105 protein-coding genes and 4 tRNA genes (1 of these 109 cut by a window edge) are annotated in these 114,526 nt (G+C 58.0%); 58 read left to right on the top strand and 51 right to left on the bottom strand.

Going from position 1 to position 114,526, the window contains the following annotated elements; genetic code table 11:
• Positions 1-679: 679 nt before the first annotated feature.
• The 3 genes from PM04_RS11115 to PM04_RS11125 all read right to left on the bottom strand — a co-directional run bounded on the left by PM04_RS11115 (position 680) and on the right by PM04_RS11125 (position 3,812).
• Complete coding sequence (locus PM04_RS11115; RefSeq protein ID WP_052068444.1) at positions 680-1,696, bottom strand: phosphotransferase family protein; 1,017 nt, start codon at positions 1,694-1,696, stop codon at positions 680-682.
• A 123-nt stretch (positions 1,697-1,819) separates the two neighbouring features.
• Positions 1,820-3,028 (bottom strand): acyl-CoA dehydrogenase family protein, encoded by a 1,209-nt coding sequence (locus tag PM04_RS11120; protein ID WP_038006749.1) that lies wholly within the window; start codon positions 3,026-3,028, stop codon positions 1,820-1,822.
• Between the two features lie 10 nt (positions 3,029-3,038).
• On the bottom strand, positions 3,039-3,812 hold the full coding sequence (locus tag PM04_RS11125; RefSeq protein ID WP_234702865.1) for an SDR family NAD(P)-dependent oxidoreductase: 774 nt from the start codon (positions 3,810-3,812) through the stop codon (positions 3,039-3,041).
• A gap of 184 nt (positions 3,813-3,996) precedes the next feature.
• On the opposite strand from PM04_RS11125, the gene PM04_RS11130 reads away from it, so the two are divergent.
• The 9 genes from PM04_RS11130 to PM04_RS11170 all read left to right on the top strand — a co-directional run bounded on the left by PM04_RS11130 (position 3,997) and on the right by PM04_RS11170 (position 15,964).
• Positions 3,997-4,710: a TetR/AcrR family transcriptional regulator gene (locus PM04_RS11130; RefSeq protein WP_052068445.1), complete on the top strand. Its 714-nt coding sequence runs from the start codon at positions 3,997-3,999 to the stop codon at positions 4,708-4,710.
• Positions 4,711-5,122: 412 nt separating this feature from the next.
• Positions 5,123-5,608 carry a (2Fe-2S)-binding protein gene (locus PM04_RS11135; RefSeq protein ID WP_038006751.1) on the top strand — a complete coding sequence of 162 codons (486 nt, stop codon included), beginning with the start codon at positions 5,123-5,125 and terminating at the stop codon, positions 5,606-5,608.
• A gap of 12 nt (positions 5,609-5,620) precedes the next feature.
• Entirely contained in the window at positions 5,621-7,993 is a 2,373-nt protein-coding gene (locus PM04_RS11140; protein ID WP_038006752.1) for a xanthine dehydrogenase family protein molybdopterin-binding subunit, read from the top strand.
• 15 nt (positions 7,994-8,008) lie between these two features.
• Complete coding sequence (locus tag PM04_RS11145) at positions 8,009-8,791, top strand: xanthine dehydrogenase family protein subunit M (RefSeq protein WP_038006753.1); 783 nt, start codon at positions 8,009-8,011, stop codon at positions 8,789-8,791.
• Between the two features lie 329 nt (positions 8,792-9,120).
• The gene (locus PM04_RS11150) at positions 9,121-10,701 is read left to right on the top strand and encodes an ABC transporter substrate-binding protein (RefSeq protein WP_038006754.1); all 1,581 of its coding nucleotides are present in this window, start codon (positions 9,121-9,123) and stop codon (positions 10,699-10,701) included.
• Between the two features lie 75 nt (positions 10,702-10,776).
• Positions 10,777-12,327, top strand: a complete 1,551-nt coding sequence (locus PM04_RS11155; protein ID WP_038006755.1) for an ABC transporter substrate-binding protein — start codon at positions 10,777-10,779, stop codon at positions 12,325-12,327.
• Between the two features lie 54 nt (positions 12,328-12,381).
• Positions 12,382-13,350 carry an ABC transporter permease gene (locus PM04_RS11160; protein ID WP_038006756.1) on the top strand — a complete coding sequence of 323 codons (969 nt, stop codon included), beginning with the start codon at positions 12,382-12,384 and terminating at the stop codon, positions 13,348-13,350.
• A complete protein-coding gene (locus tag PM04_RS11165) occupies positions 13,347-14,252 on the top strand; it encodes an ABC transporter permease (RefSeq protein ID WP_052068446.1) in 906 nt (301 codons plus the stop codon). Before PM04_RS11160 ends, PM04_RS11165 begins: the two co-directional genes overlap by 4 nt.
• Positions 14,249-15,964: an ABC transporter ATP-binding protein gene (locus tag PM04_RS11170; protein WP_038006760.1), complete on the top strand. Its 1,716-nt coding sequence runs from the start codon at positions 14,249-14,251 to the stop codon at positions 15,962-15,964. Before PM04_RS11165 ends, PM04_RS11170 begins: the two co-directional genes overlap by 4 nt.
• A gap of 70 nt (positions 15,965-16,034) precedes the next feature.
• Here PM04_RS11170 and PM04_RS17395 read toward each other — a convergent pair whose 3' ends face one another.
• From PM04_RS17395 to PM04_RS11200, 5 genes are all read right to left on the bottom strand, one after another.
• Positions 16,035-18,821, bottom strand: a complete 2,787-nt coding sequence (locus PM04_RS17395; protein WP_052068447.1) for a hypothetical protein — start codon at positions 18,819-18,821, stop codon at positions 16,035-16,037.
• A gap of 205 nt (positions 18,822-19,026) precedes the next feature.
• A complete protein-coding gene (locus PM04_RS11185) occupies positions 19,027-20,340 on the bottom strand; it encodes an HlyD family type I secretion periplasmic adaptor subunit (RefSeq protein ID WP_038006762.1) in 1,314 nt (437 codons plus the stop codon).
• Positions 20,337-22,067, bottom strand: a complete 1,731-nt coding sequence (locus tag PM04_RS11190; protein ID WP_038006764.1) for a type I secretion system permease/ATPase — start codon at positions 22,065-22,067, stop codon at positions 20,337-20,339. The genes PM04_RS11185 and PM04_RS11190 overlap by 4 nt, the downstream gene beginning before the upstream one ends.
• A gap of 180 nt (positions 22,068-22,247) precedes the next feature.
• Positions 22,248-23,483, bottom strand: coding sequence for an OmpA family protein (locus PM04_RS11195; RefSeq protein WP_038006766.1), 1,236 nt, complete (start codon positions 23,481-23,483; stop codon positions 22,248-22,250).
• 28 nt (positions 23,484-23,511) lie between these two features.
• On the bottom strand, positions 23,512-24,273 hold the full coding sequence (locus PM04_RS11200) for a motility protein A (RefSeq protein WP_038006768.1): 762 nt from the start codon (positions 24,271-24,273) through the stop codon (positions 23,512-23,514).
• A gap of 86 nt (positions 24,274-24,359) precedes the next feature.
• Here PM04_RS11200 and PM04_RS11205 point away from each other — a divergent pair, with 86 nt between their 5' ends.
• The gene (locus PM04_RS11205) at positions 24,360-24,869 is read left to right on the top strand and encodes a DUF1566 domain-containing protein (protein WP_052068448.1); all 510 of its coding nucleotides are present in this window, start codon (positions 24,360-24,362) and stop codon (positions 24,867-24,869) included.
• 9 nt (positions 24,870-24,878) lie between these two features.
• Here the strand turns inward: PM04_RS11205 and PM04_RS17890 are convergent, their stop codons facing one another.
• A complete protein-coding gene (locus PM04_RS17890; protein WP_152594030.1) occupies positions 24,879-25,106 on the bottom strand; it encodes a hypothetical protein in 228 nt (75 codons plus the stop codon).
• A 165-nt stretch (positions 25,107-25,271) separates the two neighbouring features.
• Here PM04_RS17890 and rpoN point away from each other — a divergent pair, with 165 nt between their 5' ends.
• The 3 genes from rpoN to PM04_RS17995 all read left to right on the top strand — a co-directional run bounded on the left by rpoN (position 25,272) and on the right by PM04_RS17995 (position 27,368).
• Positions 25,272-26,615, top strand: coding sequence for an RNA polymerase factor sigma-54 (rpoN, locus tag PM04_RS11210; RefSeq protein WP_052077302.1), 1,344 nt, complete (start codon positions 25,272-25,274; stop codon positions 26,613-26,615).
• A 124-nt stretch (positions 26,616-26,739) separates the two neighbouring features.
• Positions 26,740-27,186 carry a hypothetical protein gene (locus PM04_RS11215; protein ID WP_038006772.1) on the top strand — a complete coding sequence of 149 codons (447 nt, stop codon included), beginning with the start codon at positions 26,740-26,742 and terminating at the stop codon, positions 27,184-27,186.
• Between the two features lie 44 nt (positions 27,187-27,230).
• Positions 27,231-27,368 (top strand): hypothetical protein, encoded by a 138-nt coding sequence (locus PM04_RS17995; protein WP_161785703.1) that lies wholly within the window; start codon positions 27,231-27,233, stop codon positions 27,366-27,368.
• Positions 27,369-27,529: 161 nt separating this feature from the next.
• Here the strand turns inward: PM04_RS17995 and PM04_RS11220 are convergent, their stop codons facing one another.
• The 4 genes from PM04_RS11220 to PM04_RS11235 form a co-directional block, all read right to left on the bottom strand.
• The gene (locus PM04_RS11220; RefSeq protein WP_038006774.1) at positions 27,530-28,120 is read right to left on the bottom strand and encodes an NYN domain-containing protein; all 591 of its coding nucleotides are present in this window, start codon (positions 28,118-28,120) and stop codon (positions 27,530-27,532) included.
• Positions 28,121-28,482: 362 nt separating this feature from the next.
• Positions 28,483-28,725 carry a hypothetical protein gene (locus tag PM04_RS11225; RefSeq protein ID WP_038006777.1) on the bottom strand — a complete coding sequence of 81 codons (243 nt, stop codon included), beginning with the start codon at positions 28,723-28,725 and terminating at the stop codon, positions 28,483-28,485.
• Positions 28,726-28,989: 264 nt separating this feature from the next.
• Positions 28,990-29,712 (bottom strand): IS21-like element helper ATPase IstB, encoded by a 723-nt coding sequence (gene istB / locus PM04_RS11230; RefSeq protein ID WP_038006780.1) that lies wholly within the window; start codon positions 29,710-29,712, stop codon positions 28,990-28,992.
• Positions 29,713-29,726: 14 nt separating this feature from the next.
• Positions 29,727-30,257 carry an Arm DNA-binding domain-containing protein gene (locus PM04_RS11235; protein ID WP_038006784.1) on the bottom strand — a complete coding sequence of 177 codons (531 nt, stop codon included), beginning with the start codon at positions 30,255-30,257 and terminating at the stop codon, positions 29,727-29,729.
• A gap of 351 nt (positions 30,258-30,608) precedes the next feature.
• Here PM04_RS11235 and PM04_RS11240 point away from each other — a divergent pair, with 351 nt between their 5' ends.
• A complete protein-coding gene (locus PM04_RS11240) occupies positions 30,609-32,591 on the top strand; it encodes a DEAD/DEAH box helicase (RefSeq protein WP_038006786.1) in 1,983 nt (660 codons plus the stop codon).
• A gap of 70 nt (positions 32,592-32,661) precedes the next feature.
• Here PM04_RS11240 and PM04_RS11245 read toward each other — a convergent pair whose 3' ends face one another.
• Positions 32,662-34,113 (bottom strand): ATP-binding protein, encoded by a 1,452-nt coding sequence (locus PM04_RS11245; RefSeq protein WP_234702866.1) that lies wholly within the window; start codon positions 34,111-34,113, stop codon positions 32,662-32,664.
• Entirely contained in the window at positions 34,110-34,847 is a 738-nt protein-coding gene (locus PM04_RS11250; RefSeq protein WP_038006788.1) for a response regulator transcription factor, read from the bottom strand. Before PM04_RS11250 ends, PM04_RS11245 begins: the two co-directional genes overlap by 4 nt.
• A gap of 241 nt (positions 34,848-35,088) precedes the next feature.
• Here PM04_RS11250 and PM04_RS11255 point away from each other — a divergent pair, with 241 nt between their 5' ends.
• The 6 genes from PM04_RS11255 (at position 35,089) to PM04_RS11280 (ending at position 42,141) form a co-directional block, all read left to right on the top strand.
• Positions 35,089-36,339 (top strand): ABC transporter substrate-binding protein, encoded by a 1,251-nt coding sequence (locus tag PM04_RS11255; protein ID WP_116904551.1) that lies wholly within the window; start codon positions 35,089-35,091, stop codon positions 36,337-36,339.
• A gap of 59 nt (positions 36,340-36,398) precedes the next feature.
• On the top strand, positions 36,399-37,271 hold the full coding sequence (locus tag PM04_RS11260; RefSeq protein ID WP_038006794.1) for a carbohydrate ABC transporter permease: 873 nt from the start codon (positions 36,399-36,401) through the stop codon (positions 37,269-37,271).
• Complete coding sequence (locus PM04_RS11265) at positions 37,264-38,157, top strand: carbohydrate ABC transporter permease (protein ID WP_038006797.1); 894 nt, start codon at positions 37,264-37,266, stop codon at positions 38,155-38,157. The genes PM04_RS11260 and PM04_RS11265 overlap by 8 nt, the downstream gene beginning before the upstream one ends.
• 4 nt (positions 38,158-38,161) lie before the next feature.
• Positions 38,162-39,259 (top strand): ABC transporter ATP-binding protein, encoded by a 1,098-nt coding sequence (locus PM04_RS11270; protein WP_038006799.1) that lies wholly within the window; start codon positions 38,162-38,164, stop codon positions 39,257-39,259.
• Between the two features lie 3 nt (positions 39,260-39,262).
• Positions 39,263-40,174 carry a glucokinase gene (locus tag PM04_RS11275; RefSeq protein ID WP_038006801.1) on the top strand — a complete coding sequence of 304 codons (912 nt, stop codon included), beginning with the start codon at positions 39,263-39,265 and terminating at the stop codon, positions 40,172-40,174.
• 605 nt (positions 40,175-40,779) lie between these two features.
• Positions 40,780-42,141 carry an FAD-dependent oxidoreductase gene (locus PM04_RS11280; RefSeq protein WP_038006804.1) on the top strand — a complete coding sequence of 454 codons (1,362 nt, stop codon included), beginning with the start codon at positions 40,780-40,782 and terminating at the stop codon, positions 42,139-42,141.
• 112 nt (positions 42,142-42,253) lie between these two features.
• On the opposite strand, the gene PM04_RS11285 is transcribed toward PM04_RS11280, so the two are convergent.
• Positions 42,254-42,327, bottom strand: a tRNA-Cys gene (locus PM04_RS11285).
• A 227-nt stretch (positions 42,328-42,554) separates the two neighbouring features.
• Between PM04_RS11285 and PM04_RS11290 the strand changes: the two genes are divergently transcribed.
• The 3 genes from PM04_RS11290 to PM04_RS11300 all read left to right on the top strand — a co-directional run bounded on the left by PM04_RS11290 (position 42,555) and on the right by PM04_RS11300 (position 45,583).
• On the top strand, positions 42,555-43,208 hold the full coding sequence (locus tag PM04_RS11290; protein WP_038006808.1) for a protein-L-isoaspartate O-methyltransferase: 654 nt from the start codon (positions 42,555-42,557) through the stop codon (positions 43,206-43,208).
• Positions 43,209-43,254: 46 nt separating this feature from the next.
• Positions 43,255-44,637: a TolC family protein gene (locus PM04_RS11295; RefSeq protein ID WP_038006809.1), complete on the top strand. Its 1,383-nt coding sequence runs from the start codon at positions 43,255-43,257 to the stop codon at positions 44,635-44,637.
• Between the two features lie 112 nt (positions 44,638-44,749).
• Positions 44,750-45,583: a hypothetical protein gene (locus PM04_RS11300; protein WP_038006811.1), complete on the top strand. Its 834-nt coding sequence runs from the start codon at positions 44,750-44,752 to the stop codon at positions 45,581-45,583.
• Between the two features lie 94 nt (positions 45,584-45,677).
• Here the strand turns inward: PM04_RS11300 and PM04_RS11305 are convergent, their stop codons facing one another.
• A complete protein-coding gene (locus PM04_RS11305; RefSeq protein WP_038006813.1) occupies positions 45,678-45,998 on the bottom strand; it encodes a DUF6280 family protein in 321 nt (106 codons plus the stop codon).
• A gap of 214 nt (positions 45,999-46,212) precedes the next feature.
• Between PM04_RS11305 and efp the strand changes: the two genes are divergently transcribed.
• Positions 46,213-46,776 carry an elongation factor P gene (gene efp, locus PM04_RS11310; protein ID WP_038006816.1) on the top strand — a complete coding sequence of 188 codons (564 nt, stop codon included), beginning with the start codon at positions 46,213-46,215 and terminating at the stop codon, positions 46,774-46,776.
• 16 nt (positions 46,777-46,792) lie between these two features.
• Here efp and PM04_RS11315 read toward each other — a convergent pair whose 3' ends face one another.
• Positions 46,793-47,551 (bottom strand): rhomboid family intramembrane serine protease, encoded by a 759-nt coding sequence (locus PM04_RS11315; protein ID WP_038006819.1) that lies wholly within the window; start codon positions 47,549-47,551, stop codon positions 46,793-46,795.
• Positions 47,552-47,732: 181 nt separating this feature from the next.
• Here PM04_RS11315 and PM04_RS11320 point away from each other — a divergent pair, with 181 nt between their 5' ends.
• Positions 47,733-49,184 carry a cobyric acid synthase gene (locus PM04_RS11320; RefSeq protein WP_038007170.1) on the top strand — a complete coding sequence of 484 codons (1,452 nt, stop codon included), beginning with the start codon at positions 47,733-47,735 and terminating at the stop codon, positions 49,182-49,184.
• 28 nt (positions 49,185-49,212) lie between these two features.
• On the opposite strand, the gene PM04_RS11325 is transcribed toward PM04_RS11320, so the two are convergent.
• From PM04_RS11325 to PM04_RS11340, 4 genes are all read right to left on the bottom strand, one after another.
• Positions 49,213-49,298: transfer RNA gene (locus tag PM04_RS11325), tRNA-Leu, on the bottom strand.
• Between the two features lie 43 nt (positions 49,299-49,341).
• Positions 49,342-49,881 (bottom strand): tetratricopeptide repeat protein, encoded by a 540-nt coding sequence (locus PM04_RS11330; protein WP_038006820.1) that lies wholly within the window; start codon positions 49,879-49,881, stop codon positions 49,342-49,344.
• A 62-nt stretch (positions 49,882-49,943) separates the two neighbouring features.
• Complete coding sequence (metG, locus tag PM04_RS11335; RefSeq protein ID WP_038006822.1) at positions 49,944-51,662, bottom strand: methionine--tRNA ligase; 1,719 nt, start codon at positions 51,660-51,662, stop codon at positions 49,944-49,946.
• 92 nt (positions 51,663-51,754) lie between these two features.
• On the bottom strand, positions 51,755-52,969 hold the full coding sequence (locus tag PM04_RS11340; protein WP_038006823.1) for an MFS transporter: 1,215 nt from the start codon (positions 52,967-52,969) through the stop codon (positions 51,755-51,757).
• Between the two features lie 408 nt (positions 52,970-53,377).
• Between PM04_RS11340 and PM04_RS18000 the strand changes: the two genes are divergently transcribed.
• The gene (locus tag PM04_RS18000) at positions 53,378-53,548 is read left to right on the top strand and encodes a hypothetical protein (protein ID WP_161785704.1); all 171 of its coding nucleotides are present in this window, start codon (positions 53,378-53,380) and stop codon (positions 53,546-53,548) included.
• Between the two features lie 10 nt (positions 53,549-53,558).
• Here PM04_RS18000 and PM04_RS11345 read toward each other — a convergent pair whose 3' ends face one another.
• A complete protein-coding gene (locus tag PM04_RS11345; RefSeq protein WP_038006825.1) occupies positions 53,559-53,930 on the bottom strand; it encodes a hypothetical protein in 372 nt (123 codons plus the stop codon).
• Between the two features lie 290 nt (positions 53,931-54,220).
• On the opposite strand from PM04_RS11345, the gene PM04_RS11350 reads away from it, so the two are divergent.
• A complete protein-coding gene (locus tag PM04_RS11350) occupies positions 54,221-55,120 on the top strand; it encodes a DMT family transporter (protein WP_038006827.1) in 900 nt (299 codons plus the stop codon).
• Positions 55,121-55,124: 4 nt separating this feature from the next.
• Here PM04_RS11350 and PM04_RS11355 read toward each other — a convergent pair whose 3' ends face one another.
• The 3 genes from PM04_RS11355 to hisA all read right to left on the bottom strand — a co-directional run bounded on the left by PM04_RS11355 (position 55,125) and on the right by hisA (position 57,021).
• The gene (locus PM04_RS11355; protein ID WP_038006829.1) at positions 55,125-55,433 is read right to left on the bottom strand and encodes a phosphoribosyl-ATP diphosphatase; all 309 of its coding nucleotides are present in this window, start codon (positions 55,431-55,433) and stop codon (positions 55,125-55,127) included.
• Entirely contained in the window at positions 55,433-56,194 is a 762-nt protein-coding gene (gene hisF, locus PM04_RS11360; RefSeq protein WP_038006831.1) for an imidazole glycerol phosphate synthase subunit HisF, read from the bottom strand. Before hisF ends, PM04_RS11355 begins: the two co-directional genes overlap by 1 nt.
• Positions 56,195-56,304: 110 nt before the next feature.
• Positions 56,305-57,021: a 1-(5-phosphoribosyl)-5-[(5-phosphoribosylamino)methylideneamino]imidazole-4-carboxamide isomerase gene (hisA, locus tag PM04_RS11365; protein ID WP_038006832.1), complete on the bottom strand. Its 717-nt coding sequence runs from the start codon at positions 57,019-57,021 to the stop codon at positions 56,305-56,307.
• Positions 57,022-57,150: 129 nt separating this feature from the next.
• On the opposite strand from hisA, the gene PM04_RS11370 reads away from it, so the two are divergent.
• A complete protein-coding gene (locus tag PM04_RS11370) occupies positions 57,151-57,540 on the top strand; it encodes a DUF2147 domain-containing protein (protein WP_038006834.1) in 390 nt (129 codons plus the stop codon).
• A 95-nt stretch (positions 57,541-57,635) separates the two neighbouring features.
• On the top strand, positions 57,636-58,031 hold the full coding sequence (locus PM04_RS11375; RefSeq protein ID WP_038006836.1) for a DUF2147 domain-containing protein: 396 nt from the start codon (positions 57,636-57,638) through the stop codon (positions 58,029-58,031).
• Here the strand turns inward: PM04_RS11375 and hisH are convergent.
• From hisH to PM04_RS11415, 8 genes are all read right to left on the bottom strand, one after another.
• Complete coding sequence (gene hisH / locus PM04_RS11380; protein ID WP_038006837.1) at positions 58,028-58,666, bottom strand: imidazole glycerol phosphate synthase subunit HisH; 639 nt, start codon at positions 58,664-58,666, stop codon at positions 58,028-58,030. The two genes, PM04_RS11375 and hisH, sit on opposite strands and share 4 nt — an antisense overlap.
• 3 nt (positions 58,667-58,669) lie before the next feature.
• Positions 58,670-59,257 carry an imidazoleglycerol-phosphate dehydratase HisB gene (hisB, locus tag PM04_RS11385; protein WP_038006838.1) on the bottom strand — a complete coding sequence of 196 codons (588 nt, stop codon included), beginning with the start codon at positions 59,255-59,257 and terminating at the stop codon, positions 58,670-58,672.
• A 178-nt stretch (positions 59,258-59,435) separates the two neighbouring features.
• A tRNA-Gly gene (locus PM04_RS11390) sits at positions 59,436-59,510 on the bottom strand.
• Positions 59,511-59,628: 118 nt separating this feature from the next.
• Positions 59,629-60,363, bottom strand: a complete 735-nt coding sequence (locus tag PM04_RS18085; protein ID WP_038006840.1) for a hypothetical protein — start codon at positions 60,361-60,363, stop codon at positions 59,629-59,631.
• Positions 60,364-60,502: 139 nt separating this feature from the next.
• Complete coding sequence (locus PM04_RS11400; protein WP_038006841.1) at positions 60,503-61,315, bottom strand: phosphodiesterase; 813 nt, start codon at positions 61,313-61,315, stop codon at positions 60,503-60,505.
• Positions 61,316-61,381: 66 nt separating this feature from the next.
• Positions 61,382-64,825, bottom strand: a complete 3,444-nt coding sequence (locus PM04_RS11405) for a pyruvate carboxylase (protein WP_038006843.1) — start codon at positions 64,823-64,825, stop codon at positions 61,382-61,384.
• A 189-nt stretch (positions 64,826-65,014) separates the two neighbouring features.
• Entirely contained in the window at positions 65,015-66,067 is a 1,053-nt protein-coding gene (locus PM04_RS11410) for a quinone-dependent dihydroorotate dehydrogenase (protein ID WP_038006844.1), read from the bottom strand.
• Positions 66,064-66,402 carry a DUF952 domain-containing protein gene (locus PM04_RS11415; RefSeq protein WP_038006845.1) on the bottom strand — a complete coding sequence of 113 codons (339 nt, stop codon included), beginning with the start codon at positions 66,400-66,402 and terminating at the stop codon, positions 66,064-66,066. The genes PM04_RS11410 and PM04_RS11415 overlap by 4 nt, the downstream gene beginning before the upstream one ends.
• A gap of 105 nt (positions 66,403-66,507) precedes the next feature.
• Here PM04_RS11415 and PM04_RS11420 point away from each other — a divergent pair, with 105 nt between their 5' ends.
• The 3 genes from PM04_RS11420 to PM04_RS11430 all read left to right on the top strand — a co-directional run bounded on the left by PM04_RS11420 (position 66,508) and on the right by PM04_RS11430 (position 69,833).
• The gene (locus tag PM04_RS11420) at positions 66,508-68,088 is read left to right on the top strand and encodes a bifunctional UDP-sugar hydrolase/5'-nucleotidase (RefSeq protein WP_038006847.1); all 1,581 of its coding nucleotides are present in this window, start codon (positions 66,508-66,510) and stop codon (positions 68,086-68,088) included.
• 107 nt (positions 68,089-68,195) lie between these two features.
• Positions 68,196-69,182, top strand: coding sequence for an SGNH/GDSL hydrolase family protein (locus PM04_RS11425; protein ID WP_038006848.1), 987 nt, complete (start codon positions 68,196-68,198; stop codon positions 69,180-69,182).
• A 3-nt stretch (positions 69,183-69,185) separates the two neighbouring features.
• On the top strand, positions 69,186-69,833 hold the full coding sequence (locus PM04_RS11430) for an SOS response-associated peptidase (protein WP_038006850.1): 648 nt from the start codon (positions 69,186-69,188) through the stop codon (positions 69,831-69,833).
• A gap of 6 nt (positions 69,834-69,839) precedes the next feature.
• On the opposite strand, the gene PM04_RS11435 is transcribed toward PM04_RS11430, so the two are convergent.
• Genes PM04_RS11435 through PM04_RS11450 form a run of 4 tightly spaced genes read right to left on the bottom strand, consistent with a single transcriptional unit; the run spans position 69,840 to position 74,150 of the window.
• The gene (locus tag PM04_RS11435; RefSeq protein WP_052068450.1) at positions 69,840-71,576 is read right to left on the bottom strand and encodes a thiamine pyrophosphate-binding protein; all 1,737 of its coding nucleotides are present in this window, start codon (positions 71,574-71,576) and stop codon (positions 69,840-69,842) included.
• Complete coding sequence (locus PM04_RS11440; protein ID WP_038006852.1) at positions 71,576-72,709, bottom strand: mandelate racemase/muconate lactonizing enzyme family protein; 1,134 nt, start codon at positions 72,707-72,709, stop codon at positions 71,576-71,578. Before PM04_RS11440 ends, PM04_RS11435 begins: the two co-directional genes overlap by 1 nt.
• Positions 72,706-73,452: an aspartate/glutamate racemase family protein gene (locus PM04_RS11445; protein WP_038006854.1), complete on the bottom strand. Its 747-nt coding sequence runs from the start codon at positions 73,450-73,452 to the stop codon at positions 72,706-72,708. Before PM04_RS11445 ends, PM04_RS11440 begins: the two co-directional genes overlap by 4 nt.
• Positions 73,449-74,150 carry a GntR family transcriptional regulator gene (locus tag PM04_RS11450; protein ID WP_234702867.1) on the bottom strand — a complete coding sequence of 234 codons (702 nt, stop codon included), beginning with the start codon at positions 74,148-74,150 and terminating at the stop codon, positions 73,449-73,451. Before PM04_RS11450 ends, PM04_RS11445 begins: the two co-directional genes overlap by 4 nt.
• A gap of 113 nt (positions 74,151-74,263) precedes the next feature.
• Here PM04_RS11450 and PM04_RS11455 point away from each other — a divergent pair, with 113 nt between their 5' ends.
• The 5 genes from PM04_RS11455 (at position 74,264) to PM04_RS11475 (ending at position 79,397) form a co-directional block, all read left to right on the top strand.
• Complete coding sequence (locus PM04_RS11455; RefSeq protein WP_038006856.1) at positions 74,264-75,505, top strand: FAD-binding oxidoreductase; 1,242 nt, start codon at positions 74,264-74,266, stop codon at positions 75,503-75,505.
• Positions 75,506-75,550: 45 nt separating this feature from the next.
• Positions 75,551-76,528, top strand: coding sequence for a TRAP transporter substrate-binding protein (locus PM04_RS11460; RefSeq protein ID WP_038006859.1), 978 nt, complete (start codon positions 75,551-75,553; stop codon positions 76,526-76,528).
• Between the two features lie 72 nt (positions 76,529-76,600).
• Complete coding sequence (locus PM04_RS11465; RefSeq protein ID WP_038006862.1) at positions 76,601-77,137, top strand: TRAP transporter small permease; 537 nt, start codon at positions 76,601-76,603, stop codon at positions 77,135-77,137.
• Between the two features lie 4 nt (positions 77,138-77,141).
• Positions 77,142-78,449 (top strand): TRAP transporter large permease, encoded by a 1,308-nt coding sequence (locus PM04_RS11470; RefSeq protein WP_038006865.1) that lies wholly within the window; start codon positions 77,142-77,144, stop codon positions 78,447-78,449.
• 3 nt (positions 78,450-78,452) lie between these two features.
• A complete protein-coding gene (locus tag PM04_RS11475) occupies positions 78,453-79,397 on the top strand; it encodes a hypothetical protein (protein WP_081946072.1) in 945 nt (314 codons plus the stop codon).
• Here the strand turns inward: PM04_RS11475 and PM04_RS11480 are convergent.
• From PM04_RS11480 to PM04_RS11515, 8 genes are all read right to left on the bottom strand, one after another.
• Entirely contained in the window at positions 79,389-80,003 is a 615-nt protein-coding gene (locus PM04_RS11480) for an AAA family ATPase (RefSeq protein ID WP_038006867.1), read from the bottom strand. The two genes, PM04_RS11475 and PM04_RS11480, sit on opposite strands and share 9 nt — an antisense overlap.
• Positions 80,004-80,034: 31 nt before the next feature.
• Entirely contained in the window at positions 80,035-81,531 is a 1,497-nt protein-coding gene (locus PM04_RS11485; protein ID WP_038006870.1) for a mannitol dehydrogenase family protein, read from the bottom strand.
• Positions 81,531-82,295, bottom strand: a complete 765-nt coding sequence (locus tag PM04_RS11490) for an L-iditol 2-dehydrogenase (RefSeq protein ID WP_038006873.1) — start codon at positions 82,293-82,295, stop codon at positions 81,531-81,533. Before PM04_RS11490 ends, PM04_RS11485 begins: the two co-directional genes overlap by 1 nt.
• On the bottom strand, positions 82,292-83,299 hold the full coding sequence (locus PM04_RS11495) for an ABC transporter ATP-binding protein (protein ID WP_038006875.1): 1,008 nt from the start codon (positions 83,297-83,299) through the stop codon (positions 82,292-82,294). Before PM04_RS11495 ends, PM04_RS11490 begins: the two co-directional genes overlap by 4 nt.
• 12 nt (positions 83,300-83,311) lie before the next feature.
• Entirely contained in the window at positions 83,312-84,142 is an 831-nt protein-coding gene (locus PM04_RS11500) for a carbohydrate ABC transporter permease (RefSeq protein WP_038006878.1), read from the bottom strand.
• A gap of 12 nt (positions 84,143-84,154) precedes the next feature.
• The gene (locus PM04_RS11505; protein ID WP_038006881.1) at positions 84,155-85,033 is read right to left on the bottom strand and encodes a carbohydrate ABC transporter permease; all 879 of its coding nucleotides are present in this window, start codon (positions 85,031-85,033) and stop codon (positions 84,155-84,157) included.
• Positions 85,034-85,149: 116 nt separating this feature from the next.
• Complete coding sequence (locus PM04_RS11510; RefSeq protein ID WP_038006884.1) at positions 85,150-86,463, bottom strand: sugar ABC transporter substrate-binding protein; 1,314 nt, start codon at positions 86,461-86,463, stop codon at positions 85,150-85,152.
• A 94-nt stretch (positions 86,464-86,557) separates the two neighbouring features.
• Positions 86,558-87,583 carry a LacI family DNA-binding transcriptional regulator gene (locus PM04_RS11515; protein ID WP_038006886.1) on the bottom strand — a complete coding sequence of 342 codons (1,026 nt, stop codon included), beginning with the start codon at positions 87,581-87,583 and terminating at the stop codon, positions 86,558-86,560.
• Between the two features lie 209 nt (positions 87,584-87,792).
• Between PM04_RS11515 and PM04_RS11520 the strand changes: the two genes are divergently transcribed.
• Together PM04_RS11520 and PM04_RS11525 are read left to right on the top strand one after the other, a co-directional pair.
• Positions 87,793-88,284 carry an Lrp/AsnC family transcriptional regulator gene (locus tag PM04_RS11520; protein WP_038007174.1) on the top strand — a complete coding sequence of 164 codons (492 nt, stop codon included), beginning with the start codon at positions 87,793-87,795 and terminating at the stop codon, positions 88,282-88,284.
• A 161-nt stretch (positions 88,285-88,445) separates the two neighbouring features.
• The gene (locus PM04_RS11525) at positions 88,446-89,588 is read left to right on the top strand and encodes a glycine cleavage T C-terminal barrel domain-containing protein (protein WP_038006889.1); all 1,143 of its coding nucleotides are present in this window, start codon (positions 88,446-88,448) and stop codon (positions 89,586-89,588) included.
• Positions 89,589-89,694: 106 nt separating this feature from the next.
• On the opposite strand, the gene PM04_RS11530 is transcribed toward PM04_RS11525, so the two are convergent.
• A complete protein-coding gene (locus PM04_RS11530) occupies positions 89,695-90,294 on the bottom strand; it encodes an HD domain-containing protein (protein ID WP_038007175.1) in 600 nt (199 codons plus the stop codon).
• Positions 90,295-90,496: 202 nt separating this feature from the next.
• Between PM04_RS11530 and PM04_RS11535 the strand changes: the two genes are divergently transcribed.
• From PM04_RS11535 to PM04_RS11565, 7 genes are all read left to right on the top strand, one after another.
• On the top strand, positions 90,497-91,042 hold the full coding sequence (locus PM04_RS11535; RefSeq protein ID WP_038006892.1) for a YaeQ family protein: 546 nt from the start codon (positions 90,497-90,499) through the stop codon (positions 91,040-91,042).
• A gap of 108 nt (positions 91,043-91,150) precedes the next feature.
• Complete coding sequence (locus PM04_RS11540) at positions 91,151-92,095, top strand: DMT family transporter (protein WP_038006894.1); 945 nt, start codon at positions 91,151-91,153, stop codon at positions 92,093-92,095.
• A gap of 166 nt (positions 92,096-92,261) precedes the next feature.
• Entirely contained in the window at positions 92,262-92,978 is a 717-nt protein-coding gene (locus tag PM04_RS11545; RefSeq protein ID WP_038006897.1) for a GntR family transcriptional regulator, read from the top strand.
• Positions 92,968-93,876 (top strand): dihydrodipicolinate synthase family protein, encoded by a 909-nt coding sequence (locus tag PM04_RS11550; protein WP_038006900.1) that lies wholly within the window; start codon positions 92,968-92,970, stop codon positions 93,874-93,876. Before PM04_RS11545 ends, PM04_RS11550 begins: the two co-directional genes overlap by 11 nt.
• The gene (locus PM04_RS11555; RefSeq protein WP_038006902.1) at positions 93,873-95,351 is read left to right on the top strand and encodes an aldehyde dehydrogenase; all 1,479 of its coding nucleotides are present in this window, start codon (positions 93,873-93,875) and stop codon (positions 95,349-95,351) included. Before PM04_RS11550 ends, PM04_RS11555 begins: the two co-directional genes overlap by 4 nt.
• The gene (locus tag PM04_RS11560) at positions 95,348-96,898 is read left to right on the top strand and encodes a trimethylamine methyltransferase family protein (RefSeq protein WP_038006904.1); all 1,551 of its coding nucleotides are present in this window, start codon (positions 95,348-95,350) and stop codon (positions 96,896-96,898) included. Before PM04_RS11555 ends, PM04_RS11560 begins: the two co-directional genes overlap by 4 nt.
• Position 96,899: 1 nt before the next feature.
• Positions 96,900-98,240: an FAD-binding oxidoreductase gene (locus tag PM04_RS11565; RefSeq protein ID WP_038006907.1), complete on the top strand. Its 1,341-nt coding sequence runs from the start codon at positions 96,900-96,902 to the stop codon at positions 98,238-98,240.
• 135 nt (positions 98,241-98,375) lie between these two features.
• Here PM04_RS11565 and PM04_RS11570 read toward each other — a convergent pair whose 3' ends face one another.
• Both PM04_RS11570 and PM04_RS11575 read right to left on the bottom strand, forming a co-directional pair.
• Positions 98,376-99,581 (bottom strand): acyl-CoA dehydrogenase family protein, encoded by a 1,206-nt coding sequence (locus tag PM04_RS11570; RefSeq protein ID WP_038006911.1) that lies wholly within the window; start codon positions 99,579-99,581, stop codon positions 98,376-98,378.
• Between the two features lie 152 nt (positions 99,582-99,733).
• A complete protein-coding gene (locus tag PM04_RS11575; RefSeq protein ID WP_038006914.1) occupies positions 99,734-100,774 on the bottom strand; it encodes an AraC family transcriptional regulator in 1,041 nt (346 codons plus the stop codon).
• A gap of 151 nt (positions 100,775-100,925) precedes the next feature.
• On the opposite strand from PM04_RS11575, the gene PM04_RS11580 reads away from it, so the two are divergent.
• From PM04_RS11580 to PM04_RS11590, 3 genes are all read left to right on the top strand, one after another.
• Positions 100,926-100,999, top strand: a tRNA-Gly gene (locus tag PM04_RS11580).
• A 141-nt stretch (positions 101,000-101,140) separates the two neighbouring features.
• Positions 101,141-102,976 carry an ABC transporter transmembrane domain-containing protein gene (locus tag PM04_RS11585; RefSeq protein WP_038006916.1) on the top strand — a complete coding sequence of 612 codons (1,836 nt, stop codon included), beginning with the start codon at positions 101,141-101,143 and terminating at the stop codon, positions 102,974-102,976.
• 203 nt (positions 102,977-103,179) lie between these two features.
• Entirely contained in the window at positions 103,180-105,069 is a 1,890-nt protein-coding gene (locus PM04_RS11590) for an acyl-CoA synthetase (RefSeq protein ID WP_038006919.1), read from the top strand.
• A 53-nt stretch (positions 105,070-105,122) separates the two neighbouring features.
• Here the strand turns inward: PM04_RS11590 and PM04_RS11595 are convergent, their stop codons facing one another.
• A complete protein-coding gene (locus PM04_RS11595) occupies positions 105,123-105,332 on the bottom strand; it encodes a cold-shock protein (RefSeq protein ID WP_038006922.1) in 210 nt (69 codons plus the stop codon).
• Positions 105,333-105,494: 162 nt separating this feature from the next.
• Here PM04_RS11595 and PM04_RS11600 point away from each other — a divergent pair, with 162 nt between their 5' ends.
• Positions 105,495-105,824, top strand: coding sequence for an ArsC/Spx/MgsR family protein (locus tag PM04_RS11600; RefSeq protein WP_038006925.1), 330 nt, complete (start codon positions 105,495-105,497; stop codon positions 105,822-105,824).
• On the opposite strand, the gene thrS is transcribed toward PM04_RS11600, so the two are convergent.
• A complete protein-coding gene (gene thrS / locus PM04_RS11605) occupies positions 105,821-107,767 on the bottom strand; it encodes a threonine--tRNA ligase (protein WP_038006928.1) in 1,947 nt (648 codons plus the stop codon). The two genes, PM04_RS11600 and thrS, sit on opposite strands and share 4 nt — an antisense overlap.
• Before the next feature lie 224 nt (positions 107,768-107,991).
• Here thrS and PM04_RS11610 point away from each other — a divergent pair, with 224 nt between their 5' ends.
• The 8 genes from PM04_RS11610 to PM04_RS11645 all read left to right on the top strand — a co-directional run.
• A complete protein-coding gene (locus tag PM04_RS11610; protein ID WP_038006930.1) occupies positions 107,992-108,216 on the top strand; it encodes a hypothetical protein in 225 nt (74 codons plus the stop codon).
• 73 nt (positions 108,217-108,289) lie between these two features.
• Positions 108,290-109,024 (top strand): alpha/beta fold hydrolase, encoded by a 735-nt coding sequence (locus PM04_RS11615; protein WP_038006933.1) that lies wholly within the window; start codon positions 108,290-108,292, stop codon positions 109,022-109,024.
• Between the two features lie 49 nt (positions 109,025-109,073).
• Positions 109,074-110,063 carry a carboxylesterase gene (locus PM04_RS11620; RefSeq protein WP_038006936.1) on the top strand — a complete coding sequence of 330 codons (990 nt, stop codon included), beginning with the start codon at positions 109,074-109,076 and terminating at the stop codon, positions 110,061-110,063.
• A 27-nt stretch (positions 110,064-110,090) separates the two neighbouring features.
• Positions 110,091-111,068 (top strand): ester cyclase, encoded by a 978-nt coding sequence (locus tag PM04_RS11625; protein WP_038006937.1) that lies wholly within the window; start codon positions 110,091-110,093, stop codon positions 111,066-111,068.
• Positions 111,069-111,119: 51 nt separating this feature from the next.
• Entirely contained in the window at positions 111,120-111,866 is a 747-nt protein-coding gene (locus tag PM04_RS11630; RefSeq protein ID WP_038006939.1) for an SDR family NAD(P)-dependent oxidoreductase, read from the top strand.
• On the top strand, positions 111,863-112,879 hold the full coding sequence (locus tag PM04_RS11635; protein WP_038006941.1) for a LacI family DNA-binding transcriptional regulator: 1,017 nt from the start codon (positions 111,863-111,865) through the stop codon (positions 112,877-112,879). Before PM04_RS11630 ends, PM04_RS11635 begins: the two co-directional genes overlap by 4 nt.
• The gene (locus PM04_RS11640; protein ID WP_038006944.1) at positions 112,876-113,859 is read left to right on the top strand and encodes an ester cyclase; all 984 of its coding nucleotides are present in this window, start codon (positions 112,876-112,878) and stop codon (positions 113,857-113,859) included. Before PM04_RS11635 ends, PM04_RS11640 begins: the two co-directional genes overlap by 4 nt.
• Positions 113,860-113,921: 62 nt before the next feature.
• A protein-coding gene (locus tag PM04_RS11645) for a cobalamin-independent methionine synthase II family protein (RefSeq protein WP_038006947.1) crosses the window boundary here: on the top strand, positions 113,922-114,526 show its 5' portion. 523 nt of this gene lie beyond the right edge of the window; only the first 605 of its 1,128 coding nucleotides appear in the window; the start codon lies at positions 113,922-113,924; its stop codon lies beyond the right edge, outside the window.

Raw genomic sequence — 114,526 nt, forward strand, 5'->3', positions numbered from 1 at the left:
TATGGGTGTATTTACGGGTATGATCGCTGGATTTACTGCAAAGACTTCAGACAACAAGATAAACTCAATTGATGCGGCCTACCTCAAAGCGCACCGCACAGCCTAAAACTGTGGCTGAAAGAGGGGAGACATCTGATTGCGTAGATAAAAGGCGACATGAGCGCGGCACTGCATGCTTTCAAGGATACCATTGGCCGTTCGATCCGCTTTTTGTGACTGTTTGTCAGGTCAGAGATTATACAGGCGCCATGGCTCTGCTGAGTGGTCTACCAGCTGTTGATTGGATATTGGCTGATCGCGGGTATGATGCTGAATGGTTCCGAAAATCCTTGGTGGAAAAGTGCACCAAGCCTCACATATTAGGGTGTAAGTCCCGGAAAAAGGTCGTCAAGTACGATAAATGCCGCTAAAATTCCGTAAGTACACTGAACGCATGTTTGGCAGGTTCAAAGACTTGCGACGCGTCGCAACCCGATACGACTGATGTCCCAAAGTCTTTCTGTCAAAAACTGCCTTCACTGCAGCCGCCATGTTTTGGTTGTGAACCCCGAAGCTACCGCCCTTAAGGGTTCAAAAAGTGCAATTTATCCCCAGGCAAAACTCGCGCATCAAAATCCTTTTAAAAACCCCCGCTGTTTGGGCTAATTTTGAAGTTGTAGAACGCTAATTTTGTGGTCTTTCAATTTACTTGCCCAGCCTCGATCACTTCGACAGCGCGATTGGCGAATTTTTCTGCCAGTGGGGACAAATCAGAGGCGTCGCGCGCGGCGGCGTTCCCGGCACGCGCGCGATCTGCGATGCCGACAAAAATTACCGCAAACCGGAAAAGTGCGAATGCGACGTGGAATGTGTCAAGCTGCGCCGTCGGGCGCGCATGGGCGTAATACTCGGTGATAAAGCGATCCATCGAAGGAATGCCGTTTTGTTCCCAGTGCGTCCCTAGGATGCCTCCGTATTCATCAGGCGATGTGAGCCACGGCATCACGCAATAACCTAGATCAGCCAGCGGATGACCAAGGGTCGAGAGTTCCCAGTCCATGACAGCGATGACCCGCGGCTCGGTTGGGTGGAACATCAAGTTCCCAAGCCGATAATCGCCGTGGGCGATAGAGATTGCGTTGTCATCCGTGGGCATGTTTCGGGGTAGCCAATCGATCAGATGGTCCAATGCCGCAATTTTTGGCCCCTGCGATTGGGCGTATTGGCGCGACCAACGCCCGATTTGCCGCTCAAAATAGCTCCCCGGCTTGCCGTAATCCGCCAGCCCAATGGCTTCGGGACGTAGGGCGTGCATCTGAGCCATGGTGCGCGCCATGCTCAGATACATGTCCTGACGATGCTCAGCCGTTACCCCAGGGAGGCTGCAATCGGAAAAAACACGGCCCTCTAACCGCTCCATTACGTAGAATGGCGTCCCGAGTATGCTTGTATCCTCTTCCAGCCACAGGGCCTTGGGCACAGGCACATCCGTTTTGGAGAGGGCGCGCATTACTCGGTATTCACGTTCGACTGCGTGTGCACCGGGCAGGATGGGTCCATCCGGTTTTTTGCGCAGAACCATGCGCTTGCTTCCAAATGTGACGAACCAAGTGGGGTTTGACTGCCCGCCACTGATCGGCTCGATGGTTAGGCCGGTTTCATTTGGAAGTTTTGCCGTGAACCACGAGGTCAGCGCGTCAAGGTTAGGAGTGTTCATTGAATGCGATCCCTTGGGATGCCGCGAGTACAACATTCAGCACGGTTGTCTCGTCGCGGGGCTGTGTTTCAGAGCAGATCAGCATCGTCGAAGATGGGGTATTCGTCACCGGCGAGAAGGCTCTCAATTTACGGCGGGCGGCCATTTCCAAAAATCCCTATCTTCGTCCTGCAGGTGACGGTTGAGAACCATCTGATGCACCTCGTCCGCGCCATCCACGAGCCGTGCCTGACGCGCGTAGCGGTAGATCCACTCAAGAACCGTATCCGTCGAGTAACCACGTGCGCCGTTGATCTGGATCGCGACATCAGCGGCTTTGTGCAAAAGGTTTGCAACGTGAATTTTTGCCATCGACACTTCCTTTTTAGCAAAGCTGCCCTGATCGATGGCCCATGCCGCTTTCATCACCAAAAGACGGCCCATTTCGATCTGCATCGCCAAATCACCCAGCTTGATCTGAATGCTTTCACGATCTGACAGGCGCACGCCAAACCCATGGCGGTTCTGTGCATATTCGCTGGCAATTTCAGCACAGCGCTTGGCTAGGCCCAGCCACCTCATGCAGTGGGTCAGGCGCGCGGGCCCAAGGCGCATTTGCGTCAGCTTAAGCCCCAATCCCTCGCCCAATAGAACACGATCTGCGGGCAACTCCATGTTGTCGTACACGATCTCACAATGGCCGCCGTGCTCTTCGGGACCCATGATCCCGATGCGGCGTTCTATGTGCCAATTCGCTTCGTCTTTGTGATGCAGGAATGCAGTTAAGCCACGACGCGGGTCATCCGAAGTCCGAGCCATCGTGATAAAATGGCTCGCGTCTTCAGCACCCGTGATGAACCACTTTCGCCCCTTGAGCACATAGGTATCGCCTTTGCGCGTGGCGGTCGTCAGCATCATACCGGGATCAGATCCCCCGCCGGGATGCGGTTCGGTCATCGCGAAGGAGGAGCTGACGTCTCCCGCAACGATAGGAGCAAGCCACCGCTCTTTTTGTGCCTCGGTCGCTGCTTTTTCGAGGACCATCATGTTGCCGTCGTCCGGTGCTGCAGAATTGAAAACAACGGGGCCAAAAATGGACCTGTTCATTTCCTCATAGCAAACGGCCATGCCGGTTTTATCCAAGCCTTGCCCGCCGGTTTCCTTTTTCAATTGCAGGCACCAAAGGCCCTCGGCCTTTGCCTTCTCCCGCAAGGGGGCCAATGCTGGCAGGCTGATGTTTCCGTGGGCGTCCCAATTGGCGCGATCGCTCTCTATCGGCAGAATTTCGCACTCAACAAACCGTGCTACACGGGCGCGGATGTCTTCCAATTCAGGTGAGATCGTAAAATCCATAGTTTTTTCCCTAGAGAGAGGAGCAGAGATGGCCACCATCGGCCACGACATCGGAGCCAGTCATGAAGCGCCCCATATCTGAGGCCAGCAGCAAAAGCGGCCCATCAAGGTCTTGCGGTTGGCCCAATCGACGCTGTGGCACCCGCTTGATCAGCGCTTGGCCCGCATCAGTCGCAAAGAAATCGCGATTTAGGTCGGTCTCAATATATCCGGGGCTCAGGGCGTTGACGCGAATACCATAGCGCGCCCATTCCAGCGCGAGCGAGCGGGTGAGTTGTAAGACACCGCCCTTGGAGGCCGCGTAGGCCGCTGCATGACCTGCGACGCGGCTGCCCAGAATAGAAGCCACGTTGATAATTGAGCCGCCTTTTTCGCGCGCAATCATGCCTTTTGCGGCGGCTTGGACCACGTAAAAGACACCCTTAAGGTTCGTATCCAGAATAGCGTCGAGGTCGGATGGTTCATGATCAAGCGCTGAGGCTGAGCGTGTCGTGCCCGCATTGTTCACAACGATGTCCAGCGCAAGACCATCAAGGGCCGCTTCGACGGACCCAGCGGATGCAACGTCCATTTCAAGGGCTGTGGCGGCGCCACCTTGGGTGATAATTTCGGATGCCAGTGCCTCTACTTTGTCATGTCTGCGTGCCGCGACAACGACATGTGCGCCGTGTTTCGCCAATAGGCGGGCAAAGTGCATCCCCAACCCAGATGAGGCCCCGGTCACCAGAGCCTTCGCTCCCTTGATCCCCGGTGCCAAAGGCGTTGGGTCCATATTGAGTGACACGCCGCAGTCCTCCCAAACCATCGGAATGCCTGACCATCGCGCCAAGGTTGCGATATGTCAATCGAGCGTTCGCTCTATTTTTGCAGGGGAGGGGCCTATGCATGCGCAGACTTTCGGTCTACTCAAAGAGGCGGTTGATCTGATGACGCTGGTCAAGCCGCGGCATTTTGAGAAGGGGCCCTAGATGGAGACCGAGAAGCCATTTGATCACGAAGCCCTGTGCCGTTCGATGCTTGAGCATAACAGCGAGACAATCTCGATCCGAAACCCCGAGATTGCGATCAAAAAACTGACGGTCATCATTGATGCGGCTTTGCGTCTGTCGAACAAAAAGGGATTTCAGGCGATGTCTCTTCGGGATCTGAGCAAGGAATCCGGCGTGTCTATGGGCGGGCTTTATGCCTACTTTGACACCAAGACGACGCTGCTCGGAATGATCCTTGGTGAAGTGACACGCGCCGTGGAGCGCGAGCTTTCAAATCCGCCCCAAGAGGTTGCGCAGGATCCGATTGCTCATCTGAACTGGCTGATCGAACACCATATTCGGCTTACGGATAAAATGTCCCCTTGGTTTATATTCGCGTTCATGGAGGCCAAGAGTTTTCCGCTGGCAGAGCGGCGCATTGCAACGCAGAGCGAAGAACTGACAGAGCGCTATTTCTCAGATGTTTGTGAACGAGCGCATCGCCAAGGGTTGCTGCGTCCGGGTGTGCCCCAAATACTGCCAATGCTTATTAAGCCATTAATCCAAGATTGGTATGTAAAGCGACCAAAGTATCGCCGCCGTGGGATCAGCCTTCGAACCTATATCTTGTCTGTTCAAGCTATTGTTATGGCAGCAATACTCCCCAATACAAAGGCGCTTGCGTCCGACCACCCCGAGGTCTTTTATGACTAGCCAGCCGTCTCCGCTTTGGGTCTACGCTTCGGAACGAGCAAATAGTTTGCGGTGATGGGGCAGTTGTGGTGCTGCGTCAGGGTTACGATTTTGTCTCGGCAGCGCGTGCAAAGCGAGTATTGGTGAAATCCGCCGCTTGGCTGGGGAAGAAATGATGCGATCACCGGGCAATTCAGTCGAGCCGTGTGTATCGTGAATATGAACGCTCGCAAGTTTGCGAAACTTGACAGTTCGCTCACCGATGGGTTTGCTACCCAAGTGACAGACCAGTGACTTTACGTTTTTCAAGAATTCGCGGGAAACTAGCCCGCTGATAAATAGCGCGCCGCAATCGTCAGAGACCTAAAAAATTAGGCCAATCGATTGCTCGGCTCGGCGCATAGACATGACAGATGTTCTTAGGGAGGACAGAATGACAAAGGTAACCATGACGGTGAATGGCAAAGCCGTCTCCGGAGACGTAGAGGGGCGCACGCTGTTGTCCGCTTTTCTGCGCGAAGATCAGGGCCTGACCGGGACCCACGTTGGCTGCGACACGTCGCAGTGCGGTGCATGCGTGGTGCATGTGAACGGCAAAGCGGTCAAATCCTGCACAATGTTCGCAAGCGAAGCGAACGGTGCGTCAGTCGACACCGTCGAAGGCCAAACCAACGCGGACGGGTCTCTCAATGTAATCCAGCAGGCGTTTCAAGACCACCATGGTTTGCAATGCGGCTTTTGCACCCCCGGCATGGTGATGTCGGCGGCGGCCCTTCTTAAGGAAAACCCGACACCGTCAGAGGCTGAGGTCCGCGAGTACCTAGAAGGCAATATCTGCCGCTGCACCGGATATCATAACATTGTCAAAGCCATCATGGCCGCCTCCGGGCAGGACGCGTCGGCTATCGCTGCCGAATAGGGAGAAGACATTATGCCAAGAGATACAGGAATTGGCGCCGCCACGCTGCGCCGCGAAGACGTCCGCTTCCTCACTGGAACTGGTGAATACACCGACGATATCGTTCTGGCCAAACAGACCTACGCGGTCTTTGCCCGTTCGACCGTTGCCCATGGTAAAATCAAATCCATCGACACCTCCGTCGCCGCGCAGATGCCCGGCGTTTTGGCCGTTTTTACGGGGGACGATTTTGTCGATGTGGGCGGTAACCCTGCCGGTTGGTTGATCAACTCGCGCGATGGCGAGCCGATGAAAGAACCTAAGCGGCCTGTCTTGGCCCATGGCAAAGTGCGCCATGTGGGGGACGCCTACGCCGCAGTGATCGCCGAAACGGTTGAGCAAGCACGCGACGCCGTCGAAGCCATCGAGGCCGACATCGAAGAACTGCCCGCCATCATTGATATGAATGCCGCGCTTTCCAGCAGCACATACGTCCATGATGAGATCGAAACCAACCAGTGCTTTGACTGGGGGTGGATTGAAGACAACCGTGAGGCAACGGATACCGCGATCAAAAACGCGCATCACGTCACCACGCTGGAGCTGGTGAACAACCGTCTGGTGCCCAACGCGATGGAGCCACGCGCCTCAATCGGTAGCTACAAGGCCAGCACGGGCGAATACACTCTGCACACGACCTCGCAGAACCCGCATTTGACCCGGCTTCTGATCTCGGCGTTCGTTCTGGGCATCCCGGAAAACATGCTGACCGTGATCGCGCCCGATGTGGGCGGCGGTTTTGGGTCCAAAATCTATCACTACGGCGAAGAGGCTCTGGTCTTAGCTGCGGCCAAACAAGTCGGTCGCCCGGTCAAGTGGACTGCGGACCGGACGGAGTCGTTCCTGACGGATGCTCACGGCCGCGACCACGTCACCAAAATTGAACTGGCGCTGGATGCAGAGGGCAACTTCCTTGCATTCCGCACCGATACAAAGGCCAACGTCGGTGCCTATTTGTCGAACTTCTCAACCGCGACGCCCACGTTCCTGCACGGCACGTTGATGGGGGGGAACTATACGGTTCCTTTGGTCTATGTGAACGTCAAAGCCGTGTTCACAAACACCGCACCGGTGGATGCATATCGCGGCGCTGGGCGACCCGAAGCCACGTATTCTATCGAACGTGTCATTGATAAAGCCGCCCGCGAACTGGGTATGGACCCCATCGAACTGCGCCGGAAAAACTTCGTAAAGCCGGATCAGTATCCCTACGCCTCTGCAGCGGGTCTGGAATACGATGCGGGCAACTACGATGCCCTGATGGACAAGATGGAAGAGGTCGCTGACCTCTCTGGGTTTGAGGCACGCCGCAAGGCAAGCGAAGCCAAGGGGCTAATGCGCGGGCTCGGCGTGAACGCCTATATCGAGGCGTGCGGGATCGCTCCGTCGAACCTTGTGGGTGTGTTGGGATCCCGTGTGGGCCTGTATGACGCGGCCACTGTGAGGGTGAACGCGACGGGCAACATCAGCGTCATGGTCGGCGCACACAGCCACGGCCAAGGCCATGAGACAGCCTTCCCGCAGGTGGTGTCCGATATGCTTGGTATTGACGCCAGCACCATCGATATCGTCCATGGGGACACCTCCAAGATCCCATTTGGTATGGGCACGTATGGTTCGCGTAGTCTTGCTGTCTGTGGTTCTGCGGTGGTCCGTGCAACGGAGAAAATCATCGTCAAAGCCAAGAAGATTGCGGCCCATATGCTCGAGGTGACCGATCAGGATATCTCGTTGAATGACGGCGTGTTCTCGGTCGAGGGCACGAACAAATCCGTGACCTTTGGTGAAGTCGCGCTCAAGGCGTACATTCCCCACGACTATCCGCTCGAAAGCATCGAGCCGGGTCTTGAGGAAACCGCGTTCTACGATCCGGCGAACTTTACGTATCCTTCGGGCGCCTATGCCTGCGAAGTGGAGGTGGACCCGGAAACCGGCAAAGTGCGTGTAGACCGGATGTGCGCCGTTGATGACTTTGGTAACGTTATCAATCCGATGATCGTGACCGGTCAGGTGCACGGCGGTTTGGCGCAAGGCATCGGGCAGGCACTGGTTGAGCAGACGTTCTACGATGAATACGGCCAACTGCTAAGCGCGTCCTACATGGACTACACCATGCCGCGCGCCGATGACCTGCCGATGTTCCAGGTGGATCACAGCCAAGGCACGCCCTGTGTGCACAACCCGCTTGGCGTTAAAGGCTGCGGAGAAGCCGGTGCGATTGGCTCACCGCCCACTGTGGTAAACGCGGTGGTCGATGCGCTGCAATCGGGTGGTCACAACATCACCCACATCGATATGCCCGTCACGCCCGTGCGCGTGTGGGAAGCCATGCAGAACGCCAAATAAGAGAGGAGGCTTCAGATGTATAATTTTGACGTTGTAACACCCAATACGATTGCCGAAGCAGCCGCAGCGATGGCCGGGGATGAGGCGCAAGCGCTTGGTGGGGGGCAGACATTGATCCCCACGCTCAAGCAGCGCCTTGCCAGCCCGAATACGCTAGTCTCTTTGTCGGGCGTGTCCGAGATGCAAGGTATCACCAAAGACGGAGATACCCTGCGGATTGGGGGAGCCACGACCCACCATGCCGTGGCTTCGGATGGCAGTTATCCGGGGTTGTCGGGGCTTGCGGGTCAGATCGGCGATCCGGCAGTGCGCAACCGGGGCACAATTGGCGGCAGCCTTGCCAACAACGACCCGGCAGCCTGCTACCCTGCGGCTGCGTTGGCGAGCGGTGCAACCATCATCACCAACACGCGTGAGATTGCTGCGGATGACTATTTCCAAGGCATGTTCGAGACGGCATTGGAAGAGGGTGAGATCATCACTGCCGTGTCCTTTCCGATCCCGCAGGCGGCGAACTACCAAAAATTCGTCCAACCTGCCTCGCGTTTTGCTTTGGTGGGCGTGTTTGTGGCCAAGTATGCCAGCGGCGTGCGTGTCGCGGTGACGGGTGCCTCGAACGACGGTGTGTTCCGCTGGACCGAAGCGGAAGAGGCTCTGAGCCGCGATTTCAGTGCCGCGGCGCTGGATGGGCTGAGTGTCTCTGAGGATGATATGATTTCGGACCTGCATGGCACGGCAAGGTACCGCGCGCATCTGATTAAGGTCGTAACGGGGCGCGCGGTCACAGCCGCAAGCTAAGGCCTGTAACACGACTAAGCAAAAGGGCGGGGCCAAGGCTCCGCCCTTTTTTTGTTGCAAAGCCAAAGTGCTATCGCGCTGGGCTTGGGCCTGCTGGTGGGGCTTGGCGCAGGGGCCCTATATCCATGCTGCGATCCATTTAGACGCAGTTTTGAGCAAGCCCGCGTCATTGCGCTTGTTCTCAAAGCAGCAAAGGGGGGCAGGGATAGGCCGCGCATATTCAAACCCAAAAAACATACGCAAACCCTTGGCAATTCCGCACACCCGTGATGTGGTGACGCACCGCCCCCACTGACTCAGAGGGGCACGACACACTCAGGGAGTTTTCTATGACCAAGTTGACAGGCTTGATGGCCATTGCCGCACTGCTGTCCACAACCGCAGTTGCCTCGTCGGAGACCCTTCGTTGGGCGCGCGCAGGCGATGCGCTTACGCTGGACCCCCACGCGCAAAACGAAGGCCCAACGCACACAATCCGACACCAGATGTATGAGCCTCTGCTCGTGCGCGACACCACGGGCGCGTTTGAGCCCGCTCTTGCGACCGAATGGGCGCCCAGCGCATCCGATCCAAACGTCTGGGTTTTCCAACTGCGCCAAGGCGTGACCTTCCACGGTGGTGAAACCTTCACTGCCGAGGATGTGGTGTTCTCGTTTGAGCGCGCCAAGCAGGAAAATTCGGACATGAAAGAGCTGATCGGCTCGATCACCGAAATCCGCGCTGTTGGCGATTACACCATTGAGATGGTGACAGACGGGCCAAACCCGATTTTGCCGTCTAACCTGACCAACCTGTTCATCATGGACAAAGGCTGGGCCGAGGCGAACAACACCGTCAATGTGCAGGATTTTGAGGGCGGTGAAATCACATACGCCACGACAAATGCTAACGGCACCGGTCCTTATGTCCTCACCTCGCGTGAGCCGGACGTGCGCACCGTGATGACCCGCAACGAGGCCTACTGGGGCCGGGATCAGTTCCCGATGGAGGTCTCTGAGATCATCTACACCCCGATCCAGAACGCGGCGACCCGTGTGGCGGCCTTGCTGTCGGGTGAGGTGAACTTCCTCCAAGACATGCCGGTACAGGACCTTGTACGCGTGAATGATGCTGATGGCCTGACCGTCAAAAAGGCGCCGCAAAACCGCGTGATCTTTTTCGGCATGAACCAAGGTGCCGATGACATCGAAGCCGACAATATCGATGGCGCGAACCCGCTGGCCGATGTGCGCGTGCGCAAAGCGATGTCCATGGCGATCAACCGTGACGCAATCCAAACGGTTGTGATGCGAGGCCAATCTGAGCCCGCAGGCATGATCGCACCGCCGTTCGTAAACGGCTGGACCGCCGAGATGGACGCCGAAAGCTCGACCAACGTTGAAATGGCACGCTCGTTGCTGGCCGAGGCTGGTTATGCCGACGGCTTCTCGATCCGCCTCGATTGCCCGAACGATCGCTACATCAACGATGAAGCCATCTGTCAGGCAGCAGTCGGTATGCTGGGCCAAATTGGCGTGACGGTGAACCTTGATGCAAAGCCCAAGGCGCAGCACTTCCCGCTGATCACAGACAGCAAGACGGACTTCTACATGCTGGGTTGGGGCGTGCCGACGTACGATTCCGAGTACATCTTTAACTTCCTCGTACACGGCCGCGAAAGCGACATTGGCACATGGAATGGTACCGGCTTCGACAACGATGAAATCGACGCAAAAATCGCGAGCCTTTCGTCCAACACGGATCTTGAAGCACGGAATGCTGACATCGCCGCTATCTGGCGTGTCGTGCAGGATGAGGTGCTTTACATTCCTGTGCACCACCAAGTGCTGAACTGGGGCATGGCCGAAGGCGTTGGTATCGACGTTGATGGCGAAGATCAGCCCAAAGTGAAATACTTCACAATGAACTAACGCTATGGGGCCGCCCGCATCCGTGAGCGGCCCTTTTTTGATCCGTGCAAAACGCTTAAAATGAGGGAAATTTCGATGTTCCGCTTGTCTACTGCTATCGCTTTGGTGCTGGCGCTGCCCGCTTCTGCCGAAGAGTTCAATTTCGCCGTTACCACGGATCCACAAACGATGGACCCGCATGCGGTTAACTCCGCTCCGGTCCTTGGATTTTTGAACAACATCTACGAAGGACTGGTCCGCCGCGGCAAGGACATGGCGATTGAGCCATCGCTCGCCACCAGCTGGTCGCCCATTGGCGATGGCGAAGGTTGGCGTTTTGTGTTGCGCCAAGGGGTGACGTTTCAAGACGGATCAGCCTTTGATGCCGATGATGTGATTTTCTCGTATGAGCGCGCCTCGTCCGAGCAGGCGGATACCTCAAGCTGGTTCGCCCCGGTGAGTGATGTGATCAAGGTGGACGACTTTACCGTCGACATCATGACCAGCGCGCCGAACCCGATTTTTCCCGACTCCATTGCAAACTGGATGATGATGGACAGCGGCTGGGCCGTGGCCAACAACGCCGAACGCCCGGATAAAGAGCAAGGCAACTATGCCACGCTGAATGCCAACGGTACTGGTCCGTTCCAAATCGCGGCACGCCAGCCCGATCTGAGCACTGTGCTAGAGCCACACGCCGGTTGGTGGGACGAGGTGGAGCATAACCTGACGCGGGTCGAAATGACCCCGATCCAGAATTCAGCAACTGCGTTGGCAGCCCTGTTGTCGGGGGATGTGGATTTCATCAACCCCGTGCCCATTCAGGATGCCGCCCGGTTGCAAGGCAACCCAGATGTGCAAGTGATCCAAGGGATCGAAGCGCGCGTCATCATGTTGGGCTTTGACCAACAACCGGGTGCCGCCGAAAGCGGGCAGGGCGCATCGGACATGTTCCTAGATGCGCGCGCGCGGGAAGCCGTGGCCAAAGCGGTGAACGTACCGGCGATCTTGCAGACCATCATGCGCGGCAACGCAGAGGTCGCAAGCCAGTTGGTCAGCCCAGCGATGCGTGGTTATTCTGACGCGCAAGCTGCGCCTTACGCCTATGATCCCGAGGCTGCTCGTGCTTTGGTCGCCGAGGCGGGTCTGACGGGGCAAACGATTTCGCTTAAATGCCCGAATGACCGCTACCTGAACGACGAAGCTGTCTGCCAAGCCGTCACAGCCATGCTCGCGCAAGCCGGGATGGACGTGTCATTGGATGCGATGCCCGTGTCCAACTACTGGCCCGAACTGCGTGCGGACAACTTCGATATGTACCTGCTGGGCTGGTCGCCGGGTACGTTTGATGCCGAACATCCCATTCGTTTCCTTGGCTCCACTCCGAACGAAGAAAAGCGTTTGGGTTCATGGAACTTTGGCGCCTACTCGAATGATCGCATCGATACGCTCTTGCCTATGATCCAGTCCGAAATCGATGATAGTGTCCGTCAGGGCATGCTCGACGAGGTTGCTAAGATCATGCAAGACGAAGTGGCTTATGTGCCGCTATACGTACAGCCCTTGGTTTGGGGCGCACGCGCGAACATCAATGTAACACAGCGCCCGGATAACTTCTTTATCCTGCGTTGGGTAACCGTTAACTAAGACCTCCCTTACCCTCGGGCTTTGGCTCGGGGGTGTCGCCCAAGAAAGACCTCTATGCTCTCTTTTATCGTCAAACGCGTCGGGCAATCTGTCTTGGTGCTTCTGGTTACGGGCCTTGTGGCGTTCTCGATGTTTACGTTCGTCGGGGACCCCATCGACAACATGCTCGGCCAAGAACGCACGATGGAAGACGTTGAACGCCTGCGTGCGCAGCTTGGTCTCGATAAACCGTTCGTTGTCCAATACTTCCGCTTTCTTGAACAAGCTGCACAGGGCAACTTTGGGATATCGTACCGCCAAGGCCGCCCCGTCGCCGAAATCTTGATGGAACGCGCACCGGCCACGCTGGAACTTGCAGCTGTGTCAGGGGTGTTGGCCATCGTGATGGGCATCGGCTTGGGCGTATTCACGGCGATCCGCCGCAATGGTGTCGCTGCCAATCTGATCATGTCCATCTCACTTATCGGGGTGTCGCTGCCAACCTTTCTGATCGGCATTCTGCTCATCTACCTCTTCAGTGTGGAACTTGGCTGGCTGCCGAGCTTTGGCCGCGGTGAGACGGTCCAAATCGGGGGCTGGTCCACTGGCTTTTTGACGGAATCGGGCCTCAAGGCCTTGATCCTGCCCGCAATCACGTTGGGTCTGTATCAGATGACGCTGATCATGCGCTTGGTCCGGTCTGAGATGTTAGAGGTCCTTCGCCAAGATTACATCCGCTTTGCTCGTGCTCGGGGGCTTGGCGACCGGGTGGTCAACTTCCGCCATGCTCTCAAGAATACGATGGTGCCGGTGATTACGGTGATTGGCTTGCAACTTGGATCCATCATCGCGTTCGCGATCATTACCGAGACGGTGTTCCAATGGCCCGGTGTTGGGCTGTTGTTCATCAACGCCATTCAGTTTGTTGATATCCCCGTTATGGCCGCCTACCTGATGCTGATTTCGGTAATGTTCGTGGCCATTAACCTTCTTGTGGATATCTTATACGCGATGATTGATCCGCGATTGAGGGCAGCATCATGAACCGGTTTCTCGACAGTGACGTTTTTTATGCGTTCCGGACCAGCCCTGTGGCGATTGTTTCGTTGATCGTAACGGTTTTGATGGTTCTTGCAGCGATTTTCGCGCCGCTGATCGCGACGACTAACCCGTTTGATCCGGCCAGCTTGAACCTGATGAACGGGTTCACCGCTCCGATGGAGCCGAATGCCTTTACCGGTGAAAGCTTCTTTCTTGGCACTGACGATCAGGGTCGGGATGTATTTTCGACCATTCTGTACGGCTTGCGCATCTCGCTCTTTGTGGGTGTCGCGGCCGTTATGCTTGCGATGGTGATCGGCATCTTTCTGGGCCTGCTGAGCGGCTATGTCGGCGGTTGGACCGAAACGATCATCATGCGTGCCGCAGACGTGCAGCTGACCTTTCCATCTATCCTTGTGGCGATGTTGATCTTTGGTGTGGCCAAGGGCGTGACGCCGGTGGAATACCGCGATCAGATGGCGATCTGGGTGCTGATCCTTGCGATTGGTCTGTCGGATTGGGTCCAGTTCGCGCGTGTTGTGCGAGGGGCCACATTGGTCGAAAAGTCCAAGGACTATGTCGCTGCTGCGCGCCTCATCGGGCGCTCTCCGTTGACGATTATGATCCGGCACATTCTGCCCAACGTGCTGTCGCCCGTGCTGGTCATCGCAACGATCTCACTGGCCCTCGCCATCATCGCTGAGGCAACGCTTAGCTTTTTGGGCGTCGGCGCGCCGGCGACCCAGCCGTCGCTGGGCACACTCATCCGCATTGGCCAGGGCTTCTTGTTCTCGGGCGAATGGTGGATCCTTCTTTTCCCTGCATGCACATTGCTCGTTCTGGCGTTGGCCGTGAACCTCTTGGGCGACTGGCTGCGTGACGCTTTGAACCCGAGGCTACGATGACAGAACCTGTCCTATCCATCCGTAACCTGACGGTTGAAATTCCCACGCGGCGTGGGCTGTTCAAGCCGGTTCAGGGTGTGTCCTATGATATCCGCCCCGGCGAAATTCGGGGTGTCGTGGGGGAATCCGGGGCCGGCAAATCCATGACCGGCAACGCGGTGATTGGCCTGCTCGATCCGCCCGCGCGGGTTTCCGAGGGTGAGATTTGGCTTAACGGGCGGCGTATCGACCAGCTCGATGCGGAGCAAAAGCGCCGGATCCGGGGTGGCGAAATCGCGATGATCTTTCAGGATCCGCTGACCTCGCTCAACCCGCTGTTTACGGTCGGCGAGCAATTGGTTGAAACGATCCAATTGCATTTGGGGCTTTCATCGTCCGAGGCACAATCGCGGGCGATTGCCTTGTTGGACCGGGTGCGTATTCCAAACCCCGAAGAGCGGTTCCATCAATACCCGCACCAGTTTTCGGGCGGTATGCGGCAGCGTGTGGTCATCGCGCTGGCGCTGTGCTCTGAGCCTTCTGTCATTGTGGCGGATGAACCGACAACCGCGCTGGACGTCAGCATTCAGGCGCAGGTGTTGGACCTGATTAAGGAACTGGCGCGCGAACGTCAGGTTGGTGTCATCCTCGTGACCCACGATATGGGCGTGATTGCGGATACGACCGACGAGGTCACCGTGATGTACGAGGGCCGCGTGGTCGAGCAGGGTACGACCAGCCAAATCCTCGGCGCGCCGACCCATGAATATACCAAAAGCCTGATTGCCGCCGTGCCCCGTCCGCAGGTTAAACTGCACCGCTTTCCGCAGGTGAGCTATGGCGGGCGTGAAACAGCTTTTAAGATCGAAGACTTGGCCCGCAACTGGGATCGCTCCACGGCCTCAAAATCCGGCACCCTCGTAGAGGTAAAGGGCCTGACCAAGCGGTTCTTGGCCAAGGGCGCGATCCTGCCATCGCAGCGGAGTTACTTTACCGCAGTGGATGAAGTGTCATTCGACATCAAGGACGGTGAAGTCTTCGGGCTAGTGGGCGAGTCCGGTTCGGGCAAATCCACCGTCGCGCGGATGCTCGCGACGCTTTATCCCGTCGATGGCGGCACAGTGACCTTTGACGGCGAAGAGGTCACGGGCATGGATGCAAAGCAGCTTTCGGCCTATCGCAAACAAATCCAGATGATCTTTCAGGACCCGTTTTCATCGCTCAACCCGCGCATGTCAGTGGGGGATATCGTGGCCGAACCGCTTGTGCATCACAAACTGCTGAGCCGGGCTGAAATCGGTCCACGGGTGCGCGAACTGCTGGACCGTGTGGGGCTGGCATCCGATGCCTATCGCAAATATCCGCATGAGTTTTCGGGTGGACAACGCCAGCGTATTTCGATCGCCCGCGCGCTTGCGACACAGCCTCGGTTCTTGATTTGTGATGAGCCAACATCAGCGCTCGATGTGTCCATTCAGGCGCAAATCCTGAACATTCTTAAGGATTTGCAGGAGCATTTGGGCCTGACGATGCTGTTTATCTCGCACGATCTGCCGGTGGTGCGCCAGATGTGCGACCGCGTCGGCGTGATGCGGCAGGGCAAGCTGGTTGAGGTGCAGGAAACGAGCGCATTGTTTGAGGCCCCGAAGTCGGACTACACGCGCGAATTGTTGGATCTGATGCCGCGGCTTGAACAGCTGTCTGAAGAACAAATCGCAGAGCTTCGTACTTAGCACGGCCTGCTCGGTGAATGCACAATGGGATGCCGACCTTGCGACCGGCATCCGTTACTCGCTCTGACATTTACGCGAAGTAGAAATCATCCGCCGTCAGGAAACCGGTCACATCGTGCAACATCGCGATTTCGGTGTCGTCTAGGTTGACGAGCAGTCCATCGCCGGTTTGGAGCTGGGTGATGTGGATGTTGTAGTTGTCGGGGTTCAGGTCGAACCCGATCAAGCCGAGCGCGTCCTCTTCCAGCCCAAAATCATAGACTTCGTTAAAGCCGATATCCTCAGCGGTTTCGGCGCCATACCCCAACACGATGAGGTCAGAGCGACCATCGGTTTGGTCCAATGCCACGCCGCTCAGGTCAAAGGTGTTCGCCCCTTTGCCGACCAATGTGTTTTTGAAAATGGTGCCGTTGACCGTGGTGTTGGCGTCGTTGATGGTGACCTCTTCATATTCCATCAACAGCTCTGCATCATACAGATTGACCGGTTTCATATCACCTTTGATATAGTAGGCGACGTCGAAACTATCGGTCATATTCACGCCGTTGTCCGAGACTTCACCACTATTGCTCATCCACCCGGCACTAAGGGTAAGGGGCGAGGTGCCGCTCCAATCCAGCAGATTCAACACGGTGGTCGTGTCTGCGCCGACCTCGTATTTTTCCTGACCATTGGTCACCGGGGGCGGGTTGCTGACGTCCTGCGGAATGGTGACGCTGGGCAGGTCTTGGCCGTATTTGTCGGGCTGAAGCCGCCAGCGTGGGCCGATCTCGTACTCTGAGCCATCGTCCGTGAGGTCCGCTTGGAAAGGCTCGCGGTCCATTGTGGTGTACCACGCCTTTGTGAAGCCCCCCGTCAGGTCGCTAGATAGCGCGCCGATCTGTGACAAGGTTGATCCGTCCGCGGCATCAATCAATGAAAAATCGCGCAGAACGGTCCCGATAGGCTCACCCGCCGGGCCTGTGTTGAGGTACCCAATCGGGTTGCCGCCCAAATCAAACACGACAGTCGATGTCGGTGTGTCGGACAGATAGCTTTGCAGGAACGTGCCATCGCCCGCATAAACATCTTTGGTTGAGACCCACAGAACATTGTCGGGATCAAACGGATCGCGGACTTCAACGTAGTCTGGCAAAATGCCAATAGCCGCCTCGTTTTCAAAATCTTCGGGGCGGATTTGGTCATTGGGGTTGTTCGTGACAGTGTGGTTCACCACCAACTCAGCGGCCGTGATTTGATAGAGCTGCAACAACCCATCGCCATCACTGTCGATCTTCCACTTGTCAGGCAGGTCCATCTTGGCGTCGAGCCGCACGTCATTGGGCCGCTTGATCGCATTGCCCCACCGATAGAGCAGCTTGCCATCATCTTTTAGCGTGACGGAGTAATCACTGCCCACCGCGATGTCCGCAAGGATCGTGCTTTCGTTCGGGGCCAGAATATCCGAAATCCCAAAGACGCCAAAGCCGTTCAGGTTGCCATCCACGACATCAACGGTGCCGTCGTTGCCAATATCGACCACGGCCACATAGCGGCTTGTGCCCTCAAAGTCCTGATAGTCCATGTAGGCGGAATATGCGTCTGCGGTGCCATCGCGATCAAAGTCGATGGACAAGGGCGTATCAGCATTGGCCTGTTCCAACGCGGCTACGATTTCCTTGATGTAGAAGTCGTGTAGCACGTCCTGTTGCAACCGACCGTTTGGATCAAGGATCGGTTGGAAGTTGGCGTCGATTTGGTAATCCACAATCCGCAGATCATCGTCCAACTGATAAAAGCCGGTATCGTCGCCCGGAAAAGCTTGGTCCGCCAGAATGTCTTGCATGACGGAGTAATGCTCGGTCGAGGCTTTGACAAAGTTGCCGCCGATGCCTTCAAGCCATGTGCCCAGACGCGCAGGGGTTGAGAAGGTGTCGGTGCGCGCATCCGAAACTGCGATGCCGTCACCGCCGGGTAGGGTGCCCACGAAGCCTTCGCCAAAGTTCCCGTCCCAGACCTTTTGTTGGGCGCCGATAAAGTCATCGACGTAGAAGCCAAATTCGCTGTCGATGGGGTTGATGGTGACCCCTTCTTTGGTGACCACTTGTGTGCTGAGGTCGAGGCTTTCGGGCCGATCGGCGAGGGTGGTGCCGTCAAATCCGACGGTCACGTCATCGACGTTGAACACATAGCTAGATTTGAACTGGACGGTGTCTGCGTTCAAAAGCGGGACATCGGGCGGTGTCGGGGCTGGTGCCGGTTTGTCGGAGCCGCCATCCCCTCCGCCAGAACCATCGCCGTTCCCGCTGCTGCCGGCGTTGGGATTGCCTGAGCCGTCTCCGTTGCCATTGCCCGGGTTATTGCCACCGGGGTTGGGGTTCCCTGCTCCATTTCCGTTGCCGGTGCCCGGGTTATTCCCGCCCGGATTGGAGTTGCCCGCGCCAGTTCCATTTCCAGTGCCAGGATTGTTGCCGCCAGGATTTGGATTGCCGGTGCCGCCTTGGCCCGCGTTAGGATTGCCACCAGCGCCGAAGCCAGAGTTGCCAGCGCTGTTGGGATTACCGCTTGCACCAAAACCCGCTTGTTGTTCCGCTTCGCTGGCGACCGCCCCGATGGCGCTTGCAGCCGCAGCAGATGCTCCGGCCGCAACACTAAAAGTAGGAGCGGTACGATCACCACTGTCTGCGTCGTTGCGCACATCGGTCGGGTCCAAATCACTGGCAAGAACTTCTGTGTCTATTTCCATCAGATCCGCAGTCGTGATCTGCGCGACGATGTCTTCGATCAAAGTGTTTTGTCTGCCCAGCGGGGTAACTGCTGCGCCAATCGCGCCCGGGATTGGGCCTTTTGATGGGCGGCCTTTGCCGGAATTTGCCATCTAATCCTCCTAACGTATGTCTTCAAAACGATGCCGAGGTCGCCCATGCGCCCTGTTTTTCGGCGCTGAGATCTCTCAGCTTCAAATTTAAATATGTGAATGTGATTGAGTTGATTTTGATCAAGCGACGACGGCGTTTTGAACAAAGATCGCGCCTTTTGTACAAATTTATGCGTGCGTACCTTTGGTCACAGCGACGTTTCGATTACGTCTCGCGGAAGGCTTTTGCGAAATAGTCCGTCAGCGGCTTCGCAAGGTAAGCGAGCGGTGACCTTTCGCCGGTTTTGATGAAGGCTTCTACCGGCATGCCCGGCAACAGGACTTGGTCGCCCAATTTTCCCATCTGATCCTCTGCGGGGATCAGCTCGATCTGATAATACGATAGGCCGGTGGCATCGTCGGTGAAGACATCCGCTGACAGGTTGGTGACGTGTCCAAAAACATCGGGCGTCATGCGTTGATCAAAGGCGGCAAAACGAAGGGTCGCGCGCTGGCCAACGTGGACCTGATCAATGTGGATGGGGTCCACGCGCGCCGATACCACAAGGGGCTGATCTTGTGGGATGATGTACATGATCGGCTCCGCCGGTGAGACGACCGATTGTAATGCAAAGACCTGTGAGCCGTAGACAACACCCGCCACGGGCGCGCGCACGTCGAGATGGGCGAGCGTGTCGAGCAGGCTAAGGCGGCGCTGCACCAGTTCGACCTCATGGTATTGCAGATCACGCAGGCTTGAGATGGCCTCTTCGCGCAGCCGCGTCGTGAGAGTGATGCGCCGGATGTTCAGGGCTGCGATTTGACCGCGCAATTGGGCGATGCTTGCCGTGGTTTTGCCGATCTCGCCCGCCAGCCGCGCCTGTTCGCGCAGGAGGGATGATAGGCGGGATGCTGGGGTCAGCCCCTTGTCGAACAAGTCTTGGGTGTCTGCCAGCTCGGCTTCTATCAGGATATTTTGTTTTTCCAGTGCAGTCAGTTGAGAGCCGACGCCTAGGATTTGGTTTTCCGTCTGGGCGATCTGTTCATCGATCTGTTCTGCATTCTGGCGCAGAGATGTTGCGCGCGCCTCAAACAACCGCTTTTGGCCCTCGATCAAGGATTGGACATCTGGATTGTCCCGCGCAAGTGTTTGCAGATCAGCGGGGAGGGGCAGGTCAGATAGCCCATCACGCTCTGCCTGAAACCGCGCCTTGCGGGCCAAGATTTCGAACAATTGCCCTTCGATGATTGCCAGCTCTGACCGCATCTGGGTGTCGTCAAACTGTAGGACGATGTCGCCAGCATCAACGTGATCGCCGTCCTTGACGAACAGCGCGCCGACCACGCCACCCTGCGGGTGTTGCAGCACTTGGCGGTTAGATTCCACTTGGATCATGCCGGGTGCAATAACGGCGCCTGCGATGCGGGCCTCTACGCTCCAGACGCCAATGACGCCCACCAAAATGGTCAGCGCGAGTGTGCCGATCAACAGCGCGCCGGTTGCCTTCCATTTGCGGGGAGAGGGGGCAGGCGCTGTCATTGGGGTTCCACCTTTTTGATCGGCTTGCGGATTTCATGGACGTTGCTGACCATCGCGCCCAGAACTTCATCGCGGGGGCCTTCGGCTTTGATCTTGCCGTTTTCAATGATCAACAGTCGGTCGCATTCAGAAATGGCAGAGGGGCGATGCGTCATGATGATGACGCCCCGGTTCGCAGCCTTAAAGTCACGCACCGCGCGGTTAAGAGCGGCTGACCCATCCGCGTCGAGGGCTGAGTTCGGCTCATCCAGCAAAAGCAGCACCGGATCGCCATAGAGAGCGCGTGCAAGGCCGATGCGCTGTTTCTGTCCGCAGGAAAGCTGTCCGTCTTCGCCTTGTATCAGGGTGTTGTAGCCCTGAGGCAGGGAGAGGATCATCTCATGGACGTTGGCGCGTTTCGCGGCCTCAATCACTTTCTCCTGGTCTGGCTCCGTCGACATGCGCGCAATGTTTTCACCGATTGAGCCGGTGAACAAAACGACCTCTTGGGGGAGGTAGCCGATGTAGGCACCCAATGCGTCGGGGCTGTATTGATCCAGAGTGGCGCCGCCAAACCGGACCTCTCCGGCGGCGATTTTTGTCAGGCCGAGCAGCGTTTTGGCCAACGTTGTTTTACCTGACGCGCTTTTGCCGATGACGCCTAGGGCCTCACCCGCGCCCATGTAAAATGAAATGCCGCGCAGAACCGGTGCCCGCGCGCCCTGCGGGATGACCGTCACGCCCGCGAAGGATATGTTTGCCTCGGGTGTCGGGAGGCGGTGGAAATCTGGATCCTCGGGTGTGGAGCGCAAAAGCTCGGACAGGGCTGTCCATGCGCCGCGCGCCCTTTGTACCATCGCCCACTGACCGAGCGCCTGTTGTACCGGCGCAAGCGCGCGTCCCAGAAGGATGGAGCTGGCGATCATCGCGCCTGCGGTCAGTTCACCCTGCAACACGAGATAGGCCCCAAGCGCGAGCATGGAGGATTGTAGCAAAAGTGTGCTGGATTTGCTGAAGGAGGAAAATAGCCCGGTCCAGTCGCTGGATTTAATGGATTGGCCCAAGGCTGTGTCCCGTAGGGTGAGCCAGCGCGCCGCGACCGAGCTGGTCATTCCTTGCGCGCGGACAACTTCAGCGGAGCGACGCACCTGTTCGGCCAAGCCTTGGGCGCGAAGGGACGAGGCTTGTGCCTCTAGCGTTTTGGCATTGGTGAGCCAGTTGTTCACGAGGGTGATCAGGATCAAGGTCGCGCTGCCAAATGCGGCGAGCCAGCCCATCCACGGGTGAAACAGAAAGATCGCGCCGATGAACATGGGTGTCCACGGGATATCGAACAGTGCGGTCATGACGTTTGATGTGAACAATGTGCGTAACGTTTCGAGATCACGCAGGCCGCTGGCCGGTTCGGACCGATCGCGGGGGAAGAGCGCGCGTTTGAGGACAGCGTTGAACACACGGCCATCGAGCAATGACTGAAAACGCGCTCCGAACCGGGCCAGCACGCGGCCCCGGGCGAAATCTAAAAAGGCCATCAGGGTGAACAGGATCACAACCAATAGGAAAAGTGCGAGCAAGGTTTCCTCGGAGCGGGAACCAAGGACACGGTCATAGACCTGCAACATGAAGAGGGGGCCGGTCAGCATCAGCAGGTTCACGAACACACTGAAGACGAATGTTGCCAGTAATAGCCATGCGCCGGATCGGCGGGCTTTGCGAAGTTCGGGCAGTCCGAAGGGGGATTTTCTCATCAAGTCGTCTCACCGGGTCTTGGTTAATCAGGAGATGACGTTGTGAAATCCGGTTTTTGGCGTCGGAGCGGATTGGGCCATCTGCTCCATGGCTAGGTGAGCTTGGCTGTTCGGTTTTGATTTTTATCAATCCGAATTGGTCTTCCTGCGTCCGGGAGGGGTACGCAGGAAGACCGGCGCCTATTCGAAATCGATCTCAATTTCGATGCGGCGGTTGCGTTCGCGGCCTTCGGCGGTTTCATTGTCGGCAATCGGGCGGGTTTCGCCGTAGCTGGTTGCGGACATGATGCGTTCAGGGACTTCCTCTAGGGCCTCGATTTCTTGGACGACGCTGGCAGCCCGGGCGGCGGCAAGGTCCCAGTTGTCACGGTAGAGCGCGCCAAAGGCGATCGGGACGTTGTCGGTATGGCCCGCCACGACGACTTTGCTGCCGGGATCGTTGGTCACAGCGGCCAGTTCGGCCACGATGGATTGGGCCGCACCAGTCAGTTCCGCAGAACCGGACGGAAAGGCGCCACCAGCCCCAAGGGTGACAAAGACGGTGCTATCGCGTCGCTCGACGGTGACCATGCCTTGGTCGATCTCATTTTCGAGGTTGGCGTTCAGCTCTGCCTCTGCCTCCCGCGCGAGTTGTTCGGCGCGCGCGTTTTGATCTAACTGTTCTTGATCCCTGGCACCGCCGGTAGCGTCTTGTTGCCGCTCCAACTCGGATACCATGCTGATCAGTTCGTTTAGGGTCTGGTCGAGCCCGCCAAACAGGACCTCTTGCTCGGATTTACCTGTCGCGAGGCCCGCGATTTCAATCGCTTGACCGACGCGCTTGAACTTCTCGATCATCTCTTGTGGAGAGGCGTCTTCAGCGTTGAGGTCGACGACAACCTTGTCGTCCACCATTTCGGCGGTCATGTTCACCGCCTCACCAATCTTTTGCAGAGCATCCAAAAGCTCTTCGGCGTCGGAGCGACCGTCTTTGTCGGATTGGGTGTCGGCGTCTGTGCCGCCCAGACCTTCGTTGTCCTCGGCACCTTCAAGCAGGTTTTCTTCGCCGTCCATGTCGCGATCATCGGAGGGAATTTTCACCTCGGGTTCGCGGATTTCGGTTGTTTCTTGGGTCATTTCCTCGGTCACCGATGGGGCGGGCGAGGGGCTGAAATTCATCTCGAGGATTGTGGTGCCCTTGGGCTGTTCCACCACCGGCACGACCCGTTGGACCCCGAAGGAATCTTTAAGCGAGCCGGAGATTTGTTTGAACTTTGGAACGTTCATCTCTGCGAAGGAAAGAATAAGGACGAAGAACGCCATTAACAGCGTCGCAAGGTCGGCAAAGGTCGCCATCCACGCAGGTGCGCCGACCGGAGGACACTTTGGGCATTCCTCTTCTTCTTCCTCTTCGACAACTTCGATGGCTTCAGCCATGGGTCATCCCCCGTCGCGCGTGCATCATTTATGCAGCTTCAATCTTGGACTGCATTTTGGGCGGCAGGTTCGAGACCATCTGATCTTGGATGTTCCGCGGGGACTCGCCGCGTGCGATGTTGCGCAGGCCAAGAACAATCATTTCGCGGTAGATCACCTCATAGGCGGTGTAGCCTTCGAGTTTGGTCAGTATCGGGGCAAAGATCACGTTGGCCACAATCGCGCCGTACATCGTGGTTAACAGTGCCACAGCCATCGCAGGGCCGATGGCCTTGGGGTCTTCCATGTTGCCAAGCATCAGCACCAGACCAATCAGCGTGCCAATCATGCCCATCGCAGGGGCCAGATCGATCCATGCTTTGATCACGTTTTGGTTCGACTCGTGGCGCGCTTTCATGGATTTGATTTCTTGGTTCAACTGCTGGACAAGTTTGCTTTCGTCCGCGCCGTCGACCAGGAGCTGCATACCTTTTTCAAAGAATTTGTCCGGGACCTCTTGGCCCTCGAGCGCCATCATCCCGTCCTTTCGGGCAATACCGGCCAGTTCAATCATCCGCTCGATCATTTTGTCCAGTTTCTTGACCGGGGGGAGGAACGCCTTGGCCATTGCGCCAAAACTGCCGAAAAAGGTGCCGATGGGCGTGGTATACATCGCTGCGAAAAAGGTGCCGCCGATCACGATCAACACGGATGGCACGTCAAAGAAAGGTGCCAGGCCGCCGCCCACGATCATAGCACCGCCGATCATGGCGAAGGCGCCGATTAGTCCGACGATCGATGCGATATCCATGGGGCTTCTCCTGCGATGGACGGTTTCGGCATGGAATATGCAAGCGCAGTGCCAAATCGAATATGTCGACCGGGAGAGATTATTTGATGGAGATAAAGCAAAAGACCGGCCTGGGGCGGTGGGTCACGGGAGCGTGCCTCGCGCTAGGGATAACGGTTCACGCGCAGGGGGCGGCCGCGCAGGACAATTCGGGGCGAATGGCGAAGGGCCCGATTGTGATCGACTTGCTGGAAGGTTTGGAGTGGATGCGGTGTAGCGTGGGGCAGGTCTGGTCCGGTGGTGCGTGTCGCGGCACGGTTTTGAAGGCACCGTTGGAGGCAGCGGATGACGTAATTTTGCGCGCGTCCCGCAGTTCGGGCGATGGCTGGCGTCTGCCGACCCGCAAAGAGTTAACGCGGCTTGCGGAAATGAACGACGCACCACCCATGATCAATGAGACCCATTTTCCCGGGACCTATCGCGGCAGCTATTGGACATCTAACCGCAACCGGCTGCTGTGGGGGAACCATTGGGTGGTAAACTTTAACACTGGGCACGCCTACGCGCGGGCACTGCCGCGGCAACCGCTTGCGTTTCGTTTGGTGCGAGATCGGTAGAGCGGATGGTTAACGGTCGCGCGCATCGCGCAGTTCAAGAACCGCCTTGCCAACCGCACAGACGGCCAAGGCGCCGACAAAGCCAAGCGACAGCGTCAGGGTGGATTGCCCTTTTAGCAGTTCAAAGGTTTGGGGGCTTAGCAGGTTTAGAAGCGCAGTGCCGACCACCGCGCCTATAAAGAAACGTATGGCGATACAGCGTCTACAAGGTGGGGTCGGATCACCGATTTTTTTCAATGCACCACATTCCGATTGGTCAGAAATTGCCACTAGGGATTGGCATGCAAGTAATGTGCGTTAATTGAGATCAGTTAACTCAAGACAGCGATAATTCTCAAAAGATACAAACAATCAATGCCTTGGCGTTGTTACCCTAACGTTAACCACGATTAGGGGTTCATGATGTTACATTTATCAATGCAGACGCAAATTACGCAGCGCCAATCGCTTGTTTTTACGCCGCAGCTTCAGCAGGCGATCAAATTGCTGCTGCTCAATAACTTTGAGCTATCGAGCTATGCCGAAAAAGTAGCCGAAGAAAATCCGTTTGTTGAGGTCGAGACGCCCAAAGCGGTGCCGCGTTTGGCTATGGGTGGGGGGCAGGCCGACCACGGTGACTACGATCCGATTGCGCATATTGCCGACACGTCCGATCAGTCGTTTCAGGCGCAAATTTTTCGTCAAGTCGAGGATATATTGCCAGATGCTGCATCGCGGGCCATCGGCTACGCATTGGCCTCTCACCTTGAGCCGACTGGCTGGATCACGGAGCCGCTGGATGCCATCGCCGACAATATGGGGGTCGATTGGGCACGCGCGGAGCAGGTCTTGATGCAGTTGCAAAAGGCAGAGCCCGCGGGGTTGTTTGCGCGTAACCTGACAGAGTGCCTCAAGCTGCAAGTGCGGGGTCCTGCGGTGGAGGCTGCGCGTCTACACACCTTGATCGATAATCTCGCATTGATCCAAGCAGGCGAGCTTGGTGCGTTACGTCGTAAGTTGAATTGCACCCAAGAGGAATTGGGTCAGGCGTTACGCCAACTGCGTGGGTTGGATCCCAAGCCTGGTCTTGGATTGGGCGGGGCGGATGTGATGCCCGTGCGTGCACCGGACTTGCGCGCGTATCAAGATGCGAGTGGCGATTGGGTGGCTGAATTGAACAACGCGACACTGCCCGTGATCAAGGTAGATGAGACGTTGGGGCGCCGTGTGCGCAAGCTAACGATGGAAGATGCCGACCGCGAATTTGTGCGCACATCGCTGGGCACGGCGCGCTGGTTGGGGCGGGCCATCGCGCAGCGCAATGAGACGAGCATCAAGGTCGCCGCAGAAATCGTGCGGTACCAAAAAGCGTTTCTTGAGAATGGGATGCAGTATATGCGGCCGCTCAAGTTGAAGGCGATTGCGGACGCTGTCGGTGTACACGAAAGCACGATTAGCCGCGTAACATCCTCTATGATGATGCAAACGCCACAGGGGTGTTTTCCGCTCAAGGTGTTCTTTAGCACCGCGATCAATACCGATCAGTCGGACGAAGGAGCCTCAGCCCGCGTTGTGCGCGAAAAGATCCGTGAAATGGTGGGCGGTGAGACGCCCACACGTCCCCTAAGTGATGATCGAATTACCCAGCTACTGACGGGTGAGGGGTTTCGCATTGCGCGGCGCACGGTTGCCAAATACCGCAAGATGGACCGCATTCCGTCCTCGTCGGAGCGTAGGCGTCACGCCAAGATCGCTTCGGTTTTGTAGTGTCCAAGCGATTGCACGAAAGCATGGTTAAGTATCCTAAGATACAAATTGATACCAGAAGCTAGTGAGACGCGAATCGTACGTATTCCTAATGTGAGTGTAACAACAAGCGTTGGAGATTATTGTGGTCAAAGCTTTGAAAGACATTCAGGTCAAGTGCGGCTTCATCGGTCCACGTAACCGTCTCTATTCCCGTATGCAGGAAATGCTCGCCGTCAGCGGTATCCCTTTGCAAGACGAGATGACGTTCGATGCGTTCTCAGCCCAGACACCCAAAGCAGCAGCGACGTTTGATTTTCTGTTCGTCGATATCGACGGCCTCGGTGGCGTTGTGAAAATCTTCAACACACTGGCCCGCCTGCGGACAGAGTTTCCGTTCGTTCCGGTCATCTTGGTCTCTGGTGATTTTGAAACCAACGATTTCGACACAACGCGGCGCTTGCTGGGTGATGTATCGCTGCGCAGCCCTGTTCTGCACGCTTCACTTGAAACGGCATTGTTTGAGTCCATCGAGAACAACCGCAAATGGTGCGACAGCGTCGTTCATTATCGCGAAAACATTGCAGCCTAATTTCCAAACCAATTTTTACCAGACGTTAAGAGAAAGTTACTAAGATGTATGACACTGCTTTTGCCAGCCACGACTTCGAATGTGATGCACAAGAGGATATCAAGGTGGCACGTATGTTCGCTTTTTCCATGATCGCTGGGATCGTGATGTGGGCGTTGTTTATCTGGGGCGTGTTCTTCTAAGCACATTCCGATAGTAGTGTAAAAATGGGCTCGGCCGTCTCGGCACCGAGCCCTTTTTTGTGGCTTGTTGGGTGTGAGGTGCGGCTGAAAATGAGCGGACACAAAAAAGGGGCCCCAGCGGTATGCGAGGGCCCCAGTTTTATTAGATTATTGTTATTGGATTATGACGCAGCGGCTTCGGCGAGCTCGTTCTCGGGTTCGTCATGCTCTGCGGCTGTGTGCTGACGCGCTGGGCGTGAAATCACGGCCTTGAGCTGATCCAACTCGATGAAGTTGTCCGCGGTGCGGCGCAGTTCGTCAGAGATCATGGACGGCTGGCTGCGGATGGTGGAGACGATGGACACGCGCACGCCTGTGCGTTTGATCGCCTCAACCAGTGGGCGCAGGTCGCCATCGCCCGAGAACAGGACGATGTGGTCAACGTGGGGCGAAAGCTCAAGCGACGCGACTGCGATGTCGATCGCAACGTTGCTTTTGACTTTGCGGCGGCCCTGGGGGTCCGTGTATTCACGCGCCGTTTTGGAGGCGACGGAGTAGCCGTTGTAGCACAACCAGTCCACAAGGGGACGCAGGGTGGTGAACTCATCATTTTCGAGCAGGGCGATGTGGTAAGACATCCGAACCAGTTTGCCGCGACGCATGAACTCTTCACGCAGGAGGCGGTAATCGATCTCGAAGTTCAGGGCTTTAGCCGCTGAGAAGAAGTTTGCGCCGTCGATGAAGACCGCGATGCGTTCGCCTTTGTAAAATATTTGTTGTCCTAATTCCTAAGGATGATCCAGGATGGGCCACCGCCTTGCTTGGGATGCAATATAATCTGTGCGGACAACGGTTAGATATTGCGCTTTGGGGGAGGTATTGGCGCAATAGTTAGGGTGTTTACGACTAAAGTACTAATTGTGATCTTAGCCGCAATGCAGTCTTTCTTTTGCTAGCTTTGGGCCGATGATATTAGCCGCTGACTGTAATGGTGGCGCTAACATATCTATCGAAGAGCGTGTCGTGTGATTTTAGTTGGTATTTTGAGGGCAATTTTGCTTTGAAGGATAGCTCACCGTGGGTCACTCGCGGGTTGGAGTGATCTTTTGTAGCCCGTTGAGGAATCTAAAGTGACTTAGCTTGCGAGATCGACATCAATGGAGCGAGCGTTCAGCGCGTTCATCACACCATGTAGGACGTTTTTCGAACCGATACCCTCGCGAAGCGCTTCGTGGATCACACTCTCTTTGGGATGCTTGCTTTTGATGTCGAGGATCAAGCGCTGCCCTTTGATCGCATCATAGACAACTTGCATGCGGCCGCCGTGCTTTACGCGCAAACCGACGAACTCACTTCCGTTCTTCGTGTGATATGCCATGACGTGGTGCTACCTTTTGTTTTCTGTCGCGAACGTATCGGTTTTCCTTTGCGAACAGTAATTTGCAAAAGATAGTTCAGGTGAACTGTGGCCGTGTGAACACAGGTTTCGTCGCGGGGAGCGGAAGACGTTCTGTTTCAATGCGTTGCGCGCCTCTCATCTATCCAATCCTTGGTTAACAAATGGTTGAAATCGAAGGGCGCCACCAAGGAAAGGGTGCGCGGTATCTAAAGAGTGCCTGGGGCGCCTTGGAGGCGCGTGGCGCTATTTCCGCATAGACGGGCCGTCCATCGCGATCCGGTGCGCGCGGTGCACCAAGCGATCCAAGATCGCATCAGCAAGCGTAGGATCGGCAATCATGTCATACCATTTGTCGATGGGCAGTTGGCTGGTCACGACGGTGGCCTTGCGTTCATATCGGGCGTCAACGATTTCCATCAGGTCGCGACGTTGGGCTGGTGTCATGATGTCTGGCCCCCAATCATCAAGGATCAGCACATCCGCACGCACGATTTTGTTGAACATCCGTTCAAACTGCTCGGCCTTATGGGCGTTGTCGAGTTCCGCCAATAACTGCGGCATGCGGAAATAGAGAACTGCTTTGTCCTGCCGGCAGGCTTCGTGGCCCAAGGCGCAGGCGATGTAGGATTTGCCCACGCCGCAAGGCCCTGTGATTAGAACGGTGCGATGCTCTGCGATCCATTGTCCCTGCGCGAGGGAGTTGAGTTGCGCCTGATCCAAGTTTCGCTTGGTCGCATAGTCGATCAGATCGACCCGCGCAGTGTCATCGCGCAGTTTTGCGGCCCGAAGGCGTGACTGCAAACGCCGCTCGCCGCGGTTCTGCTGCTCTTGCTCGGCCATTAGGCGGATCCACTCTACCGGATCAGCCTGACGATTGGCTTCGTTCTCGGCCAATTCGCTGAACATCTCGGCCATGCCGTCGAGTTTGAGCGCACGCAGGGCGTCATGTGTCGCGGTGAGGGACATTATTTATCTTCCTTTTAGCTAAAATAGTCTCGACCGCGGATATTTTCGTGCGGGAGCGTTGGCGCTTTGACTTTGTCGCGCGGTAGGGGTGGTACTGGCGTGTCTTGCACGGCTGAGGTCGCTGCCACTGCGGGCGGGGGGCTGTCGGTCTTGGGTGCGCGCCGCACGAGGGCAGGGCGCGATGTTTGTGCGGTGGCGGGGGGCTCTTCCTCGGGTGTACTGACACCAATCGCGGTGTCAGTGTCTGGCGCCGGGTCGTCACTTTTGAGGCGCGAATTCAATTCAGCGATCTGTTGTTTCAAATATTGCTCATGACTGCGGCGCAGGGTGGATAAAATATTGACGCCAGAGGCAACTTTTTGACTATTTTGTTCGGCGCGGGCGCGTGCCTCGGGCAATCCGATCTCGGGAAATCGGCCCAATTCTACGATGCGCGGTTTGTTGTCGATCTTGATGTTCTGAACCCAGATACGGCCACCAGATACATCCGGACGCAGCGAAACGCCGGGTCGCCAATTTGGTTTTTTCTGAAGGGAATGTGGCATCTGGTGTCGGTGTCTCGTGGGCGTTGTGCGCGAATGGGTGCGTTGGCACAGCAAATTGCGTGCCGGGAATTGGGTCGCACCCTTCTTTTTGCCCTAGTCGGTCGATTGAGGGGGCGCGGCCTTGTGTGTCGTAACGGCAGCTTGGCTCGAAATTTAGCGCTATTTGGGGGCTAATTGCCCACCCCGCAGTTCGAAATCGCCAAAATAACCCAGTCGCGCGGCATTTGGACCCAAGACCAGCCCTATACAAAAGACGCCCTATTCGGTAGAGCCGGGCCTTCACCCATGGATGACGCAACGCCTGTGAACACAGCGGCGCATACCACTTGCCCTATATAAAGAGCTTCCGACTTGAAAAAAACGATCGCAGACGTGCTGGCCCGCAAGGGCTACGATACCTTGACCCCTGTCCAAGAGGCGGTCACCCAGCCGGATATGCAAGGTCGGGATCTATTGGTTTCGGCCCAAACGGGTTCGGGCAAAACCATCGGGTTTGGCTTGGCGATCGCGCCAACACTGCTGGGCGAGGATGACACATTCGGGCAGGCGGAAACGCCGCTCGCGCTTGTGATTGCACCGACGCGCGAATTGGCAATGCAGGTTAAGCGGGAGTTGGGATGGCTTTATGCCGATGCTGGCGCATCGCTTGCGTCCTGTGTGGGCGGCATGGACATGCGCGACGAGCGGCGCGCTTTGGCGCGTGGTGCACATATCGTTGTGGCCACCCCCGGACGTCTACGCGACCACATTATGCGCGGCTCCATTGACCTGACGACTGTGCGGTCTGTGGTCTTGGACGAAGCGGACGAAATGCTGGATCTCGGTTTCCGCGAGGACCTTGAGTTCATCCTAGAACAAACCCCATCGGAGCGTCAGACGCTCCTGTTCTCAGCGACCGTGCCTAAGTCGATCCTTGGTTTGGCATCGACCTACCAGAATGATGCGCAGCGGATTTCTACTGTGGGTGAGCAAAAGCAGCACACCGATATCGAATACCGCGCGATGTCCGTATCCCCGCGTGATGCTGAGAACGCGGTGATCAACGTTCTGCGGTACTATGAGGCTCCCAACGCGATTGTGTTCTGTAACACGCGCGCGATGGTGTCACGCCTAACGGCCCGCTTGTCCAACCGTGGCTTTGCCGTGGTGGCCCTGTCGGGTGAGCTGACACAAAGCGAGCGGTCTAACGCCCTGCAATCCATGCGCGACGGACGTGCGCGGGTGTGTGTGGCCACGGATGTAGCGGCGCGCGGGATCGACTTGCCCAAGCTGGATTTGGTCGTTCATGCGGAACTGCCCAATAACCACGAAACGTTGCTGCACCGATCCGGCCGGACGGGTCGGGCAGGGCGCAAAGGCGTCAGCGCACTGGTTGTCGTACCCTCGACCCGCAAAAAGTCCGAGCGGCTTTTGAAGATGGCCAAGCTGAATGCGAACTGGGGGTCTGCACCCTCGGCCGCAGAAGTGTACGAGCGTGACGAAGTGCGCATGTTGGCAGCGGACGATTGGCAGCAAGAGATCACCGAAGGTGAGCGTCCGTCCGTGGACAAATTGGTTGCGCAGTTCTCGGCAGAGCAGATTGCGGCGGCCTACATGCGCCAGTACCAGACGCGCCATTCCGCACCCGAAGACATTGGGGCGGTCCAACACGAAGAGCGTAAACCGCGCGCACCGTTCGGGCCGAGTGTCTGGTTCTCGGTGTCGGAGGGGCGCAACGACAATGCATCGCCGCGTCATCTTTTGCCGATGATCTGCAAGGCGGGCGGCGTCAGCAAAGACGACATTGGTGCAATCCGCATCGCGGACAATGAGTCCTATGTTGAAATCCGTCAGGCCAGTGTTGATGGCTTCTTGGCCTCTATCGGGCCGAGCATGAAGGTTGAGGGCACCAAGGTGATCACACGCTTGGATCAGCCGCCCAATGTGCCGGATTTCAAGGGCGGACGTCCCGACCGCGCGCCGAAATCAAAGCCCGCGCACCGCAAAGGCGACACCCGCCCTGTTGATTGGAACGACGCGCCCGAGCCACGCAAGCGCAAGCCAAAGCCTGAGGATCGCAAGCCTGCCAAGCCTTATGGAGCAAAGCCCAAAGGTGAGCCGTCTGATGCCCCTTGGAAAGCACGTGCCGACAAGCCGGGTGCTACTGCGGGAGGCTATAAGGGAAAGCCAAAGTCCAGCGGTGAAGGCGACGGTGCTGGCGGCTACAAGCCGCGCGGTGATGGCCCCAAAGGTCCGCCACCGCCCAAAGGCAAATCCAACAGCAAAAAGAACCGTGTCCGCACCGCTGAGGCAAAAGCTGCCAAGGGTGGAAAAGGAGCGCCAAAGCGCAAGTGATTGCGCGCTGACGTTTGTGAAGATCGGATGCGATGAGGCCCGCACAAGTTGGGCCCGCATCACGACGGTATCAGTTGCGCTGAATTTCTAGCTTTGCAGCTACGCCGCGAGAAACGTCTTCAAACACGAGTGAACCACCGTGCAGCTTGGCAATCGTTGCAACGATTGTCAGGCCCAAGCCGTGTCCATCGATGGTGGCGGTGTCTTGGCCCCTCTGGAATGGGGCCATCAGGGCTTCGATGTCTTGCGCGGATGTTTGGGTGCCTTCGTCCTCAATCACCACGGTGGCTGTCAGGGCGGTGGCCGTGATCGACACATGCGCCCGGCGGCCGTATTTTAGGGCGTTCTCGATCAGGTTGGTGATTGCGCGTTGCAGCGACACGGGGCGCGCAAAGACGATGATATCGGTTTCAGACGGCACAACGCCTTGGCCCTGACGCGACATAAAGATCGACCGTCCGCCCTGTACGATCACCTCTTTGGCTTGTTGCAACATTACGGGCCGCCCGACGTCTTGGTAATCTGCCACAATCGCATCCACGAGCGAGGTCAGTGAAAGCTTGCGGGGGGCTTCTGCGTTCATTTCCGCGTTGGTGTAGGTCAGCACGCTTTCGATGATGTTTGTCATGCTGTCGATGTCGTTTTCGAATTTTTGGCGCAGGTCTTGGTCTGGGATCAGGGCGGCACGCAAACGTAGGCGTGTCGCGGGGGTGCCAAGGTCGTGGCTGACGCCCGACAAGACCGCCGCGCGGCTGGCCAGTTGGTCACGCTCAACCTCAAGATAGCTGTTTACGGCCCTGACAATCTCGCGCAGCTCTTGGGGGCCTGTTGCATCGTATTTCGTGGGGCCGCCAAGGCGGCGGCGGTTGCGCAATTGATCTGCGAACGCTGTAAAATCTGACGATAGGTTAAGCGTCAGAGTAATCATCGTCACCATCGACAAAACCGCTAGCAACGCCGCCAAGAGCCGCCAGTCAGCCGGGTTCGCCTCACACCCCCACACCTGTGCGCCGTCGATACTTAGCCAAGGTGCGTCACCCAGTTTTGCAATGACCACCGGGTCGCTGCAAAAGGACGCGAATTTGCGCGTCACAGCGCCGGTTGTTTCGGCCGCTGTTTGGCCGTCGCGGTTGGGCAGATCGGCAATGTTGTAGGTGATATCAGGGGATAAAATCGCAAGCGTCAAAGGTGCCCCGACACGCTGCGGGGTGATGTCGGCAGAAATGGGAATAATCGTGAGGCGTGACGCGGATGTGGTGCCGGTTATTTGGCGGAATTGCCCTGTCGCCGCAAAAGCTTGATCCTCGCTGGAGAGCGCCCGAAGTGTCACCCCCGCTGGCGGAGCCGTCCCGTTTTGCAGGGCGTCATAAAGCGTAACACCCGCGATATATGCTGCACTTTGATGGTCACGCCAATTGGCGGTCGACTGGGTCCAAAGCCAAACAGAGATCCCGCCCGCCAGAAAGGCAGCACTCACAAGGATCAGACCGATCGTGCGCAGGCTCGACAGGGTACCGATCAATCGTCTTGGTCCACGACATCAACGGAAAAGACGTAGCCAACACCGCGCTCTGTCTTGAGGATGAGGGGGGCCTTGGGGTTTGCTTCGATCTTACCACGCAAGCGGCCAACCAAAACGTCGATGGCGCGCCCCATCGCTTCGGGAGATTGTGAGGACGTGCCCGTGACATCCAGCGCGGTGGCAATTTCGGCACGGGTCAGCGGAATATGTGGGTTGGCCAACAGCGTTTGCAAAAGTGCGGTTTCACGGCGTGACAGGGCCACTTGGACATTTTCGGGCGATAAAACCTCTTCGGTTTTGGCGTGATAGGTCCAGCCCGCAAATGTAAATGTTTTGGTATTGCGTCGGTGCACGAGGGATGATGAGCGCCGTGCCCGCGACAAGACGGCCTTGACCCGGGCCAGCAGTAAGTCGGGGTTGAAGGGTTTCGCGATGTAGTCATCCGCGCCCACGGCATAACCTTTCATACGCTGATGATCGGCCGAAAGGGCGGACACCATAATCACGGGCACATCTTGTTCGTCACGTAAGCGACCGCAGATTTCGAGGCCGTTTTCATCCCCCAGCATCACGTCCAACAAGATGAGATCCACACGCCCTTCATTTAGATGCGACTGTACCTCACGCTCGCATGAAGCTGGCAATGCAATCATGCCGTTCTGACGTAAAAACTGCGTCATCATCTGGCGCATGTCAGAATCATCATCAACGACGAGGAGCCGCGGGATACCCATGATATGCCTTTCTAGGATGCTTAACTTATAGGCTGGTGGAGCAGTTAACGCCCCATATGTAACACTGTGCAACAAAATCGAGCACTACGTAACAACGTGTAACAAAATCCGCGATTAATGCCGAAACCGCTCTGAATACCTGCTCTGCGCTGATTGCAATGCTCTGAGAGGCTCTCCAATACTTTGCTCACCTGCCTCACAGCGGGGCACAAAATTTCTGGGAGGAAATCACGAAATGACTATGAAATTCCTAGGCGCAGTGTCTGGTATGGCGATCGTTGCATCCACGGCTGCATTCGCGGACGGTCATGCGTCGCCTGAAGCTGAAGTCCTGCATTACTGGACATCTGGCGGCGAAGCGAAATCTGTCGCAGTCCTGCAAGAAGAGTTCGCCGCAAACGGCGGCACATGGACGGACATGCCCGTTGCTGGCGGTGGCGGCGATGCGGCCGGCACAGCCCTGCGCGCACGCGTACTTGCGGGCAACGCACCGACAGCGGCGCAGATCAAAGGCCCAGCCATTCAAGAATGGTACGAAGAGGGCGTTTTGGCCGACATCTCAGCGGTTGCTGAGGCCAACAACTGGTCCAAAATCCTGCCTGAGGCTATCGCGGGCCACATGCAGTGTGAGGGCACTTGGTGTGCAGCACCTGTAAATGTGCACCGCGTTGACTGGATTTGGGCGAACGCCGAAGTGCTGTCGGCCAATGGCATCGATATGCCCACCACATGGGATGAGTTCAACGCGGCTGCGACCAAGCTGCAAGCGGCTGGTGTCATCCCACTCGCACACGGTGGTCAGGCATGGCAGGACGCGACAGTGTTCGAGGCCGTTGCTTTGGGCATCCTCGGCTCTGACGGTTTCCGCAAAGCATTCGTTGAGCTGGACATGGACACACTCAAGTCTGACGACATGGTCGCGGTCTTTGACCAAATGCGCACCATGCGCGGCTACGTTGATGAAAACTTCTCCGGTCGTGACTGGAACCTCGCAACAGCAATGGTCATGAACGGCGAAGCCGCGTTCCAGATCATGGGCGACTGGGCCAAGGGCGAATTCATGGCCGCTGGCAAAGTGCCGGGCGAAGACTTCCTGTGCCTGTCGACACCGGGCGAAGGCTTCCTCTACAACGTGGACAGCTTTGCAATGTTCGCCGTCGATGGTGACGACAAGCAAGCCGGTCAGGCCCTGTTGGCCGAACTGGTCGTTGGGGAAAGCTTCCAAGAAGTGTTCAACCTGAACAAAGGTTCGATCCCTGTGCGTACAGACGTAGCACTGGACAACTTCGACAGCTGTGCCGTTCTGTCGGCTGACGACATGGCCGCAAGCAACGAAGGTGGGTCGCTCCTGCCATCTTACGCCCACGGCATGGCGCTTCGCGGCGCGCAGGCGGGTGCAATCACCGATACTGTGACGGCACACTTCAACTCTGACATGTCCTCGGCGGATGCCGTTCAGATGTTGGCTGACGCAATCGCGAACAGCATGTAAAAGTCTCCTCCCTTCCTCTCCCACGTTTGCGTGGGGGAGGACCTTTTAAGGATAATCCAATGACCAAGTGGCTTGAAGAACACATGCCTAAATTGGTTTTGGCCCCCTCGTTCATCGTCGTCCTGATCTTCGTCTATGGCTTTATCGCTTGGACGGCTTGGGTGTCTTTGACGCGGTCGCGGCTTTTGCCAAGATATGAGATTGACGGGTTCATCCAGTATGACCGTCTGTTTGCCTCCCCCCGCTGGGACACCGCGTTCACCAACCTGTTTGTGTTCGGCTTTTTGTTCATTGTGATTGCAATGATCCTTGGCCTGATCCTTGCCATTCTGCTGGATCAGAACATCCGTACAGAGGGCGCGATCCGGACGATTTACCTCTATCCGATGGCGCTTTCGATGATTGTGACCGGTACGGCGTGGAAATGGATCCTGAACCCGGGTTTGGGCCTGGAGGCCACAGTGCGCGGTTGGGGGTTTGAGGACTTCACCTTCAACTGGCTCGTTGATCCGGACATGGCGATTTACACAGTTGTCATTGCGGCGATCTGGCAAAGCTCTGGTTTTGTGATGGCGCTGTTTCTGGCTGGTCTGCGGTCGGTGGATCAAGAGATCATCAAAGCGGCCCAAGTCGACGGTATTCCGACATGGCGCGTTTATACGGCTATCATTATTCCAGCGATGGCACCGATCTTCTTGTCGGCTTTCATCGTGCTGTCGCACCTCGCGATCAAGAGCTTCGATCTGGTCATTGCTCTCACGGGGGGCGGTCCAGGTTATGCCACCGATCTGCCGGCAACATACATGTACACAATGGCGTTTTCTCGCGGCGACATTGGCCAAGCGGCCAGCTCTGCGATGATCATGATGATGGTCGTCTTCACGATCGTGGTGCCATACCTCTACTCAGAACTGAGGACGAAAGATGACTGATCTGTCTTACACCTCTTCTCGATCGGGCAGCCGTACGGCCAACATCCTATTGCGCTGGGTGCTGTACATCATGCTGGGTCTGTTCGCGCTGTTCTACCTGATGCCGCTCTTTGTGATGGTCATAACATCCTTCAAAAGCCTCGACGAAATCCGGACCGGCGATTTGATTTCGCTGCCGCGCGAAGTCACGTTTGATGCGTGGCGCACAGCCTGGTCCGGTGCGTGTACTGGCATTCAGTGCGAAGGCGTGCGTCCGTTCTTTTGGAACTCTGTCCTGATCGCGATACCTGCGGTTTTGATCTCGACTTTGATCGGTGCGTTGAACGGCTATGTCGTCGCTCAGTGGCGGTTCAAAGGAGCGAACCTGTTCTTTGCTCTTATGCTGTTTGGCTGCTTCATCCCGTTTCAGGTCGTCTTGCTGCCCATGGCCCGCATGTTGGGTTTGATGGGAATGGCAGGCACCATTCCGGGCCTGATTTTTGTCCACGTCATCTATGGGCTTGGGTTCACCACACTGTTCTTCCGCAACTACTATGTGTCGATCCCATCGGAGCTGACAAAGGCCGCAAAGGTAGATGGCGCAGGGTTTTTCCGCATCTTCTGGTCGATCTTCCTACCGCTTTCGCTGCCCATCATCGTTGTGACCGTCATCTGGCAATTCACCCAAATCTGGAACGACTTCCTGTTCGGTGTGTCCTTTAGCCAAGCAGGCACGCAGCCTGTGACCGTCGCCCTCAACAACATCGTTAATTCAACCACTGGCGTCAAAGCGTACAACGTGGATATGGCCGCAGCGATCATCGCCGCTTTGCCAACCCTGTTTGTCTATGTCGTCGCTGGTAAATACTTCGTCCGCGGTTTGACCGCAGGCTCCGTGAAAGGTTAACCCAATGGCCCCCATCCTAGAAATCAACAACCTGTTCAAAAGCTATGGGTCCGTTGAAATCCTGAAAGACATCAATGTCGCGATCGAACAGGGTGACTTCCTTGTTTTGGTCGGTCCCTCCGGCTGTGGTAAGTCCACGCTGCTAAACTGTATCGCCGGGCTGGAGCCTATCACAGGCGGTCAATTGAGCATCGGTGGCAAAGACATGACCCACGTCAGCCCCAAAGACCGCGACATCGCAATGGTGTTTCAGTCCTATGCCCTCTACCCGACGATGACGGTCGCCAAAAACATCACCTTTGGGATGAAAGTGCGCGGCGTTGATCAGGCGACGCAGGACGAAAAGCTGGCGCACGTTGCCACCCAACTACAGATTGAGCCCCTGTTGAACCGCAAACCGGGACAATTGTCCGGCGGTCAGCGTCAGCGTGTTGCGATGGGGCGCGCCCTTGTGCGTGATCCAAAGCTGTTCTTGTTCGACGAACCGCTGTCCAACCTTGACGCCAAGCTGCGTGTGGAAATGCGCACTGAGATTAAGGCATTGCATCAGCGCCTTGGCGCATCGATGGTCTATGTGACCCATGACCAGATTGAGGCGATGACATTGGCGACCAAGATTGTGGTGATGAAAGGCGGCGTGATCCAACAAATCGGCACCCCGTCCGAGATTTATAATCACCCTGCTAACCTGTTTGTCGCCGATTTCATGGGCAGTCCCGCGATGAACCTGATCCCAGCCAAGACCAAAGCAAACGGGAAGGGTGTCGAAATTGAAATCGCGAGTAAGTCCGGCGATCCGATCACTTTGATCGACACCAAGAACAAGGATTTGCCCGAAGATGTCATTTTGGGCGTGCGCCCCGAAGATATTGCCGATGCATCCTTGCGCGGTGGCGAAGGACGCCAAGAGGCCGATTGCCTAATTGATATCGTTGAACCTGCGGGCGCTGATACTTTTGCCGTAATGCAATTGGGTGGCAAGCATGTCACGGCGCGCCTGCATGCCGAAACAGGGGCGGTCGCGGGGCAAAACCTGAACCTCGTGTTTGATCTTGGCAAGGTGTCCTATTTTGCACCCGAAACCGGCGAGCGTTTGAACTAAGCCATGCGGCTTGTTGCGGATATTGGCGGCACAAATGCCCGCGTTGCTTTGTGCGCGAATGGTGTGATCGATAAGGGGTCCGTAGAGCGGTTTTCCAACGCGGACTGGGAGAGCCTGATTGATCTGCTGCGTGCGTACTGTGATGACCATCGGGGCGTTACGGTCGATGAAATGGTCATCGCGGTTGCAGGTCCCGTTCACGCGGGACGCGCCAAATTGACCAACCGCAACTGGACAATTAACGCGGATAATCTGGCGCAGGTCTTTGCGTGCGAACGCGTTGTCTTGCTGAACGACCTTGGGGCATTGGGGTACGCTGTGCCAATGCTGGGAGCAGATCAGGTGGTGCCGCTATGCGGTCAACTCACCGCGCCCTACGCCAACGGACAGGCCTTGGTCGTTGGCATAGGGACGGGATGCAACATCAGTCAGGTGATTACCAAAAACCAATGGACCGTCTGCCCCCCAGCCGAGGCGGGACATATCTCAATGCCCTCTGCTATCGTTTCTAAGTTGCACGAATGTTCCTGCAACCCGGACGCGTTTCCAACGGTTGAAGCGTTGTTTTCGGGCCGCGGCCTCACCGCATTTTGTCGTCTCTTCACGGGCTCAGAAGATGTCACCGGCGAAGTCGCCATTAGTCATTACGGCGCCCCCGGCAAAACGAAAATGACCGCTGCAATCGATACATATGCAGCACTATTGGGCCTGCTTCTGCGCGATTTTTCACTGAGTTACATGCCATCTCACGGAACATTTCTAGCCGGTAGTGTCGCCAGAGCTATATCCGAACGGGCGGCTGAGCCCTTGATCGGAGTATTCCAAGAACCTTGCAAATTCCGTTTGCAAGAAACCCCATCCCTTTTTGTAGTCGATGAAGACGGCGCGGCCCTGCTGGGTTGTGCGCAGTTTTGAGTGGGGCATTGGTGGTTCTTGGGGGAGTGGCGATGTGGATCGTGGAGCATTAAAGAGCGTCTCTATTCGATAAGCTTCGTTGGGTGCTGTCAGTTCGGCACGACTTACAGACTTATTTCGATAGGAGGAAAGAGGGGCTAGCCGGTTGTACGACCCGCTCGCTGGCACTGATGATGCTAATGGCTCTGTGCCTCGGGTGCAGATACCTCATTGTTGATGAATGATTTTTGGGCCGGGTTCAATTCTCTATCGATGGTGGCGACGGCCGGATCTTTTGGGCCGAGCCACGGGTTCGTTCATATCCGTGGGATCGGAGCGCCTGTCAGTGTTTTCGATCAATGTCTGGCGGAGCGCTCAATGGCTGGAACCACACGCCAAACCTGCCGGTGCCAATGTTTGTTAGTTGGCCGCCGCGACCAATGCCGTGAAAAATCGTCGAAACAGTGATGACGACGACATAGATGCGTTCCTTAAGTTGAAGGGGGCGAATAGGGGTATGTTGGCAGACTTGGTCGCAAGACGGTCACGCAATCAGAAAATGCTGTGGACAATCAATTGCGATCCAATATCAGTTTGGTCAGTCCAAATTTCGAATGAGCCTAGACATGCAGACAATTACCGAACCGTCCCGAGAGACATCCGTTATCCACAAAACAGATGTGCTTGTTGTGGGCTCTGGGCCGGGCGGTCTTGCGGCCGCTTTAGCTGCTGTACGCACAGGTGTTGATGTCTGTTTGGTTGAACGGTTTGGCTGTTTTGGCGGAAATATCACTGTCGTGGGGGTTGAGGGCTTCGCTTGGTACCGACATGAGCAGACCGTTGAGGCGGGGGGCATCGGGCGCGAATTTGAGGACCGCGCAAAGGACATGGGTGCTGCGGTGCCGGAGTCACAATCGCTCAGTTATGAGATCGACAGCGAAGGCTTTAAGTTGGTCGCGGATCGGTTGGTTGAAGAGGCGGGCATTCACGGCATGATGCACCGTCAATTCGTGGCGCCCGTCATGGATGGTGACCGAGTGACAGGTATCATCGTTGAATCCAAAGCGGGTCGCGAAGCGATCTTGGCCAAAGTCGTGATCGACGCCACCGGTGATGCCGATGTCGCTCATCGCGCAGGTGCGCCCACGCACAAGACTCCGCTTGAGGACATGCAGGCGGCCAGTGTTATGTTCCACCTGGCCGGTGTCGATAAGTCAGCCTTTATGGCAGAGGTGCACCGCGATCCGCATACCTACAAGGATTGGTCCACCGGAGAATGGACCGTTGAAACGGACGGCAAAGAAGACGACATGTTCTCGCCGTTCCTTAAAAAGCCTTTTGCCAAAGCGATTGAGGATGGCGTGATACCTGCTCACCTGAACACAATTGCTGGTACGTGGGGCGCGATGCATGACACAGGGGAACTGACGTATATGAACCTTGTGCATCTGGCTGAAGTTGACGGCACGGACCCTGACAGCCTCACCAAAGGTGAGATTGAAGGCCGCAAGCAAGCCATGCTCGCTATTGAAGCGTTGCGTCGGTTCATGCCCGGTTGCAGCGGCGCGCGGCTGCGCAATTTTGGGATGAGTATCGGCATCCGCGATACCCGAAAAATTGACGCGATGTATAATATGACCGAGGCGGACGTGCGCCATGAGGGTCGGTTCGAAGACAGCATCGGGATTTATCCTGAGTTCATCGATGGGTACGGTGTGCTGATTATTCCAACGACAGGGCGCTACATGCACGTGCCCTATCGCGCAATGTTGCCGCGCAAAGTGAAAGGGCTAATTGTGGCAGGCAGAGCCATTGGCGGCGATAAAATCGCGCATGCCGCCACGCGAAACATGGCCTGCTGCACGGTTTCGGGGCAAGGTGCAGGTGTTGCAGCGGCCCTGTCGGTGAAGAGCAAAACAGATTTAGATGATGTAGATCTGGGACAAGTTCAGGCTGAACTTGTGCGCCAAGGCGTGCGGATTTCTTAATTCGAATAATTGACCCAGCTGTGAGCCCAGAAACAGCAGGTTTCGCGTTGAAGCTTCAGCGTTTGCGCAAGCAGCTGATGCCTGAGTGGCTGATTACACGTTGATTTTTAAATGGAGGCGAGTACCGGAATCGAACCGGTGTACACGGATTTGCAATCCGCTGCGTCACCACTCCGCCAACTCGCCTCGTTTCGGCGCTGTGGTGTAGCTGCGCCGACCTGTTGCACAAGCAACTGTGTGCTCATTACCCTCGCATGGGACTGGCTTCAAGGGTCCTTTTTGCGATCTTGGTGTGTAGGGTTTGCGTGGGCAGGATGCCTCATAGCCGCAGGGAGCACATTCGGCTTCCGGTTGCGCCAGTTTGGCTGCTATGAGAAGAGCAACTGACCCTTCGAGACCGGCGAGATAAGAGAATGACTGACACGACCGCTCTGCGCACTATGATGGTGGACACCCAAGTTCGCCCCTCGGATGTGACCAAGTTCCCGATAATCGAGGCACTGCTTGCGATTGAGAGGGAGGCGTTCGTGCCCGCAGACAAGACGCCCGTTGCCTATATGGACGAGCCGATTGTGCTGGCGCCCGGCCGTGTGCTGGCTGACGCACGCGGGTTTGCGAAAATGCTCGACGCGCTTGATTTGGAGCGGGACGAGCTGGTGCTCGATCTAGGCTGTGGCTTGGGCTATTCGGCGGCTGTTTTGGCGCGGATGGTCGATGCGGTTGTGGCAGTTGAGGAGGACAGCGACATGGCGCGCGACGCCGAAGCCACACTGGGTGAGAAGGGCATCGACAATGTCGCCGTTCTGCACGCGCCGTTGGCGGAGGGGGCACCCAAAGCTGGCCCTTATGATGTTATTGTGATCGAGGGCGGGGTTGAGACTATTCCCGCCGCGATAGAAGATCAGCTCAAAGAGGGTGGTCGGATTGCGGCCGTGTTCGTAGAAGGCGCGCTGGGCGCGTGTAAAATCGGCCACAAATCGAACGGTCGGATCAGCTGGCGCATGGCATTTAACACCACGATGCCCATTCTACCCGGCTTTGCACTTGAAAAAGGCTTCGCGCTCTGATCCCATTCTGGGGCCGGGTCTACGGCAATACCAGAAAGGCAGAGTAATGTTTTCAGTAGCAAAAACCGTGCGCGGGTTCGCGGCATTCACGCTTGTGGCGGGGCTGAGCGTGGCGCCGATAGCGGCCAAGGCGCATTCGCTCGCGGATGCATTGGTGTTTGCCTACAACAATTCTGATCTGGTTCAGCAGCAGCGGTTTTTGCTCCGCTCATCCGATGAAGGCGTGGCGCAGGCTCAGGCCCGGTTCCAGCCTGTGTTGTCTTATTTTGCGTCACTCAGTCAAAATGGCGTCGATGGCCCCACGGATTCATTCACGACGTCGGTTGGGGTTAATGCGGATTGGACCGTTTGGGACGCAGGCTCACGGACCGTGCGGTTGGAGTCGACCAAGGAACTGGTCCTCGCGGCGCGCCAAAATCTAGCGAGTGTCGAACAGCAAGTCCTATTCAATGCCGTTCAGGCGTTTTTGCAGCTTCGCTCCGCGATAGAGGCCGTGGCCTTGCGCGAAAGCAACCTGCGGCTCATCACGCAAGAATTGCGGGCTGCGGAGGATCGCTTTGAGGTTGGCGAAGTCACTCGTACGGATGTTGAGCTTGCACGTGCCCGACTGGCGCAGGCGCGGTCTGGGTTGGCAAGTGCGCAGGGTGATGTTGAGATCCAGCGGTCCAACTACATTCTGGCCATTGGTCGTGCGCCGCATGCCCTGCTGACACCTCCGTCGCCGCCCGCGATACCTGCTACTGTCCAAGCGGCCGAGGCGATTGCGATGCGCACTGCGCCATCTCTGTTGGCGCAACAGCACACGGTCAAATCGAACGAACTGCTGTCCTCAGCTGCGCAGCGCAACACGTTTGGGACCGTTGGCGTCACAGGCAGTGTCAGCACCGGCGCACGCAACGGAGATGAGACCTCAAGCGGGACCGTCGGGTTGCGGTATTCCCGGACGTTCTATGATGGTGGCACGCTCAATTCACTGATCCGTCAGACGCAGGCAGCGCTTGAGGCGTCGCGCTTTGGTTTGGCCCAAGAGGGGCGCATCGTGGCTGATGGTGTTAAACGGTCCTGGGCGCAGCTACAGGTCGCGCGTGCGCAGGTTACGGCCACGCAACAGCAGGTTCGTGCATCGCAACTCGCGTTTGAGGGCGTGCGTGAAGAAGCCCGCCTTGGCGCGCGCACCACGCTTGATGTCCTTGATGCAGAGCAAGAACTGCTGGATGCGCGCAACGCGGTCCTCAATGCGCAAACAAGCGCCTATTTGGCGGTCTACAGTGTGCTGCAATCCCTTGGCCTTTTGTCGACTGAGCATCTGGGCCTGAACGTTGAGCGGTACGATGTAACCGACTATTATAACGCGATAACAACAACGCCAGCCGGGCTGGTCCGGTCCGAGCAGGGTGCGCGTCTGGACCGGATTTTGAACCGCAAATAGCCGATAGGTTGGATTCGAGAAAAATTGCCGATGCTCAGGGGCTGCCCATGGGTTTGTGGCTGTGATAGGTTAACCTCGTAAACTGTGCACCAAGTCACGGGAGAGGGCACGCATGGCCGAGCAGACCAACAAGCAAAACATTGAGGACGTATTGTCCTCCATTCGTCGTTTGGTGAGTGATGAGGGTACACATGCGCCGCGTGCTCCGATGCCGGGGCTGCGTCCCGAGAAACTGGTTTTGACGCCGCAGTTGCGCGTGACAGAGCCCGAAGATCCCTATCAAACCATTCGCGTGTTGGGGCAACCCGAGCAGCCCTTGGATGAGATGGATGAAGCCTCCCTCGAAGATGCGCCTGATGCGGATGTCCTGATGGCCCCAATGGCCGGTGATGGCCGCGCAGATGCTATGCCTGCGCTCGATCCAGCCCTTGAGCGTGCCTTTGCGGCGCCAGCCGACGAAAGTACCGCTGAGCCAGAAGCGGTGGAGACGTCTCAGGACAATGGCGAGGCGGGTCAAGGCGACGCTTCAATCCAAGCTGACGAAACGGCAGCCCCAGAGGCGCCGATGGTGGAGGTCGCATTCGATGAGGCCTCGATGGACGAGCCGTTTGAGGCCGTCGCACGCCTGAGCCCGTCGGAAATGGATGTGGCGACGCTAGAGACGTCTGATGATTCTATCCCGCAAGACCTGCAATCTGCTGTAGCTGAAGCCCCGCAAGACCCGCCTCCAGCTATTCCATTCCCTCAGGAGAAAGTTCAACGCGCTGCTGATCCGAAGCCGCAAGAGGGCGATGATGTGCTGGACGAGGAGACCTTGCGCGAGATCATCGCAGAGGTCGTGCGTGAGGAATTTGCCGGGCAGCTGGGAGAGCGTATCACGCGCAATGTGCGCAAATTGGTGCGTCGGGAAATCCGCCAAATACTGTCGAGCGAGGACCTTGACTAGTCCATAGTCTGGCTGCTTTATCCACACTTATGCGATAAAAAAAACGCCGCGCAGAGTGCTCTGCGCGGCGCTTTTTTTGTTCAGTTTAGGTAGCTTAGGCGGCTTCGGCCTCAGCGGCGGCGTTACGGCGCTCGCTCTCTTCGCGCGAAAGCGCGACCGAGGTGCGCACGCCGCGACCGACGAAATCCATCAAGCCGGAGACGACGCGTTCATTGGGGTCAATTCCTGCGCACGACAGGACTTCACGTCCGTCGCGCGAACGTGCCCAACGCGCGATTTGCTCAGGGCCATTACCGTATTTCTTGTCATCAGCAATGGCATCATCCAAGGCGGCCAAAACTACTGCGGCGAACAGCTTGCGAGACCGTTGTCCCTGCTCAAAGTTGAAAGCTGTTCCGTCAACGAAATCCATCATAGGCCGTCCTGTTTTATTGCTCTTGCATTTGCGGGGTGCCGCTCAATATGACGATTTTACGACGATTCGGGTATGCGAACTTCGAATGTCTGGGATGCACTATGTGCATAGGTCGAGTCAACCTTTTGCTGCATATCGTTGACTTGCCCTTCATCAGCCCACCAGATATAGGCATGCCCAAGATCTGTTCAACCTTTTGCCATGGTTTTGCCCAATGCCTAAAATTAACGGAAACGAAATCCGCCCCGGGAACGTGTTGGAGCATAACGCCCACCTTTGGGTGGCTGTGAAGGTTGACCACGTGAAGCCCGGAAAGGGCGGCGCCTATGCTCAGGTCGAGATGAAGAACCTGCGCAACGGCTCTAAACTCAACGAACGGTTTCGCTCGGCGGATAAGATCGAAAAAGTGCGTCTTGAGCAAAAAGACCAGCAGTTCCTCTACGAGACTGACGGAATGCTGGTTTTCATGGACCTCGAAACTTACGAGCAGATCGAACTGCCTGCAGACATTCTGGGCGAGCGTCGTCCGTTCTTGCAAGACGGCATGACAGCCGTGATCGAATACTATGACGCCGAAGCGCTTAGCGCCTCGCTGCCGCAAAAGGTCATCTGCAAGATCGTAGAGACCGAGCCTGTGGTCAAAGGCCAGACTGCCGCAAACAGCTTTAAGCCCGCGATCCTCGACAACGGCGTGCGTGTCATGGTGCCTCCGTTTGTGGCCCAAGACGAGAGCATCGTCGTCAACACCGAGACAATGGAATACTCCGAGCGCGCCTAGCGCTTGGTCTGATGCCTCATCGCTTGGGCCCCCAAGGGCCCGTGTTGCGTCGGCCCGTGCGCGGAATATGCGATCTGGCATATTGCGCCTCTGGGTGAGGGGGATGCATCTGCGTCTGTTGCCAAAAACGCGGCCCGCCTCGGGCAATCCACCATGGCAGCGTCATCACAAACCCCGCGATAAACCCACCGGCATGGGCCCAATAGGCCACAGCGCTCGCGCTCCCTGCGGATACGCCATTGAACAATTGTAGGCCAAACCAGATCGCTAGCACCATCCAAGCGGGCACTGGGATGATCCGGATGATGATCACAAAGAACACGAAAATATCGATCCGCGCTTTGGGAAACAGCAGCAAGTAGCCCCCCATAACTGCGGCAATCGCGCCAGATGCCCCAACCAAGGGAATGCGACTGAACGGGTCCACGGCAATATGGGCCAGCGTCGCCAAAATACCGCCAACCGCGTAAAATGCGACAAAGGGCAGGTGGCCCAGTTGATCCTCCATGTTGTCGCCAAAGATGTATAAAAACAGCATGTTTCCAGCCAAATGCATCCAGCCCCCGTGCAGGAACATGGATGTCACGAGGGTGTGCAGCTCAAACCCTTGGGCGATCTCTATTGGGATGGCGCCAAAGCTGCCAAAGACCATAGCCGCCGCGCGGCTGTTCGGCTCAAACCCATAACTCAAAAAGATGAGGATGTTAGCCGCCAGCAGCGCGTAGGTCACGTAGGGTACCCGCCGGGAGGGGTTATGGTCGCGAATGGGGATCATGGTTGGTCCTGGCTTTTGGCGCGGCTGCCAGCAGATACAATGTGGTCTGCGGCGTCAACTGGGCCTTGCGCGCGCAGGCCGGGCCTGTACCGCCCAAGATGTAAAAAATTCCACGTTGATCGTACGAAACCTATGGCTCTGCCCGGTGGCGCAAGGCACAACGGCCCCAAAGGGAGAGACCATGGCCAAAGCGATCATGATCCAGGGTGCAGGGTCCAACGTGGGGAAATCCATGTTGGTCGCGGGCCTGTGCCGACATTACGCGCGCAAAGGGCTTCGGGTGCGCCCGTTCAAGCCGCAGAACATGTCCAACAATGCCGCCGTCACCGAAGACGGGGGCGAGATTGGCCGCGCTCAGGCGCTTCAGGCGCGGGCCGCAGGCGTGCCCCCACGCATCGACATGAACCCAGTATTGCTCAAGCCCGAAACGGACGTGGGCGCGCAGGTGATTGTACAGGGCAAACGCTTTGCCACGTTAAAGGCACGCGATTACGCAAAGGTAAAGCCGGACCTTCTGGCTGCATGTGTCGAAAGCTTTCACCGCCTTGCGGCCGAGGCGGACCTGATCATTGTAGAGGGCGCTGGCAGCCCCGCTGAAATTAACCTTCGGGCAGGGGATATCGCCAACATGGGGTTCGCTGAGGCGGTGAACATCCCCGTTATCCTGGCGGGTGATATTGATCGGGGCGGCGTCATCGCCCAGCTGGTGGGGACGCAAAACATCCTTCCAGCTGAGGATGCAGCTCGCATCAAAGGGTTTCTGATCAACAAGTTCCGCGGTGACGTAAGCCTATTTGATGATGGCTTGACCGAGATTGTGAATCGCACTGACTGGGCCTCAATCGGAGTACTGCCGTGGTTTTCTGATGCGTGGAAGCTGCCGGCAGAGGATATCATGGATATCCGGTCGTCACGCTCTGGCGGGTTCAAGGTGGTGGTGCCGCGATTGAACCGTATTGCAAACTTCGATGATCTGGATCCCCTGTCGGTGGACCCCAACGTCTCGGTCGAAATTGTGACAGCGGGCCGTCCCTTGCCGGCTGACGCTGATTTGGTCCTGATCCCCGGATCAAAATCCACAATCGCCGATCTGGCCCACTTCCGGGCCCAAGGCTGGGATGTGGATCTACATGCGCATATCCGGCGTGGTGGCCATGTTCTAGGCATTTGCGGGGGCTACCAAATGCTGGGGCGCCGAATTGCGGACCCCAACGGGATTGAGGGCGCGCCCAGTGATGTGGCGGGCCTTGGTCATCTAGATATCGAAACGATCATGACGCCTCACAAACACCTCGCCCGGGTGCAGGCGCATCACCCCGACAGCGGTAACGATTTGACTGGCTATGAGATCCACATTGGCGAAACCTCTGGTCCCGACACGGCGCGCGGTTGGCTCAACTTGCACGGGCAGCCTGTGGGTGCAGCCAGTGAAACGGGCAGGGTGCGTGGCTGCTATTTGCACGGTTTGTTTGAAGCCGACGCGTTTCGTACAGCGTTCTTAGCGGGCTTGGGCGCACAGACCACTCAGATGGACTATGGTGCGCAGGTCGAGGCAACGCTGGACGCCCTCGCGGACCACATGGCTGGTAACCTTAATCTCGACGCGCTTGATGGGATTTTTGGCCAAGTTTAAAGATGGCCGCAGTTTTACAAAGAAAGGTTGGTACGGGCGGCGGGATTTGAACCCGCACGGGCTCTCGCCCCAGGGATTTTAAGTCCCATGTGTCTACCGTTCCACCACGCCCGCACACACGAACCTTTTGCCGGGGCATTGAGCCGAGTGCAAGCGGCTATAAGTCTTCGCCACGCAAAAGCGCACGTTCCGAAAGCCACGGGTTCAACTCTAATGCTTCTCGCAGCACGGGCTGGGCCTCGTCGTCCCGGCCTGCATTGATCAGGGTCAGCGCCTTGCCTGTCAGCGCCCCGGTATGGCGTGGGTTGTACTTGAGCGCTTGGTCAAGGTCCGTCAGCGCACCGTCCCAATCGGATTGCAGAAACCGGACAAACGCCCGCTGGTTCCAGCCCTCTGCGTAAAATGGGCAGTATTGCACAAGCGACGTCAGCGCGGCCTCCGCGGCGGCATAATCGGCCACGTTGCGCCGCGCCATCGCGCTGTCGAGCAGGTTTTGGCTGTATTCATCTGGGGCTTGCAGCCACAGCTCCCACATTTCAGCCGAAAGGGCGCGGGCGGCCATTTGGTCCGGTGCGCGCTGCACTTGTGCCACCAGCCGGTCCATATCCGCTTCAATAGGCGGTGCCTCGGGGCATGTTTCTGCCAGCGCGGGCAGTGCGATGATATTTAGGCTTAGGGCCATTAGGACATGTTTCATGCCCTAATGGTGCGTCTTGGGGCGTGTAGGTCAAGCCCGCCGTTCAAGCGGGCCTGATAGGATCAGTCCCGTGTGCCGGAAAACCGCTCTTGCCATTCTTCGCGCTGCTCATCCGTGATTTTGGCAAATAGCACCTCAGGAACGGCAAAGGCATGGCCCGCTGGCAGTGCCGAAAGGGCCGCCGTCATATCATCGGGCCAGCTGTCATCTTCGGTTCCCATTGCGGCCAACATCGCTGCGGAGGCGTCTGGGATGAACGGGCGCGAGAGGACCGCGTAGACGCGGATCAGGTTCAGTGCGAGCCGGATTTGCGCCGCTGCCAGCTCGGGGTCGGTTTTGAACGCCGACCACGGGGCTGCTTCTTGCAGGTACTCATTGCCCGCTACCCAGATAGAACGCAACTCAGCCGCGGCCTTGCGGACCTCCATGGCGTCCATGAAGCCTTCGTAGGCGCGTGTCTTGGTCGTGAGTGTGGTAATTAACGCGGCCTCACGTTCTGCCCATGCGCCACCCTCTGGCACCACTTCTCCAAACTTTGAGCGGCAGAATTTTGTAACCCGGCTCACAAGGTTGCCCAGCACATCTGCCAAGTCCTTGTTCACGCTGGATTGGAAGTTTTCCCATGTGAATTCCGCGTCTGAGTTTTCGGGCGCATGGGACAGAAGCCACCACCGCCAATAGTCCGCCGGCAGGATCGAGAGCGCCTGATCCATGAACACACCGCGCCCCTGCGAGGTGCTGAACTGTCCGCCATCGTAATTCAGGTAGTTGAAGGATTTGATGTAGTCGACCAGCTTCCACGGTTCACCCGAACCCATGATCGTCGCGGGAAAGCTGAGCGTGTGGAACGGCACGTTATCCTTGCCCATGAACTGGACATAGCGGACATCATCCGCACCTTCATCCGTGCGCCACCAGCGGCGCCATGCGGTGTCATCGAGGCCCTTCGCTTCGGCCCATTCGGCGGTGCCAGCGATGTATTCGATGGGCGCGTCGAACCAAACGTAAAAAACCTTGCCCTCCATGCCCGGCCATTCGTCGGCGCCGCGCTTGACGGGTACGCCCCAGTTTAGGTCGCGGGTGATCCCGCGATCACGCAGGCCATCACCATCGTGCAGCCATTTCTTGGCGATGGAGGTGGTCAGAACCGGCCAGCCTTCTTGGCTGTTGATCCAATCGTCCAACCGATCTTTGAGCTGCGATTGCCGCAGATAAAGGTGCTTGGTTTCGCGCACCTCTAGGTCGGTGCTGCCAGAAACGGCAGAGCGCGGGTCGATCAGGTCCGTGGGGTCCAACTGCTTGGTGCAGTTTTCGCATTGGTCGCCGCGTGCCTTGTCATATCCGCAGTTGGGGCAAGTGCCCTCAATATAACGGTCGGGCAAAAAGCGGCCGTCGGCGTTGGAATACACCTGCTTTTCGCTGATCTCTTGGATGAAACCATTGTCGGCCAACTTACCCGCAAAGTATTGCGTCAGGCTGTGGTTCTGGGCCGAGGATGAGCGGCCAAAGTGGTCGAACGACAACCGAAAGCCATCAGCGATTTCGGATTGGACCGCGTGCATTTCAGCGCAGAACTCCTCAACCGGCTTGCCCGCTTTGGTCGCGGCCAGTTCAGCCGGGGTGCCGTGTTCGTCCGTCGCACAGATGAACATGACCTCATGGCCCCGCTGGCGCATGTACCGCGCATAGAGGTCCGCAGGCAGCTGGCTGCCCACAAGATTGCCGAGGTGTTTGATCCCGTTGATGTAGGGGATCGCCGATGTGATCAAAATACGCGCCATGGTCTCTCCGCAGGTGTCGGGCTTTTGCTTAGTCCAAGCCCGCGCAGGCGTCCACCCAATGCGTCCAAAGGGGTGCGATGTTGTACGGACCTCTAGCGTTTGCGTGACAAAAGGCGGCCAATCGTGAATGTCGTGCGGGGGGCGTAGATGTAGGCGGTTTTTTCCTCAACCGTTGGGCGGGCGCGCATCCGGATGATCCCGACAACCGCGAGCAGGATATGCGCCACCGCGATAAGCAGGAACAGGGACGCCGGGCCAAAGGCCGCCAACAGCTGTGACGATACCACGGGTGAGGCGATGGCCCCAACCGCGAACCAAAACATGAGGGCGGCGGACAGCTCGACCCGCGTGTCAGAGTTTGCGAAGTCGTGGGCGTGTGCGGCCGCAACCGAATAGATTGGAAAGGTTGTGAACCCGAAAAGCCCGGCAACCAGCATCACCACCACAGTGCCTTGGCCGGACGTTGCCGCCGTAATCCCACATGCCAGCGCCGACGCGATTGATAGCCATATCAGCACCCAGCGCCGGTCATATTTGTCCGCAAGCCAGCCCACGGGGTATTGCGCCAAGGCACCGCCCAAAACGAAGGCCGCAAGGAAATAGGCGATCTGATCGGCGCGCAGGCCGACCTCTTGGCCGTAGATCGGGCCAACCATCCGGAACGCCGCAGAGGACACGCCCGCCACGACCACGCCCGCCACCGCAAGTGGTGACAGCGACAGAGCCAGCCGGGGCCGCAACCGAGGCGCGCTGGGCGTTTCGGGCTGCGGCGTGCGCGTGAGCGTGATGGGCAAGAGGGCCGCACAGCACAGAATGGCCAGCACGTTGTAGGATAGGTAAGATGCAGGTTCGAGCACACCGATCATCAACTGCGCAAGGATCGAACCCGAGAGGTCGATAATCCGATAGGTGCCCATCGCGCGGCCGCGCGTCTCATTCGTGACTTTGGCTTGCAACCAGCTTTCGATTACTGTGTAGCAGCCCGCCACGCACAATCCGGTTCCGACACGCAGGACGCTCCAGAAAATAGGGTCGACCCAGACCATGTGTGCCAGCAGCCCAATCGCGCCCAACGCGGTAAATGCTGCAAATGCGCGGCTGTGGCCCACGGACCCCAAAAGCCGGGGCGCCCACCAACACCCGACGAAAAAACCGACAAAATGCGCCGAACCTAGGGCACCGACAGCTGCGGTGGAAAACCCCAGCTCCAACCCCGACAGTGCGTCTAGGGGGCCAACCCCTCCCGATGAGATCTGCAACAGCAGCACCGACAGAAACAGGGCGGCAAAAGAAATGAGCATCCGCATGGGAGCGGCCTTTTTATAATGTCTATTTCGCAGGAATGGGGAAAAGCGCATTGAGATCAATGTGGAATGTGCATTGGCCCCAAGGCTGACATGTATTGTGATCAAGCGCGTCGTTTCTAGGCATCCTGAAGGCGCAATCGGATTATTGCCGTGTTTCGCTCACGCTTGGGTGAGCATTTTTCACGGATTTGGGAGCTTCGTGCATAGGCGGCTTTGGCCTGTGCGATTGCGCACGAAATTTGCCCAATCCTCACGGTTACGTTCATTGAATGGGAGTGCGCCTGGGTGCATATACTTCCCATGAAGGCCGACAAGACGGGCCTCACCACACACTCCAGCCCGCCCTCACGCCCCCGAATGGTCTGTCGCCGGCGTGGAGTTTTATTCAGACCAACGAAAGGACATAACATGACACGTTTTCTAACCCGCGCAGTTGTTGTGCTTTCGCTCCTCACGCCTCTGACCGTTCCGTCGGTCACCGTCGCGCAGGATGCGCAAGACGAATTGATCACGATCAAAAGCGATCGCCAAACCAATCAAAATATTCTGACGCTGATCTTCGGCTCCGGCCGAGGTTAAGCGGAACAGGCTAAGAGTAGGCTGGGAGCGTTAGCTCTCGCCGCTCAGCCAAACACATTAAAATTTGTAATTCTGCCAAACGCATAGGCGCCCTGTAGCGAAAGTCACGGGGCGCCTGAGCATGCGCGGCCAAAACAGCCAAAATCGTTGCGCTATCGGTAGTTTGGTCTTTTTGTGCAAACCAAGACCTTATGTCATCTTGGCTTAGACCCGTGTGGGCGGCATGGGCTGCGATCCAGCCAGAAGGACAGGCGCTGGCGTCATAGTTAGGGCTTAGCACTGCGATCCGAGTGCGCACATCCGTCGTGCGCGCCAGCGCATCTATGTCGTGCGCGGCCGCCCCCAGCACGATCAGACCAAGGCCCAAAAGGCCAGCCATCATTACTATGCTGTCCACTGGCACCGTACGCTTGGTCCAGTGCCTGAACCAAGGCAACGCCTTGTGTAATGTGCTGATCATCAACGGGCCTTTTCACTGTGTTGCCACTTTTAAGCCCTTAAACCGGCTAAAATGAGGTTAACGCCTCTTTTATTGTCCACATACTGCTGAACATACATCGATCGTGTGAACAGACTGTTAACCATATGGAGACGATGTGCGGTCCCAAACGCTGCCAGAAGCCCTCGCTTCGCCCGGCTGGTGCATCCCCGACGCGCATGCAATGAAGCGCTATGGAACATCTGTGGATCTACGCGGCCGTTTTTGCGGCCTTTGTGCAGTCGCTGCGGTTTATGCTGCAAAAGCAGGTCACAGAGGCCGGGTTGAGCACTGCTGCCGCAACGTTTGCGCGGTTTGTTTATGCGGCACCTGTGGTCGGATTGGGTGCGTTTTTCTACTCCAATGCCCAAATCGGAGGGTTGCCTGCATTGGCGGCCGGATACTGGACCTATGTCGTTGTAGGCGGGCTGTCGCAGATATTGGGCACAGTCGCGGTCGTCATCCTATTTTCACACCGCAATTTTGCCGTGGGCATGACCTTCAAAAAAACCGAAGTAATGCTGACTGTGCTGTCGGGCTACCTTATCCTCGGGGATAGCGTGTCGGTCTATGGCATTGCCGCGATCGCGCTCGGATTTTGCGGGGTTCTTGCGTTGTCGGGGCAGGCGGCGCGGTTCACGTGGCGCGATTTGATCAGCCGGGCAAGCCTGATTGGTCTCGCTTCGGGGGTGATTTTCTCAATCTCGGGGCCTGCTTACCGGGGGGCGTCTCTGGCGGTGATGTCAGATGATCCGTTGATCCGTGCAAGCATTACGTTGGCCTGCGCCACGGCGTTTCAAACGGTGGTCCTGTTGGGCTGGATGCTATGGCGCGAACAAGACCAACTGCGCGCCGTCTTCGTTCGGTGGCGACTGACGGGCATGGTTGCAGTGGCGTCGATGCTGGGCTCGATGGGCTGGTTCACAGCCTACACGCTGCAATCGGCGGCTTATGTGAACGCGGTCGGGCAGGTGGAGCTGATCTTCTCCATGATCATCAGCTACTTTGTGTTTTCCGAGCGGAGCACGCCGCGCGAATACGCAGGTATCGCATTGATCTGCGCCAGTGTTCTGGCCCTGATCCTGTTTGGCTAGCGGCTTAGCGCGCGGCTTTTTCGGCGATACCGGAGGTGCCCGCGCGCCGGTCCAGCTCGGCGCAGACATCGTCCAACGTCACGCCGCGCGATTGCAACATCACCAGAAGATGAAACAGAACATCTGCCGCCTCTGAAGTCAGGGCGTCTTTGTCATCCTTTATGGCTTCAATGATGGCTTCAATTGCCTCTTCGCCAAACTTTTCGGCGCATTTCTCGGGGCCTTTGGCCAGTAATTTGGCGGTCCACGAGCTGTCTGGCTCCGCGGTGGCACGGGCGGCGATGGTGGCGGCAAGCGTGTCGAGCGTGTGCATCAGGTCAGCCTCATGGGGATGCCCGCGGCGGCCATGTGTTCCTTGGCTTCGCGGATGGTGTAATCACCAAAGTGGAAAATCGATGCGGCCAAAACCGCGCTGGCGCCGCCTTGGGTCACGCCCTCAACGAGGTGATCCAGTGTGCCGACACCGCCGCTGGCGATCACGGGTACTGAAACTGCGTCACTGATCGCGCGGGTCAGTGGCAGGTTAAAGCCGGCGCGCGTGCCATCCCGGTCCATTGAGGTCAGTAGGATTTCACCCGCGCCCTTGGCGGTGATGGTTTTGGCAAACTCAACGGCATCAATTCCGGTGGATTTGCGCCCTCCGTGGGTGAAGATCTCCCACTTGCCGGGGGCAACGGTTTTAGCGTCGATGGCGCAGACGATGCATTGGCTGCCGAACTTGTCGGCGGCGCGGGCGATGCAATCGGGGTCGGCCACGGCGGCCGAGTTGAAGCTGACTTTATCAGCCCCCGCCAGCAACAGATTGCGCACGTCCTCGACAGTGCGCACGCCGCCACCGATTGTCAGCGGCATAAAGCATTGTTCGGCCGTGCGGGTCGCCAGATCATACATCGTGCCACGATTTTCATGGGTGGCCCGAATATCAAGAAAACACAGCTCATCCGCCCCGGCGGCATCGTAGGCACGCGCCTGTTCCACTGGGTCGCCCGCATCGATCAGATCGACAAAGTTGACGCCCTTAACCGTGCGCCCTTCGGCGACGTCCAGACAGGGAATGATGCGGGTTTTGAGCATTGCGGATGCCCTCCTCGGGGTCGTGATGCCTCATCTACTAGGCAAGAATGGCGCACAAGGGTAGGGGCAAATGGGCCGCGCATTGCCGCGACCCATGGCGAAACGGTACCTTAGGCCAGCGCTTTGAGGGCGGCCGACAGGTCAAGCGCCCCGTCGTACAGCGCACGGCCGGAAATCGCGCCCGAGATCACGCCGGTGTCGCGCAAGGCGATCAAGTCCTCTAGCGAGGAAACGCCACCACTGGCGATGACCGGAATTTGCGTGGCCTGCGCGAGGGCTGCGGTCGCCTCAACGTTGGGGCCCTGCATCGCGCCATCGCGGTTGATGTCGGTATAGATGATCGCGGCGACGCCAGCGTCCTCAAACGATTTGGCCAGATCGGTGACCATGACATCCGTTTCCTCGGCCCAACCTTTGGTCGCGACACGGCCATTGCGGGCATCAATGCCCACGGCCACTTTGCCTGGAAAGGCGCGGGCGGCTTCGCGCACCAAGTCGGGGTCTTCTACCGCCACGGTGCCCAGAATGACGCGGGCAATGCCCTTGGTCAGCCACATCTCAATGGTGGCCATGTCACGGATGCCGCCACCCAATTGTGCGGGCAGGTTGGTCGCGGCCAAGATCGCCTCAACGGCGGCGCCATTGACGGGTGTGCCTGCAAAGGCGCCGTTCAAATCCACCAGATGCAACCACTCACTGCCGGCATCCGCAAAGGCTGCGGCCTGCGCGGCGGGGCTGTCGTTGAACACGGTCGCGCTGTCCATTTCCCCGTGCAGGAGGCGTACGGCTTTGCCGTCTTTGAGGTCAATCGCTGGATAGAGGATCATGGTCGGAGCCCTTGTGTGTTGCGCGTGCCTTTTGGCCGAACGGAGCCGCTAGGGCAAGTGCCGGTACGTCATACTGGACAGCAGGTCGCGGTGTGATGTTTGCATTGTGCACCTTGAGGGAGGATACCGATGAAAACGATACTGACCGCCGCTGTCGCGAGCTTTTTGATGCTAGGCGCGGCCCACGCCGAGCCGCTGTTGGGTACATGGCAGACGGCCAAGGACGACAATGGCAACTTTGGCCACATTGAAGTGGCGCCGTGTGGTGACGCCCTGTGTGGGACATTGATCAAATCGTTCGACAGTGCAGGGGCGGTGATCCCGTCGGATCACACTGGCTCTCATATCATCTCGGCGACCAAACCGCGTGGGGACGGCGAATACCGCGGCAAGGTGTTTTCACCGGACCGGGGCAAGACCTACAATTCCAAACTGCAACTTACGGGCGACACGCTGTCGGTGTCGGGCTGTGTGTTTGGGATCTGCCGCGATGGCGGCACTTGGACCAAGCTCAACTAGGCGGAAATACGCGGGTTTGTGCCCGCATTTTGGCGTCGTCTTGTGCGGCGCCGACCCCTCCCGATATAGGATGACATCCTTTCGGGAGACGGATCATGCGCTGCATCGTTTTGGCTTGTGTGTTCGGCCTTTGGGCCAGCGCGCCGGCCTACGCCAAAGACAGTATCGTTGGGGTGTGGCAGACAGAGCCGGACCGCAAAGAGCTGACCTCTCACATCGAAGTAGCGCCCTGTGGGACGGGGTATTGCGGCCGCGTTTTGCGCGCCTTTGATCCAACGGGGGCCGAGGTCACAACCCGAAATATCGGCAGAATGCTCTTTTGGGATATGAAGCCGCAGGACAACGGTACATTCGGTGGCGGCGCGGCCTATGTGCCGATCCTAAATGTCACAACCTCAAACGTCGCGTTAACTCTGTCGGGCGAACGGCTGGAGGTAAAGGGACGCGTCGGATTGATGCGCGGCACACAGGTGTGGACGCGGCTCCGCTAGGGGCGCCACGTCAGAAAGTTCGCGATCATCCGCAGACCGGCGTCTTGGCTTTTCTCGGGGTGGAATTGCATGCCGATGACGGTATCCCGACCCACAATTGCCGTTACGTCCCCGCCATAATCCACATGCGCCAACCGGTCCGCCGGATTGGTCACATCCATATGATAGGAATGCACAAAATACGCGTGATCGCCGGTTTTGATGCCCGATAGAACCGGGTGGTCACCGGTCACGATCAGGTCGTTCCAACCCATGTGCGGAACCTTTAGCGCGGGATCCGAGGGCGCGATGCGCACAACTTCCCCACCGATCCAGTCAAAGCCGCGCACGTCCTCATATTCGCGCCCCCAAGTGGCGAGCATTTGCATGCCCACGCAAATCCCCATGAAGGGCTTGGCATCGCGCGTGACGGCTTCCATCACGGCTTCTTCAAGCCCGTCAAAGCTGCGCAGACCCGCGCGGCACGCCGGAAATGCGCCGTCGCCGGGCAGCACGATACGGTCGGCGCGGGCGACGTCCTCGGGCTTGTCCGAGACGATAACCTCACCTGCGTCGACCTCTTGGGCCATCCGCTGAAATGCCTTCTCCGCAGAGTGCAGATTGCCGCTGTCATAATCGATCAGAACCGTGCGCATCGTCTAAAGTGCGCCCTTGGTTGAGGGTACGGCGTCAGCCTTGCGCGGGTCCGTTTCCAGCGCATCGCGCAGGGCGCGGGCCACTGCCTTGAACGCAGCTTCGGCGATGTGGTGGCTGTTGAACCCATGCAACTGATCCACGTGCAGTGTGATGCCGCCGTGTGTGGACAGGGCTTGAAAGAATTCACGCACTAACTCTGTGTCGAATGTCCCGATCTTGGGGGTCGGAAGGGTCACGTTCCAAATCAGAAAGGGGCGTGCGGACATATCAAGGGCCGCGCGCACCAACGCGTCGTCCATCGGCAAAAGGCACGCGCCGTAACGCACGATGCCACGCTTGTCGCCCATCGCTTTGCTCAGCGCCTGACCCAGCGCGATGCCCACGTCCTCAACTGTGTGGTGATCGTCGATGTGCAAATCACCCTTTGCGCGGATTTTCATGTCGATCAGCGCGTGGCGCGACAGTTGATCCAGCATGTGGTCAAAGAAACCAACGCCGGTTTGGTTGTCATAGATACCAGTGCCGTCGAGATTGATCTCAACAGTGATGTCGGTCTCCGCGGTGGTGCGGGTGATGGTTGCGCTGCGCATAGGGCCTCCGTCTGCCATTGAGGTCTCTATAGGCGGGTGGTTCGGACGGGCCAAGGGGCGTGTCGCGATTTGCGGGCGGCTGTGGCTGGTTGGCCAGCCGTTTCCGGAGCCCAGAAACAACAAAGGCCGCCCGAAGGCGACCTGAGTGTTTGCCACATGGGGTGTGTGGCCGGCTAATTGGAGCGGGCGAGGCGATTCGAACGCCCGACCCTAACCTTGGCAAGGTTATGCTCTACCCCTGAGCTACGCCCGCTCACTTAGCGTGTGGGTGATCTACTTTCGTGGGCGGGTGGCTGCAAGAGAAAAATGCGCTTCGGATGTAAAATTTCTGTGCGACCTAGGGTCAAGCAGGGCGGCGCACGAAAATGCGGTTATCCGAGCGGCTCTGTGCTGGCCGCGACGGTGGATTCGATGATGAAATTGTCGATCGCCCAGCTTTCGTCAGAGACATCTTGGTTCGCGGTGGAGCCAAATCCGAAATCCAGCGTGGCACCAGGATCATCAACCGTAATAGTGATCCGGCTGGCCGCGTCGCGCCACCAATTCTGGCTGGTGTCGTTTTGCATGCCGCCCAAGTGTTCGCCTTCGGACAGGGTCGTGGCGCTGAGGCTGATGCCCTCCACGTCGCCGGGGGTCCACGTGAGGTAACCTTGGTCAGAGGTCATGCGGCCGACCTCAACACCATCAATATACAAAACCGCGTCTTCACCATCGAGGCTGTCGAAGGCCAGTAAATCAAATGTCAGCGTAGCGGATTCGGCCTCTGCGCCGATGTCAAAGCTCGTCGTGACGCTTTCTAACCCGCCGCTGCCCGCAATCGGGCCCAGCACTTCGCCAAATCCATCCACATAGGTTGAGCTTGCGCCCGTCCACGCGCTGGTGTCACCGGCAAAGTCATAGTTCGATCGGTACGCAACAATGGTCGATCCCTCATAGATCGAGCCCACCGTGGCCTCCAGCGCATCGACAACGGATACCGCCATACGACCCAGAGACGGACCAATGGTCCCCATCATGGCGAGCCCCGTGATCGTGACCCCAAACGTCAGAACGACCCAGTCGACGGTGATGGCACCATCCTCGGACTTAATGAAACGATGTGTCATTGCGGACTCCTTTGCCCATCTTTGGTACACACCGCGTGCGGCAAATCTGCGGCACAGATACGTCCAAAATTGGGGCCAAAGAGCCGAAATAGTTAAATGTCCGTCGATAATCCGGGGATTGTCGCGAATTTGTGGTCAATCACTTGCTGGCGATATCGTCGAGTATGGCAGCCTTGTGGGCAGCGACGTCCTCGGTATGGACGCAGATACCGCCATCCGGGCCAACCAGCAGCAGGCCGTATGCGCCATTCTCGTCTATCGACAGGCCGGATGTGCCTGTGCCGAGTTGAAGCGGCATTTGATGGCAGGGGCTTTTGAACACCGCCATGGGCAGGCCACCCGCACTCGCCATGATCGTGCGGTGAATGTGACCGGCGATGACGAGCCGCACGTCTGCACAAGCCTGTAGTGTTTCGATAACCTCAGCTCGATTTACCAGCCCGATGCGGTCCATTCCGTCAAAGCCCGTGACAAACGGAGGATGATGCAGCGCGACGATTTTGGGCGTACCAGGGGCACGGGCCAATTCTGTGCGCAACCAATCCATACGGTCTGCGCATAAAAAGCCGCTGTGTCGGGGCTTTGCATCAGGCGCAAGCGTGTCGAGACAGAGGATATGTGCATAGGGTAGGGTGATGCGGCTTTGGACAAAGCCGTTGGCGTCTAGGCCTGCGCGCGGGAAGGTGGCGCAGAACGTGTCGCGGTCATCGTGGTTGCCCATCATGAACGTGGTGGGCCAGGGCAGGTCGCGCAAAAGACCACGCAGGCGCGCATATTCCTCGGCAGTGCCGTAGTGAACCAAATCCCCAAGGATCAGCAGCTGGTCGGCATCTGCATGCGCGCCGCGCATTGCATCCAACACACGGGAAAGCCGCTCTGCCGGATCAAGCCCGATGATTAATTCACCGGGCGGTGTGATGTGAAGATCCGTTAGGACAAGGATCTTGTGCATGAATTGATGCTCCGTATGGCGGGGCAGTGATGCCCCGCCGGAAGGGCGGTAACGCCTGTTGGGGCGTTATTCCAGTTCGATCAGCAAGTCTTTGGCATCAATTTGCCCACCGGGTGAGACATGCACAGCCTTAACCGTGGCATCCCGCTCGGCATGGATGCCGGTTTCCATTTTCATCGCTTCAATCGTGAGCAACAGATCGCCTTCTTTGATCTCTGCCCCCGCTTGAATGGCCACGCTGGCCACGACGCCTGGCATAGGCGCGCCGATGTGATTGGGATTGCCGAACTCAGCCTTTGGCATTTTGACCGCAGTTCCCACAACTTTGCGGTTTGGCACGCGGATGACACGCGGCTGACCGTTCAGTTCAAAGAACACCTTGGCCTCACCATCGGCGTTGGTTTCGCCTTCGGCTTGCATCCGGATCACAAGGGATTTGCCGGGGTCGATCTCGGCCTCGATCTCTTGGCCCGGCTCCATCCCATAGAAGAACACGGGCGTGGGCAGGGTGCGCACGGGACCGTAGGTTTCGTGGCGCTGGGCATAGTCGGTGAAGACCTTGGGATACATGAGGTAGCCGTTCAGGTCCTCATTGTCGAAATCAACGCCGGGGATCGCGGCCTCAAGTTCGGCGCGTACTTTTGCCATGTCTGCGGGAGCAAGATGCTTGCCCGGACGTTCCGTGCTTGGGGCTTCATCTTTAAGCGCCTTTTTCAAGATCGCATCGGGGAACCCGCCGGGAGGCTGGCCCAGATTGCCGCGCATCATGTCGATCACGCTGTCGGGGAAGGCGACGTCCTTTTTCGGATCCTCAACCTCGGCCCGACTTAGGCCTTGAGACACCATCATCAACGCCATGTCGCCAACAACCTTCGACGATGGTGTGACCTTTACGATGTCGCCAAACATCTGGTTCACGTCGGCGTACATTTGCGCCACTTCGTGCCAGCGATCCTCTAGGCCAAGCGAGCGTGCCTGCGCCTTGAGGTTGGTGAACTGACCGCCGGGCATTTCGTGCAGATACACCTCGGACGACGGCGCCTGAAGCCCGCTTTCAAAGGCAAGGTACTGCGCGCGGACCGCGTCCCAATAGGTGTCGATCTGGCGCACAGCGGCCATGTCGATCCCGGTATCGCGGTCGGTGTTTTGCAGCGCGGCCACGACTGTGCCGAACGTTGCCTGCGATGTGTTGCCCGAAAAGCTGTCCATCGCGACGTCGGCTGCGTCCACACCGGCCTCGGCGGCGGCCACGATGCTGGCAGAGGCGATCCCGGCCGTGTCGTGCGTGTGGAAGTGGATCGGCAGGCCGACTTCTTCCTTAAGCGCCTTGACCAACTGCTTGGCCGCGCCGGGTTTGATCAGGCCCGCCATGTCCTTGAGGCCCAGAACATGGGCACCCGCGGCTTCAAGCTCTTTGGCCATCGCGACATAGTATTTCAGGTCATATTTGGCGCGGCTGGGGTCTTGGATGTCACCGGTGTAGCAAATCGTGCCTTCGCAAACCTTATCGGCGGCGATCACCGCATCCATCGCGACGCGCATATTTTCGACCCAGTTGAGGCTGTCGAACACGCGGAAGACATCAACGCCGGTCTCAGCGGCCTGTTTCACAAAGCCTTGGACAACGTTGTCGGGGTAATTGGTGTAGCCCACACCGTTGGAGGCGCGCAAAAGCATCTGCGTCATGATGTTTGGCATCGCCTCACGGATGTCGCGCAGGCGCTGCCACGGACATTCCTGCAAGAACCGGTAAGCCACGTCAAACGTCGCACCGCCCCAACACTCCACCGACAACAATTGCGGCAGTTTGCTGGCATAGGCAGGCGCGCAGCGGATCATGTCAATGGACCGCATCCGCGTCGCTAGCAGCGACTGGTGGCCATCGCGCATCGTGGTGTCTGTCAACAGAAGTTGCGGCTGGGCCTTCATCCAATCCGCCACAGCCTGCGGGCCCTTGGCGTCTAGGATTTGGCGCGTGCCCTCGGCAAAGGGCGTGCCCAGTTTGACGGGTGGCTTGGGCGCGCGGATGTCTGCGGCGGGGCGGGGGCGGCCCTCGGTCTCGGGGTGGCCGTTAACCGTGATCTCAGCGATGTAGGTCAGGATCTTCGTGGCCCGATCCCGGCGTTGTTGAAAATCAAACAGCGCGGGCGTGTCGTCGATGAACTTGGTCGTGTATTCGTAGTTCAAGAACGTCGGATGCTTGAGCAGGTTTTCAACAAACGCGATGTTGGTGGACACACCCCGAATACGGAACTCGCGCAGGGCGCGGTCCATCCGGGCAATCGCCGCCTCGGGCGTTGGGGCCCACGCGGTGACTTTTTCCAACAGGCTGTCGTAGTACCGGGTGATGACCGCGCCGGAATAAGCGGTGCCACCATCGAGCCGGATGCCCATGCCAGTGGCCCCACGATAGGCCGTGATGCGGCCATAGTCGGGAATAAAGTTGTTCTGTGGGTCTTCGGTCGTGACGCGGCATTGCAGCGCGTGGCCGTTCAACTGAACATCGTACTGGCTGGCAATACCCGTGGCTTCGACCAGCGATTTGCCCTCGGCGATCAGGATTTGGGCGCGAACGATATCAATGCCTGTGACCTCTTCGGTCACGGTGTGTTCAACCTGCACGCGGGGGTTCACTTCGATGAAGTAAAACTCACCGGTGTTCATATCCATCAAGAACTCAACCGTTCCTGCGCACTCATAGTTCACGTGTTCGCAGATTTTCTTGCCGAGGTTGTTGATGGTCTCACGCTGGGCCCCGCTGAGGTAGGGGGCAGGCGCGCGCTCGACGACCTTTTGGTTGCGGCGCTGCACCGAGCAGTCACGCTCATAGAGGTGATAAATCTGGCCGTGGCTGTCGCCGAGGATTTGCACCTCGACGTGGCGTGCACGAGTGATCATTTTCTCCAGATAGCCTTCGCCGTTGCCAAAGGCGGCCTCGGCCTCACGGCGGCCCTCTAGGACCTTTTCTTCTAGCTCATCCTCGGAATAGATCGGGCGCATCCCGCGTCCGCCACCGCCCCAAGATGCCTTGAGCATCAGCGGATAGCCCACTTCGGCGGCCTCTTTCTTGATGGCGGCCATGTCGTCGCCCAACACTTCGGTTGCGGGGATGACGGGCACGCCCGCCTCCATCGCGACCTTGCGGGCCGAGGCCTTGTCACCCAGTTTGCGCATGGTTTCGGCTTTGGGGCCGATAAAGGTGATTCCGTTGTTGGTGCAGGCATCCACGAAGTCGGGGTTTTCCGACAGCAGGCCATAGCCGGGGTGGATCGCGTCCGCGCCACAGGCTTTGGCAACACGGATGATCTCTTCGATGGAGAGATAGGCCGCCACGGGGCCCATGCCTTCGCCAATTTTATAGGCCTCATCAGCCTTGAACCGGTGCAGGCTCAACTTGTCCTCTTCGGCATAGATCGCCACGGTGCGTTTGCCCAACTCGTTGGCGGCACGCATCACACGGATGGCAATCTCGCCTCGGTTGGCTATGAGGATTTTTTGGAAGTCGGCCATAGATAAGGTCCTCTTGGTCGTCAGACACGGGTGTCTGGGGCGGGAAGAATCCCACGCTGCAGGTGCACACTGCCTAGTTTGCACCGAGCACCTCGCCAATACCAAGGACTACGTATGTATGACGGTTATGTGACGCAGATTGCGTGTTGAATGCGCGCAGCGTTTCCTTTGGGAAACCTCGGCCCGGAGCTAGAGCCAGTCGCCCCGGCGCGACCCAACAGCCTGTTCAAGCGTGGTGTGGCCATCCGCACGCATCCGGGCATCCAAGCCCCGCGCGATATCCGCAATCAACGACGGCCCCGCGTAAACCAGCGCGGTATACAGCTGCACCGCAGTCGCACCTGCGCAGATTTTTGCGTACGCCGTATCCGCATCGTGGACGCCGCCCACACCGATCAACGGCATTTGCCCATCGGTCAGCTTGGACATTTGCGCCAGTATGCGGGTCGAACGTTCAAACAGCGGCGCACCAGACAGGCCACCAGCCTCGCCCGCGTGGGGCGATTGTAGGCCAGTCCGATCCAGCGTCGTGTTGGTGGTGATGATCCCGTCCAGCTTGAGGGACGTCGCCACCTCGGCGATATCCTCCAGCTCCGCCGCAGAGAGATCCGGCGCGATTTTGAGAAACAGTGGGATACGTTTGGGCAGTGCATCGCGTGCCTCTAGCGCACCGGTCAGCAGGGCTGTTAGGGCGGCTTTGCCCTGTAGGTCGCGCAGCTTTTCGGTGTTGGGAGAGGAAACATTGACCGTCGCAAAATCGACATAAGGCCCACATGTCGCGATCACGCGGGCAAAGTCACCTGAACGGTCAGTGCTGGTTTTGTTGGCCCCAAGGTTGAGCCCCACAGGAATGGTGGGGTTATGGGCCATCAGCCGATCGGCGATGACATCCGCACCGTCATTGTTGAACCCGAACCGGTTGATCGCCGCGCGGTCCTCCGTCAGGCGAAAAAGACGCGGCTTGGGATTTCCGGGTTGGGGCAACGGTGTGGCTGCGCCCACCTCAAGAAACCCAAAACCCACCTTGGACAGGGCCGCCAATGCCGTGGCGTTCTTGTCGAACCCTGCAGCCAGACCCACGGGGTTGGCAAATTCCATCCCGGCAATGGTGCATTTCAGCCGCTGGCTGGTCACGGGGCCGGGTTTAGGCCCGAGGCCTGTGTTCAACGCCTTTAGAGCCAGCCCGTGGGCGGTTTCAGGGTCAAACGCGCGCAACGCCCGCAGGCCAAGAGCTTCGATCATAGCATGTCATCCGGGAAAACATGCGCGCCATCGCGCAGGGGCAGGCGGCGCGTCCAAGCAACATCGGTGATGCGCAACACACGGTACAGGTGGGGGAATTCGGCACCGCCCCGCGATACCTCCCACTTAAGGTCATCCCCAAGGGCATCAGTGTTAACCGCGGCCAGCACCAAGTCGGCTTCACCCTTAAAGTGCTTGGCCGCTGTTTCGCGGGCCTGATCGGCGGTTGAGAAATGGACGTACCCATCCGTGAGGTCCACGGGTGCGCCGCGTGTGAGGCCTGTGGCGCGGAGTGTCGCCCACTCGGCGCGGCGGAAAATCTTGTAAATCAGCATGCCTCGCAGATGCACCCACCAAGCCGCAACGTCAAGACATCTCAGACTTTGACTTGCACAGGCGTTCGCGCCACCATTCCGGCTTTAAAACAGGGGAATCGCAGAATGAAAAAACTTCTTACGACGGCCGCGGCCTTGGCGATGACGACAACGCTGGGCACGGGCATGGCGGTGGCCGATGGCTACACGCTGCACATTTTGCATATCAACGATCTGCACAGCCGGATTGAGCCGATTTCGCGGTTTGACGGAACCTGTGGGGCTGAGGATGACGCCGAGGGCAAATGCTTTGGCGGCGCGGCCCGGCTCAAGACGTTTCTTGACGCCAAACGTGCCGAGCTTGCAGGTGAAAATGTCATCACCTTGGATGCGGGCGATCAGTTCCAAGGCTCACTGATGTACACGACCTACAAGGGCGCGGTTGAGGCCGAAATGATGGAGGCCATCGGTTTCGACGTCATGGCGGTGGGCAACCACGAATTTGACGATGGCCCTGAAAAGCTGGCCGAGTTCATTGATATGGTCTCCTTTCCCGTGATCTCGGGAAACCTTGATGTGAGCCAATCGAACCTTTTGAATGGCAAGGTCGGTAATCATGTCGTGCTGGAGGTCGGCGGTCAAAAGATCGGGATCATCTCGGCGCTGGCCACTGACACGGTCGAGACATCCTCGCCGGGGCCGAATGTCATTTTCCAAAATGAGATCGATGCACTGGCCGCAGATGTCGCCACGCTTGAGGCCGACGGCGTGAGCAAGATCATCGCGCTGAACCACGTGGGCGCGCCCAAGGATTTCGCAATCGCCGAGGCCGTGGATGGCATCGACGCGGTCGTGGGCGGGCATTCGCATACATTGTTTTCCAACAGTGATGAGGGCGCGCTGTTTTCCTATCCGCATATGATTGGCGACACGCCCGTGGTGCAGGCACGGGCCTATGGCAAATACGTGGGCCACTTGGTCCTAGAGTTTGATGCGAATGGCAATGTGACCTCGGCCACTGGCGACACCATCCTGATCGACGCGAGTGTAACACCGGATGCGGCCATCGCGGCCCGTGTGGCGGAACTTGCGGGTCCCATCGAAGAGCTGAAGGCGCAAGTCATCGGCGACACCACCGCCTTTATCGAAGGTGACCGGGCCGTCTGCCGCGCAGTGGAATGTGCGATGGGAAATCTGGTGGCTGATGCCTTGCTGGACCGGGTCAAATCGCAGGGCGTCCAAGTGGCGATCCAAAACGGTGGAGGGCTGCGGGCCTCGATCGATGCGGGCGAAATCACGATGGGCGAAGTGTTGACGGTGCTGCCGTTCCAAAACACGCTTGCGACCTTTACTACCACGGGCGCTAACATCGTGGCGGCACTTGAAAACGGGGTCAGCCAAGTTGAGGAAGGCGCGGGCCGCTTCCCCCAAGTATCGGGCATGACCTACGCGTTTGATGCCAGTGCCGCCCCCGGATCACGGGTGTCGGATGTGATGGTGGGGGGCGCGCCGATTGACCTAACCGCGACGTACGGCGTGGTCACCAACAACTATATGCGCAACGGTGGCGATGGCTATGCGATGTTTGCAACCGCAACTGATGCCTACGATTTCGGCCCCGGTGTTGAGCAAGTGTTGGCTGACTATATCGCCGCCAAAGGGGGCAGCTACACGCCCTACACGGACGGGCGCATCACCGCCAAGTAACGCCGTGTGCTTATGATATCGTGCGGGGCGGTTTTGTGCGCGCCCCGCGCCTTTTACCCCAAATTGTGCGGCATCCCTGCCGCATTTTTTCTCTGGGAGGAGAGACAATGTTTTCAAAAACCAAAACGCTCGTGGCCACCATTGCGGCCCTTTGGACTGTGGCGGCCCCTGCTGCCACGTTGCCAAACACCTATTCCAGCCTTGTCATTCTGGGCGATAGCCTCAGCGATACGGGCAACATCTTTGCCCAATCGGGCGGCACGTTTCCGCCGCCGCCGTACTTTAATGGTCAATTTTCAAACGATGCCGTTTGGGCCGATCAGGTCGGGCAGGATTTCACCAATGCGGGACGGCTTTCGCTGAACCTCGCGTTTGGGGGGGCAAAGGCCGTGACGGATGCGGATGCCTCGCCGGATTTGGCCTTTCAGGTCGATCTGTTCAAAGGCTTTACCCAAACAGCGAATGCTGCACTGCTAGGTCCGCGCCCATTGGGGGTGCTGTTCTTTGGGGGCAATGACCTGTTTGCGGCGGCCAAACAGCCCGACGCGCTGCAATTGGCGCGGACTGCGGCGCGGGCGGTGCGCGGTCAGGTGGAAACACTCGCGGCCCTTGGTCTGCGCGATCTTGTGTTGGTTAATTCGATCGACGTGTCCGTCACCCCCCTTGTCCAGATCGAAGGCGATAGCGACCCGAATACCGCCCGCAACGCGACCGCGGCCTTTAATGAGATCATGGCCCAGCAATTTGTGGCCAACCCCGCGCTGTATAACGATGTGCGGCTGTTTGATTTCGCAGCCCTCAGCGGTGGGCTGCTTGCTGACCCGGGGGCGGCCGGGATCACCAACGTGACTGACGCATGCCTGTCGACGCTTGCGTGTATCGCGGGCGGGCAGGCGGATCGCTTTTTGTTTTGGGACAGTGTGCACCCGAATGGCGTTGCGCATAGCCTGATTGCAGATGCTTTCCGTCAGGGGGCCAATCAAAGCTCTCTGTTGGTATCGCCCGTGCCGCTGCCCGCAGGCGCTTGGAGCCTGCTTGCAGCCTTAGCCGCGCTGGGCGCAGTGGGTGCCGCGCGCAAGGGGCGCATGGTCTAGGCGATGTGTGGGCGGTTTGCACATACGCTGCCCCATGATGCCATGGCGCATTTGTTCAACGCGACCTTGGGCAATGATTTGCCCGAGGTCCCCAATTATAACGTTTGCCCCACCAATCCGGTTGCGGCTGTCGTCAGCGATGGACAATCGCGGCGTCTGCGGGCGCTGCGGTGGGGATTTATCCCGGCGTGGTACAAACAACCCAACGATGGTCCGCTTTTGATCAATGCTCGGGCCGAGACCATCGCGACCAAACCTGCCTTTCGGGAGGCCTGCCGCACCCGTCGTTGTCTTATCCCGGCTTCTGGTTTTTATGAATGGACCAAGGATGATGAAGGCCTTCGCTGGCCGCATTATTTCTACAACGCGGACGGCAGCCCTATGGTTTTTGCGGGGATTTGGCAGGAATGGCAGGACCTTGTGACCTGCGCGATTGTCTCCTGTGCGGCGGGACCGTCTATGGCGGAACTCCATCACCGTGAGCCGGTCACTGTCGCCCCAAACGATTGGGCCCTATGGCTTGGCGAAGACGGGCGCGGTGCGGCACGCTTGATGCACGCAGCCCCAGAGGGGCGCATCGCCCGACACGCTGTGGACCGCGCCGTCAATTCAAACCGCGCACGGGGCCCTGAATTGATCGAAGAGGCCTGAGGTGTCCTAGTAAAAATGCGGCAGGTTTTTGGCCCGCGCGGCACGCACCCAGCGGGGGACAAACGGCACGATCTGATCCTGCGTGGGCACGCGCATTTCAATGAAGTTCGCGCCGGGGTTGGCGATGGCTGCCGAAAGGATCGGGGTGATCTCAGCCTCAGAGGTGATGCGCGCGGTTTCAAACCCGAACCCTTCGGCCACCTTCAGATAATCCACCGCGCCGAAATCTGTCGACCAAGGCGCGTCGACGTCATCAAGCAGGATCGCTTCGCCCCTGATCCAACCGAAACTGTCATTGCGCGTCAGTATGATGGTGACGTTCTTACCGGAGCGTTTGATCGTCTCCATATCGCCCAGCACGAACCCGAGTGACCCGTCGCCCGTGACCGAGATCACCGGCCCGTCGCCTGCGTAGGCGGCCCCCAAACCCGCAGGCACCGCGTATCCGAGCGCGCCCATCGAATAATTGGTGATGTACCGCCGTCCGGCCTTGCGAAAGGTCAAAAGCGCGGAAGGGTAGATCGCGCTCACCCCCGGTTCAGATGTGACGATGGCGTTGTCTGGCATGAGCGCGTCCAGCGCTTGGGACAGTTTAACCGGCGAAATTGTGCCTTCGGGCATTGGGATATTGGCGTTGAACACCTTGTCCAGTGCAGTCCGTTTCATCTGCGTCAGGTCAAGGGGCGCGCGATCTATGGCTGGGTATTCGGTGTGCAAAATCTCGAGCATGTAGTCCAGCGTTGCGCGCGCATCTCCCACAAGGCCCACATCCACTGGGAAGTTGTTCCCGATATGCGCCTCTGCAATGTCCAGATGCACAAAGGTCTTGGCATGCGCATCCCCATAGAGCGTCCAATGATCGGTCGCGGCGCTGTCGGTGTTTGTGCCAATAAAAAAGATCGTATCGGCATCGCGGACGTAGTCATTGGAATATTCCATCCCGCCGCGGCCACCGATGACCCGGAGTGCAAGGGGGTGATCCTCGGGGATGGTGCCCTTGCCCGGTGTGGTCGTGCCCACCGGAATTTGCAGCCGCTCGGCCAGTTGGGTGATGGCGTCGGTAGCCCCCGAAATCAGCCCGCCTTGGCCACAGACAATCGCGGGGTTTTTGGCGGCCAACAGAATGTCGATGGCGGCGCGAATTTTGGCGTGATCCGCGACGGGCCGGTGCGCCGGGTAGTGGCTGTATTCTGGTTCGGCATATAAATCGCGCAGCTCGGCCTCTTCATCAAAGATGTTGATCGGTACGCGAATATGCACCGGAGCAGGCCGCCCGGATGTGGCCACGCGGAATGCTCGGCGCAGTAAAAATGGGATCTCAGCCACGTTGGTGATGACGAAAGATTCTTTGCAGATACTGTCGTATAGGGCGGTCTGATCTACTCCTGTCAGGCCATGCTTTTTGTCTTGATTGATCGGAATATCCGAGCTGAAGAAGATCACAGGCACTGAGCTGAGGAACGCTTCGGTAATACCGGGCGTGCAATGGGTTACGCCGGGGCTTGGGGCTTCTAGCACACAGGGCCGACCGGTGATTTTAGCGTAGGCCTCGGCGGCATAAGAGGCCGTGCGTTCATCACGGGTCAATACGAACTCAATATTCGAATGCGCGCGCCATTCTTTGTACCAGCCGATTGTCGTCTCGCCCGGAAGCCCGAACACATGGGTCACGCCGTGAAGTTCCAACATATGCAACAGCGCGCGGGCGCCATTCATTCGGATCGGTTCGGGCGTGATCGGCATTAGCTGTCTCCGTGGCTCAAAAGGCGGGTGCGGTACCGGGCCAAGGCATCTGGGTCGGGCGCTGTGCCAAGACCCGGGGTTGTGGGCAGGTGGACATGGCCGCCGCGCACGGGGAAGGGTGTCTCGGCAATGTCGGTCTCGGCGTAATAGGTGGACATGTAGAACTCACACCCCAGCGTAAGATCAGGCACCGCAGCCATTAAATGTGCCCCCGCCATATGCGCGATCGAAGTTTCGAACATGCAGCCGCCGTATACCTCAATGCCAGCGGTTCGGGCGATGGCCGCGATCTCAAGGCAACGGCGGATGCCACCGGATTTTGCGGTCTTGAGCGAGATAATGTCGGTCATACGCGTAGCGGTTGCCTGTTGGGCATCGCGCACGTTGAACACGCTTTCATCGGCCATGATGGGCACATCGACGGCGCGGGTAATCTCGGCAAGGGCGGCGCGTTCGTGCATGCGCACGGGCTGTTCGACGAACTCTGGGCGAAAAGCCTCAAGGTCGCGGATATGGCGAATGGCGTCATAGGCGGGCAGGCCCTGATTGTAATCGATCCGCAACCGGATCGCATCGCCATACGTGTCGCGCAGTTTTTCAAGCCGCATCAGGTCAAAGGCATGGTCCGCAAACCCGGTCTTGAGCTTGAAGATCCGCACGCCACTGTCCCAGATTTGGGCGACGTCTGCTTGGTCAGCGTCAAAGTCGGGGTTCGCGATCGAAAAGCTGAGGGGCATGCTGTCGCGCGCGCGCCCGCCCAACAACTCGGCGATGGGAAGGCCCGCGATTTGTCCGGTCAGGTCCAAAAGGGCGCATTCAAGGGCAGCTTTTGCCTCTGGGTGGCCGACAAGCACCCGTTCGGCTTGTGCCATGATCGGCTCGACCAGGACGGGGTCTTGGCCGATCACGAGGGGGCGAAAATGAACGTGCAGCGCCGCGGCTGCGCCCTCTTGTGTGCCGGTGAACACGGGCCAAGGCGAGGCTTCGCCCCAGCCGGTCAGGCCGCTGTCGGTTGTCAGCTCACACAAGGCCACGTTGATACCACCGACATCACCGGAACCGTGTGAGTGCACCGCGCGTGCGGGGATCGACACGCAGTGTATGCGCATCTCGGTGATACGATGATCGCTCATGATGGTGCCCAGGGGATGTCATCTAGGTGGGTTGGGAATCTGCGGGGCAAAAGACCCGCTTGGAACCACAAAAGGTAGGTATAGATCGAGAACACCGGCCGTCCGGTCGCGCGGCGGATATCGGCGGCGTAGGGCACCATGTTTGTGCATTCCAGCAAGATCGCGCCGATATTCGGGTTGTCATGGACCAAGCGGAGGGCAGCATTGACGTTGTCGGCGCGGGCCTGATCGAAATCGATTTCTTCGGCATCCCCAAGCACGCGTGTCGTAAAGTGCGACCCAGCCCCTGTGCCCCCCACGGGTGTATCATGCGGGATGCCCGCGGCATCTAGATGTGCGGTGGTGAGGGTTTCTGACGAAATGGTCAAAATGCCCAGCGTTTGGTCCGTAGGCAGGGACATCCGGATCAACGGCGCCTGTAGCAAAGAGGATGAGGCCACGGGCACCCCAAGGGCGCGCGACATCTCGGTTTGAAACGGAACAAGGAACCCGCAGTTGGTCGCGATCCCGTCGCAGCCCAACTCAAGCAGCTCGCGCCCGGCGTCGATAAAGGCCCCAAGCAAGGGTGAGGCATCCCCGCGTACAACGTTGTCGGGCGTGGCCGCAGGAATGACCTTGTAGTGCACCGGAAACGGCCATGTTGCGGCATTGCCGATATCGCCGGGGATGCGCGGAAAGCGTGTGTTTAGCATCAAGATCCCGACGCTCGCGCCAAAGACGGTTTTTCCACCTCGTGTGGTCATTCGGAGGCCTCCTTCGGGGCGTAAATATCTGCAAATGCAAGGCGCACAGCCTCGGCCGCGTGTTGGGCGCGGTCTTGGATGTGGGCACGCATGGCTTCGGATGCTGCCATGCCGTCACCTGTGCGCATTACCGCGATGATACGTTTGTGGCGGTGCGTTGTGGACCGACCCGTGGCCTGTAAACGGCGCAAATCGGCAGTGCGCACAAAGCGGATTTTGTCGTAGATCGTGGCGAGCAGGCTCTGCAATTCCGCGTTCCCGGAAAGAGCCGTTAACTGCATGTGAAATGCCTCATCCAGTTCCATCAGGCGAATGGGATTGGTGCAGGTTTGATATTCGTCGTGCGACTGATCCAGCGCCAATTCAATGGCATCCATGTCAGCTGGGCGCGCCCGCTGAGTGGCTTGGCGGACCGCTTCACATTCAATCGCGACCCTCGCATCATACAAATGCTGGATGCGCGTCTCAGAAAGGGCGCGGCAAAAGAAACCTCGGCCTGCGTGAAAATCCACAAAACCTTCAGCTACCAACCTATTCAAGGCCTCTCGTAGGGGGGTGCGACTTGCGCCAAGCGCGCGTGATAGAGCGGACTCGTTGATCCGCTCGCCGGGTTTGAACGCAAAAGAGGCCGCCATTTCACGCAGCTGCGCATAGATCGTGCTGACCGCGTCATCTGTGGTTTGATTTAAAGGTTTCAAAGCGTCTCGTTTTTAGTAGCGTCGTAAAAATAGTCTCGACCTTGTAATGCACGCAAAGCTGTGACTTGAATTGTATACAGGACTGAATGCGATTTGGATAGCCGGAGAACAGCATGCCCGAACACGTGATTATAGCCGGAGCAGGGATCGTTGGGGTCTCTGCGGGGATCTGGCTGCGGCGCATGGGACAAGCTGAGGTCACGATTATTGATCGGCTTGCGCCGGGGGAGGGCACATCTCACGGTAACGCAGGCGTTCTGGCGGCCTGTTCTGTGGCGCCCGTCACTGCACCCGGCCTTGTACGCAAGGCACCGGGCATGCTGGCCAACCCAGACTTTCCGCTGTTCGTGAAGTGGGGCTACTTTCCGAAGCTGGTGCCTTGGCTGCTCAAATACCTGTCAAACGCGAACGACAGTGACACGCGCCGCATTTCAAAGGGGCTGACAGAAATTGTCGCCGACACAGTGGCGCAGCACAAATCGCTTGTGGCGGATACGGGCGCACAGGATTGGGTCAACGACTGTGACTATTCCTTTGCCTACGCCAACCGCGCGGCATTTGAGGGCGACGCATACACTTGGGGCTTGCGCCATGACGCGGGCTTTGTGCCCGAACTGCGCGAGGGTGCCGAGATCCGTGAATATGAGCCGAACCTATCGTCTGATGTGGGCCTCTTGGCGACCATGAAGGACCACGGCTACATCCGCGACCCGGGCGGCTACGTCAAAGCGCTCGCCAAGGTGTTCGAGGCGTTGGACGGCAAGATCATCCAAGCAGAGATCAAGGATTTCGACCTGACGGACGACAAGATCACGTCCGTGCAAACCAACGCCGGCACGATGCCCTGTGATCGCGCCATTTTGGCCACGGGCGTTTGGTCCAAGCCGTTGATGAAAAAGCTAGGCCTTTCGATCCCGATTGAGACGGAGCGCGGCTATCATATCATATTTGAGGACGCGACGGGCGGACCTTCGCACCCCATCATGGTCGCGAGTGGTAAATTCGTGGCCACACCGATGGCTGCGGGCCTGCGGTGCGCTGGGGTTGTCGAATTTGGCGGGCTAGAGGCGGGGGCCTCGAAATCTGCGCTCGATCTTTTGCGCAAACACACGAAATCCGCGTTTCCGGGGCTAAAGGCCACCGGCGAGGTGGAATGGCTGGGTCACCGGCCTGCGCCATCCGACAGTTTGCCCCTGATTGGGCAGGTGCGCGGCTCTGGCGTGTACACGGCTTTTGGCCATCACCACATTGGATTGACCGGCGGACCCAAAACAGGAAGGATCGTTGCAGGTCTTGTTGCGGACCAGCCGGTAAATAGCGATTTGGCCGCTTTCGATCCAATGCGCTTTGGCTAAAACTGCAACGATACAAAAAACAAAAGATACAACCGGGAGACTACAATGACGAAAATCTCAAAAACATGCGTCGCTCTAGCGGCGACCACGATGCTGGCGATGCCTGCAATGGCGCAGGAAAAGTGGGACCTGCCCATGGCCTATTCCGGCTCAAACTTCCACTCTGTAACGGGTGCTGAATTCGCGAAATGTGTGACAACCGGCACAGGCGGCGACATCGAAGTCACAACACACCCCTCGGGTTCGCTGTTTGCAGGCGGTGACATCAAACGCGCCGTTCAAACGGGCCAAGTCCCTCTGGGTGAGCGTCTGTTGTCCGGCCACCAAAACGAAAGCGCGATTTTCGGCTGGGATTCCGTGCCGTTCCTCGTGTCGTCATTTGATGAGCATGACAAGCTTTATGCCGCGGCAAAACCTCACCTCAATGAGCTCTTGGCCGAGCAAAACATGACCATGCTGTATTCGGTTCCGTGGCCACCACAGGGTCTGTACTTCAACAAAGAAGTAAACTCAGCCGCTGACATGGAAGGTCTCAAGTTCCGCTCGTACAACAACGCAACTGCGCGTATGGCTGAGCTGACCAAAATGCTGCCCGTCTCGATTGAAGCCGCTGAGATCAGCCAAGCCTTTGCGACAGGTGTGGCAGAATCCATGGTGTCCTCGGGTGCAACTGGCTACGACCGCAAGGTCTGGGAAAGCCTGAGCCACTTCTACTCGGTCGATGCATGGTTGCCGCGCAATTACATGCTGATCAACAATGACGTCTGGGAAGGCGTGTCCGAGCAGAACAAAAACGTCATCAACGCATGTGCCTCGATGGCTGAGTACGCGGGTACATGGCGCGCCAAGGAATACACCGGCTTCACGCTGGCCGGTCTGGCCGCTGGCGGCATGAGCGTTCAGCCCGCAGGTGACCAACTGATGGGCGATCTGCGCAAGGTCGGTGAGATCATGGCCGCCGAATGGCTGGAGGCCGCTGGTGAAACCGGTGCCGCAATCCTCGACGCCTACAACGCGCAATAAGATCGTTACTTTCTCGGGCCAGTCCACACCAGGGCTGGCCCGTTTCCTTTCCCAAACGCCCGAGAGAGTACCATGACCGCTGCCCTACGCGGCCTGCGCCGCACGCTCGACTTTCTGTACCTTGCCGCCGGAGTTCTGGCCGCGCTGTGTCTGATTGCGATCCTCCTTCTTATTGTCGCACAAATGGTCGCCCGCTGGACCGGTGAGATTTTTCCCGGCGCGGCGAACTACGCGGGCTATTCCATGGCCGCCGCGAGCTTTTTTGCTTTCGCCAATGCGCTGAACCGTGGGTCGCATATCCGCGTGTCGCTGGTGTTGAATGCGCTGCCAAAAGCCGCGCGCCGCTGGCTTGAGGTCTGGTGCTTTGGCATCGCGAGCGCAGTGATGTGGTATTTCACCTACTATGCCTATTGGTTCACGTTTTGGTCGTGGAAATTCAATGAGGTCAGCCAAGCGCAGGACGCCACGCCCCTTTGGATACCACAATCCGTCATGGTGATCGGCGGGGGCATTTTGGCCATCTCGCTTACGGATCACCTTGTTCATGTCATCTTCCGAGGGGATCACCGCATTAAGCGCGATCTCGTCGATCAAAGTTTCGCGGAGTAGCCCGATGGACGAACTCTATGCAATCGCGCTGTTCCTTTTCGTTTTGTTCCTGTTGTTGGGGTCGGGCGTCTGGGTTGGCCTCGCCCTGATGGGCGTCGCTTGGGTCGGGATGGAGCTGTTCACCAGCCGTCCTGTGGGCGACACCATGATCACCACCATTTGGGCGTCATCCTCTAGCTGGACACTGACGGCGCTGCCGCTGTTCATTTGGATGGGTGAAATCCTGTTCCGCACCCGCCTGTCCGAGGATATGTTTCGGGGCCTCTCGCCTTGGTTGGCGCGACTGCCCGGCGGGCTGGTGCACACCAATATCGTGGGCTGCACCGTCTTTGCCGCCGTGTCTGGCTCGTCTGCGGCGACGCTGACGACAGTGGGCAAGATGTCCATCCCAGAGCTACGCTCGCGTAACTACCCGGAGGCGATGATCATCGGTACGCTGGCGGGGGCGGCCACGTTGGGCCTGATGATCCCGCCGTCACTGGCGTTGATCGTTTACGGTGTGACGGTCAACGAATCCATTACGCAGTTGTTCTTTGCGGGCGTCTTTCCGGGCCTGTGTCTGGCCTTGATGTTCATGGGCTATGTCGCGGTCTATTCATGGCTGTCGCCAAATTGGGCACCCAAGCAAGAAACCGGCATGTCCTTTGTTCAAAAGCTCGCGAACTCGCGGTTCTTGATCCCGGTCTTACTGCTGATCTTTGTGGTGATTGGGTCGATGTATGCGGGCCTTGCCACAGCGACAGAGGCGGCGGCCATCGGTGTGATCGGCTCGTTGGTTCTGGCTGCCGGACAGGGGTCCCTTAATTGGAGCACGTTCTCCGAGAGCTTGATGGGCGCCACGCGGACATCTGCAATGATCGCGCTGATCCTTGCAGGGGCCGCATTCTTGAAGCTTGCGATGGGGTTCACGGGTCTGCCGCGCGCGCTGGCTGACGGGATCGCCACGATGGAGCTATCGCGGTTTGAGCTCCTGATGATCCTAATGGTGTTTTATATCATCCTCGGCATGTTCCTTGACGGCATTTCGTCGGTGGTTCTGACCATGGCCGTGGTGGAGCCTATGGTCCGTGAGGCTGGCATTGACCTCATCTGGTTCGGCATCTTTGTGGTTGTCGTGGTTGAGATGGCACAGATCACGCCGCCCATTGGGTTCAACCTGTTTGTGCTACAGGGCATGACGGAGCATGAGATGGGCTATATCACCCGAGCGGCGTTCCCGATGTTCTTGATCATGGTTCTGATGTGCTTTGTCCTGATCTGGTTCCCAGACATCGCGATGTGGTTGCCTGAAAATATGCGACAGGCTCCCTAGGGGGTGTCGCATTTCTTGGTGGGCTGCCTCATCTGGATCGCACGCCACGGGCGATATTGCCTGATTGCGGGCCTGTTGGTGGGGCTGTTTGTGCCGGCCCTGTCACAGGCATTGCGTCCATGGGTCGGGCCGCTCATCGCGCTTCTGCTTTGCGTGACGGGCATCCGGGTCGGGGTGCGTCAGGCGCTTGGGCATCTGGATGATCTGCGTCCCGCGCTGATCCGCATTGGTCTGCTGCAAACGGGCCTGCCCTTGGTTGTGGTGGGTGTGCTTGGCGTCTTCGGGCTGCTGCATTGGCCGATCGCCTTGGCGGTGTGCCTGATGCTAGCGGCACCGTCGCTGACTGGTGCGCCAAACTTTGCGGTCATGATGGGCCAAGACCCTGCCCCGGGGATGCGGCTTTTGGTGCTGGGTACGGCACTCTTCCCTCTGACGGCTTTGCCGGTCCTGTTGATCCTTGATCCCGCGGGTGGCGGCGCGCTGAGCGCGCTTGGCTTGTCGTTTGGGTTGTTGGTCGCGATCCTATGTGCCGTGGGCACAGGGTTCGGTGTGCGCCGTGCCTTTCCAGCCTTGTCGGCACCGCGGCCCCAAGGCGCGTTGGACGGCTGCGCCGCCCTTTTGCTGGCCATCGTGGTTGTTGGATTGATGAGCGCGATTGGCCCACTGCTGCGCAGCGATCCATTGGCCTTGGTGGGCTGGCTGTTGGCGGCGCTGGCCATCAATATAGTGCTGGTGGTGGTCACGGTGCGCCTATCGCAGGCGCGCAACTGGGACATCCCCGTGCCAACTGCGATCTACGCAGGCAATCGCAACATCGCGCTGTTCTTGATTGTCCTACCGGAAGAGGTCGCGGCGCCGTTGATGATCTTCGTCGGCTGCTACCAAATTCCGATGTATCTGACCCCGGTTCTTCTGTCGCGATTGCAGCGCGGCACCGCCTCAGCTTGAGCGGATCACGTAATCGGGGTCAAAAGAATGGGCGTCGACATAGCGCACGTTGACCATGTCATTGCCAAGTGCTCGGTCCCGCGCATTTTCTGGGCTGAGGCCGTGGTCAATCCAGCGTGTGATTAGCCGCGCCGCGAGGGTTTCATGATCTACGACCAACCGCACGGTCATGTCGAATAAACCCGCAAGACTGTCCCAAGGGGATTGGTTCAGCAAAAGGTAATTGCCCTCAACCAGCATAATGCGCGTAGTCTCGTTGATCTGCCCGCCGTCGGGAACAGTCCGGTCGGCGTCGCGATCAAATGTGGGGTAGGGCACGGTGTCCTCGCCGCGCAACCGTTTGATCAGTGCGACAAAACCGTCGGCATCAAACGTCTCGGGCGCGCCTTTGCGGTGGAACAGGTCCATGGTGTGCAGGGTGTCGTTGTCGAGGTGGAACCCGTCCATCGGCATCACGGCGGCGGTTGGGCCAAGCTGATGTGCCAAATCCTCTGCCAAGGTCGATTTGCCAGAACCGGGCGCGCCCGCAATTGCGATCAGCTTGCGGTCTCGCCCGCTCAGGGTCTTGATCCTTTGGACCAGTGTCTCAGGCGTGATCTGGGTCATCTGGGCGCTCGTTTAGACAAAATTCGCAAGCCTAGCGCGCGAGATATGCGGCGATAGTGCGTTCCAACCCGTCACGCCAGATCATCTCAAGCCATTCGCAGAACGCGGTCGCAAACCGTGGCTCGGACGCGAGGTCGTTGTAGTACTGTTTCTGCGCCAGCCATGCCTTTGGGTCGGTCTTGGCAGCTTTTGCCACTGTGTTCAGATCGTCCCAGAAAGGATCGTTTGGCTCAATCGTGCTGCCGTCTTCGCGGGTGCCTTCGCACATGCGTGCCCAAACGGCGGAAACGAGTGCGAGCCCCTCAACCGGCGTGCCAGCAGCCAGACCGTCACGGATGGTCGGCACAATAAAGCCGGGCTGGCGGGAGGCCCCGTCAAAAGCCACGCGTCGGGTCGTATCCACGATTTCGGGGTTTGAGAACCGGCGCGCAATGAGATCGGTATAGGCGTCGGGCGTCATGCCCGGGACGGCTTTGACCAAGGGAACGATCTCAGTATGGGTGACCTTGGACAACAGAGCCGCGACGCTGTCATGGCCCATGCAATTCGCGATTGTCTTAAGCGAGAGCATCTCACCAGCCCCGGCAATTATCTGATGCCCACCGTTGAGGATGCGGATTTTCATCGCTTCAAAATCATGGACGGCGTCGGTGAATGTCGCGCCCGCCTTGTCCCACGCGGGGCGGCCCGCGCAAAAGGCATCTTCGATCACCCATTGGCGAAAGTTCTCATGGGTCACGGGCACCGCATCATCCACGCCAAAGGTCTGGATCAGCTCCAACTCTTGGGGGCCTGTGGCGGGCACGATGCAATCCACCATCGAGTTGGGGAAGGTGCAGGCATCATTGATCCATTCGGCCAGCACCGGGTCGGACATCCGGGCCAGCGATACGACCGTTTGGCGCAAGATTTCGCCGTTGCCTTGTAGGTTGTCACAGCTCATCCCGGTAAAGGGGCCAAGGCCCGCGTCGCGCCGTGCGCGCAGGGCCGCAACCATTGCACCGAATGCTGTTTTCGGCGTGTTGGGGTTGGCTGCATCATGGATCATGTCGGGATGTTGAGCGTCAAACGCTTTGGTCACCGGATCGATGTAGTACCCGCCTTCGGTCACCGTAAGGGCCACGATACGGATATCGTGTTGCGCCATGCGTGCGATCAGCGGACCATTGCCCGGCTCAATCGGCAGGTAATCGATCATTGATCCGACGACTTCGGCTGAGCGTCCATCGGGGGACAACTCTACCAACGTGGTCATGTAGTCTTGCTGTGCAAGCTTCTGGCGTTGTGCCTCATCAAAGGGGCGGACACCTGCGCCGACGATGGCCCAATCCAGTGCGTCACCCGCCTGCATCAAGCGGTGCAGATACCACGCCTGATGCGCGCGGTGAAAATTGCCCACGCCAATGTGGACGATGCCGGGGGTCAGGGCCGTGCGGTCGTAACGAGGCGTTACGATATCCTTAGGCAACGCGCCCAGTGTGGCATTCGATAGCTTGGTCCGCGTGCTGCGCAGGTTTTGCGTATTCATCAGCTCATCCAATTCCCGCCGTCGACATTGTAAGTCTGTGCAACGACATAATCTGCGTCAGGGGAGGCCAGAAAGACGGCCATACCAGTAAGATCTTCGGCCCGGCCCATCCGGCCAAAGGGCACAGCGGCGGCCACTTCGGCCTTTTTCTGGCCAGGGGCTTTGCCCTCGTGTTTGGCGAAAAAGGCGTCCACGCCATCCCAGTGTTCACCATCGACCACACCGGGAGCGATGGCGTTTACGTTGATCCCGTGTTCGATCAGGTTTAGGCCCGCCGATTGCGTCAGCGAAATCACGGCAGCCTTGCTTGCGCAGTAGACCGCGACCAATGGCTCGCCGCGGCGACCGGCTTGGCTGGCCATGTTGATGATCTTGCCGCCGTTACCGCGCGCAATCATGTGTTTTGCCACGGCCTGCATCGTGAACAGGGTGCCCGCGACGTTGATGTCAAAGATGCGGGCAAAATCGGCGCGCTCAATCTCGATCACGGGGGCGGCGGAAAAGAGGGCCGCGTTATTCACAAGGATGTCGATCTGGCCCATCTGGGCAATCGCCTCGGCGACACCTGCATCGATGCTGTCCTGATCTGCGACATCCATTTGGATCGCGATTGCGCCGATAGCATTGGCTGTTTCACGGGCACGTTCGATGTCGATATCGGCGATACACACGCGTGCGCCTTCGGCGATGTAGGCCCGGGCAAAGGCTTCACCGATGCCGCGCGCGGCACCGGTAATCAGCGCGGTTTTACCCTTTAGCCTCATTTCGCAATCCGCAGGCCCTGAGCGTCAAACCGGTGGATTTCATCGGCACGTGGGTTCAGGTGGATCGTGTCACCATGTTGCAGGCTCACGTCGCCGATGGCACGCACGGTCAGTGTTTCTGCAAGGCCGGTGTTGTGGATGTGAAAGAAGGTGTCGGAGCCAAGATGCTCGGCCACGCCAACGGTGCCCTGCCATTGCCCACCGCTTTCGACGACGTCGATATGTTCGGGGCGGACGCCAATAGTGGTGGCGTCGTGCTTGGCGGCCTCGGGGCCTTCGATCAGGTTCATCCGGGGTGAGCCAATGAAGCCCGCAACAAATGTGTTACGCGGTGCACGGTACAGCTCAAGCGGAGTGCCGACCTGTTCGATCACACCGGCCTGCAAAACGACGATCTTGTCGGCCATGGTCATGGCTTCGACCTGATCGTGGGTCACATAAACCATCGTCGTCTCAAGCCGTTTGTGCAGCTCTGAGATTTCGAGGCGCATACCAACGCGCAGGGCGGCATCAAGGTTAGACAGCGGCTCATCAAACAAGAAGGCTGCGGGCTCACGGACAATGGCGCGGCCAATCGCGACCCGCTGACGCTGACCACCGGACAGCTGTCCGGGGCGGCGATCAAGGTAGTCCGTCAGGTTCAGGACGCTTGCCGCGGCATTCACGCGTTTGTCGATCTCGGCGCTGTCCATCTTGGCCATCCGCAGCGGAAAGGCGATGTTCTTGCGCACCGACATATGCGGGTAAAGCGCATAGGATTGGAACACCATCGCCAGACCGCGTTTGGCGGGCACCAGGGCAGTTGCATCCTTGCCGTCGATCTCGATATGGCCGGTGGTGATGTCCTCCAGCCCTGCAATCAGCCGCAGGAGGGTGGACTTGCCACAACCCGAGGGGCCGACAAACACGGTGAATTCACCGTCATGGATGGTCAGGTCCAAAGGTGGAATGACCTGAACGTCGCCAAAGCTTTTGGTAACCTGTTTAAGTTCAATCTGTCCCATCGTTCGGGTTCCTTATTTCACCGCGCCGAAGGTCAGGCCTCGGACAAGTTGTTTCTGGCTGAACCAGCCAAGGATGAGGATTGGCGCAATGGCCATCGTGGATGCCGCGCTAAGCTTGGCGAAGAACAGGCCCTCGGGGCTGGAGTAGCTTGCGATAAAGGCTGTCAGAGGGGCCGCGTTGGCCGCTGTGAGGTTGAGTGTCCAGAAGGCTTCGTTCCAAGCGAGGATGAAGTTCAGGAGCAGCGTTGATGCGATGCCGGGGACCGCCATGGGCGTCAGCACGTAGAGGATCTCATCGCGCAGGGTTGCGCCATCCATACGGGCCGCTTCCAAGATTTCACCCGGTATTTCGCGGAAGTATGTATAGAGCATCCAGACGATGATCGGCAGGTTGATCAGCATCAGGACCACGATCAGACCAAGGCGTGTGTCCAGCAGATTGAACTCCACAAAGATCAGCGAGATCGGGTAAAGCACACCTACCGCAGGCAACATCTTGGTCGAGAGCATCCACAACAGGATGTCTTTGGTCCGGACCGAGGGCACGAACGCCATCGACCATGCCGCAGGGATCGCGATAAGGATGCCGAGGATGGTCGAGCCGCCCGCGATGATGATCGAGTTCCACAGGAACTTCATGTAGTCAGAACGTTCCTGCACCACCGCGTAGTTTTCGAGCGTCCAGTCAAAGTTGAAGAACAAGGGCGGGTCGTTGATCGCCTGTGCCTCGGTTTTAAAGCTGGTCAGGATGGTCCAAAAGATTGGAAAGAACAGGATCAGTGCAATCGTCCATGCGACGGCGGTCGTGATGATCTTGCGGTTGGTTGTTACAGCGCGTGCCATGTGCGTAGCCCCTCAAGCGTCCAGGTTCTTGCCGACGATGCGCATCAAGAAGATGGCAACGATGTTGGCAAGGATGATGGCGTAGACACCGCCCGCAGAGCCAAGCCCGATGTTCTGGCTGTCAATGACACGCTGGAAAATCAGGTAGGTCAGGGTGCGGGTGCCAAAGGCGCCGCCGGTGGTGACGAAGATCTCTGCAAAGATCGACAACAAAAAGATCGTTTGGATCAGGATGACGATGGTAATGGCGCGGCCAAGGTGGGGCAGCACGATAAACCAAAAGCGTTTCAGGGCAGGGGCGCCGTCCATTTCGGCGGCTTCCAGCTGCTCGCTGTCAAGCGACTGGATCGCTGTCAGCAGGATCAGCGTGGCAAAGGGCAGCCACTGCCATGACGCGATCATAATGATCGATGTAAGAGAGGCATCCTGTAGCCATGCCACGGGTTCCGCCCCGAAAAAGCGCCACAGGTGCGAGAAGATGCCGTTCACAGGGTCCATCAGCATGTTTTTCCACACCAGCGCAGACACGGTGGGCATCACAAAGAACGGTGCGATCACAAGGATACGGACAACGCCTTGGCCCCACAGGGGCTGATCCAGCAGCATGGCCAGCAGCACGCCAAGAACCACGGTGATCAGCAGCACGCCGCCCACCATAATGAGCGTGGTCTGAACGCTGGGCCAAAAGGCGCTGGAGGAAATAAAGCGGCTGTAGTTCGAAAAACCGACCCAATCGAGACCGCGCTCAATGCTGTCGCCGCGCAGGGGCAGGTACTTGGTGAAGGAGAACCACAGGGTCATTATCAAGGGCACCAACATCCAGCCCAAGAGCAGGACCACGGCGGGCGCCATCATAACGCGGGCGGCGGATCGGGATGCTTTGGTGGCCATTGGTTATACCTCGATCGTTAGCGGACGAGCCGCAGGAGTGCATAAAATAGAAAAAAGGAAGAGGAGAGAGAGTGTCCAGAGGGCAAGCGCGTGGCCCGCCCTCTGGTATAAGTCGCTTAGCGGTAGCCAGCGGCTTCCATAGCTTCGTTCGTGATTGCCTGAGCTTTTTCCAGGGCTTCTTCGATGGACTGCTGTCCAGCGTAGGCCGCGGAGAACTCTTGGCTCACTTCAGTTGCGATACCGGCAAACTCGGGGATCGCTGCGAACTGAATACCAACGTAGGGAGAGGGGTCCACAGTCGAGTTGTTCGGATCAGCCGACAGGATCGAGTCCAGTGTCATCTGAGCGAAAGGCACCGCTTGGTAGTTGGCGTTTTCGTACAGCGATGTACGCGCACCGGGAGGAACGTTTGCCCAACCTTCGTTTGCAGCAACCAGTTCGATGTAGTCCTTGGATGTGGCCCACTCGATGAACTGCTTGGCTTCTGCTTCTTGCTGGGTGCCAGCGGGAACGGCCAGCGCCCATGCCCACAACCAGTTGGAGCGTTTGCCCATGCCGTTGTCGGGTGCAAGCGCAAAGCCTACGGAGTCCGCAACAGTCGAGTCGTCGCCCGTCACGAAGGACGCAGCAACAGTGGCGTCAATCCACATGCCGCATTTGCCTTGGTTGAACAGCGACAGGTTTTCGTTGAAGCCGTTGGTTGCGAAACCTTCGGGACCAGCGTCGTCCATCATGTTTTTGTAGAAGTTCAGCGTGTCGGACCACTCACGTGTGTCGAACTGTGCGTTCCACTCTTCGTCGAACCAGCGTGCGCCAAAGGAGTTGGACATCGCTGTGATGAACGCGCCGCCTTCACCCCAACCGGCTTTGCCGCGGAGGCAGATACCGTTGATGTCGTTTTCACGATCGGTCATGGCACGTGCGGCTTTAGCGATAAAGCTCCACGATGGGGCGTCGGGCATTTCCAGACCGGCTTTTTCCATCAGGTCTGTGCGGTACATGACCATCGAGCTTTCGCCATAGAAAGGCGCTGCGAACAATGTGCCGTCGTGGGAAAGACCACCGGCCATTGCGGGCAGAATGTCGGCTGCGTCGTACTCAGCGGACAGGTCGTTCAGCGGCACGAGCCAGCCGTTTGCGCCCCAGATGGGTGTTTCGTACATGCCGATAGTCATAATGTCGAACGCGCCACCTTTGGTGGTGATGTCCGTTGTCACGCGCTGGCGCAGTACGTTTTCTTCGAGTGTCACCCACTCAACCGCGATGCCGGTCTGTTCGGTGAATGTGTCGGTGTAGCCCTGCATGCGGATCATATCGCCGTTGTTCACGGTCGCGATGGTGATCGTTGCGGAATGGCCGTCTGCAAATGCACCGCCAGCTGTTACCAGCGTAAATGCCGTTGCCGCACAAAGTGCGCTCTTAATAGACATCCCTGATCCTCCCTGATTGGATGTTGTCCATCAAAGTTAAGAGGAGCCGTGCTTTGCGTCAATCAAAAATTTACGCGCGTAAATTATTTTGATCTCACGCGGAATCTCGAAGGATCAGGCGGCCTTCAAGTCTTGTGCTTTTCCAAGGGGATACCGCGCCATCGATTACGGCGAACAAAGCCTCTACGGCGGTCTCGGAAACGGCGTCATAGTCGTGTGAAATGGTCGTGAGCGGCGGGCAAGTGTAGCGCGAATGGGGGTGGCCGTCTTGTCCTGCTATGCGAATCGAGGTGTCAGGGCCGCGCCCCACGGTTACTTTTTTCTCACAACACGCGGTCAGCAAGCCGATGGCCAAACGGTCGTTGCTGCACAGCACCGTGTTGGTCGAAAACAGCCCCTGCTCAAGCGCTTGATGCCCGCCCAAGCGGCCAATTTCCTCAAAGCCCCAACCCTCGCCTTCGATCGAAATCACGTTGGGTGCATGTCCAAACGCTTCCATCGCGTTCAGATAGCTTTGACGGCGGCGGTGTGCGTTCGGATTGGCGGGTGTTTTCATCTCGAAAAAACAGGGTGGCTCACCGGTGCGGCACAGGTAGTCCGTAATGTGGCGGGTGAATTGGAAGTTGTCAGAGCCCACGAACGACAGGCCCATTTCACCGACGCTGCTGTCAAAGATTAGGGTCGGAACGTCACCGCAGAATTTCTCGAGCGCGATGTGGTCGGACGCCCGCCCCAACGGCGCAAGTAGTACGCCTGCAGGTTTGAGAGAGCGCAATGTGTCCAACACTTCAACCTCTAGGGCGGGGTCGCCGTGCGAGCTGAACAATGTGGGGCGGTATCCGGCGGCGATACAGCGTTGCTCTAGGTTGCGGGCGATCTCTGCAAAATAGGGGTCAGTCAGCAGGGGCACCACAATGCCAATGGTCTTGGTCAGTTTGCGATTCTGGTTCATCGCATAGATATTCGGGCGGTATTCGTGCGCCTCTAGGGCGGCCTCAATTCGTTGGCGTGTGCTGGCCCGGACGCTGCCCGGGTCATTGAAATACTTGGATACCGTCGGGCGAGACAATCCGCTAACCGTTGCGAATTCTTCCATGTTGCGGATCTTTTTGTTCGTCATGCTACGCGCCTTAAGGGTCTGTATGACCTCGCCTTGAAAGTTACCGTAAAGCAGAAAATCTTGGCGCGCGCAAAATAAACGTGTGCGGTGTGTGGTGTCATGCTGGCGCCTTGTGCCGTTTTACGTCCGATGTTGTTGGCAGGGACAATCGGCGCTAGGTCAAAAGAGCCGCCGCAATATGGCCGCATGAGCCGATGAGAGATCTGAGCATGAAAAAGCTGAGCCTTGATGCTACGGATATTCGTATCCTGAGTGCCGTTCAGCAGCATGGGCAGCTGAGCAAGACGCGGCTGGCCGCTTTGGTAAACCTCTCCGCGACGCCGTGTTGGGCGCGGCTCGATCGGCTCAAGGCTGCGGGTTACATTCGCGGCTATCACGCGGATTTGGCGCTAGAACGGATCGTAGATTTTACACAGATCGTTGTGACCGTATCCCTCGGGTCCCATCGAAAGGTCGAATTCGACCGCTTCGAGGATCACATCCGGAGATTAGATGAAGTCATCCACTGTATCGCGACCGGCGGCGGCATGGATTATGTCATGACGATCGTCACGCCCAATCTGGCCGCGTTCCAAGCACTGATGGATGACATGTTGTCTGCTGACCTCGCGATTGAAAAGTACATGACTTACATCGCAACGCGCCATGTCAAATCCAGTCAGCCGAGCCTTACTAAATTGGGCGCTATCATCGGCAGATAGGTGCATCCGACCAAACGGTCTGTGATGGGCCTATTTCTTGGTCTGATTGGACTGAAAATAACCCAATTTCGGGCCTTCTCCCCTCAGATTTTCAATCTAAATCCTCAGCAGGTTTAAAGACACATCTGGCCGGTCAGGCCACCTGCTATGAGGGCGAAAATATGACACAAGCAGACGACTTTGGCTTTGGCACGCAAATCCGAAAATCCCCTTTCTTTGATGCGACCGTGCGGTGGGGTGCAAAGGGTTTTTCTGTTTATAATCATATGTATATTCCCCGTGACTTTGGTGACCCCGAACAGAACTTTTGGAACCTCGTGAACGATGCGATCCTGTGTGATGTGGCTGTTGAGCGGCAGGTTGAGATCACCGGCCCGGACGCGGCAAAGTTTGTGCAAATGCTCACGCCGCGGGACCTGTCCAAGATGGCCGTGGGACAGTGCAAATACATTCTGATCACCAATGCGGAGGGAGGTATTCTAAACGACCCGATCCTGCTGCGTTTGGCCGAGAACCACTTTTGGATTTCGTTGGCGGACAGCGACATCCTTTTGTGGGCGCAGGGTGTAGCCGTGTTCGCTGGGATGGACGTCCAAATCCATGAGCCCGACGTGTCGCCGCTTCAGCTTCAGGGGCCCAAATCGGGCCTCATCATGCAGGAGCTATTTGGTGAAAGCATCATGGATCTGAAATACTATTGGCTGCGGGAGCTAGAGCTGGATGGTATCCCGCTGGTCGTTTCACGCACCGGTTGGTCAAGCGAGCTGGGCTATGAGCTGTACCTGCGCGACGGCAGCCAAGGCGACGCCCTGTGGGAGCGGATTATGGCCGCAGGACTGCAACATGGGCTGAAGCCCGGGCATACGTCGTCGATCCGCCGAATTGAAGGAGGGATGCTGTCCTATCACGCGGATGCTGACATTCATACGAACCCGTTTGAGTTGGGGTTTGATCGTCTGGTCAACCTAGAGATGGAGGCGGTTTTCATCGGCAAGGCAGCCTTGCGTCGGATCAAGGAAGAGGGACCCGCGCGCAAACAGGTCGGGTTGGTGATTGATTGCGACCCTCTGACTGGCCCGAACACAACCTTCTGGAATATCAATCAAGACGGTGAGGCGATTGGGAAAGTGACATCGGCTGTGTATTCGCCGCGTCTAAAGCAAAACATTGCGCTTGCTATGGTCGCGGCAGATGCGGCCGTGTTGGGGGCAGAGGTTGAGGTCGTGACCATGTCTGGCCCGACGCGCGCAACAGTTGTGGAGCGTCCGTTCTATGACCCCAAGAAGCAGATCGCAGCGGCGTAATGATGCTTCAGCAACTATCCGTAAGTATCGGCTTACGGATAGTTGCGACCAGTCTATCGGCCAAATGGCTGTGTGCCGTTCGATTGCGATGCGGTGCTTCAGATCATTAGGCCGGAACGCCGATCACTTTCCCGGGCTGTATATGGGCAGGATCAAAGGCCTTGCGCGAGAAAACCTCGTGAACCATTTCTGCAAAGCTGTCCAACGGGTCATTCGGGTATTCGGGGTCAAAGCTGGACTGATCCCAATGCTCGCAAAAATCCACGCATGATTGATAGAACGGGTTGTCTTTGTATTGCGTGCGCAGCTCACGATCCCAGCCGTAATGATGGGCGTAGTAGTACATTTGGAAAATGCCGTGATGCTCAACCACCCATGTGACCTCTTCGCGTAGGAAAGGGCGCATGATTTCTGCGGCGAACTTGTCGTGGTTTTGCGGGGCCAATCCGTCACCGATATCATGCAGCAAGGCGGCAACAATCCAATCGGTGTCGGCGCCCGCCTTGCGTGCACGCGTCGCCGCCTGCAACCCGTGTTCTAACCGCGTGATCTGGTACCCGCTGAGCGATTCTTCGGCTTGGGTCGCAAGCTCGCGCAGCAACCGGTCTGCGGTTCCGGCTCGGTGGACCTCTTCCAAGGCTTCGAGCATTTCATACTCTTCGCGGCTGCCGTCCTTCATGGCTGTGAAATTCACTTTTTCAGACATTCCGCGTATTCCCATCATTTTGCGCCCTTTGGGCATATTCCGGCGTTTGTCGGGGCGGTCAACACCAGACCAATCACCTTCCTGCACACCGGGCCCTTGCGGCATCGGAACAAACCTTCTGGCAGGTCCTTGATCATAGCCTTCTTTCCAAAGGACGCGAGACGGAGTAGGCATCCCAATCTTTGCAGGATTGGGACAAGTCATGGCGCAGAAAGCCACCATCTATAAAGTCGAACTCTCAGTTTCTGATATGGATCGGCACTACTATGAGACCCATAAGCTGACCGTGGCCAAGCATCCCTCCGAGACGGATGAACGTCTGATGGTGCGCCTTGTTGCCTTTGCGTTAAACGCGCATGAGCATCTGGAAATGACGAAGGGGCTTTCCACGGATGATGAGCCGGACATTTGGCAAAAAAGCCTGAGCGGCGAGCTGGATGTTTGGGTGGCCTTGGGTTTGCCAAGTGAGAAGGTGATCCGTCAGTCTTGTGGCAAGGCGGGCAGGGTGATCCTTTATCCCTACGGCGGCAAAACGGCCGAGATGTGGTGGGATAAGGTGAAGAACAGCACCACTCGGTTTGATAATTTGCAGGTCGTGAATTTGGCAGAGGCCGACACGGACGCCCTGGCAAAGTTGGCAAGCCGGACCATGAAGCTTCAGGTGAATATTCAGGATGGTGAAGTCATGGTGAGTGTGGACGATAGCATGGTGTACCTAACGCCAGTGGAGTGGAAAGGGGCGGCATAAACCGCGCTCCTTCATCGGCCACAGGCCTTGGCCGATGCGGCCCAAGCCGACACGTGATTGTCGCTAAATGAACAGACCCGCGTAGGGCAGAGCCTGTAGCCGGGTTTCATGAGCACAGCCACAGTTTACACCCCGTCGACCGATCGCATCCTTGCCGGTGTCGCCCTAATGCTGGGGTTTTGCGTTACAGCCCCGCTCTTGGATGTGGCGGCCAAACTGGCGTCAGACAGCGTCCCGGTGGGGCAAATCACGACAGCGCGTTTTCTGGTGCAATGCGTTTTGATGGCGCCGTTTGTCTGGATCATGGGCGTGTCGCTGCATGTCGCGCAAGGGCAATGGTTGGCCCTTGTCTCACGTGCCGCGCTTTTGCTGGCCTCGACCTTTTGCTTTATCGCCGCGATCCGAGTGATGCCTTTGGCTGACGCGTTGGCGATTGTGTTTTTGGCGCCCTTCATCGTGCTTTTGGTTGGAAAGTTTTATCTCGGCGAAGACGTCGGTCCACGCAGGGTGGGTGCCGCGATGGTTGGGTTTGTGGGGGTCCTGTGTGTGATCCAGCCCAGTTTTGCAGCCTTTGGCGCAGTCGCATTGTTCCCGCTGGGCACGGCTGTGGGGTTTGCGTTCTACATTTTGGTCACGCGCGGTCTGTCGCGGCGGATGCACCCGGTTGCGTTGCAGTTCCACACGGGCCTGATCGCCAGCTTGCTGTGCCTGCCGGTCATGATCCTGGCAGAGGGCACAGGTTCCGCGATGCTCGATCCGGTTTGGCCTCAAGGGATCAACTGGCTTTGGCTATTTGGTGTCGGTTTTTTCGCGACCCTCAGCCACATGATGATGACCTATGCGCTGTCGCTTGCGCCCTCGGCCACACTGGCACCGTTGCAATACCTAGAACTGCCCGTGGCGACTTTGCTGGGCTATTTGGTGTTTCGCGACTTTCCCAATGCGATGGCCCTTGCGGGTATTGCCATCATCATCGGGGCGGGTCTGTATATGATCCACCGCGAGCGCGTCACTGCCCGTCAGTCGGCAACTGACCCCGCAGCGCGTATCTGATCGACGCCTCAAGCCTGCGCCCTTTATGGTGACGGTCGGTTCGACATTTCCACTTATTCAATTCCGAACGCCGCCCTGGGCGGTGTCTGTTCGGCGTTGTTCATGCATCAAAAGCTGACGCAAGAAATGCTTGATCGAATTTGCATACTGTTTGTATACATATTGTATGAATCAGAAGAAAACCAAACGAAGTAAGTCATTTTGCGCCGATGATCTGCGCAAGCGCATCTTGTCGCTGGAAATTGCGCCGGGTTCAGACCTTGATGAGGCGAGCCTGTCAGAGGAATACGGCATCTCTCGAACGCCCCTTCGGGAGATTTTTCACAGGCTTTCAGGCGACGGATACGTGCGCCTTGAGGAAAACCGTGGGGCAAAGGTCGCCTCCATGGACCTGTCGGTGATGCGCGTCTTCTTTCAGACGGCACCGCTGATTTACTGCACGGTGGCGCGACAAGCCGCAGAGAGCAGGACAAGCCTTCAGGTGGCGGACCTTAAGAGAATACAAGCCGCTTTTACGGCAGCTGCCAAAGCCGGCGACGTCGGTGAGAGCGCGATACTGAACCATCAGTTTCACGAACAAATCGGTCACATGGCCCATAACCCGTATTTGATGGCCAGCCTTAAGAGGATGCTGATCGACCATACTCGACTGAGCCAGACGTTCTTTGATCCGCAATCTGAGTTGGATCAAAACCGGATCGCGCAGGCCGTAGATCAACACGATGCGATGATCTCTGCAATCGAAGCCAAAGAGCCATCCTTGGCCATCGACCTCACATTGCAGCACTGGGACCTGTCTCGGAACGAGATGGAGAAATACGTGCGCCCAGATCCGCTGCCACTTGACGTTATTTCAATGAAAGACCGCCGCAATGCACTTTGAAGGTATCTATACACCGCTGGTCACACCATATCACGATGACTTTTCGGTCAACGAAGAGGCGTTGGCGCAGACCGTTGAGCATTTGGTCGCGGCGGGTGTTCACGGGATCATCGTGGCGGGTTCAACCGGTGAATACTATGCCCAGACCGAAGAAGAACGCATCTGGATGATGAACCGGTGTGCGGAATTGATCGCAGGGCGCGTCCCCATGATTGTGGGGACCGGCGCGATCCGTACGGAGGACAGTATCCTCTACGCCCAAGAGGCGAAAAAGGCGGGTGCCGATGCCTTGTTGGTCGCCACACCGCCTTACGCTTATCCCACAGGGCGTGAAATTGCGTTGCACGCGTTGGCCATCGACCGGGCCGCTAACTTGCCTGTGATGCTCTATAATTATCCCGGTCGTATGTCCGTGAATATGGACGAAGAAACGCTGGATCGATTGGGCCGCTCGCCCAACTTTTGCGGGATCAAAGAAAGCAGCGGCGATATCAATCGCGTTCACATGCTGGCGCGGGATTATCCCCATATCGCGTTATCTTGTGGGATGGACGATCAGGCGCTTGAGTTCTTTGCGTGGGGTGCGCGGTCATGGGTCTGTGCGGGATCAAACTTCGCCCCCGAGGCGCATATCGCGCTGTATCAGGCCTGCGCAGTTGAGGGTGATTTCACCAAAGGCCGCGCCATTATGTCGGCGATGCTGCCGCTGATGGGCGTGTTGGAGCAGGGGGGCAAATTTGTGCAGTGCATCAAATACGGCCTTACCCTGCGCGGGATTGATGCGGGGCCACCACGCCGGCCTTTGCAACCGCTCAACAAGGACGACAAACGCCAGCTGGCCCAAGTCATCCGGACCATGAACACGGCAGTTTCTGCCATCACGGGAGAAACCATATGACCGATCTTTTGACCCATGCAGAATACCGCGCCATTGCGGGTGAATTGGACCTGCCCCGTACCGCATTCATCGATGGTAAATACCGCGCGGGTTCGGGTGATACGTTTGCAACCACAAACCCCGCAACAGGCGAGGTGTTGGCTCAGATATCGGGATGCAACGCGGTGGATGTTGATTTTGCTGTGGCCAAGGCGCGGGAGGCGTTTGAGCAAGGGCATTGGTCCCGAATGCACCCATCGGATCGCAAAGAGATCCTGATCAAGCTGTGCAAATTGATGACCCGCAATCGCCGTGAACTGGCGGTGATGGAAAGCCTCGACAGCGGCAAACCGATCCGAGACTGCGAGACGATTGATATTCCCGAGACCATGCATTGCATCAAATGGCACGCAGAAGCGGTCGATAAAATCTACGATCAGACCAGTCCTACCGGTGATGATGCGATCTCGATGATCGTGCGGGAACCGATTGGTGTTGTCGGTGCTGTTTTGCCGTGGAACTTCCCGCTGATGATGCTCGCGTGGAAGATCGGGCCGTCGCTTGCGGCGGGGTGCTCCGTGATCGTGAAGCCCGCAGAGCAAACGTCACTGACGGCTTTGCGCGTGGCCGAACTGGCCCATGAGGCGGGAATTCCACGCGGAGTGTTGCAGGTTTTGCCCGGGGATGGACCCTCCGTTGGCGAACCCCTTGGCCTGCATATGGACGTGGACATGGTCAGCTTCACCGGCTCCACCGAGACCGGGAAACGCTTTTTGCGCTATGCGGCGGACAGCAACCTGAAAAAGATCGTGCTGGAATGCGGGGGCAAGAACCCCGCAGTGGTTTTTGATGATGCCGAAAATCTGGATCACGTGGCCGAGCATGTGGTGAATGCCGCGTTCTGGAATGCGGGGCAAAACTGCTCGGCGACGTCGCGGCTGATCGTCCACAAGGATGTCAAAGCGCCCCTGATGGCCCGGATCGAAGCACGCCTGCGCGATTGGAAGGTCGGTGATCCGCTAGATCCTGGCACACACATTGGTGCGTTGATTGACGCAGATCACTGCCAAAAAGTGCGCGGATTTCTAGATCTACAGGATCAAGGCGACGGTCCATTCGTGAACCCCGTCATCTATGATGTAAGGGCAGACGACGCCAAAGCACGCGAAGAAATCTTTGGGCCTGTGTTGTGCGTGATCGAAGTGGCCAGCAACGACGAAGCGGTCGAGATCGCGAATAACACCGACTACGGTCTTGCGGCCTCTGTTTTTACCGCCAACACCCGGCGCGCCATCCGCGCGGCCCGCGCCATACGTGCGGGCACGGTTACCGTGAATTGCTACGGTGAGGGTGATATGGCCACGCCCTTCGGCGGCTACAAACAATCAGGGTTCGGAGGGCGCGATAACGGCATCCATGCCCATGACCAATTTACCGAGCTTAAGACGATCTGGATCGACCTGAGCGATCCGCGTGAGGGAGACAATGTCGGATGAGTGTTGAGGCCGTTGGAACCACACGCCGTGGGCGGGGTGCGCGCAAAGCGATCCGCCAAAAGCGTGACACGAATATGTTGCCCGCTCTTAAACGTGGCATCCCGCTAACCGAACCGATGTCGCCCGAGCAGGTCGCGCGGATCGACAATGCCTCAATGCATATTCTTGAGAATGTTGGGGTCGTGTTTCGCGATCCCATCGCGCTTGCGGATTGGAAAAGGGCAGGTGCGGACGTGCGGGGTGAACGCGTTCACATTGACCGTGGCCTCGTGCGGGAGCTGATCAAAACCATCCCCTCGTCCTTTACGTATCATGCGCGCAATCCCGACAAGAACCTGCCCTTTGGCAACGATCACGCGATTTTTGTGCCCATGACAGGGGCTCCGTTCCTGCGTGATCTGGACGACAAGCGGCGCAACCCGACGCTCGATGACTTGGCGAACTTTCACAAACTCAGCCATATGCTGCCTGCGATCCACTCTTCGGCGCATCACATCGTTGAGCCCTATGATCATCCGATCAGTCAGCGGCATCTGCGCATTACCTATTCTTCGATGAAACACTCGGACAAGACGTTCATGGGCATGACAACAAGCCCCAAGAATGCCGAAGACGTGATGGACATGTGCGCCATCCTTTTCGGGCGTGAGTTCATGATGACCCATCCGGTCGTGACTGGAAACTGCAACGGGAATTCGCCGCTGGTCTGGGATGAAACAATGCTTGGCGCGATGCGGGCGTTTGCAAAATATAATCAGCCAGTCCTGTGTTCGCCGTTCGTGTTAGGTGGGGCCAACACGCCAGCCAGTGTCGCGCCCACCGTGGCCCAGGTGAATGCCGAAGCCTTGTCTGCGTTGGCCTATACGCAAGTCATTCAAAAAGGCACGCCAGCGATCTATGGCCACTATCTGGCCACTGTGTCTATGAAGTCCGGGGCCCCGATGGCGGGCACCCCCGAGATCAGCTTGATGAACATGATGATTGGTCAGATGGCCCGGCATTATGATGTGCCGTGGCGCACGTCAAATACACTGGGCGGGGCAAAAACGTTTGACGCTCAGGCAGGCTATGAGAGTGCGACCACAATGATGGCGGTTCTGATGTCAGGCGCCAATTATATTTGGCACTCTGCCGGCTGGAATGAGGCCGGTATGCACTGTTCGATGGCGAAGTTTGTGGTCGATGCGGAGCAATGCGCAATGGGGCACCGGATGGCTTCGGGCATCAAGTGGGATGATTTTGAGCAAGGGCTTGCGGCGGTTGCTGATGTTGGGCCCGGTGGCCACTATCTGGGCCACCCGCACACGCTTGAAAACTTCCAAGACGCGTTCTTTATGCCCGAAATGTTCGACAACAATTCCATCGAGCAATGGCAAGCGGACGGAGCGGTTGAGATCAATGAACGCGCGTTGAAACGTGTCCGTGATTTGTTGGGTGAATATGAGGAACCAACGCTTGATCCCGGTGTGAATGAGGAACTTCTGGATTACATCGCGCGTCGTGAGCGCGAGATCCCAGCCGCTGATGCATTGAACCAAGACCTGTGACATGAGCCGTATTGCCGTCAGCAAGTTGCCTATCGATCCTGGCCCTGCCGCATGGAACGAACTGCTGCCGAATGCACCGCGGCCGCAAAGCGTTGAGGGCCATCTGACGGCGGATTGGATTGTGATCGGTGCCGGTTTTGCGGGCTTGGCTGCGGCGCGACGGTTGTCGCAGTTGTGCCCATCGGACCGCATTTCCATGCTAGATGCGCGGCGCGTCGCCGAAGGGCCCGCAGGGCGCAATTCGGGTTTTATGATCGATCTGCCGCATGATCTGGCCTCGGCGGACTATGGCGGTGCGCGCGAAAAAGACCGGGCACTGACTGCGGACAATCGGCACGCAATTGCCTTTGCCGCTGAGATGGCGCGCGAATTTGGCTTGGGCGAAGATGTGTTCTCTCAGTCCGGCAAAATCAACGGTGCGGCGACGGCCAAAGGTCACGCGCACAACTGCGAATACGCCGCGCATCTGGCCAGCATGGATGAGGCGTCCGAGATGCTTGATGCCCAATCCATGAAGGGCCTAACGGGCACAGATTACTACCGCAGTGGGCTTTACACGGCCGGCACCGCGATGATCCAGCCCGCAGCTTATGTGCGAGGCGTCGCGCAGGGTTTGTCGTCCAACCGGGTGCAAATCTTTGAAAACAGCCCCGTGACAGGGCTGAGCCGCGATGGGGATTGGACCGCGACCACACCAGCGGGAAAGGTGACCGCGCCCAAGGTCATCTTGGCAGTGAACGGTCATCTCAACAGTTTTGGTTTCCTCAAAAACCATCTGATGCATGTGTTCACATATGCCTCTATGACGCGCCCCCTTAGTGCCGCAGAGATGGCTCGGCTGGGTGGCCAGCGCGTTTGGGGCATCACGCCCGCAGATCCTATGGGGACGACTGTGCGCCGCATTTCGTCGCCGCAGGGTGACAGGATCATCGTGCGCAATCGCTTCACGTTTGATCCCTCGATGGAGGTGGATCAACGCCGTATCACCCGCGTCGCGCGGGACCATGATCGCGCCTTCTGTGCGCGCTTTCCAATGTTGGCTGACGTTGGCATGCAGTACCGCTGGGGCGGACGGCTTTGTCTGAGCCGGAACAACGTGTCAGTTGTGCGCGAATTGGATGAGGGGCTGTTTGCGGCGTGCTGCCAGAACGGTCTGGGCACAACGCGGGGCACGTTGGCTGGCATCCTCGCGGCAGAGTTGGCGACAAACACAAAGTCAGATCGTCTGGACCGCATGCTCGCAGACGCCGAACCTACCAAGTTGCCGCCGGGATTGATCACAAAGTATGGCGCAAACGGCTACTTGCGGGTTCAAGAGCTCAAAGCTGGCCGAGAGCTTTAAGCTTTGGTGCGCGCATTCTGAGCGCGGTCATCAAAGGTATCTGCGCGGCAGTGATCTGGTCAAAATAGATGGCAAAGACATCATGTCATTTGACCAGATCAAGGGCTTAAGTGCGGGCGCGCAGATAAGTCTGGGCTATTCAGCCGCGATTGAGCCGGGATTTTCGTCTGTCTCACCAAATCCTTTGGGGACGGGCAAATCTGGCAGTGTCGCTGCGCGCTTCTGCAGGGCCCGCCCAATGACGATCCGGCTGATCTCCGTCGTGCCATCGACGATCCGCAACATCTGCGCCAAGCGGGACAAGCGGTCCAACCCGTATGGTTGCAAAAGGCCCATACCGCCCAAGACCTGAGTGCAGGTATTCGCAGCCTTCACCGCCGCGTCGGGCACAAAGCGTTTTGCGTGCGCGGCCATCAAGGGGCCTTCCGGCGTGCCGAGCGCCTCAGCGGCTTTTCGATACAGCAGTTTCGAGGCCTCAAGGTCGGTCGCTACTTCGCCCAGCATCCACTGGATACCATCTAGGTCGAGGTTTTTGCCGCCAAACATTTTGCGGTTCTTGGCATAAGACAGTGCCGTATCAAGTGCGGCTTGCATCAGCCCGCAACACCCGGATGCGATGGACACCCGCGCGATATCAATGGCCATAAGCGATCCCTGCAGCCCCTGACCGATCGGGAGGATGATATTGTCTTCGCTCACAACGACACGGTCCAGATGCATCTCTGACATCGGCAGGAAGTTGTAGGACGGCGTGTCATATAGCGGGCCAAAGCTGATGCCTTCAGCATCCGCTGGAATGGCGATCATGGCCATGTCCTTGTGGCCCGGTGCATCGCTGGTTTTGACGACGGTGAAATAGACGTCGGCTTCGCCCGCCAAGCTGACCCATGCTTTCTTACCGCTGATGGTCCACGTGCCGTCACCGTTAATGGTGGCGCGTGTGTACATCTGCATCGGATCAGACCCCGATTGCGGCTCGGTCAATGCAAAGTTTGCTAGTTTACGGCCAGAGGTAAGATCACGCGCCCATGTGTCTTTGAAAGCGTCTGTGCCATAGCCACAACCTGCAAAGGTGCAGATATTATGCATCGAAAGGGCAAAGGCGTAGGCGCCGTCGCCAAGCCCGAGCTGTTCATAAACCTGAATACCCTCAGCCAAAGGCAGCCCTTGGCCGCCCAATTCTTCTGGCGCGTAAAGCCCCATCAATCCCGCCGCACCCGCCTTGTCCGAAGCATCACGCGGCCATGTTTTTGCAGCGTTCCACGCATCCACATTCGGCGCGATAACCTCTTTGGCATGGGTGTGGGCGGTCTCAAGAATGGCGCTGAGTTTTTCGGACATGTGTTGTTTCCCTCGATATATAGAATACTCACATCTTGCCACGCCCCTTGGGGCCTGTGCTTAGAGGTGGTTTTGAAATTAGCCCGCTTACGTGGGCTTTGATTGATATCTAGCGGCTAGGCTTGTCCCGATAAATCTCGGGAGGTGACAGGTTATTGTCCAAAAGTGACAATATATTTCGTCTGACGCCGATACGCACGCGGGGTATTGCCTGTCCATCGATGAAAGGCCCGATGAAAATTTGCGGCCGAGGAAAAACCGACTTCATGGGCAATGGCCTCAACGCTCTTTTCACCAACCAACAGGTGCCGGATTGCTATATCGCGCCGCAAATCATCCTTGATGGATTGGAACGATACCCCGTCAGCCTGCAACTTACGCATCAGTGTGCGCGGCGTAGTGTGCATATAGCGGGCCGCGTCGTTCAGCGTGGTTTTGTCCCATCCCGCGGTGCTAAGGTAGCTTCGGACGCGTAACGCCTGAGTGTGTTCGCTGGACCTGGTGAAAATCCAATCTCTTGGCGCGTTTTCTAGAAACAAGTCCAACTCGGCGGTGCTGCGCATCTGAACGGGTCCAAGACCTTGTAGGTCAAAAGCGATGAACGTTTCGGACGTGTCAAAGGCAACAGCTGCCGGGAAAATAACCGCATAGTCCTGCGCAAAACTGGGGCTTTCAAAAGCGAAACCGACCCGGCGGACCGGGACTTCGCGCCTTGCAAGCCACGACAGCAATCCATGGGCCAATTTGAGTATCAACATATGCCCAAATCGCTGCACAGGCCTCTGGCCCATTGGGCGTAGGGATAGAACCCATTCCGCATCTATTTGTGTGAGTGTGAACTGATAGTCATCCAGAAGCAGGTTCCAGAATGTCGAAAAGCGGTACAGCGCGGACGACAGCGAGGTCGCTTCACGTACCGATGTCAAAAGATGTTGCAGCGCACGCGGTCTGATTGGCCTGCTCCAAAGCCCCATCATTTCATCGCCAGTCTCCACTGCTGCGCGCTGATAGAGACCTACGATTTGATCCAAAGTCACCCGGCCTTGAGATGGGTTTTGATCCACAATGAGATTGGAGCGTTCCAGCAGCGATTGGTACTCAGCCTCAGTGCAAAGCGGGCGCAGGGCGTCGAGCCAGTCCGCAATGAACGGGCGAGAAACAGTTGAATAATGCGTTGGCGTGGCCGAGGTCATGGGGCTGTTGCTATCACTGGATTGCGCAAGGTTGAACTCCTACGTCTCTTTGGCTGTGCCGGTGCCAGGGCAGGCTTACGGTCATGCGGGCGCTGCCGCTTTGTGGGTCTTGACCTCACTCAAAAGGTCAAATACTCACCAACACAAGGTCGCGGGCGTTGTGTAATGGTAAGACCTCAGCCTTCCAAGCTGATGATACGGGTTCGATTCCCGTCGCCCGCTCCAACCTGTTTCCCATCACACGCCAGAGTATCGTTGAAGTGCGGGGGCCTATAGCGGCGCGGCAAAGCGCTCCAGTTTGGGCCGCATGCTTGTCACGCCCGACATGGGCCTTTAAGCAGTTGCAAACGATGCGGACACACCCACATGACTGATGCGACTGACATTGGCCAAGCCTCGGCTTCGGCTCCGGTATCCCAGCCTAAACCGGCTGAGGAGGAGCGTGCACGCTCCAAGAAAATCGGCTCTTTGCAGGCCCTGTGGCCGTTCATGGCGCCTTATCGGACGTTGTTGTTCGCGGCCATCGGTGCCCTTGTTCTGACCGCTTGTGTTAGCCTGACACTGCCCCTTGCCGTGCGCCGTGTGGTGGATGGGTTTCAGATGGGATCGTCTGAATTGCTCGACAAGTATTTCTTGGCAGCCCTCGGAATTGCTGGGCTTTTGGCCATTGGGACGGGGTTGCGGTACTACCTTGTGACCCGGTTGGGTGAGCGCGTTGTCGCGGATATTCGCACGGCGGTGTTCGCGCGGATGATCACCATGAGCCCCTCATTCTTTGAAAAAATCATGACGGGCGAGGTTCTGAGCCGGATCACAACGGACACGACGCTGCTGTTGTCGGTTATTGGCTCGTCCGTCTCAATTGCGCTGCGCAACATATTGATTTTCCTTGGTGGGCTGGGGTTGATGATGTGGACCACGCCCAAATTGTCGGTCCTTGTCGTGATGATTGTGCCGCTGGTCGTGGTGCCGATTATCGTGTTGGGGCGGCGGCTGCGTCGCCTAAGCAAGGAAAATCAAGACTGGATTGCGGACAGTTCTGGCAAAGCATCAGAAAACTTGTTGTCCGCGCAAACCGTACAAGCCTTTACGCACGAGCGTCAGACAGCGAACCTGTTCGCTTCGGTCACCGAAGCCTCATTCGAGAGCGCGAAGACCCGCATCAAGACCCGTGCCGTGATGACAGTGATCGTGATCTCACTGATTTTTGTCGGGATTGTGGGTGTGTTGTGGATCGGGGCGCGGGATGTGCGTGCCGAAATCATGACCATCGGCGAGCTGATCCAATTCCTGATCTACGCGATCATGGTTGCAGGGGCGGTTGGTGCCTTGTCCGAAATTTGGGGCGAGTTGCAGCGTGCCGCAGGCGCGACCGAGCGTTTGGTTGAACTGCTTGAAGAACAAGACGCCGTCGCAGACCCAGTGGTGCCCCAAGCGCTGCCCGATGGTGGGCGCGGGGCGTTGGAATTTGACAATGTGACCTTCCGCTATCCGGCCCGACCGGAAACAGCGGCGTTGAACGGTATCTCGCTGCGCGTGGAACCGGGTGAAACCGTAGCACTCGTGGGACCGTCAGGGGCGGGTAAATCCACGATTATCCAGTTGATCCAGCGGTTCTACGACCCGAGCGAGGGCGAGATCCGCTTGGACGGATTGAACCTGCAATCGATGAACCGTGCGGCTTTCCGCAAGGCCATGGCGTTGGTGCCGCAAGAGGCGGTGATCTTTGCGGCCTCGGCGCGTGAAAATATCCGTTTTGGGCGACCAGAGGCGAGTGATGCAGAGGTTGAGGCTGCCGCCAAAGCCGCCGCTGCGCATGGGTTTTTGTCGGCTTTGCCAGAGGGCTATGACACCTATGTCGGTGAACGGGGCGTGATGTTGTCGGGCGGCCAAAAACAACGGATCGCCATTGCCCGCGCCATCTTGCGCGATGCACCGATCCTATTGCTGGATGAGGCCACAAGTGCGTTGGATGCCGAGAGCGAGCGGCTGGTCCAAGAGGCCGTGACGGCAATGTCCAAGGACCGTACGACGCTGATCGTGGCGCACCGGCTTGCGACGGTGAAACAAGCCGATCGCATCCTTGTGTTTGAGGATGGTCAGATCGTTGCGGAGGGCACGCATGATAGCCTCGTCGCGCAGGGGGGGCTGTATGCCCGACTGGCGCGGCTGCAATTCACTGACGGTGTCGCGGCGGAATAAATAAACGTCTAAAAGGTGCCCCCAATAAGGGGGCATTTTTGATTTAGGGGGCGCTGCCCCCGGCCTGCGGCCTCCCCCGGAGTATTTTTGGAACAAAGGAGGCGCGGCTCGCACGCAGCGTCACGGTTGTTTTGTGTGAGGCTGTTTTGCATTCTTGATGCCAAGCGCCCGATGCGGCGTGGTCATCAAGGGAGGGTGGCATCATGGCGTCGTTTGCGTCCAAAGCCGATATTGTGGAAATCGAGCGTACCGAGCCTTGGCCGGATGTCGCACCAGCGTCGACGCTGTATCAGCTGTTGTCTCAGACTGCGGCGCGGCATTCTGATCGCCCGGCAATTTCGTTTCAGTTGTTTTCAGGGGCGTCTGATCCGGCTGTGACCCTAAACTGGGCTGAGTTCCATGGCCGTGTGACGCAAGCTGCCAACCTGTTTCGGTCATTGGGTGTGGGTGAGAGCGATACGGTTGCCTACGTTTTACCCAACTGCAACGAGACGCCTGCCGTATTGTTGGGTGGTGCGGTTGCGGGTGTTGTGTGTCCGGTGAACCCTTTGCTGGAGCCTGCGCAAATAGCCTCGATCCTACGGGAGACGGGCGCCAAGGTTGTGGTCACGCTTCGGCCCTTTCCCAAGACTGATGTTGCGCAGAAGGTGGCTGAGGCCGTGGCGCTGGCACCAAATGTTGAAGCTGTGTTGCAGGTGGATCTGTTGGGCTATCTGACGGGGCTCAAGCGGTTTGTGGTGCCTTTGGTTCGGCCCAAGGTCGCTGCCACGCACAAGGCGCGCATCTTGGATTTTGAGGCTGAGTGCCAAAGGCATCGCAGTGATGGCCTTGATTTTGCCGACAGTGCGGGGGACCGCGTCGCGGCGTATTTCCACACGGGCGGCACCACGGGTATGCCTAAGGTGGCGCAGCACACCTATGCGGGCATCATTTACAACGGCTGGATCGGGCATCGATTGTTGTTCACGGAACATGACAACATCATCTGCCCATTGCCGTTGTTCCATGTCTTTGCCTGCCATGTCATTTTGATGGCGGCGGTTACGTCTGGGGCCCATGTGGTGTTTCCTACGCCTCAAGGGTACCGTGGTGAGGGCGTGTTCGACAACTTTTGGAAGTTGGTTGAGAGATGGAAGATTAGTTTCATCATCACCGTACCTACGGCGATTTCGGCCAAAATGCAGCGCCCTGTGGATGCGGATATCTCAAGCGTGAAGACGGCGTTTTCTGGGTCTTCCCCGCTGCCGGTTGAGCTGTTTAACCGGTTTGAGGCGGCGACTGGGGTTAATATCATCGAAGGGTATGGATTGACCGAGGCCACTTGCCTTGTGTCGTGCAACCCGGTGGATGGGGTTAAAAAAGTTGGCTCAGTTGGGGTGCCGTTCATGCATTCCAACGTTAAAATTTTGCGGCTTAAAGATGGTGCGGTTGTCGAATGCGCCACCGATGAGATCGGAGAGATCTGTGTTGATAATCCCGGTGTGCTAGAGGGCAGCACCTACACAGAGGCCGATAAAAACCGAGACCTGTTCTATCACGATGTCTATCTGCGCACGGGTGATTTGGGGCGGATAGATGAGGACGGCTATCTGTGGATCACCGGGCGCGCCAAGGACCTGATTATCCGTGGGGGGCACAACATTGACCCCGCAGAAATCGAAGAAGCGCTGGCAGGTCATGAGGCAGTGGCCTTTGTCGGGGCCATCGGCCAGCCAGATGCGTTCGCGGGTGAGTTGCCGTGCGCCTATGTTGAGCTGGTTGCTGGCGCCGATGTCACAAGTGACGCGTTGATGACCTATGCCAAGCAGCATGTGTCGGAGCGCGCCGCGCAGCCGAAGTACATTGAGATCATGGAGGAGTTGCCCAAGACAGCAGTGGGCAAAATCTTTAAGCCTGACCTTCGTAAATCGGCAATCATGCGGGTGTACAACGCCGCGTTGGCCGAGGCAGGTATGGCTGCCCGTGTCGAACGTGTGGTCGAAGACAAAAAGCGTGGCCTCGTCGCGCATGTGGCTCGTACCGGGGAGGCGGACGACGGCGAAGTCTCAAAGGTCCTCGGGGTTTATGCGCAACCGTGGGAATGGGCTGAATAAGCCAGCCGGTGCTTTGGCGCGCCCCGGTGTAATGCGGGGCGCGCACGCAAGCGTCAGTCGAGAGCGACGAGGTCAGATGCCGAGGATCGGCCGTCGCGACCCTCACGCAATTCAAACTGGATTTTTTGATCATCCCGCAGGCCCGTCATGCCTGCGCGTTCGACCGCAGAAATATGGACAAAGATGTCCTTTCCGCCGTCGTCAGGGGCAATGAAACCATAACCCTTTGTTGTATTGAACCATTTTACAGTGCCGGTGGCCATCCCGGTGTCTCCTACTTGTCCGTTCGCCCATGGGCGTCTGTTCTGTGCTTCAGCCACCCCGGCCGTAAGCTTGATGGGAAATTAAGTATTGCGTAAACCATCAAAGACAAGGCGACGCGCAGCGACCACGATTTTCGCTAGGTCGCGTGACAGGGGGATAGAATGGTTAAATTATACGGGATCAAGGCGTGTGATACATGCCGCAAGGCGCTTAAGTCTTTGGAAGCGGGCGGTTTTGCACCGGAATTTCACGACGTGCGTGACGCGCCCCTAAGCGGTGAAACGCTTGAAGCGTTTCTTAACGTTTTGGGAAGTGACCTGCTAAACACGCGGTCGACCACGTGGCGTGGCCTGTCGGAGGAGGAGCGGGCGCAAGAGCCGTTAACGCTTTTACAGGCGCATCCGACTTTGATGAAACGCCCCGTCATTGATCACGACGGGACGCTTACTTTGGGGTGGGGCAAGCCTGTTCAGGCGGCCTTTGGGGTTTAGCGCAGGTCGGGCGCTACGGCGTCTGCTGCCAGCATTTCGACCACCTCGGAGAGCGGTAGTACCTGCGTCTGTTTCTCACCCAAACGGCGCAGGGTAACTGTGCCGTCCTCAACCTCTTTGCGGCCCACAGCCAAGATCACTGGCACCTTGCCGAGCGAGTGCTCGCGGACCTTGTAGTTGATCTTTTCGTTGCGCAAATCGGTCTCTGCCTTGATGCCTGCGGCTTTCAACTGCGCCACTGCGTCCGTGCAAAAATCATCAGCGTCCGACACGATTGAGGCCACAACCACCTGACGCGGCGCGAGCCAGAAGGGCAGTTTTCCCGCGTGTTCCTCGATCAGGATACCGATAAAACGCTCAAACGAGCCGAGTGTCGCGCGGTGCAGCATCACGGGGCGGTGGCGTTGGCTGTCTTGGCCGATGTAGCTGGCGTCCAGCCGCTCAGGCAGGACGAAATCCACTTGGTGCGTGCCGCATTGCCAATCGCGCCCGATGGCGTCGGTCAAAACGAACTCAAGCTTGGGGCCGTAGAATGCGCCTTCGCCGGGGTTGATCTCGGGTTCAATGCCCGCCGCCCGGGTGGCGTCCAACAGCGCAGCTTCGGCCTTGTCCCAAACCTCATCAGAGCCGGAGCGTACCTCAGGCCGCGTTGAAAACTTGACGCGGAAATCGGTGAAGCCAAGGTCGCGGTACATGTCAGACAAAAAGTCGATGTAGATGCGTGTCTCGCTCTCGATCTGGTCCTCGCGGCAGAAGATGTGGCCATCATCCTGCGTAAATCCGCGCACCCGCATGATCCCGTGCAATGCGCCCGAGGGCTCATAGCGCGCACAGGACCCAAATTCCGCCATCCGCAGGGGCAGGTCCCGGTAGGATTTAAGCCCTTGGTTGAAAATCTGCACGTGGCAGGGGCAGTTCATTGGCTTAAGAGCGTTAACGGCTTTCTCGCGGGCGTGATCTTCGTCCACCTCAACGATGAACATGTTCTCTTGGTATTTTTCCCAGTGTCCGGATTCGATCCATAACTTGCGGTCGACGACCTGAGGTGTGTTGACCTCAACATAGCCGCCAGCGCGCTGCTTGCGGCGCACGAAGTCTTGTAGGTCGGTATAGATGCGCCAGCCGTTGGGGTGCCAGAACACTTGGCCCGGGGCTTCTTCTTGCATGTGGAACAGGTCCATCTCGCGCCCAAGGCGGCGGTGATCCCGTTTTTCGGCTTCCTCAAGGAAGGTCATGTACTGCTTCAGGTCGTCCCGGTTGCGGAAGGCCACGCCGTAGATGCGCTGCAACATGGGGCGGGTGTTGTCGCCCAAGAAATACGCCGCCGAGACGTTGGTTAGCTTGAATGCATCGGCGGGCACTTGGCCTGTGTGTTGCAGGTGCGGGCCACGGCACAGGTCCATCCATTCGCCATGCCAATACATGCGGATGTCTTCGCCTTCGGGGATGCGATCAAGGATGTCGACCTTATAGGGCTCATCGTTGTCGACGTAGTACTGGCGAACCTTTTCACGGCTCCAAAGCTCGGTGCGGACGGGTTCGCGCGCGTTGATGATCTCTTTCATCCGCTTTTCAATCGCGCCCAGATCCTCGGGGGTGAAGGGCTCTGCGCGGTCAAAGTCATAGAACCAGCCGTTGTCGCGCACGGGGCCGATGGTGACCTTTGTGTCAGGCATCAACTCTTGAACGGCGCGGGCCATGATGTGGGCCAGATCGTGCCGGATCAGCTCTAGCGCGGGCTCTGCATCTTGCATCGTGTTGATTGCAATGGCGCAATCGGCCTCAAGCGGCCATGCCAGATCCCAATGGGCGCCGTCGACCTGCGCGCTGATCGCTTTTTTGCTGAGCGATTTGGAAATCGCCGCCGCGACCTCAGCGGGCGTGGTGCCAGCGTCTACGTCACGTGTGTTGCCATCGGGAAAGGTGAGGGTGATCTGGGACATCGTTTGTGTCCTCCGTCGTTTTGGCGCCCACGGAGCGCCCGGTTGCGGGTAATATGTTCGGCCGCTTTGTGACGGGTGCCGCCGGGGGCGTCAACCCGCGCCTGATCTGGGTATGCAAATGTATGCTGGGATAAGCATTTAAGTCGCAGAAAATACTGGAAAAGTCGCTTTTGCGCGCCATGTTTCCGATAAGAAAGTTTTGTAACTGTACAAAGGCCGTCGTCATGCCCACCCCCAACCGAACTTTTGATCTAAGCGTAGAAGACCTTGACCTGATCGAGGCGGCACTGCGCCGCAAGAAACGCGCGCTCAATGAGGCGCAATTGGTTGGTGCTGGTACGCGCGATGACGCGGCGGAGCAGCTGAAGGACATTCATGATCTGTTGGGGCGGCTGCACAATCAAAAGACGTTCTATCGCCCCAAGCAAGCCGTCTACGTCAGCGGCTAGGTCGTCCTCAATCAAGGCCTGACACCCTTCGCTCTTTGCGGCATAACCGTAAAAAACAAGAGGGGAGCAGCACGTGCAATATTTGGACACAGCCCAAGGCCGCCGCATCGCATATCACCGCACCGAGGGTGCAGGGCCGACCGTGGTTTTTCTGGGCGGCTTTAAATCTGACATGGAAGGGTCCAAGGCGACCCATCTAGAAGCCGTCGCGCGCCGTGAAGGTCGTGCATTCGTGCGCTTCGATTACTCAGGGCATGGGCAAAGCTCGGGCGCGTTTACCGATGGCTGCATCGGCGATTGGCGCGATGATGCGCGTGCCGTGCTGGACGAACTGACGACAGGCCCGCTGGTTCTGGTGGGCTCCTCCATGGGCGGTTGGATTTCACTTCTGCTCGCGCGCGAGATACCTGAACGCCTTAAGGGGTTGGTCACCGTTGCCGCTGCACCTGATTTTACAACCCGCCATTGGGACGGTCTGTCTCAGGCAGATCGTGCCACAGTAGTGCGCGAAGGGCAGGTGGCCCAACCTAGCGACTATGGCGAGCCTTATATCTTTACCAAACGGCTGTTCGACGATGGGGCTGAGAACCGGGTTTTGACAGCGCCTCTATCCCTAAGTTGTCCTGCCCGCATGGTGCAAGGCACCCAAGACAATGCTGTCCCGACATCAGAGGCCACGCGTCTTTTGGATCATCTACAATGCCCCGATGCGCAGCTTTTGTTGGTCAAGGACAAGGACCACAGTTTTTCCGACCCTGAATGCCTGCACCTAATCGAACGCTGCGTCGCGGAAGTCTCTGCATCTTGACGCAGGCCCCTTGCTTCGCCCTTATCCATGCAGGGTGGAGGAAGAATTGATGCTTGAATTTTTGACGTGGACAGCGCGGGTTATCGCGGTGTTGGTGGCAATCGGGGCGGGGCTATGGGTGTTTGGCCCATATGAGCCGGTCGAGGCTGCAAGTGCATTTGATCCTAATGCCTTGCCGGATGATCTTGATGCATATCTGGCGCAGTCAGAGGCCCTTGTGCCCAACCTGCGGCCCGGCACCCACAAACGCATCCATTGGCATGGGCTCCCCGGCGCGCAGACCGATGTGGCGGTGGTCTACATCCACGGCTTTTCGGCCAGTTCTGAGGAAATTCGCCCCGTCCCGGACCGGGTCGCGCAGGCGCTTGGGGCCAACCTGTATTTCACGCGGCTAACGGGGCACGGCCAAGACGGCACCGCGATGGCCACGGCCACGGCGGGTGCGTGGTTGCAGGATGTGGCAGAGGCCTATGCGATTGGCCGCAAAATCGGGCGCCAAGTCCTCGTGTTTTCGACGTCCACGGGCGGCACCCTCGCGGCCGCGACGGCCACAGATCCGGGCCTTTCGGAGGGTATCCTTGGGCATGTGTTCGTATCGCCGAATTTCGGCTTGGCCAATCCCGCGGGGCAATTGCTGAGCTGGCCCGCCGCACGCTACTGGGCGCCACTCATCGCGGGGCAGAACCGCAGCTTTGAGGTTCGGAATGAGGCTCACGGCGCCTATTGGACCAGCGCATATCCAACGATCGCGGCGATGCCGATGGCGGCGATTGTACGCTATGTGGCGGGTTTAGATGTCTCAACGGCTCAGCTTCCGGCGATGTTCCTGTTTTCTGATGCCGATCAGGTCGTCTCTTCCACGGCTACTCGGGCGGTTGCTGCGAAATGGGGCGGGCCGGTCCAGCTTGAGCCGGTTACGGTCGGCCCCGATGATGACCCTTACAGCCACGTTATCGCCGGGGATATTCTGTCGCCCGGGATGACCGATCACGCCGTTGCATCCATCACGAAATGGGCGCAAACACTCATCGCTCCCTAATCACTGCCGCTTCACAGGAGGCCTGAAATGGACCCCAAAGCCGTTGTTCAACCGCTTCGCACGCTGTCTGATTGCACCTTGGCGCAGGCGCGATCCGCGCTGGGCCAAGTCTTTGCGCCTGACGCCTTGATCCAACTTGGCGCGCCTTGGGTCACAGGTACCGGGCCGGACGCGTGGGCGGACCAAGCGCTTGCGCCCCTGTATGACGCCATGCCCGACGCCGAGCGGCGCACATGGATTGAGATGGCAGGCCATGACGCGGCTGGTCAGATGTGGGTTGGCCACGGTGGTCACTACATGGGCCAGTTTTCTGCCCCTTTTCTCGGCATTCCAGCGACCCACCGACTGGCCGCAATCCGCTTTCATGAGTTCTTTCGGATTGAAGGCGACCGCGTGGTCGAGATGCAGGCTATCTGGGATATCCCCGAACTGATGATGCAGGCCGGTGTGTGGCCGCTTGCGCCCTCACTTGGCCGGGAATGGCTTGTGCCCGGACCCGCGACCCAAGACGGTTTGACCATCGCTGGCGATGGCACCCACGCGCTTGGGATTGTTGGTGATATGCTCACGGGCCTCGGGCGTTCCCGCGAGGGCGAGGCGGCGATGGAATTGCCCCGCTACTGGCATCCGCGTTGCAGCTGGTACGGGCCTGCGGGCATTGGCACCGCGCGCGGCATCGTGGGCTTCAGGCAACATCACCAGATCCCTTTCCTTGATGCGATGCCGGACCGCCGCGCCTTGATGGATCAGGGGCATTTCTTTGCGGAGGGCGACTATGTCGGCTTTACCGCCTGGCCGGGAATGGAGATGACGCTGAGCGGCGCGAACTGGCTGGGCCTGCCCGCGACGGGTCAAAAGATGACGATGCGGTCGTTGGATTTTTGGCGGGTTGAGGGCGACCTGATCCGCGAAAACTGGGTCTTGGTGGATCTGTTGGACGTCTATGCGCAGTTGGGCGTCGATGTTTTTGCGCGAATGGCGGCGTTGGGTGGCGGACAGGCTTGACCTTGGCCGCCCATTCCGGTTGCATACCTATGCAGTTTGACCGGAGCGACCATGACCCCTTTGCCCAAAACCCCATCCTTTCGGCTTGACGGTAAACGGGCGTTTGTGCCCGGCGGCGCGCGGGGCATAGGTTTGGCCTGTGCTGCGGCCCTTGCGGATGCAGGGGCGGAGGTCACAGTCGCCGCGCGCAGTGCCGATCAGGTGGCGGAGGCCGCCTCGGCCTTGGGCGGTTCCGGCGTCGTGTTGGATGTGACTGACCATGACGCCGTCCGCACCTTTTTTGGGCAGTCGGGGCCGTTTGATATCCTGTGCAATTCGGCGGGCCTTGCACGTCACGCTGCGGCCATGGACACAACTCCAGCCGACTTTGATGCGGTGATGGCGGTGAACGTGCGCGCGGCCTATTTCCTCGCCCAAGAAGCGGCACGCGGAATGGTGGGCCGTGGGGGATCGATCCTTCAGATCAGCAGCCAAATGGGCCATGTCGGCGGGATTGAACGAGCCGTTTATTGCGCCAGCAAACACGCGGTCGAAGGCATGACCAAGGCCATGGCGATTGAGTGGGGGCCGGAACGTATTCGCGTCAATACCCTGTGCCCCACGTTCATCCGAACGCCCCTAACAGCCGCCACATTCGCGGACCCGGACAAACGCGCTTGGATCGAGAGCAAAATCAAACTGCCCCGTGTGGCAGAGGTGGAGGACATCATGGGCGCCGTGGTCTTTTTGGCCTCGGACGCGAGTGCGATGGTGACCGGCACGTCGCTGTTGGTCGATGGCGGATGGACCGCCGGATGAACCGCAAGATCACCTCAATGGACGTCGCGGCCAAGGCGGGTGTGAGCCAATCGGCGGTGAGCCGCGTCTTTACGCCCGGCTCATCCGTATCAGAAAAAATGGCCCGCAAAGTGCGCGACGCGGCAGAGGAATTGGGCTATCGACCCAATGTTTTGGCGCGTTCGTTGATTACAGGCTCCAGCCGGATCATCGGGCTGGTCGTGGCTTATCTGGATAATCCATTCTACGCTGATGCGCTGCAAAAGCTGAGTGAAGCCCTCGATCAAGAAGGCTATCACCTTTTGGTGTTTATGGCTGGCAACACGCAAGGCGACGTGGACCATGTCATCGAAAGTCTGATGGACTATCAGGTCGACGGGATCATCACGGCCTCCATCAACCTTAGTGGTGAGCTGGCTGAAAGATGCGCGCGCGCAGGCATCCCGGTGGTGTGTTTCAACCGCTCTGTCATCGGGGAGGGGCTTTCGGCGATCTCATCCGCTAACCGCGCGGGTGGAGCCAAAATCGCCGCTTTCTTGGCGGCGGGTGGCCATCAGCGATGCGCACATATCAGCGGCTGGCAGGGTTCCAGTACCGGGCGCGAACGCGCGGAGGGTTTTGCTGTGGGGCTAAGCGAGGCAGGCTTAGAAGTGCACGCGCAAATCGACGGCATGTTTGATCGCGACACAGCGATGAACGCGGCCCAAACCTTGATGCAAATGTCCGAGCCACCCGATGCGATTTTTGTCGGCAATGATCATATGGCCATGGCCATCATGGACCATCTACGATTTGCTATGGGGCTGAGCGTTCCAAATGACGTCTCGGTGGTGGGCTACGATGACGTGCCCATGGCCGCATGGCCTAGCTATGACCTGACCACGCTGCGCCAACCTGCGCGCCGCATGGTTGACGCCACCGTCCAAGAAATACTGACCCGCATAACCACACCCGACGCGCCCGTGCGTCGGATCGAAATTGACGGCCCCCTGCTGGTGCGGGGTTCGGCGCGTCTACCAAAGGAGGCCCCATGAAGGGTTTTGACGAAAAATTCCAAGATTTCCCGGACTATATCATCGGGATCACCAAAGAGATCTGGGAAGATCGGGGCATCGCGACCCTGCACGACTATTACCACCCCGAGATTGTCGTCCGCTCCCCTGCGAGTGTGGTGATCGGCAATCAGAATGTTATCGGCGCGACCATGGCCACACTGGCAGAGTTCCCCGACCGTCAGCTGCTGGGCGAAGATGTCATTTGGTCCGGCACGCCGGAGACGGGGATGCTCAGCTCGCACCGGATCATTTCGACGGCCACCCACGCAGGCAGCGGCGCCTATGGCGAGGCAACGGGCAAACAATTGCGCTATCGCATCTTGGCGGATTGCCACGCGCGCAACAACATGATCGACGATGAATGGTTGATCCGGGATCAGGGCGCGATTGTCCGGCAGATGGGATGGGATCCCAAGGCGTTTGCCGCAGACCAAATCACGCGCGAAGGCGGGCCAGAGGCGTGCGTGCGCCCGCTGAGCCCCGAAACAGATCAGCCCGGCCCCTACAAGGGCGCTGGCAATGACGACCCGTGGGGCGCGCATTACGCGGAGATTTTGCAGCGGATCATGAATGCCGATATGGCCGCAATCCCCGACAGCTATGACCGGGCCTGCCAACTGGAATATCCGGGTGCCTATACGGGCCACGGTTGGGGCGACGCGGACCGGTTCTGGATGTCACTGCGTGCGGCATTCCCCGATGCGAAATTCACCTGCGAACATGTCATCGGCCGCGATGATCCAACGATGCCGCCACGTGCCGCGATCCGCTGGTCGCTGTCGGGCACGCACTCCGGCTGGGGCGCGTTTGGCGCACCCACCGGGGCGCAGGTCTATGTGTTGGGTATCAGCCACGCGGAATTCGGCAGCTTCGGCGTCGCCGCGCCAAAACTGCGCCGCGAATTCACGCTGTTCGATGAAACAGCCGTGTGGAAACAAATTTTGCTACAAACGGGCTAATCCAGCCACCGATGACTTTGACAGCGGCACGTGCAAATGCGTGCCGCGAGAGGGAGACTAAGATGATCAGAACAACCCATGTGGGCAGCCTGCCGCGCACTCAAGACGTGGTGGATTTGATCTTCGCCCGGGAAAATGGCGCGTCCTATGACCAAGCCACGTTTGACGCCACCATGACCGCGGCCAGTGCGTCGACGGTTGGGCGGCAGGTCGCCTCGGGCGTGGATATCGTCAGCGATGGTGAGACGTCGAAAATCAGCTACGCGACCTACGTAAAGGACCGCTACACCGGCTTTTCCGGCGATAGCCCCCGCAATGCGCCTGCCGACCTAAAGGCGTTCCCGGGGTTTCTAAAGCGGCTCGCGGATGATGGCGGCACACCGCAATACGCACGACCCATGTGCACGGGGCCTGTTGCCTCCAAGGGGCAGGGTGAGTTGCAGACCGATATCGCCAACCTCAAGGCGGGTATGGCCGAGCACGGCGCAACAGAGGGCTTTATGAACGCAGCCTCGCCCGGCGTGATTTCGTTGTTTTTACAAAACGACCACTACCCTACGCGGGAGGCATATTTGGCGGCACTTGCTGATGCTATGGCCGAGGAATATCGCACCATCGTCGATGCGGGCCTGTATCTACAGCTGGATTGTCCCGACCTCGCGCTGAG

Source organism: Thalassobacter sp. 16PALIMAR09, from assembly GCF_000765485.1.
GTDB classification, from domain to species: domain Bacteria; phylum Pseudomonadota; class Alphaproteobacteria; order Rhodobacterales; family Rhodobacteraceae; genus Thalassobacter; species Thalassobacter stenotrophicus.

What these genes read in the sequence shown, in the direction of transcription:
- PM04_RS11115 (WP_052068444.1), bottom strand. Translation starts at nt 1,696, where the DNA reads ATGAACACTCCTAACCTTGACGCGCTGACCTCGTGGTTCACGGCAAAA.
- PM04_RS11120 (WP_038006749.1), bottom strand. Translation starts at nt 3,028, where the DNA reads ATGGATTTTACGATCTCACCTGAATTGGAAGACATCCGCGCCCGTGTA.
- PM04_RS11130 (WP_052068445.1), top strand. Translation starts at nt 3,997, where the DNA reads ATGGAGACCGAGAAGCCATTTGATCACGAAGCCCTGTGCCGTTCGATG.
- PM04_RS11135 (WP_038006751.1), top strand. Translation starts at nt 5,123, where the DNA reads ATGACAAAGGTAACCATGACGGTGAATGGCAAAGCCGTCTCCGGAGAC.
- PM04_RS11140 (WP_038006752.1), top strand. Translation starts at nt 5,621, where the DNA reads ATGCCAAGAGATACAGGAATTGGCGCCGCCACGCTGCGCCGCGAAGAC.
- PM04_RS11145 (WP_038006753.1), top strand. Translation starts at nt 8,009, where the DNA reads ATGTATAATTTTGACGTTGTAACACCCAATACGATTGCCGAAGCAGCC.
- PM04_RS11150 (WP_038006754.1), top strand. Translation starts at nt 9,121, where the DNA reads ATGACCAAGTTGACAGGCTTGATGGCCATTGCCGCACTGCTGTCCACA.
- PM04_RS11155 (WP_038006755.1), top strand. Translation starts at nt 10,777, where the DNA reads ATGTTCCGCTTGTCTACTGCTATCGCTTTGGTGCTGGCGCTGCCCGCT.
- PM04_RS11160 (WP_038006756.1), top strand. Translation starts at nt 12,382, where the DNA reads ATGCTCTCTTTTATCGTCAAACGCGTCGGGCAATCTGTCTTGGTGCTT.
- PM04_RS11165 (WP_052068446.1), top strand. Translation starts at nt 13,347, where the DNA reads ATGAACCGGTTTCTCGACAGTGACGTTTTTTATGCGTTCCGGACCAGC.
- PM04_RS11170 (WP_038006760.1), top strand. Translation starts at nt 14,249, where the DNA reads ATGACAGAACCTGTCCTATCCATCCGTAACCTGACGGTTGAAATTCCC.
- PM04_RS17395 (WP_052068447.1), bottom strand. Translation starts at nt 18,821, where the DNA reads ATGGCAAATTCCGGCAAAGGCCGCCCATCAAAAGGCCCAATCCCGGGC.
- PM04_RS11185 (WP_038006762.1), bottom strand. Translation starts at nt 20,340, where the DNA reads ATGACAGCGCCTGCCCCCTCTCCCCGCAAATGGAAGGCAACCGGCGCG.
- PM04_RS11190 (WP_038006764.1), bottom strand. Translation starts at nt 22,067, where the DNA reads ATGAGAAAATCCCCCTTCGGACTGCCCGAACTTCGCAAAGCCCGCCGA.
- PM04_RS11195 (WP_038006766.1), bottom strand. Translation starts at nt 23,483, where the DNA reads ATGGCTGAAGCCATCGAAGTTGTCGAAGAGGAAGAAGAAGAGGAATGC.
- PM04_RS11200 (WP_038006768.1), bottom strand. Translation starts at nt 24,273, where the DNA reads ATGGATATCGCATCGATCGTCGGACTAATCGGCGCCTTCGCCATGATC.
- PM04_RS11205 (WP_052068448.1), top strand. Translation starts at nt 24,360, where the DNA reads ATGGAGATAAAGCAAAAGACCGGCCTGGGGCGGTGGGTCACGGGAGCG.
- rpoN (WP_052077302.1), top strand. Translation starts at nt 25,272, where the DNA reads ATGTTACATTTATCAATGCAGACGCAAATTACGCAGCGCCAATCGCTT.
- PM04_RS17995 (WP_161785703.1), top strand. Translation starts at nt 27,231, where the DNA reads ATGTATGACACTGCTTTTGCCAGCCACGACTTCGAATGTGATGCACAA.
- PM04_RS11225 (WP_038006777.1), bottom strand. Translation starts at nt 28,725, where the DNA reads ATGGCATATCACACGAAGAACGGAAGTGAGTTCGTCGGTTTGCGCGTA.
- istB (WP_038006780.1), bottom strand. Translation starts at nt 29,712, where the DNA reads ATGTCCCTCACCGCGACACATGACGCCCTGCGTGCGCTCAAACTCGAC.
- PM04_RS11235 (WP_038006784.1), bottom strand. Translation starts at nt 30,257, where the DNA reads ATGCCACATTCCCTTCAGAAAAAACCAAATTGGCGACCCGGCGTTTCG.
- PM04_RS11250 (WP_038006788.1), bottom strand. Translation starts at nt 34,847, where the DNA reads ATGGGTATCCCGCGGCTCCTCGTCGTTGATGATGATTCTGACATGCGC.
- PM04_RS11255 (WP_116904551.1), top strand. Translation starts at nt 35,089, where the DNA reads ATGAAATTCCTAGGCGCAGTGTCTGGTATGGCGATCGTTGCATCCACG.
- PM04_RS11260 (WP_038006794.1), top strand. Translation starts at nt 36,399, where the DNA reads ATGACCAAGTGGCTTGAAGAACACATGCCTAAATTGGTTTTGGCCCCC.
- PM04_RS11265 (WP_038006797.1), top strand. Translation starts at nt 37,264, where the DNA reads ATGACTGATCTGTCTTACACCTCTTCTCGATCGGGCAGCCGTACGGCC.
- PM04_RS11270 (WP_038006799.1), top strand. Translation starts at nt 38,162, where the DNA reads ATGGCCCCCATCCTAGAAATCAACAACCTGTTCAAAAGCTATGGGTCC.
- PM04_RS11275 (WP_038006801.1), top strand. Translation starts at nt 39,263, where the DNA reads ATGCGGCTTGTTGCGGATATTGGCGGCACAAATGCCCGCGTTGCTTTG.
- PM04_RS11280 (WP_038006804.1), top strand. Translation starts at nt 40,780, where the DNA reads ATGCAGACAATTACCGAACCGTCCCGAGAGACATCCGTTATCCACAAA.
- PM04_RS11290 (WP_038006808.1), top strand. Translation starts at nt 42,555, where the DNA reads ATGACTGACACGACCGCTCTGCGCACTATGATGGTGGACACCCAAGTT.
- PM04_RS11295 (WP_038006809.1), top strand. Translation starts at nt 43,255, where the DNA reads ATGTTTTCAGTAGCAAAAACCGTGCGCGGGTTCGCGGCATTCACGCTT.
- PM04_RS11300 (WP_038006811.1), top strand. Translation starts at nt 44,750, where the DNA reads ATGGCCGAGCAGACCAACAAGCAAAACATTGAGGACGTATTGTCCTCC.
- PM04_RS11305 (WP_038006813.1), bottom strand. Translation starts at nt 45,998, where the DNA reads ATGATGGATTTCGTTGACGGAACAGCTTTCAACTTTGAGCAGGGACAA.
- efp (WP_038006816.1), top strand. Translation starts at nt 46,213, where the DNA reads ATGCCTAAAATTAACGGAAACGAAATCCGCCCCGGGAACGTGTTGGAG.
- PM04_RS11315 (WP_038006819.1), bottom strand. Translation starts at nt 47,551, where the DNA reads ATGATCCCCATTCGCGACCATAACCCCTCCCGGCGGGTACCCTACGTG.
- PM04_RS11320 (WP_038007170.1), top strand. Translation starts at nt 47,733, where the DNA reads ATGGCCAAAGCGATCATGATCCAGGGTGCAGGGTCCAACGTGGGGAAA.
- PM04_RS11330 (WP_038006820.1), bottom strand. Translation starts at nt 49,881, where the DNA reads ATGAAACATGTCCTAATGGCCCTAAGCCTAAATATCATCGCACTGCCC.
- metG (WP_038006822.1), bottom strand. Translation starts at nt 51,662, where the DNA reads ATGGCGCGTATTTTGATCACATCGGCGATCCCCTACATCAACGGGATC.
- PM04_RS11340 (WP_038006823.1), bottom strand. Translation starts at nt 52,969, where the DNA reads ATGCGGATGCTCATTTCTTTTGCCGCCCTGTTTCTGTCGGTGCTGCTG.
- PM04_RS18000 (WP_161785704.1), top strand. Translation starts at nt 53,378, where the DNA reads ATGACACGTTTTCTAACCCGCGCAGTTGTTGTGCTTTCGCTCCTCACG.
- PM04_RS11345 (WP_038006825.1), bottom strand. Translation starts at nt 53,930, where the DNA reads ATGATGGCTGGCCTTTTGGGCCTTGGTCTGATCGTGCTGGGGGCGGCC.
- PM04_RS11350 (WP_038006827.1), top strand. Translation starts at nt 54,221, where the DNA reads ATGGAACATCTGTGGATCTACGCGGCCGTTTTTGCGGCCTTTGTGCAG.
- PM04_RS11355 (WP_038006829.1), bottom strand. Translation starts at nt 55,433, where the DNA reads ATGCACACGCTCGACACGCTTGCCGCCACCATCGCCGCCCGTGCCACC.
- hisF (WP_038006831.1), bottom strand. Translation starts at nt 56,194, where the DNA reads ATGCTCAAAACCCGCATCATTCCCTGTCTGGACGTCGCCGAAGGGCGC.
- hisA (WP_038006832.1), bottom strand. Translation starts at nt 57,021, where the DNA reads ATGATCCTCTATCCAGCGATTGACCTCAAAGACGGCAAAGCCGTACGC.
- PM04_RS11370 (WP_038006834.1), top strand. Translation starts at nt 57,151, where the DNA reads ATGAAAACGATACTGACCGCCGCTGTCGCGAGCTTTTTGATGCTAGGC.
- PM04_RS11375 (WP_038006836.1), top strand. Translation starts at nt 57,636, where the DNA reads ATGCGCTGCATCGTTTTGGCTTGTGTGTTCGGCCTTTGGGCCAGCGCG.
- hisH (WP_038006837.1), bottom strand. Translation starts at nt 58,666, where the DNA reads ATGCGCACGGTTCTGATCGATTATGACAGCGGCAATCTGCACTCTGCG.
- hisB (WP_038006838.1), bottom strand. Translation starts at nt 59,257, where the DNA reads ATGCGCAGCGCAACCATCACCCGCACCACCGCGGAGACCGACATCACT.
- PM04_RS18085 (WP_038006840.1), bottom strand. Translation starts at nt 60,363, where the DNA reads ATGACACATCGTTTCATTAAGTCCGAGGATGGTGCCATCACCGTCGAC.
- PM04_RS11400 (WP_038006841.1), bottom strand. Translation starts at nt 61,315, where the DNA reads ATGCACAAGATCCTTGTCCTAACGGATCTTCACATCACACCGCCCGGT.
- PM04_RS11405 (WP_038006843.1), bottom strand. Translation starts at nt 64,825, where the DNA reads ATGGCCGACTTCCAAAAAATCCTCATAGCCAACCGAGGCGAGATTGCC.
- PM04_RS11410 (WP_038006844.1), bottom strand. Translation starts at nt 66,067, where the DNA reads ATGATCGAAGCTCTTGGCCTGCGGGCGTTGCGCGCGTTTGACCCTGAA.
- PM04_RS11415 (WP_038006845.1), bottom strand. Translation starts at nt 66,402, where the DNA reads ATGCTGATTTACAAGATTTTCCGCCGCGCCGAGTGGGCGACACTCCGC.
- PM04_RS11420 (WP_038006847.1), top strand. Translation starts at nt 66,508, where the DNA reads ATGAAAAAACTTCTTACGACGGCCGCGGCCTTGGCGATGACGACAACG.
- PM04_RS11425 (WP_038006848.1), top strand. Translation starts at nt 68,196, where the DNA reads ATGTTTTCAAAAACCAAAACGCTCGTGGCCACCATTGCGGCCCTTTGG.
- PM04_RS11430 (WP_038006850.1), top strand. Translation starts at nt 69,186, where the DNA reads ATGTGTGGGCGGTTTGCACATACGCTGCCCCATGATGCCATGGCGCAT.
- PM04_RS11435 (WP_052068450.1), bottom strand. Translation starts at nt 71,576, where the DNA reads ATGCCGATCACGCCCGAACCGATCCGAATGAATGGCGCCCGCGCGCTG.
- PM04_RS11440 (WP_038006852.1), bottom strand. Translation starts at nt 72,709, where the DNA reads ATGAGCGATCATCGTATCACCGAGATGCGCATACACTGCGTGTCGATC.
- PM04_RS11445 (WP_038006854.1), bottom strand. Translation starts at nt 73,452, where the DNA reads ATGACCACACGAGGTGGAAAAACCGTCTTTGGCGCGAGCGTCGGGATC.
- PM04_RS11455 (WP_038006856.1), top strand. Translation starts at nt 74,264, where the DNA reads ATGCCCGAACACGTGATTATAGCCGGAGCAGGGATCGTTGGGGTCTCT.
- PM04_RS11460 (WP_038006859.1), top strand. Translation starts at nt 75,551, where the DNA reads ATGACGAAAATCTCAAAAACATGCGTCGCTCTAGCGGCGACCACGATG.
- PM04_RS11465 (WP_038006862.1), top strand. Translation starts at nt 76,601, where the DNA reads ATGACCGCTGCCCTACGCGGCCTGCGCCGCACGCTCGACTTTCTGTAC.
- PM04_RS11470 (WP_038006865.1), top strand. Translation starts at nt 77,142, where the DNA reads ATGGACGAACTCTATGCAATCGCGCTGTTCCTTTTCGTTTTGTTCCTG.
- PM04_RS11480 (WP_038006867.1), bottom strand. Translation starts at nt 80,003, where the DNA reads ATGACCCAGATCACGCCTGAGACACTGGTCCAAAGGATCAAGACCCTG.
- PM04_RS11485 (WP_038006870.1), bottom strand. Translation starts at nt 81,531, where the DNA reads ATGAATACGCAAAACCTGCGCAGCACGCGGACCAAGCTATCGAATGCC.
- PM04_RS11490 (WP_038006873.1), bottom strand. Translation starts at nt 82,295, where the DNA reads ATGAGGCTAAAGGGTAAAACCGCGCTGATTACCGGTGCCGCGCGCGGC.
- PM04_RS11495 (WP_038006875.1), bottom strand. Translation starts at nt 83,299, where the DNA reads ATGGGACAGATTGAACTTAAACAGGTTACCAAAAGCTTTGGCGACGTT.
- PM04_RS11500 (WP_038006878.1), bottom strand. Translation starts at nt 84,142, where the DNA reads ATGGCACGCGCTGTAACAACCAACCGCAAGATCATCACGACCGCCGTC.
- PM04_RS11505 (WP_038006881.1), bottom strand. Translation starts at nt 85,033, where the DNA reads ATGGCCACCAAAGCATCCCGATCCGCCGCCCGCGTTATGATGGCGCCC.
- PM04_RS11510 (WP_038006884.1), bottom strand. Translation starts at nt 86,463, where the DNA reads ATGTCTATTAAGAGCGCACTTTGTGCGGCAACGGCATTTACGCTGGTA.
- PM04_RS11515 (WP_038006886.1), bottom strand. Translation starts at nt 87,583, where the DNA reads ATGACGAACAAAAAGATCCGCAACATGGAAGAATTCGCAACGGTTAGC.
- PM04_RS11520 (WP_038007174.1), top strand. Translation starts at nt 87,793, where the DNA reads ATGAAAAAGCTGAGCCTTGATGCTACGGATATTCGTATCCTGAGTGCC.
- PM04_RS11525 (WP_038006889.1), top strand. Translation starts at nt 88,446, where the DNA reads ATGACACAAGCAGACGACTTTGGCTTTGGCACGCAAATCCGAAAATCC.
- PM04_RS11530 (WP_038007175.1), bottom strand. Translation starts at nt 90,294, where the DNA reads ATGTCTGAAAAAGTGAATTTCACAGCCATGAAGGACGGCAGCCGCGAA.
- PM04_RS11535 (WP_038006892.1), top strand. Translation starts at nt 90,497, where the DNA reads ATGGCGCAGAAAGCCACCATCTATAAAGTCGAACTCTCAGTTTCTGAT.
- PM04_RS11540 (WP_038006894.1), top strand. Translation starts at nt 91,151, where the DNA reads ATGAGCACAGCCACAGTTTACACCCCGTCGACCGATCGCATCCTTGCC.
- PM04_RS11545 (WP_038006897.1), top strand. Translation starts at nt 92,262, where the DNA reads ATGAATCAGAAGAAAACCAAACGAAGTAAGTCATTTTGCGCCGATGAT.
- PM04_RS11550 (WP_038006900.1), top strand. Translation starts at nt 92,968, where the DNA reads ATGCACTTTGAAGGTATCTATACACCGCTGGTCACACCATATCACGAT.
- PM04_RS11555 (WP_038006902.1), top strand. Translation starts at nt 93,873, where the DNA reads ATGACCGATCTTTTGACCCATGCAGAATACCGCGCCATTGCGGGTGAA.
- PM04_RS11560 (WP_038006904.1), top strand. Translation starts at nt 95,348, where the DNA reads ATGAGTGTTGAGGCCGTTGGAACCACACGCCGTGGGCGGGGTGCGCGC.
- PM04_RS11565 (WP_038006907.1), top strand. Translation starts at nt 96,900, where the DNA reads ATGAGCCGTATTGCCGTCAGCAAGTTGCCTATCGATCCTGGCCCTGCC.
- PM04_RS11570 (WP_038006911.1), bottom strand. Translation starts at nt 99,581, where the DNA reads ATGTCCGAAAAACTCAGCGCCATTCTTGAGACCGCCCACACCCATGCC.
- PM04_RS11575 (WP_038006914.1), bottom strand. Translation starts at nt 100,774, where the DNA reads ATGACCTCGGCCACGCCAACGCATTATTCAACTGTTTCTCGCCCGTTC.
- PM04_RS11585 (WP_038006916.1), top strand. Translation starts at nt 101,141, where the DNA reads ATGACTGATGCGACTGACATTGGCCAAGCCTCGGCTTCGGCTCCGGTA.
- PM04_RS11590 (WP_038006919.1), top strand. Translation starts at nt 103,180, where the DNA reads ATGGCGTCGTTTGCGTCCAAAGCCGATATTGTGGAAATCGAGCGTACC.
- PM04_RS11595 (WP_038006922.1), bottom strand. Translation starts at nt 105,332, where the DNA reads ATGGCCACCGGCACTGTAAAATGGTTCAATACAACAAAGGGTTATGGT.
- PM04_RS11600 (WP_038006925.1), top strand. Translation starts at nt 105,495, where the DNA reads ATGGTTAAATTATACGGGATCAAGGCGTGTGATACATGCCGCAAGGCG.
- thrS (WP_038006928.1), bottom strand. Translation starts at nt 107,767, where the DNA reads ATGTCCCAGATCACCCTCACCTTTCCCGATGGCAACACACGTGACGTA.
- PM04_RS11610 (WP_038006930.1), top strand. Translation starts at nt 107,992, where the DNA reads ATGCCCACCCCCAACCGAACTTTTGATCTAAGCGTAGAAGACCTTGAC.
- PM04_RS11620 (WP_038006936.1), top strand. Translation starts at nt 109,074, where the DNA reads ATGCTTGAATTTTTGACGTGGACAGCGCGGGTTATCGCGGTGTTGGTG.
- PM04_RS11625 (WP_038006937.1), top strand. Translation starts at nt 110,091, where the DNA reads ATGGACCCCAAAGCCGTTGTTCAACCGCTTCGCACGCTGTCTGATTGC.
- PM04_RS11630 (WP_038006939.1), top strand. Translation starts at nt 111,120, where the DNA reads ATGACCCCTTTGCCCAAAACCCCATCCTTTCGGCTTGACGGTAAACGG.
- PM04_RS11635 (WP_038006941.1), top strand. Translation starts at nt 111,863, where the DNA reads ATGAACCGCAAGATCACCTCAATGGACGTCGCGGCCAAGGCGGGTGTG.
- PM04_RS11640 (WP_038006944.1), top strand. Translation starts at nt 112,876, where the DNA reads ATGAAGGGTTTTGACGAAAAATTCCAAGATTTCCCGGACTATATCATC.